We start from the raw sequence: 113,878 nt of genomic DNA on the forward strand, positions 1-113,878 counted from the left end.
CCGCTGGCTCGCTCACGTGTGCGTGGCCCGTCGACTCGCCCACCTACTCGCGGCCCGCCCACTCGCCCAGGTACGCGTGGCCCATCGGCTCGCTCACGTGCGCGTGGCCCGTCGGCTCGCTCAGGTACGCGTGGCCCGCTGGCTCGCTCACGTGTGCGTGGCCCGTCGACTCGCCCACCTACTCGCGGCCCGCCCACTCGCCCAGGTACGCGTGGCCCATCGGCTCGCTCGCGTGTGCGCGGCCCATCGGCTCGCTCACGCCCGCGCGGCCCGCCCACCTACTCGCGGCCCGCCCACTCGCCCAGGTACGCGTGGACCATCGGCTCGCTCACGTGTGCGTGGCCCATCAGCTCGCTCACGCCCGCGCGGCCCGCCCAGGTACGCGTGGCCCGCCGGCTCTACGCCGAGCCCATGTGGTCCAGGCGGCGCAGGATGACGCCCTCTCGCAGTGCCCAGGGGCAGATCTCCAGGGTCTCCACGCCGAACAGGTCCATCGCGCCCTCGGCGACCAGCGCCCCGGCGAGGAGCTGGCCCGCGCGGCCCTCCGAGACGCCGGGCAGCTCCGCGCGCTGGGCGGCGGTCATGCCGGCCAGGCGCGGCACCCAGGCCTCCAGGGACTCCCGCTTGAGCTCACGCTGCACGTACTGGCCGTCGGTGGAGCGGGCGGCGCCGGCGATGCGGGCGAGCTGCTTGAAGGTCTTCGACGTGGCGACGACGTGGTCCGGGGCGCCGAAGCGGCTGAACTCCCCGACCGTGCGGGCGATCTCCGTGCGCGCGTGCCGGCGCAGCGCCCGGATGTCCTCGGGGTCGGGCGGGTCGCCGGGCAGCCAGCCCGCCGTGAGCCGGCCCGCGCCCAGCGGGAGGGAGACGGCCGCGTAGGGCTCCTCGTCGATGCCGTACGCGATCTCCAGCGAGCCGCCGCCGATGTCCAGGACGAGCAGCTTGCCCGAGGACCAGCCGAACCAGCGGCGGGCGGCGAGGAAGGTCAGCCGGGCCTCCTCCGCGCCGGTGAGGACCTGGAGCTCGACGCCGGTCTCCTCCCGCACGCGCGTGAGGACGTCGTCGGCGTTGCTGGCCTCGCGCACGGCGGAGGTCGCGAACGGCAGCAGGTCCTCGACGCCCTTGTCCTCGGCGGCCTGGAGGGCGTCCTGGACGACCGTGATCAGCCGGTCCACGCCTGCGGCCCCTATCGCCCCGCTGTCGTCGAGGAGTTGGGCCAGGCGCAGTTCCGCCTTGTGCGAGTGCGCGGGCAGCGGGCACGCGCCGGGGTGCGCGTCCACCACCAGCAGGTGCACCGTGTTCGATCCCACGTCGAGGACACCGAGTCTCATAGGGGGAAACGCTACTGCCAGGCGCGTTCCACGCCGTCCCCGGTGTGCTTCCTGAGACGGTGCCGCGTCGGCCCGCGGGCGACTTACCCTGGACGCGTGCCAAAGACGAAAAGCGCGAAGCACGACAAGAACGCCACCCCGAAGAAGTCGCGCAAGGCCGCCCCTCAGGGGCCGCCCGCCGGCCCTGCCGGGGACGAGAAGGGCCTCGACTTCGCGCGTGCGTGGGTCGAGTTCCCCGACCCCGCCGACCCCGAGCAGGTCTTCCGGTGCGACCTGACCTGGCTGACCTCGCGCTGGAACTGCATCTTCGGCAGCGGCTGCCAGGGCATCCAGGCGGGCCGCGCCGACGACGGCTGCTGCTCGCTGGGCGCCCACTTCTCCGACGAGGACGACGAGAAGCGCGTCGCCGAGCACGTGGCGCGGCTCACCCCGGACATCTGGCAGCACCACGACGAGGGCACACGGGACGGCTGGGTCGCGGAGGACGAGGACGGCTCGCGGCAGACCCGCCCGTTCAACGGCTCGTGCATCTTCCAGAACCGTCCCGGCTTCGCGGGCGGCGCCGGCTGCTCGCTGCACATCCTGGCGCTGCGGGAGGGCCGCGAGCCGCTGGAGACCAAGCCGGACGTCTGCTGGCAGCTCCCGGTGCGGCGCACGTACGACTGGATCGACCGGCCCGACGACACGCGCGTGCTCCAGGTGTCGATCGGTGAGTACGACCGGCGCGGCTGGGGCCCGGGCGGTCACGACCTGCACTGGTGGTGCACTTCGGCGACCTCGGCGCACGGCGCGGGCGAGCCGGTGTACGTGTCGTACCGGGCGGAGCTGACCGAGCTGATGGGCAAGGCGGGCTACGACCGGCTGGTCGAGCTGTGCGAGCAGCGGCTCGCCGCACAGCTTCCGCTGGTGGCGCCGCATCCGGCGGATCCGGCGGGCTGAGGCGGCCCGGCCGGGGCGGTCGGCTGCTCTACGGGGCGCCGGTGTCTCCGTCGTCCTCCCCGCCGCCGTCGCCCGGTGGCGGTGTCGAGACGCCCGGGTCCGGCGTGGACGGATCGGGGGTGGGCTCGGGGTCGGCGGTGGTCGGCGGAGGGCTGGAGGCCGGGGCCGTGCTGGGCGGGGCCGTGGGGCTGGGCGCGGGTCCCTCCGACGGGGGCGCTCCGGTGGGGCGGCTCGGCACGGGGCCGGCGGGAGCGGGGGCCGCGCCGTAGCCGTCGATGGAGACGACCGCGCCGGCCGGGGCGATCGCCACGCGTGCGTGCCAGTGCCCGGCGGGTTCGCGCAGACGGTCGACGTACACCTTGACCGTCGTCGACTCGCCGGGCGCGATCACGCCCTGGGAGCGGCTCAGGTGGAGCCAGGGGGCGGTGGCGGTCGCGGACCAGCGGATCGGCTCGGGCGCGTCCGGGGCCGCGGTCAGGGTGATCAGGGTGGTGGCGCCGTCGTTGCCGGCCCGCACGGAGAGGCGGCCCGCGCCGTGCTCGCCGAGTCCGGCGACGCTGATGACCTCGACGGAGACGTCGGTCTCCTCGCCCGCGGAAGCGCCCCCGCCGGGCCGGGGGCTCGCGTTGCCGGCGTTCTGGTAGCCGCCGGCGGCCGCCGAGTCGAGGCCCCCGGGGTTTCGCGCCTCGCTGGCGGCGGGGTTGCGTCCGTCGGCGCCCTCGCTGGTCGGCGTGCTCCGGTAGGCGGCCCAGAGGGCGAGCACGGGCGCGGCGACGACGGTGGCGACGACGGTCGTGGTGACGGCACGCGCGCGTAGGCGGTCGCGGCGGGCGGCGCGGTCCTTGGGGGCCATCGGGAAGCCGCGCCGGTCGAACCGGGGGGCGGCGGCGCCCCGCGCGCGGGAGAGGCGGGCGGTGGCGGCGCGCAGGCTCGCGCGGGGCGCTTCCAGCACGGGCAGCTCGGCGGGGGTGACGCCGGCGCCGGGCCAGCGGCCGGGGACCGCGCGCTCGGCGGCCCTGCGGCAGCGCGGACAGTCGTCGACGTGCCGGACGAGTTCGCGGCGCAGGGCGGCGCTCAGCACGAGCTGGTCGTTGCCGGAGAGACGCTCCACCCCGGGGCATCCGCCGGTCTCCACGACGGCGAGGGCGGCGCGGGTGCGCTCGACCTCGCAGGCGGCGGTGGCGAGCAGCTCGCGGGCGGCGGCGTGCTCCATCCCGAGAACGGCGGCCACCTCGTGGGCGGCGAGCTGATGACGTACGGCGAGCTCCAGCGCCTCGCGCTGCTCGGGCGTGGTGCCGGCCGCCTCCGGCCACGCGAGCAGGGCGAGTTCACGCCGCCGCTGCTGCTGGGCCTCGTCCGCGAGGCCGGCGGGAGGCGCTTCGGCGGACTTCGCTCCGCTCGCGCCGGGGGCGTCCGGCCGCCCCGCCGCGTGCGCGCCCTGCCGTCTCCGCCTGGCCTCGGCGAGCTCGCGCAGACACGCCCAGCGGGCCAGTGCGTACAGCCATGCCCTGCGGTCGCCCGCGGCGTCCTGGGCGCGCTGACCGCGCCGCTCGGCGAGGGCGAGGGCGTCCGCGAGCGCGGCGGTGGCCGCGTCGTGCTCGCACAGGACGGACAGACAGTAGGTGAACAGGCCGTCGAGGTACGGCTCGTAGGACGGCTCGCTGCGGCCGCGCGGCCGCCGCGCCGGCGTGCGCGCCTCGGTGCGGTCGCGCGCCTCCCGGTGCGCCCGGTGTGCGCCGGTCGTGCGGGTCGGGGTCTGCGGACTGCTGCTCATCACCCGTGCGACCGTAGGCGGCGTGGAACTGCGTGTTCTGCCCCCTTGAGTCCTTTTAATCCGTACGGGTGAAACGATCCCTCATACGGGTCGGGGGTGGCAGGTGCATACGGGGTCGTCCCCCCGAGGGGAACGCGGGGGGCGCACGGTTGTCCACAGGCCCGGTCCGTTGTCGGTGGCTGCGGTTACGGTTTCCCCCATGGCTGCCCGTACGAAGACCACCAAGGACCGTCCGTCCTACCGCTGCACGGAGTGCGGCTGGCAGACGGCCAAGTGGCTCGGCCGCTGCCCCGAATGCCAGGCGTGGGGCACGGTCGAGGAGTACGGCGCGCCCGCGGTCCGTACGACGGCGCCGGGGCGCGTCACCACCTCCGCCCTGCCGATCGGCCAGGTCGACGGCCGTCAGGCCACCGCCCGCCCCACCGGCGTGGCCGAGCTGGACCGTGTGCTCGGCGGGGGCCTGGTGCCGGGCGCGGTGGCGCTGCTCGCCGGGGAGCCGGGCGTGGGCAAGTCGACGCTCCTGCTCGACGTGGCCGCCAAGTCGGCCAGTGACGAGCACCGCACGCTCTATGTGACCGGCGAGGAGTCCGCGAGCCAGGTCCGGCTGCGCGCCGACCGCATCGGCGCCATCGACGACCACCTCTACCTCGCCGCCGAGACGGATCTGGCGGCCGTCCTCGGCCACTTGGACGCGATCAAGCCCTCGCTGCTGATCCTGGACTCGGTGCAGACGGTGGCCTCCCCGGAGATCGACGGTGCGCCCGGCGGGATGGCCCAGGTCCGCGAGGTGGCCGGGGCCCTCATCCGCGCCTCCAAGGAACGCGGCATGTCCACGCTGCTCGTGGGCCATGTCACCAAGGACGGCGCGATCGCGGGGCCGCGCCTGCTGGAGCACCTGGTCGACGTCGTCCTGCACTTCGAGGGCGACCGGCACGCGCGCCTGCGTCTGGTGCGGGGCGTCAAGAACCGCTACGGGGCGACGGACGAGGTGGGCTGCTTCGAACTGCACGACGAGGGCATCACGGGCCTCGCGGACCCGAGCGGACTCTTCCTGACCCGTCGTGACGAACCGGTCCCGGGGACCTGCCTGACGGTCACCCTGGAGGGCCGCCGTCCCCTGGTCGCCGAAGTGCAGGCGCTCACCGTCGACTCGCAGATCCCCTCCCCGCGCCGGACGACCTCCGGCCTGGAGACGTCCCGGGTGTCGATGATGCTCGCGGTCCTGGAGCAGCGGGGCAGGATCAGCGCCCTCGGCAAGCGGGACATCTACTCGGCGACGGTCGGCGGGGTGAAGCTCTCCGAGCCCGCCGCGGACCTGGCGATCGCCCTCGCGCTGGCCAGCGCCGCCAGCGACACACCCCTGCCGAAGAACCTCGTCGCGATCGGCGAGGTCGGCCTGGCGGGCGAGGTCAGACGGGTCACGGGCGTGCAGCGCAGGCTGGCCGAGGCCCACCGTCTGGGCTTCACGCACGCGCTCGTGCCGGGCGACCCCGGGAAGGTCCCCGCGGGCATGAAGGTCCTGGAAGTCGCGGACATGGGGGACGCCCTGAGGGTCCTGCCGCGGTCCCGTCGCCGAGAGGCCCCACGGGACGGGGAGGACCGCCGGTAGACTTTGCCCAGGTCTCGCCCGTCCGTACGAACCGAGTGCGCGCAGCGGGGACGCCAAGAACCTGCGACCGGAGGAGTGCAGTGGCAGCCAACGACCGGGCGGCAGCTCATGGAAAGTCCGGTGGCAATTCCGGTGCCGATGGCCTGATGCGCGCCTCGCTGAGCGCGGTGGCCCCCGGCACGGCCCTGCGCGACGGCCTGGAGCGGATCCTGCGCGGCAACACCGGCGGGCTCATCCTGCTGGGTTCCGACAAGACGGTCGAGGCGATGTGCACGGGCGGTTTCGTCCTGGACGTGGAGTTCACGGCGACCCGGCTGCGCGAGCTGTGCAAGCTCGACGGCGGCATCGTGCTCTCCTCCGACCTGTCGAAGATCCTTCGGGCCGGCGTCCAGCTGGTGCCGGACCCGACGATCCCCACGGAGGAGACCGGCACGCGGCACCGCACGGCGGACCGCGTCAGCAAGCAGGTCGGCTTCCCCGTCGTCTCGGTGTCCCAGTCCATGCGGCTGATCGCGATCTACGTCGACGGCCACCGCCGTGTCCTGGAGGACTCCGCGGCGATCCTGTCCCGCGCCAACCAGGCCCTCGCCACCCTGGAGCGCTACAAGCTCCGGCTGGACGAGGTCGCGGGGACTCTGTCGGCGCTGGAGATCGAGGACCTGGTGACGGTCCGGGACGTGTCGGCCGTGGCCCAGCGCCTGGAGATGGTGCGCCGCATCGCCACCGAGATCGCCGAGTACGTGGTGGAGCTGGGTACCGACGGCCGCCTTCTCGCCCTCCAGCTCGACGAGTTGATCGCCGGCGTGGAGCCCGAGCGGGAGCTGGTGGTCCGGGACTACGTGCCGGAGCCGACCGCCAAGCGCTCCCGCACGGTCGACGAGGCGCTGTACGAGCTGGACGCGCTGAGCCACGCCGAGCTCCTCGAAATGTCCACGGTGGCGCGGGCGCTGGGCTACACGGGCTCCCCCGAGGCCCTCGACTCCGCGGTCTCCCCGCGCGGCTTCCGGCTCCTGGCCAAGGTCCCCCGCCTCCCCGGCGCCATCATCGACCGCCTGGTGGAGCACTTCGGCGGCCTCCAGAAGCTCCTCGCCGCGAGCGTCGACGACCTCCAGACGGTGGACGGAGTGGGCGAGGCCCGAGCCCGCAGCGTCCGAGAGGGCCTCTCCCGCCTGGCGGAGTCCTCGATCCTGGAACGCTACGTCTGACACCGCCCGCGGCAGCGGCACGCGAGCCGCGGGCGAACCGTCCGCCTAATCGGCCTTCAGCACGAACGACGTCTGCGCCTTCGCGAAGCCCGGGACCTTCGCCTCGACCAGGTACGTCCCCGGCCCGGCCACCCCCGCCGGCGGCGTCGCGCACTTGGGCGCACCGGGCTTGCGGTCCCAGGTCACGGTGTACGTGATGCCGCTCCCGCCGACCACCCGGTACAGCCGGCTGCCCGCACCCTTGGGGCAGTCGTCCGAGGACCAGTAGTCGTTCTCCGCCCCCGCCTGAGTGATCGTCAACACGGCCTTCGCAGGCCCGAGATCGACCTTGCAGTCACTCCCGGAGGAGTTCTTCGCCGTCAGCTGGAACGTGGGCGTCTGTCCCGGCGAGTAGGTGTTCCGCACACTGCGCAGGCTCAACGTCACCACGCTCGCCGTGCAGTTGGGCAATGTGGTCCCGGCCGGCAGAGCGGTGGCGGAAGTCCCGGCACTGGAAACGCCGTCGCCCCCCACGACCCCGGCGCCCGCGGCCCCACCGTCGCCCGCACCGGCGCCACCCGAACCGGTCGCGGATCCGCCACCCGAACCCGACCCGGCCCCGGAGCCGCCCACGGCCCCTGACCCGCCCGATCCGCCCGATCCGCCGGAACCGGAGCCCCCGCTGCCCGACTCGTCGCGCCCGCCGGGGTTTTGGCTGATGGCGGGCCCTGATCCGGACGGTCCCGGAGTGATCGAAGGCGCGGGATTCTTCCCGTTGGGACCGTCCGCGCCGTTGCGTCCGCCACCCCCGCCCGAGGCCACGATCCACGTGACCAGCAGCGCCAACAGGGCGACCACGGACAGCAGTACGACCCTCCGTCGCCAGTAGATGGAGGAGGGAAGCGGCCCGACCGGATTGCGCAGAGATCCCACGGCGCAAACTGTACGAGAGATCGCGGCGTTCACCGGCCCCACCCGCCGCCCGGAGAACAACTTTTCCGGATCATCATCCCGGACACGGCTGCTCCGCCCCCGACTTGTGCCCTTCACACCGTCACCAGTCGCACGACGTGACGGCGACGACCTTCACGCTCACCATCCGTGACCGCCGCGGAAGGAGCCGCCGCCCTTCGCATTCGCGCCGCTTGCACCTCTGGCCACAGCCGCCGGACGCACCGGCCGGGACCAGCAGGACGGACACACGGAAGATCGGCCGCGCCCCGCCCCCCCAGAGTGGCGGTACGCGCGCTCCCCTCCCCTCATGGCAGGATCGGTAGGGCCATGACTGCGCCCACCAAGCCCCCGTACAGCAGCCCCGCCGACGCCGACACCGCCCCCGATCCCCTGCTCGACGAGCAGGTCACCGGCGCCCACCTCCACTCCCCTGTCATCGACTGGTTCGACGACAACGCCCGCGACCTGCCCTGGCGGCGGCCCGAAGCCGGCGCGTGGGGCGTGATGGTCAGCGAGTTCATGCTCCAGCAGACTCCGGTCAACCGGGTCCTGCCGGTCTACGAGCAGTGGCTCGCCCGCTGGCCGCGCCCCGCCGACCTGGCCGCCGAGGCCCCCGGCGAGGCCGTCCGCGCGTGGGGCAGGCTCGGCTATCCGCGCCGCGCCCTGCGGCTGCACGGCGCGGCGGTGGCCATAACCGAACGGCACGGCGGCGACGTGCCGTCGGACCACGCCCAGCTCCTCGCGCTGCCCGGCATCGGCGAGTACACGGCCGCCGCTGTCGCATCCTTCGCGTACGGACAGCGGCACGCCGTGCTGGACACCAACGTCCGGCGGGTCTTCGCGCGCGCGGTCACCGGCGTCCAGTACCCGCCGAACGCGACCACGGCCGCCGAACGCAGGCTCGCCCGGGCCCTGCTGCCCGAGGAGCAGGAGACCGCCGCGCGCTGGGCGGCCGCCTCCATGGAACTCGGGGCGCTCGTCTGCACGGCCAAGAACGAGACGTGCGGGCGCTGCCCGATCGCCGCGCAGTGCGCCTGGCGGCTCGCGGGCAAGCCGGAGCACACCGGCCCGCCCCGCCGGGGGCAGACGTACGCCGGCACCGACCGGCAGGTGCGCGGGAAGCTCCTCGCCGTCCTGAGGAACGCTCACGCACCCGTGCCGCAGGCAGTCCTGGACCGTGTGTGGCACGAGCCGGTGCAACGCGCGCGTGCGCTGGACGGCCTCGTCGCGGACGGTCTCGTGGAGCCGCTGCCCGGCGGCCAGTACCGCCTGCCGCTGACGTGACGCACAGACATTTCACGGCCGTGGCACAGGCTTGGCGCTCGCGCACGGCCCCGTAACAGGCTTCCGTCACACTCTCTCGCCGACCAGAACACCCCATAGGCACACCAAACGGTCGGACCCCTTACCCCGAACTCATTTCCGTTACACAACCGACGGACAGCCGCGCGCTGGCCGCAGGCTCCCTCGCACAGTGCCGTGACAACACCTCCGTAGTTTCTCTTCCGTGGCCGCAGCGGCACGAGGGCCACAGACCAGAGCAGGACACCGGCGGACCACGGTCGGCCGGAACGGGGACACGGAGGGTGTTGATCATGGCGCAGGGAGAGGTGCTCGAGTTCGAGGAGTACGTCCGCACTCGGCAGGACGCGCTGCTGCGCAGCGCCCGCCGGCTGGTCCCGGACCCGGTCGACGCCCAGGACCTGCTCCAGACGGCGCTGGCCCGGACGTACGGCCGCTGGGATGGCATCGCGGACAAGCGACTGGCCGACGCCTACCTGCGCCGCGTCATGATCAACACCCGCACCGAGTGGTGGCGGGCCCGCAAGCTGGAGGAGGTGCCCACCGAGCAGCTCCCGGACGCCTGCGTGGACGACTCCACCGAGCAGCACGCGGACCGCGCCCTCCTGATGGACGCGATGAAGGTGCTCGCTCCCAAGCAGCGCAGCGTCGTCGTGCTGCGACACTGGGAGCAGATGTCCACGGACGAGACCGCCGCCGCCCTCGGCATGTCGGCGGGAACCGTCAAGAGCACGCTGCACAGGGCGCTCGCCCGGCTCCGTGAGGAGCTGGAGGCCCGCGATCTGGACGCACGCGCGCTGGAGCGTGAGGAGCGGGAGCGTTGCGCGGCGGCCTGACCGAGGCCGGGCCCCCACGGGTCCGGGGGATCTTCCAGGCGGCGATCACGGCGATGACCGTGCTCGCCGCCCTCGGGCTTTTGGCCTCCGCCTGCGCCACCGGGGGCACCGGCGCGCGCGACGAGGGGCCGGCCCGCGGCACCGTCCCGGGCGCCACCCCCGCCGCCGTCCCCACCAGCACCTTCGACCGTGTGGACGCGGTCGCTCTGGTCAAGGACGATCCGGCGGTGTCGGCCGAGGTCAAGCGCGGGCTGAAGCCCTGCGTCGGCGACGAGTACCCGGTCGACGTGTCGTACGGCGACCTCACCGGCGGCTCGGAGGACGACATCGTGGTCAACGTGCTGACCTGCAGTGACGTCGTCGGCGTCGGTTCGTACGTGTACCGGCGGGCGGGCGACGGCTACACCAACGTGTTCAAGGCGGAGGAGCCGCCGGTCTACGCCGAGATGGACCGGGGCGTCCTGGTCGTGTCCAGGCAGGTCTACGAGAAGGGCGACCCGGTCTCCAGTCCCTCGGGCGAGAACGTGATCACCTACCGCTGGGTCGGGGGCCGGTTCGTCAAGGAGTACAGCTGGCACAACGACTACAGCGTCGTGGGCGACGATGCGCCGCCGCCGTCGGCCGGCGGCTGACCGGGCCGGTCGTCGAGGGAATGCCGTCGGGGAAAGCGGTCAGGCGAAGTCGTCGGGCGAGGTCGTCGGGGAAAATTCGCCGTCGTGTGAACCGTTCCGGCCCTCCGGAACGATGAACCAGTGAACGGCCTGAGCGCTCCGGGCGTCCCCTCTATGGGCACTCGGACAGCGAAGCGACGGATTCACGCCCGATTCGACCGCCCGAGACCCGACCCGATCCAGACCCGACCGACCCGAACACGACATACCGACGCGCAAGCGAACCGACTCACGACGAGCCGACTCACGACCGGCCGATACGCACGAGGACTGAGAGCACCGGGATGGCAGACCAGACCCACGTCCTGTTCGTCGAAGACGACGACGTCATCCGCGAGGCCACCCAGCTCGCCCTGGAGCGGGACGGCTTCGTGGTCACCGCGATGCCCGACGGGCTGTCCGGACTGGAGGCGTTCCGGACCGACCGCCCCGACATCGCGCTGCTGGACGTGATGGTGCCCGGCCTGGACGGGGTGAGCCTGTGCCGGCGCATCCGCGACGAGTCCACCGTGCCGGTGATCATGCTTTCCGCGCGCGCCGACTCCATCGACGTCGTCCTCGGCCTGGAGGCCGGCGCGGACGACTACGTGACCAAGCCGTTCGACGGCGCCGTCCTGGTCGCCCGTATCAGAGCGGTGCTGCGCCGGTTCGGTCACGCGGGCGGCGGCGACCGGGCCGACCAGGACGCGGCGGCGGTCGGGGGCGTGCTGACCTTCGGGGAACTCGAGGTCGACACCGAGGGCATGGAAGTACGGCGGGCGGGCCGGCCGGTGGCCCTCACGCCGACCGAGATGCGCCTGCTGCTGGAGTTCTCCTCCGCCCCGGGCACGGTGCTGTCACGGGACAGACTGCTGGAGCGGGTGTGGGACTACGGCTGGGGCGGTGACACACGGGTCGTCGACGTCCATGTGCAGCGGCTGCGGACCAAGATCGGTCAGGACCGCATCGAGACGGTCCGCGGCTTCGGTTACAAGCTGAAGGCCTGAGCGGAACGGGGTATCGGGGGATGTTGCGACACCTGGTTCCGGGCCGCGTGGAGCGCGCGGGCATCCGCACCGGCCTGCGGTGGAAGCTGAGCGCGGCCATCGCGCTGGTCGGCGCGCTGGTGGCGGTCGCGCTCAGTCTCGTCGTGCACAACGCGGCCCGAGTGTCCATGCTGGACAACGCGCGCGATCTCGCGGACGAGCGCATCCGGATCGCCCAGCGCAACTATCAGTTGTCCAGGCATCCGAACTTCCCCAACATCAAGATCGACGACCCGCGACTGCCGGCGGAGCTGAGGGAGAAGGTCGAGGAGGGCCGCCGGGCGACGTTCGTGTCGGACCACGGGGGCGGCGCGCCGGACATCTGGGCGGCGGTGCCGGTCAACGACGGGGAGCATGTGCTCTCCCTGCACACCGGGTTCACCGACCGCAGCACGGACATCCTCATGGATCTCGACCAGGCCCTGGTGATCGGCTCCATCGCGGTCGTCTTCGGCGGCAGCGCGCTCGGCGTGCTCATCGGCGGACAGTTGTCCCGGCGGCTGCGCAAGGCGGCGGCCGCGGCGAACGAGGTCGCCAAGGGGGAGGCGGACGTCCGCGTGCGGGACGCCATCGGCGGTGTCGTCCAGGACGAGACGGACGACCTGGCCAGCGCGGTGGACGCCATGGCGGACGCGCTGCAGCAGCGGCTGGAGGCGGAGCGCAGGGTCACCGCCGACATCGCGCACGAGCTGCGCACCCCGGTGACGGGGCTGCTGACGGCCGCGGAGCTGCTGCCGCCCGGCCGGCCCACCGAACTGGTCCTGGACCGGGCGAAAGCGATGCGCACCCTCGTCGAGGACGTGCTGGAGGTGGCCCGACTGGACGGGGCGTCGGAGCGGGCCGAGCTGCAGGACATCCTGCTGGGCGAGTTCGTCGCCCGGCGGGTGGCGGCCAAGGACCCCGAGGCCGAGGTGCGTGTGGTCCACGAGTCGATGGTGACCACGGATCCGCGGCGGCTGGAGCGGGTGCTGTTCAACCTGCTCACCAATGCGGCCCGGCACGGCAAGGCGCCGATCCAGGTCTCCGTGGAGGGGCGGGTGATCCGGGTGCGCGACCACGGCCCCGGCTTCCCGGAGAGCCTGCTCGCCGAGGGCCCGAGCCGCTTCCGGACCGGCAGCAGCGACCGCGCCGGCCGTGGTCACGGGCTGGGCCTGACCATCGCCGCCGGCCAAGCCCGGGTCCTGGGCGCCCGGCTGACCTTCCGCAATGTGCAGCCGGTGGGCGCGCCCGGGCACATACCCGCCGAGGGGGCGGTCGCCGTGCTGTGGCTGCCCGAACACGCGCCGACCAACACCGGCAGCTATCCGGTGCTGCCCTGAGCGGAAGGCGTCGGCACCCGGGTCGCGTCGCGGACAGGGGCGGGCGGCGCCGCGTCTGTGCACGCGACGCCGCCTCGCCTTCGGCTCGGGATCAGACGGACTCGACGACCGGGGCCTTGGCGGCGGCCGTCCCGCCCGTGGCGCCGTCCGGGCCGTCCGGCTTGGGGAGCGCGCCCCGCAGCGGGACCTCCTTGACGAACACCGCGGCGACCAGGGCGATCACGGCCACCGCGGTGCCGACGAGGAACGCTGCGTGCGTGCCGTCGGAGACCGCGTACTGGTACGCCTCCCGCGCCGCCGCGGGCAGCTTGGCGAGGCCGGCGGCGTCCATCTGGGCGGACTGCTCGGTGACCTTCGAGCCGAGGGCGCCGGCCCGCTCGGTCATGACGTCCTGGACCCGGCTGTTGAACAGCGCGCCCATGATCGCGACACCGAAGGAGGAGCCGAGGGTGCGGAAGAGGGTGGTGGAGGAGGACGCGACGCCCATGTCCTTCATCTCCACGCTGTTCTGCGCGACCAGCATGGTGATCTGCATCAGACAGCCCATGCCGAGGCCGGTGACGGCCATGAACACGCCGGACATGAACCGGGAGGTCCCGGTGTCCATCGTCGACAGCAGGTACAGGCCGGCGATCAGCAGGACGCTGCCGACGACGGGGAAGATCTTGTAGCGGCCGCTGCTCGTGGTGATCCGGCCCGCGATCATCGAGGTGACGAGCATCGCGCCGAGCATCGGCAGGAGCAGCAGTCCGGAGTTGGTCGCGGACGCGCCCTGCACGGCCTGCTGGTAGAGCGGCAGGAAGAGCGTCGCGCCGAACATCACGAAGCCGGCGATGAAGCCGATGATCGACATCAGCGTGAAGTTGCGGCTGCGGAAGATGTGCAGCGGCACGATCGGTTCGGCGGCCTTGGTCTGCCAGAACACGAACCCGACGAGCGCGGCGACGCCGATGCCGGTCAGCTCCATGATCCGCGCGGAGCTCCAGGCGTACTCCGTGCCGCCCCAGGTGGTGACGAGCACGATGGCGGTGATGCCGACGGTCAGCAGCGCGGCGCCCAGGTAGTCGATGCGCGCGTCGGACCGCTTCTTCGGCAGGTGCAGGATGACGCTGATCAGGCCGAGGGCCACGACGCCGAGCGGCAGGTTGATGTAGAAGGCCCAGCGCCAGCCCCAGTGGTCGGTGATGGAGCCGCCGACGAGCGGTCCGCCGATCATCGCGATCGCCATGACGCCGGCCATCATGCCCTGGTAGCGGCCGCGCTCCCGCGGCGGGACCAGGTCGCCGATGATCGCCATGACGCCGACCATCAGGCCGCCGGCGCCCAGGCCCTGCACCGCGCGGAAGGCGATGAGCTGGTTCATGTCCTGGGCCATGCCGCTGAGCGCGGACCCGGCCAGGAAGATCACGATCGACGTCATGAAGGCGCCCTTGCGCCCGTACATGTCGCCGAGCTTGCCCCAGATCGGGGTGGAGGCGGCGGTCGCGAGGGTGTACGCCGTCACCACCCAGGACAGGTGCTCGAGGCCGCCGAGGTCGCCCACGATCGTCGGCATCGCGGTGCCGACGATCATGTTGTCGAGCATGGCGAGCATCATCGTGATCATCAGCGCGAGGATCACGGCCCGCACGCTCTTCGCCTGTTTCTCCTGTGCACCGGTGTCCGGTGTACCCGGTGTGCCGGTCTCCCGCTCCACGCTCTTGCTGTCCGCCATCGTTCCCACTCCCCCACGGCGGCCCACTTACTTGCCGCCCGGCTAGTTCACTACACTGGGAAAGTAGACGGGGAACTAGCCGGGCGTCAAGTAAGTTCTAGCCGGGCGGCAAGTAAGTTTCTCTTACCTTCGGCGGCCGGATTTCCGTGGGACCGCGAGCACTACGAGGATGGACGTCACTATGGACGGCACCAAGCAGCAGCGCCGCGGCAACACCCGCCAGCGCATCCAGGACGTGGCGCTCGAACTCTTCGCCGAGCAGGGCTATGAGAAGACCTCGCTACGCGAGATCGCCGAGCGTCTCGACGTCACCAAGGCGGCCCTGTACTACCACTTCAAGACCAAGGAAGAGATCATCGTCGGCATCTTCACGGATCTGACGAAGCCGATCGAGGACCTGATCGACTGGGGCCGGGAGCAGCCGCACACCCTTGAGACCAAGCAGGAACTGGTGCGGCGCTACAGCAAGGCCCTCGCCGAGGCGGCCCCGCTCTTCCGCTTCATGCAGGAGAACCAGGCGACGGTGCGGGAGTTGCAGATCGGCGACTCCTTCAAGGACCGCCTGCAGAGCCTGCGCGACATCATCCTCGACCCGGACGCCCCCCTCACCGACCAGGTCCGCTGCGTCAGCGCCATCTTCACGCTGCACGCCGGCATGTTCTTCCTCCATGACCTCGAAGGCGACCCCGAGGACAAGCGTGCAGCCGTCCTCGAAGTCGCCGTCGATCTGGTCACCCAGGCCCATCGGGGCGCCCGGCCGTCCTCTTCGTCCCCCTCCTCGGAGGACTAGGAAAAGCGGCCGGCCCTGACCGCCGTCAGACGGTCACGCCCTTGGCGCGCAGGAACTTCACCGGGTCGATCGCCGAACCGTAGTTCGGGGTCGTGCGGATCTCGAAGTGCAGGTGCGGGCCGCTGGAGTTGCCCGTGTTGCCGGAGAGTGCTATGCGCTGACCGGTCTTGACGATCTGACCGATCTTCACGTCGACGCGCGACAGGTGCGCGTACTGCGAGTAGACGCCGTTCGCGTGCTTGATCACGATGGCGTTGCCGTAGGCCGGACCGTCGCCGGCGCCGTAGCCGCCGGCCTTGACGACGGTGCCGCCGTGGGCGGCCATGACCTTGGTGCCGGTCGGCACGGCGAAGTCCTGCCCGCTGTGCTTGTGCGCCCACATGCCGCCGGCCTGGGCGAAGCTCGCGGACAGCCGGTACTTCGCCACCGGGTCGATCCAGGAGGCGCTCTTCTTGGCGGCCGCGGCGGCGGGCTTGGCGACGGCGGCGGGCTTGGCGGCCGCGGGCTGCGCGGCGGACGCCACTCCGGACCCCAGCACGACCGAGGCGCCGAGAGCGGCGGCCCCGACGGCCGCGCGGGTGCGGAGCTGAGACGTACGGGAGGAACGGGACGTGACGCGCTGGAACATGGAAAACCTCATGGGTCCGGGGTCAGAGAGAACCGCCCGGCGCGACGTCCGCCGGATGGCCATCCCTTGGTAACCCCCGAGTCCATGTCGCCTCAAATGTGTGACCTACGGCGATAGCTAGTACTAAACCCCTAATCCGATGACTTCTTGACAGTTGGCCTTTTAGTCCGTTTCCCCGCCAACTCCCACCCGGCGCGCCCAGTTCGCCTCACCCTTTGAGCAACATGTCCGTTTTGCCGGAATTAGCATTATCACTAATCCATGTAGTAACGGACATTTCGCCTGTGCGGCATGTCACCGATGGCCCCCTATGGGGGACTTCTTCATGTGACGCGCACTACTCCCTTACGGGCGCACGGAGTTGTGACCCCGGTCACCTTCGCATGCACGCCTCTGTGAGCGGCCTCTCATCAACGGCTACCGTCCAGTAACCCGCTGGTTCCCCTCAGGCCATCCCCACCGATGAGCATGCCCACGACACCCGTAGCACATGGACGTGAGAGGACCCCCACCACCATGAACAGAGGTACCTGGATGCGCCGTATCGCCATGACGGCCGTCACCACGGCCGCCGTCACCGCGATGGCCGTCCCGGCCGGCGCCCAGGCCGCGACGGCCACCGGCAGCTCCACCGTCGCCACGACGGCAGCCGCCGCGGACGTCGACTACGCCACCTGGCAGGCCGACTGCCAGGGCGTGATGAACCAGGCCCTGCCGTACCTCAAGCAGCGCATCGCCGCCGCCAAGCCGGGCGAGAAGCAGGCGCTCGTCCTCGACATCGACAACACCGCGCTGGAGACCGACTTCGGCTTCAGCTACCCCCAGCCGGCCAACAAGCCGGTCCTCGACGTCGCCAAGTACGCCCAGGAGCACGGCGTCTCGCTGTTCTTCGTGACCGCGCGCCCTGGCATCATCGCCGGCTTCACCGACTACAACCTCAAGCAGGTCGGCTACAAGGTCTCCGGCCTCCGTGTGCGCGGGCTGTTCGACCTCTTCAAGGACGTCGCCGCCTACAAGACCGCCCAGCGCGCCGACATCGAGAACAAGGGCTACACGATCATCGCGAACATCGGCAACAGCGCCACCGACCTGTCCGGCGGCCACGCCGAGAAGGGCTACAAGCTGCCGGACTACGACGGGCAGTTGTCGTAACCCCAGCGGGGCCGGACGCAGACATGCGAAAGGGGCCGGTGCTCGAAAGCACCGGCCCCTCTCTCGCGCTCAACCCCGGGAGGGTCAGGCGTCCTTGCTCAGGTTCGGCCCGGCGCCGCCGGCCGCCTGCTCGATCGGCGGGACGTCGGGCAGCGACGACTTCTCCTCACCCCGGAAGGTGAAGGTCTTCGCGTCGCCCTCGCCCTCGGTGTCCACGACCACGATGTGGCCGGGGCGCAGCTCGCCGAAGAGGATCTTCTCCGAGAGGGTGTCCTCGATCTCGCGCTGGATCGTGCGGCGCAGCGGCCGGGCGCCCAGGACGGGGTCGTAGCCCTTCTTGGAGAGGAGCTCCTTGGCGGTCTGGGAGAGCTCGATGCCCATGTCCCGGTCCTTCAGGCGCTCGTCCACCTTGCCGATCATCAGGTCGACGATCGCGAGGATGTCCTCCTGGGTCAGCTGCGGGAAGACGACGACGTCGTCGACACGGTTGAGGAACTCGGGCCGGAAGTGCTGCTTGAGCTCGTCCGAGACCTTGTTCTTCATGCGCTCGTAGTTGGTCTTCGAGTCGCCCGCGGCCGCGAAGCCGAGGTTGAAGCCCTTGGAGATGTCCCGGGTGCCGAGGTTGGTCGTCATGATGATGACCGTGTTCTTGAAGTCCACGACCCGGCCCTGGGAGTCGGTCAGCCGACCGTCCTCCAGGATCTGCAGCAGCGAGTTGAAGATGTCCGGGTGGGCCTTCTCGACCTCGTCGAAGAGGACGACGGAGAACGGCTTGCGGCGGACCTTCTCGGTCAGCTGGCCGCCCTCCTCGTAACCCACGTATCCGGGCGGGGAACCGAAGAGACGCGACACCGTGTGCTTCTCGCTGAACTCCGACATGTCGAGGGAGATCAGCGCGTCCTCGTCGCCGAAGAGGAACTCTGCGAGGGCCTTGGACAGCTCGGTCTTACCGACGCCGGACGGGCCGGCGAAGATGAACGAACCACCGGGACGCTTCGGGTCCTTCAGACCGGCACGCGTACGGCGGATCGCCTTCGACAGCGCCTTGACGGCGTCGACCTGGCCGATGACGCGCTTGTGGAGCTCGTCCTCCATGCGCAGCAGACGCGAGGACTCCTCCTCGGTCAGCTTGAAGACCGGGATGCCGGTGGCCGTGGCGAGGACCTCGGCGATCAGCTCGCCGTCGACCTCGGCGACGACGTCCATGTCGCCGGCCTTCCACTCCTTCTCCCGCTTGGCCTTGGCGGCCAGGAGCTGCTTCTCCTTGTCGCGGAGGGAGGCGGCCTTCTCGAAGTCCTGCGAGTCGATCGCGGACTCCTTGTCCCGGCGGACGCCGGCGATCTTCTCGTCGAACTCGCGCAGGTCCGGGGGCGCGGTCATCCGGCGGATGCGCATCCGGGAGCCGGCCTCGTCGATCAGGTCGATCGCCTTGTCCGGGAGGAAGCGGTCCGAGATGTACCGGTCGGCCAGCGTGGCGGCCTGGACGAGGGCCTCGTCGGTGATGGAGACGCGGTGGTGGGCCTCGTACCGGTCACGGAGACCCTTGAGGATCTCGATCGTGTGCGGCAGGGACGGCTCGGCGACCTGGATGGGCTGGAAGCGGCGCTCGAGGGCCGCGTCCTTCTCCAGGTGCTTGCGGTACTCGTCCAGGGTGGTGGCGCCGATGGTCTGGAGTTCACCGCGGGCCAGCATCGGCTTGAGGATGCTCGCCGCGTCGATCGCACCCTCGGCGGCGCCCGCGCCGACCAGCGTGTGGAGCTCGTCGATGAACAGGATGATGTCGCCGCGGGTGCGGATCTCCTTGAGGACCTTCTTCAGGCGCTCCTCGAAGTCACCGCGGTAGCGGGAGCCGGCGACCAGGGCGCCGAGGTCCAGGGTGTAGAGGTGCTTGTCCTTGAGGGTCTCGGGCACCTCGCCCTTGACGATCGCCTGGGCCAGGCCCTCGACGACCGCGGTCTTGCCGACGCCGGGCTCACCGATCAGGACGGGGTTGTTCTTGGTGCGGCGCGACAGCACCTGCATGACCCGCTCGATCTCCTTCTCGCGCCCGATGACCGGGTCGAGCTTGGACTCGCGAGCGGCCTGCGTGAGGTTGCGGCCGAACTGATCCAGGACCAGGGACGTCGAGGGGGTGCCCTCGGCGGGACCGCCGGCTGCGGCGGTCTCCTTGCCCTGCTGGTAGCCCGACAGCAGCTGGATCACCTGCTGCCGCACCCGGTTCAGATCCGCACCCAGCTTGACCAGGACCTGGGCGGCGACGCCCTCGCCCTCACGGATCAGGCCGAGCAGGATGTGCTCCGTGCCGATGTAGTTGTGGCCCAGCTGAAGGGCCTCGCGGAGCGACAGCTCCAGGACCTTCTTGGCACGGGGGGTGAAGGGGATGTGCCCGGACGGGGCCTGCTGGCCCTGGCCGATGATCTCCTCCACCTGCTGGCGGACCGCCTCGAGCGAAATCCCGAGGCTCTCAAGGGCCTTGGCGGCGACACCCTCACCCTCATGGATCAGGCCCAGGAGGATGTGCTCGGTGCCGATGTAGTTGTGGTTGAGCATCCGGGCTTCTTCCTGAGCCAGGACGACAACCCGCCGCGCGCGGTCGGTGAACCTCTCGAACATCGTTAATCGCTCCTCAGAGCGGTCAGGCAGTGGGGGGAACTTCCCCTCCCTGTCCTTCCGCAGCTTAGTCCCGCAAGCGGGGACCGCTCATTCCAACTGCCGACACCGTCGATGGCCTCCTGACCCCGAACGCCGACATCTGCTCCAACCCGATGGTGCGAGACGATGTTCCCGCAGGCCAGGCAGTTACCCCCATCGCCAGTACGCCGATGGCGAACGTGAGACGTCCTGTCCTGCGTGTCGCCCCCTCCCACTAGGCATGTCTTACCCGTCGGGACTGACACTCCATGCCGCGCGCCCCGGTTCGCTCCGCTATGGGCGAACAACCTTGCGCCCCCGGACGCCCCCGCGCGCCGCGATTTCGGACACTTTGCGCGATCGCCGGAACACTCAGCGTAACTCTCGGCGCTTTTTGGCGGTTGCACTTGGCATGGTCGGCACAGCCTCCTCCCTCGTCCCTGCTCCGCGGCGGCCGCTCGATCCGGACCCGGCCGTCCCGGCCGACCGGGTCCGCGGCTGGTACGAGAACGAACTGGGGTGGGCGACGGTGCCCGGGGAGCCGGTACGACTTTCCGTGGGCCTGCGCTTCGACGTCCTGGACGTGCCGGCCGTCGCGGGCCATGCGGCGCTGCGGCGCCTGCCGTCGGGCGCTCCGGTGGGCGTGCGGGGGGAGCGGATGCAGTTCCTGGTGGCCGCGGGCAGTGCGGAGGAACTGCCGGGGGTCCTGCGCTGGCTGGAGTGGGAGCCGCTTCACCTGGATCTGAGGCCCATCGGCCCCGGGGGCTCCGTGGAAGCGCCTCGGCCCACCGGCCCCGCCGAGCGGCAGGCGCCTGAGGAGAGCGTCGAGGCGCCCTCGCCTTCCCGGCGCCCGAAGACGGCCTCCCCCGCTCCCGGCGGGCGGTGCCCCGAAGCTGTGCAGGGGGCCGCCGTCTGGCTGCGGCCCCCCGTGGCGGGGCGCGGGGTGGAGGCCTCGCTGCCGACGGTGTCGGCGTTGGGGGGCGGAGGAGGCGCCCCCGATCTCGTGCGGCTGGTCAACACACTGGCGACACACTGTCACCGTGCCCGATTGCTGCGCGCGTGCGCTCAGCCGTTGGCCTTCTCGTAAGCCTCGCGAATGGTCGCGGGAACCCGCCCGCGGTCATTCACCTCGTAACCGTTCTCCTTCGCCCAGGCACGGATCTGCGCCGTGTCCTGGCTGCCGCCGGAAGCGGCGCGCGTCTTTCCACGCCCACCCGAAGCACGGCCTCCGGTACGGCGACCGCCCTTCACGTACGGGTCGAGAAGGCCGCGCAGCTTGTCCGCATTGGCAGTCGTGAGATCGATCTCGTACGTCTTGCCGTCCAGAGCGAACGTCACGGTCTCGTCCGCCTCGCCACCGTCGAGGTCGTCGACAAGAAGGACCTGAACCTTCTGTGCCACCGCATTTCCTTTCATCGATAACGTGAGGGCCGGGGGTCTCCGGCGTCCGCCGTTTCGCCGCCCCCTGTTATATGCAGTACTGCAGTACGTCGGAAAGCAAACCGCTTTTCCCGGGAAAACACAAACCCCCGGTTGAGACCCACGGCCGGTCCCGCGTCCGGAAACGTGCGCGTTTCGGACATAGGGCACCCGGGCAAGGCGGGGCGGTCCGGAATGGACTCGGCGATCACAGATGCAGAAGCATCCGGCTGTTGCCCAAGGTGTTCGGTTTCACTCGTTCGAGACCGAGGAACTCCGCGACGCCCTCGTCATAGGAACGCAACAGCTCCGCGTAGACATCGGTGTCGACCGGCGTCTCACCGATCTCCACGAAGCCGTGCTTGCCGAAGAAGTCCACTTCGAAGGTCAGGCAGAAAACGCGCCGAACGCCGAGCCAGCGGGCGGTGTGGAGCAACTTCTCCAACAACTGGTGGCCGACGCCGGCGCCCTTCAGGCCGTCCTTCACGGCGAGAGTGCGGACTTCCGCGAGGTCTTCCCACATCACGTGCAGTGCCCCGCAGCCGACCACCTCGGCGTTGTCGTCGCGTTCGGCGACCCAGAACTCCTGGATGTCCTCGTAAAGCGTCACCGTCGCTTTGTCGAGCAGGATGCCGCCACGGACGTACGCGTCAAGGAGACGGCGTACGGCGGGGACATCGCTGGTCCGGGCCCGGCGGACGGTGATGGCTTTAGCGCTGACTTCAGGGCTCTGAGCTGACATGTGCGGACGCTATCGCCCACCGGTTCCCGTCGCCGAGCCGGGGTTCTCGCCCGCACTCCCCGCTTCCGCGGGCGGAGGCGGTGGTGTTTGGGGGCCTTGGACGATGCGCACCGCGTCACTGAGCGCCCTTCGCTGTTCCTCGCTCATCATGCCGAAGAAGGCGACGAGTGCCGCGGCGGGGTTGTCGCTCTGCGCCCAGGCGTCGTTCATGAGGGCGGCCGCGTAGGCGGCCCGGGTGGAGACCGCCTCATATCGATAGGCCCGGCCTTCCGCTTCACGGCGGACCCAGCCCTTCTGATGGAGATTGTCCAAAACGGTCATGACCGTCGTGTACGCGATCGACCGTTCCTGCTGAAGGTCTTCCAGGACTTCTCGAACGGTCACCGGGCGGTTCCACTTCCACACCCGCGTCATGACCGCGTCTTCGAGTTCTCCCAGTGGGCGAGGCACAGCTCAGACAATAGTGGGAGATCCCGCCCATCGCGTGCCGGACGTGCACTTTCGCCGACAAGACGAACAAAAAGGGCGCACGAGTCCGAGCGGATCGGAGTCGTGCGCCCAGGTGGGCGACGGGGTCAGGCGTCGGCCGGCCCGGAGGCCGGGCGGGCGCCCTCCGCGCGCGCGAGGGCGGCGTCGACGGCCGCGTCCTCCTTGGCCTTGTTGGCGCCGCCCTGGGTCTTCACGATCACCCTGATCACGCCGATGAAGAACACGGCCATGACGACGGGGGGCACGAGCGCGGAGACGTAGTCCATGGATCCAGAGTAGCCAGGGCGCGAGGGGGTCCCGGGCCGGGGTGGCCGTGCGACTCCCGCTGCCGGCGTTCCGGACGGGCCGCGGTGTCGCGGGGCACTCCGGTCAGCCGGCCACCAGCGTCCGCCGCCCGGCGCCCGCGGGCGGTGCGGCCGGCTTGCGGCGGGGGAAGACCTCGCCCGGCGTCGGGATGGGCCGGCGCGACGGCTCGGGGGCGGCGGGATGCACCGGGACGGGCCCCGGGGCGGGGGCCGCCGGCTTCTCCGCGGGCTTCTTCTTCGGCTTCTCCGTCGGGCCGTCGGCCGCCGCGACGGTCCCTGCGGCGCGGAGCGTCTCGCCGCCCTCCTGCCGCGCCTGCCCGGAACGTCCGCCAGGAAGCGCCAGAAGGCGCGTGCGGGACGCCGGGACGATCCCGGCGGCCTTGGCGGACGGCTGAGCCGTACGACCCGCCAGACGGGCGCGTACGTCCTGCTCGGCGAGCGTCCGACAGCGTTCCAGGAGCGCCGCGGCCGGCGGAGCGCCCCGCAGTGCCCGCAGCGCCGCGAGGTCGTCGGGGACGGGCCGGTAGCCGGCGCCCAGCACCTCCTCCAGGAGCCGGAGGTAGCCGGCCGCCGCACCGGGCAGGGCGGCGCGGTACCGGCCGAGGTCGGCCTCCAGGAAGGCCCGCAGCCGGGCGGCCTCCCGCGCCGCCTCGTCGAGGGAGTCGGCGAGGCGATGACAGTCCTGGACGTCCTCGGCCGAGGCGGGACCGGGGTGGAGGGCGAGGGCGAGAGCACGGCGGAGCACACGCAGCTCCTCCGGGCCGAACGCCATGCCGCCGCGGGATCCGTATGGCGTGGGCATGCGGCAACGATACGCGCTAATCAGACAAGTTCGACATAACGGACAGGCGTGGCGCATCACGATTCCACCGACCGGCCCGCACCCATGGGCCGGCGACGCGCCCCGCTCACATGCGTGACACGTTCCGTTCGTAGACCAGGCGCAGGCCGATCAGGGTCAGCCAGGGCTCGTGCTCGTCGATCACCGAGGACTCGCCCAGCACCATCGGCGCCAGACCGCCCGTAGCGATCACCGTCACGTCGTCCGGGTCGTCGGCCAGCTCGCGCGCCATCCGGCCGACCACGCCGTCGACCTGGCCGGCGAAGCCGTAGACGACGCCCGACTGCATCGCCTCGACGGTGTTCTTGCCGATCACGCTGCGCGGGCGGGCCACCTCGATCTTGCGCAGCTGCGCGGCCTTGATGCCCAGGGCCTCCACGGAGATCTCGATGCCGGGCGCGATGACGCCCCCGACGTACTCCCCGCGGGCACTGATCGCGTCGAACGTCGTCGCCGTGCCGAAGTCGACCACGATCGCGGGGCCGCCGTAGAGCTCGTTGGCGGCGACCGCGTTGATGATGCGGTCGGCGCCGACCTCCTTGGGGTTGTCGAACAGGATCGGCACGCCCGTCTTCACACCGGGCTCGACGAGCACCGCCGGCACGTCGCCGTAGTGCCGTCGGGTGACCTCGCGCAGTTCGTGCAGCACCGAGGGGACCGTCGCGCAGATGGCGATGCCGTCGATGCCGTCGCCCAGTTCCACCCCGAGCAGGGGGTGCATGCCCATCAGCCCCTGGAGCAGGACCGCGAGTTCGTCGGCCGTGCGGCGGGAGTCGGTGGAGATCCGCCAGTGCTCGACGATGTCCTCCCCGTCGAACAGGCCGAGCACCGTGTGCGTGTTCCCCACGTCGATCGTCAGCAGCATGGCCGGTTCCCGCTCCTACTCCGCGGCTCGAAGGTCGAGGCCGATGTCCAGGATCGGCGAGGAGTGGGTCAGAGCGCCCACGGCGAGGAAGTCGACGCCGGTGGCCGCGTACGCCTCGGCGTTGTCCAGGGTGAGCCGGCCGGACGCCTCCAGCAGCGCGCGCCCGCCGACGATGCCGACGGCCTCCTCGCACTCGCCGGGGGTGAAGTTGTCCAGGAGGATCAGGTCCGCTCCGGCGTCCACGACCTCGCGCAGCTGGTGCAGGGTGTCGACCTCGACCTCGATCGGCACGTCGGGGAAGGCCTTGCGCACGGCCTCGAAGGCCTGGGCGACGCCGCCGGCCGCCACCACGTGGTTGTCCTTGACCAGGGCCGCGTCGGACAGCGACATCCGGTGGTTGACGCCGCCGCCGCAGCGGACGGCGAACTTCTCCAGCGCGCGCAGCCCCGGCGTCGTCTTGCGCGTGTCCCGCACACGCGCCTTGGTGCCCTCCAGGACGTCGGCCCAGGCGCGGGTGGCGGTCGCGATGCCCGACAGGCGGCACATCAGGTTGAGCGCGCTGCGCTCGGCGGTCAGCAGGTCACGCGTGCGCGTGGTGACCGACAGCAGCTTCTGCCCGGACTCCACACGGTCGCCGTCCTCGACGTGCCGCTCGACCTCGAACTCGTCCGTGCAGACGACCGAGATCACCGCTTCGGCGACCCTGAGGCCCGCCACCACGCCGGCCTCGCGCGCGGTGAAGTCGGCGGTGGCCACGGCCTCCTCGGGGATGGTCGCGACGGTCGTCACGTCCACGCCGAGGGCCAGGTCCTCCTGGATGGCGACGTTGGCGATGTCCTCGACCTCCAGGGGGTCGAGTCCGGCGTCGGCCAGCAGCCGGGCGAGAGCGGGGTCCAGCCCGCACTCCATGTACTCCTCGTCGCCGGCGCCTTCGCCGCAGGCGCAGCCGCCGCCGCAGCCGCCGTTCTCGACGGGGGAAAGGTCCTCGGGGGTGCTCACTTCTGTCACTGCTCCTGCTGGTGCTGCCGGGTAGGGGGGAAGTCTGCGGTATCGGTGGTGCGTACGGCGAGCGTCCGGTCCGGATTCAGCCGTACGACGATGTGACGGCGCCAGTTCGCGTCGTCGCGCCCGGCGCGGTCCTCGCGCCAGTGGCAGCCGCGGGTCTCCTCGCGCAGCAGGGCGGCGGCGACCAGGACGCGGGCCACGCACAGGAGGTTGGTGGCCTCCCAGGTGTCGACGCCGGGCTCGGCGGTCTTGCCGTTCTCGTCGAGGGCGTCACGGGCCTCGGTGTGCAGCCGCTGGAGCCGGTCGGCGGCCTTCTCCAGCGACTCCTTCGAGCGCAGGACCCCCGCGCCCTCCGTCATGGTGCGCTGGATGGCGAACCGGGTCTCGGGGGCCAGCAGCGGGTGCGCGGGCGTCGCCGGGTGCTCGACCGGGGCGGGCACGCGCTCGTGCGGGCCGTCGGCCGCCCGGCCGTCCGCGATGTCGGCGGCGATGCGCTCGGCGTAGACGAGGCCTTCCAGGAGGGAGTTGGAGGCGAGCCGGTTCGCGCCGTGCACACCGGTGCAGGCGACCTCCCCGCACGCGTACAGGCCCGGGACGGTGGTGCGGCCGTGGGAGTCGGTGCGCACGCCCCCGGAGGCGTAGTGGGCGGCCGGGGCGACCGGGACGGGCTCGGTGACCGGATCGATGCCGTGGGCACGGCAGGCGGCCAGGATCGTCGGGAAGCGGTTCTCCCACATGGCGGCGCCGAAGTGGCGGGCGTCGAGGAACATGTGCTCGGCGTCCTGCTCCTGCATGCGGCGCGTGATGCCCTTGGCGACGATGTCCCGGGGCGCCAGCTCGGCCAGCTCGTGCTGCCCCAGCATGAAGCGCACGCCGTCGCCGTCGACCAGGTGCGCACCCTCACCGCGCACGGCCTCGGAGACCAGCGGCTGCTGTCCCTCCGCGTCGGAGCCGAGGAACAGCACGGTGGGGTGGAACTGCACGAACTCCAGGTCGCTCACCTCGGCGCCCGCGCGCAGGGCGAGGGCCACGCCGTCGCCGGTGGAGACGGACGGGTTGGTGGTCGCGGAGTAGACCTGGCCCATGCCGCCGGTCGCGAGGACGACCGCGGGGGCGTGCACGGCGCCCACGCCGTCGTGCTGTCCCTCGCCCATGACGTGCAGGGTCACGCCCGCGGTGCGGCCCTCGGCGTCGGTGAGGAGGTCCAGGACGAGCGCGTTCTCGATCGTGCGCAGGCCACGCGCGCGTACGGCCTCCACGAGTGCGCGGGAGATCTCCGCGCCGGTGGCGTCGCCGCCGGCATGGGCGATGCGGCGGCGGTGGTGGCCGCCCTCGCGGGTGAGCTGGATGCCGCCCTCGTCGTCGGTGTCGAAGTGGGCGCCCGTGGACATCAGCCGGCGTACGGCGTCGGGTCCCTCGGTGACCAGGAGCCGTACCGCGTTCTCGTCGCACAGGCCCGCGCCCGCCACCAGCGTGTCGTCCAGGTGCTGGTCCGGGGTGTCGCCCTCGCCGAGGGCCGCGGCGATGCCGCCCTGCGCCCAGCGCGTGGAGCCGTCGTCGAGGCGGGCCTTGGTGACCACGACCGTCGTGAGGCCGGCGGCCTCGCAGCGCAGGGCGGCGGTCAGGCCGGCCACTCCGGAGCCGACGACCACGACGTCCGCCGCGATGGACCACCCGGGCGCGGGCGCGTGCAGTCGTATGCCTGTGGTGCTCACGAGGCGGCTCCGAAGGTGAGAGGGAGGTTGTCGATCAGCCGGGTCGTCCCGACCCGGGCGGCGACGGCCAGGACGGCCTCGCCGGTGAAGTCGTCCCCGATCTCGCTGAAGTCGGCCGGGTCGACCAACGCGAGGTAGTCCAGTCGCAGCGGCGGCTCCATGCGGGCGGCTTCGTCGAGGACCAGGCGGGCTGCCGCGCGGACGGCCGCCGCGGCGCCGGGGACGGCCTTGGCGACGGCGTGCGCGTCGGCGGCGGCCCGGGACTCGCCCAGGGCGCTGAGCGCCTCGGCGCGCGCGTGCGTGGCCGGCACCTCACGCGCGCGTGCCCGCAGCGCCTCCTGGGCGGCGTGCCGGTCGCGGCCGGCGAACAGCGCCTGGGACAGCGCGAGCGCGGTGCGTCGCTCGGTCGCCGACAGATAGCGGTTTCTGCTGGACAGGGCCAGTCCGTCGTCCTCACGCACCGTCGGCACGGCGACGATGTCCACGCCGAAGTTCAGATCGCGCACCATGCGCCGGATCAGGGCGAGCTGCTGGGCGTCCTTCTGCCCGAACAGGGCCACGTCGGGCCGGGTGAGGTGCAGCAGCTTGGCGACGACGGTCAGCATCCCGTCGAAGTGGCCGGGGCGCGAGCCGCCCTCCAGACGCTCCCCCATGGGCCCGGCGGCGATGCGGACCTGGGGCTCGCCGCCCGGGTAGACCTCGTCCACGGACGGGGCGAAGACGACGTCGGCGCCGGCCTGCTCGGCGAGCTTGACGTCGGCGTCCAGGGTGCGCGGATAACGGTCGAGGTCCTCGCCCGCGCCGAACTGCAGCGGGTTGACGAAGACGGTGACGACGACCTCGCCGTCCGGCCCGGCGATCTCGCGGGCGGTGCGGACGAGCGTGGCGTGCCCCTCGTGGAGGGCGCCCATCGTCATCACGACCGCCCTGCGCCCGGCACGCGTGCGTGCGTGCAGGTCGTCGGCGGTGCTCAGCAGGCTCGTGGTCATCCGGCTTCTCCCTCGGCGCCGTCGGTCCCGTTGGCGAGTACCCCGAGGAGGTCCTCGGCGAGTTCCGGCTTCAGCAGTCCGTGGGCGAGCGCGCGGTCGGCGGTGGCGCGGGCCATCGCGAGGTAGCCGCCGACGGCCTGCGGGGCGTGCTTGCGCAGTTCGGCCACGTGCGCGGCGACCGTGCCGGCGTCCCCGCGGGCGACGGGGCCGGTGAGCGCCGCGTCGCCGGAGCGCAGCGCGTTGTCGAGGGCGGCGCCGAGCAGCGGGCCGAGCATCCGGTCGGGGGCCGACACTCCGGCGGCGCGCAGCAGCTCCATGGACTGGGCGACCAGCGTCACCAGGTGGTTGGCGCCCAGGGCGAGGGCCGCGTGGTAGAGCGGCCGGCTCTCCTCGGCGATCCACTCCGGTTCGCCGCCCATCTCGATGACGAGGGCCTCGGCGGCCAGCCGCAGCTCGTCGGGCGCGGTCACGCCGAAGGAGCAGCCGGCCAGTCGCTGGACGTCCACGGGGGTGCCGGTGAAGGTCATCGCCGGGTGCAGGGCGAGGGGCAGGGCGCCCGCGCGCAGGGCGGGGTCGAGGACCTTCGCGCCGTACCGTCCGGAGGTGTGCACGAGCAGTTGGCCGGGCCGTACGGCGCCGGTGTCGGCGAGGCCTTCGACGAGGCCGGGCAGGGTGTCGTCGGGGACGGTCAGCAGGACCAGGTCGGCGCGCTGGAGGACCTCGGCGGGGGGCACCAGCGGCACGTCCGGCAGCAGTACCGCGGCCCGGCGGCGGGAGGCGTCGGAGACCCCCGAGACGGCGACCGGGCGGTGTCCGGCGAGCTGGAGGGACGCGGCGAGCGCGGGGCCCACGCGGCCGGCGCCGACGACGCCGACGGTGAGCCGTGCGGGACGGTCCCTGGGGTCTGGCTGCTGGCTTGTGTTCACGCGACGACGGCCTTCCCGTTCCAGTCCGCTTCGGGTACCGGACGATTTCTCGTCATGTTAACGCGATCGGTCGCCGGGACGTCCCGTCGTCCACAGGCTGTGGGTTTCTCCGCAGCGGTCGCCCTCCCGCGCGCGGCCTGCCGGCGGTACGGAAACCCCGATGCTCGGGCGGTCCGGCGCCGGGCATGATCCGGGCATGACGAACACGGTGGAACGGGACGGGCAAGAGCCGGACGAGGAGCGGCGGGAGGCGCTGGCGGAGCGGCGGGCGGCCGCCTGCCGGGCGGCGGAGCGGGTGCTGTCGCGCCCGGGCTTCCGCGGCAGCCTGCGCGACCGGCTCGCCCTGCTGCACGAAGCGGCGCCCGAGGTGTACGACCTGGACGAATCCCCGGACGTGTACGGCGGCGGGATCGTCGCCGCCCTGGAGGACCGGGTCGCGGGCCTGCTGGGCGCGGAGGCCGCCGCGTTCTTCCCCACCGGCACGATGGCCCAGCAGGTCGCCCTGCGCTGCTGGGCCGGGCGCACGGGCAACCGCACGGTCGCCCTGCACGCGCTGTCGCACCCGGAGGTCCACGAGCGGGGCGCCCTGAGCGCGGTGGCCGGGCTGCGGCCGGTACGCGTCACCGGTGAGCCACGGCTGCCGACGGCCGACGAGGTCCGCGCCTTCGAGGAGCCCTTCGGGACGCTGATGCTGGAACTGCCCCTCAGGGACGCCGGTTTCGTGCTGCCCTCGTGGGAGGAGCTCACCGAGGTCGTGGACGCGGCACGCGAGCGTGACGCGGTGGTGCACTTCGACGGCGCCCGCCTGTGGGAGTCCACCGTCCACCTCGGCCGCTCCCTGGAGGAGATCGCCGGCCTGGCGGACAGCGTCTACGTGTCGTTCTACAAGTCCTTGGACGGCTTCGGCGGCGCGGCGCTCGCCGGCCCGCGGACCCTCGTGGAGGAGGCGAGGGCCTGGCGCCACCGGTACGGGGGCACCGTGTTCCAGCAGTTCCCCACGGCGCTGTCCGCGCTGGTCGGGCTGGACCGTGAGCTTCCCCGGCTGCCGGAGTACGTCGCCCACGCGCGCGTGGTGGCCGAGGCGCTGCGCGAGGGGTTCGCCGAGGCCGGTGTCCCCTGGGCGCGCGTGCATCCACAGACGCCGCACACGCACGAGTTCCAGCTCTGGCTGCCCTACGACGCCGACGACCTCGCCGAGGCGGCGGTGCGGCAGGCCGAGGAGACGAAGACGGTGCTCTTCGCGTCGGGCTGGAGCCGTGGCGGGCCGCCGGGGCTGTCGTTCACGGAGGTCACCGTGCGCGCCGACGGCCTGGAGTGGACGCCGCAGGACGTACGGGCGGCCGTGGGGGACTTCATGACACGGCTGAGGCAGGTCGCCCGGCAGCCCTAAAGCCTGACCGGCCGCAGACGGTGCAGCAGTCGGCCGAGGGCGTGCCGGGCGCGCCCCCGGGCGGGGCGGCGGCCGGCGAGGACCGCCTCGAACTCACGGCGGTCGCGCAGTTCGCGGACGAGCTGCCAGTCGTTGGCGCCGGGCGCGGGCGGGAGGGGCTCGCCGTGCTGACGGGCGCGGTGGACGTCGAGGGCGTACTGCTGGGTGATGCTCATGGCCGTTGTGCCCTTTCGGGAGCAGGAGTCGGAGAGGGGCCCGGGTGCGCCGCGGTCGCCCCGGTGACATCAGGCTGCGCCGGGCCCCGGCCGCGCGTCCCGTCGATTGACGAGGGCCGTCAATCGACGGCCGTGTCGTCGGTGGCGGGGTGCACCATGAGGGCATGAGCGTGCGCATCGACATCACGGGGCTGCGGCCGGAGCGGGTCACGATCGCCCCGTCCCCCCTGGCCGAACTCGGCATGGCGCTGCACGCGCTGTCCGAACCGGGCCACCACCCCGGACTGCAGGGCTGGGTCACCAGCGTGACGGCGTGCCTCGACCCGCATCTGGCCGACCGGATGTGCGAGGCGGACTTCCTGTGGCGGACGACGTTCTCCGACATCTTCCTGCCGTACGCGGGCATCCCTGGCGGCGGTGCCCGGCCTGGCGCCACGCTCACCGGAGAGCTCGACCTGCTGGACAAACTGACCGACGAACAGTTCGTCGACTCCGCGCTGGAGTTCACGTGCGCGCCGGGCTACGAGCTGCCGAGCAGGGGCGTCCTGTCCGACTCCGCCCTGCACGAGCGCGCCCTCGACCTGGCCGCCTCCCGGGGACCGCGCCAGGTGCGCTTCACCCGACGGCTGCTCGCCGACCCGCCCCTCGTGCGTGCGTGGCTGCGGCAGTTCCTCCAGGACTGCGAGGAGGCCTTCTTCGCGGACGTCTGGGCCCGGGTCCGCCACCCGCTCGCCGCGGACGCCCGCCACAAGACCGAGCTGCTGCACCGCAAGGGTCTCGCGGAGGCCCTCGCCTCGGTGTCCTCCGCCGTGACGCTGGACGAGCACACCGCGCGGATCATCGTGGACAAGCTGATCGAGAGCCGCACCTCCGTCGCCGACGGGTCCCTGCTGCTGGTGCCGACGAGCCTCGGCTGGCCGCACCTGATGGTGCTGCACCGCTACGGCTGGCAGCCGGTCCTGCACTACCCGGTCGGCTCGCCGGAACTGGCCTCGCCGCCGTCGGTGGAGCAGTTGACGCTGCGGATGACGGCGCTGTCCCACCCCGTGCGCATGCGGATCTGCCGCCTGCTGGCCCGCAGCGCCTACACCACCACCGAACTGGCCCAGGCGCACGGCATGACGGCGCCCGAGATATCCCGGCACCTCGCCGTCCTGAAGAAGGCGGGCCTGGTCTCCACCCGCCGTCGCGGCCGGTACGTGCTGCACCAGCTGGACGTGACGATGGTGGCGCGGCTCGGCAGCGACTTCCTGGAGGGGATACTCCGCTAGCGGGCCGGGCGCTCAGTCGAAGCGGATGTGCCTCAGCCCCACGCGCGCCTGCCGCAGCCGGGTCCGCAGCGCGCCCTCGCGGTTGGGCAGGAGCGTCAGACCGGCCAGGACGGCGATGCGGTCGGCCGTCCTGGGCACGGAGGTGCGGTCCGTCCACAGCTGCTCGGCGAAGCGGGGCTCCCGCAGCCGCTCCAGACAGTGGTCGAGCTGCCGGACGGCCCAAGTCTCCTGGCTCGGAACCGCGTTCCTGCCGACGAGGAATCGCAGCAGGCGGACGAACCCGCGTTCACGAAGCCGCCGCAGCACGGTCTCCCGTTCGGCGAGAAGCGTGAAGTGGCGTACGTCGTGCCCCAGTTCACGCAACCGGCCCACGGTCTCCTCGAAGTGGCCCGGATCCGTGAGCGTCATGGGCACGATCACAACGCCGTCGTGCTTGCGCAGCGCCAGGTCGAGCACCTCGACGACGCCCTGCCGCCAGGACGCGAGGTCCCGGAAGTCCTCGCGCAGTCCGGGCGGCAGCATGCGGTGCAGGCCGAAGCCCACGTGCTCGGGGTCGCACACGACGCTGTCCGGCAGCCGCCGCCGGAGCTCGTGTGCCGTCTGTGTCTTGCCACCCCCGAAAGGGCCGTTTATCCACAGGAGCATGCGCAGACCCTAGTGGCCGCCCCGGGGGCCGGGGCGCGCTTTCCCGCCTTCAGTGCCCGCCGGCGCGCACCAGTCCCGTCTCATAGGCCAGGACGACCACCTGGACCCGGTCGCGCAGTCCCAGCTTGGTGAGGATGCGGCCGACGTGGGTCTTCACCGTCGCCTCGGAGAGCACCAGCCTGGCGGCGATCTCGCCGTTGGAGAGCCCTTGGGCTACGAGGATCATGACCTCGCGCTCGCGCTCGGTGAGCCGCTCCAGCTCCTTGCGCTGCGGCTCCTTGCCGGCACTGGGCAGCATCGGCGCGAACCGGTCGAGCAGACGGCGGGTGGTGGAGGGGGCGACCACCGCGTCACCGCTGTGCACGGAGCGGATGGCGGCGAGCAGTTCCCCGGGCGGCACGTCCTTGAGCATGAATCCGGAGGCGCCCGCCTTCAGCCCGGAGAAGGCGTACTCGTCGAGGTCGAAGGTGGTGAGGATCAGCACCTTCGGCGGGTTCTCCTCCGCGCAGATGCGCCGGGTCGCCTCCACACCGTCCAGCTTCGGCATGCGCACGTCCATCAGCACCACGTCCACCGCTGTGGAACGCACCGCCTGGAGGGCCTCGACGCCGTCGCCCGCCTCGGCCACGACCTCCATGTCCGGCTGGGCGGCGAGCACCATCCCGAACCCGGTGCGCAGCAGCACCTGGTCGTCGACGAGCATCACGCGGATCGTCATCGGGTCCTCTTCCATGTACAGGTGTCAACAGGGGGCGTGCGTGGGCGTCAGTGAGCCGGTTTGAGCGGCAGCAGGGCGCTGATCCGGAATCCTCCGCCCGGGCGGGGGCCGGCGTCCAGCGTGCCGCCGACCATGCCGACCCGCTCGCGCATGCCGATCAGCCCGTGCCCCTGGCCGTCGATGCCGCCCTCCTCGTAGAGCTCGTGCGGGGCGCCCTTGCCGTCGTCCTCGACGAGCAGGCCGAGACCGTCGTCGAAGTAGACCAGGCGCACGCTGGCGCCCGCGTGCGGTCCGCCGTGCTTGCGCGTGTTGGTCAGCGCCTCCTGCACGATGCGGTACGCGGTGAGCTCGACGCCGCTGGGCAGCGGGCGCGGAGTGCCCTCGACCTTGAAGTCGACGGGCAGACCGGAGCCGCTGCACTGCTCGACCAGGTCCTTGATCTGCTCGACGTCCGGCTGCGGCACGTACTCGCCGCTCTCCTGGTGTTCTCCGGTGCGCAGGACGCCCAGCAGGCGGCGCATCTCGGCGAGCGCCTGGCGGCCGGTCGAGGAGATCGTCTCCAGGGCCTTCTTCGCCTGGTCGGGGGCAGCGTCGAGGACGTAGGCCGCGCCGTCGGCCTGCACCACCATCACCGACACGTTGTGCGCGACGACGTCGTGCAGCTCGCGCGCGATACGGGCGCGTTCGGCTGCGACCGCGACCTTCGCCTGCGCCTCGCGCTCCTTCTCCAGGCGGGCGGCCCGCTCCTCCAGTTGCGCGAAGTAGGCGCGGCGGGTCCGCATGGAGTCGCCGAGCACCCAGGCGAGGGCGAACGGCACCGTCTGGAAGACGACGATCGCGAGGTTGCCGGCGGCGCTGGTCTGCTCGTTCGGCCAGCGCATCTGCGCGAGCGTCGCCGCGCTCAGCCCCGTGCCCAGGGCCAGCCAGGAGGACCAGCGCACGCCCGTCGCGGCGACCGTGTAGACGATCACCAGCAGGGCGAAGTCGGCGGCCATCGTCGCGACGTCCAGCGCCAGCTGTGCCACGCCGATGGCGCCGGCCAGCAGGAGCATCCCTTCGGGCATGCGCCGTCGCAGCGCCACCACCAGGCAGAGCAGGAAAGCCACCGGCACGATGAGTGCCGGAGCGTCGGTTCCCTGGCCGGTGTTCCTGGTGGAGGTGTCGGTCACCACAGAGATCCCGAACAGGACGAGGGCCCAGAAGCCGTCGACGCCGCTCGGGTGTCTGCGGATGAAGTCATAGAGGCGCTGCACGTAACCCAGCGTAGGGAAGCCCGATGTGCGCACGGGTCAGCCGGAGGGCCGATCCGGGCCCGGTGCGCATACTCCGCAAGGTGGAGGAGGTGATCACCTGTGCGCATAGTCTGACCCGGTGGTGGCACAGGTGACGGGCTCCGGCGGGTGGCGTGGCTGGCGGGCGGCGACGCAGGACGCGCTCTACGGGACGGACGGCTTCTACCGCCGCCCCGAGGGCCCGGCGGGCCATTTCCGCACGTCCGTGCACGCGTCCCCGCTCTTCGCCGGGGCGGTGGCCCGGCTGCTGTGCGAGGTGGACGAGGCGCTGGGCCGGCCCGCGTCGCTCGACTTCGTCGACATGGCCGCCGGACGCGGTGAGCTGGTCACCGGTGTGCTCGCCGCGCTCCCCGCCGACGTGGCCGCCCGCACACGCGCGTACGCCGTCGAGATCGCCGCCCGCCCGGCGGGCCTCACCCATCGGATCGAGTGGCTGCCCGAGCCGCCCCCGGAGGTCACCGGCCTGCTGTTCGCCAACGAGTGGCTGGACAACGTGCCCGTCGAGGTCGCCGAGGTCGACTCCGCCGGAATCGCGCGACGGGTGCTCGTCCGGGGCGACGGGGCCGAGCGGCTCGGCGAGCCGGTGTCCGACGCGGAGGCGGAGTGGCTCGCGCGCTGGTGGCCCCTGGCCGGCGAGGAGGGGCTGCGGGCGGAGATCGGGCTGCCCCGGGACACCGCCTGGGCGGCCGCCGTCGCCCGTGTCGGGCGGGGGCTCGCCGTGGCCGTGGACTACGCGCACACCGCGGACGCACGCCCCCCGTTCGGGACGCTCACGGGATACCGGGAGGGCCGGGAGACGACGCCCGTGCCGGACGGCTCGTGCGACCTCACGGCACATGTCGCGCTGGACGCCTGTGCGCAGGCGGGCACACCGGCGCGTTCGCCGTCCACGCCCCGTCTGCTCCCCCAGCGGGAGGCGTTGCACGCCCTGGGCGTCACCGGCGCGCGCCCCCCGCTCGCGCTCGCCTCCACAGATCCCGCCGCGTACGTCCGCGCCCTCGCGAGCGCCGGCGAGGCGGCCGAACTCACCGCGGCGGGCGGCCTCGGCGACTTCGGCTGGCTGCTCCAGCCGGTCGGGATCGCGGACCCGCTTCCCCCGCCCCGCTGACGCGTGCGCCGGAGTGCCCCGCCCGCGCCCTGCCTGCTCGGAGATGTCCCCGAGTGCTTGTCGACGTCCCCGACTGCTTGTCGACGTCCCCGACTGCTTGCCGCTGTCCCGGCTACTTGTCGATGTCCCCGACCACGAAGAACATCGACCCCAGGATCGCCACCATGTCCGCGACCAGCGTGCCCGGCAGCAGCTCGGTCAGCGCCTGGATGTTGTTGTACGAGGCCGAGCGCAGCTTCAGCCGGTACGGGGTCTTCTCGCCCTTGCTGACGAGGTAGTAGCCGTTCACCCCGAGAGGGTTCTCGGTCCACGCGTACGTGTGTCCCTCGGGCGCCTTGAGGACCTTGGGGAGCCGCTGGTTGACCGGGCCGGGCGGCAGCTCCGCGAGGTGGTCCAGACAGGCGTCGGCCAGGTCCAGTGCGACGTGCGTCTGCTCCAGGAGGCACTCGAAGCGGGCCAGGCAGTCGCCCTGTGTCCGGGTCACCGCCCTCAGCGTGTCCTGGAGCTCCCCGTACGCCAGGTAGGGCTCGTCGCGGCGCAGGTCGAAGTCGACGCCGGACGCGCGCGCGATGGGCCCGCTCACGCCGTACGCGTGCACGGCCTCGGGGGAGAGAACGCCCACGCCGCGCGTGCGGCCCCGGAAGATCTCGTTGCCGAGGACGAGGTCGTCGAAGACGTCCATGCGGGAACGGACGGCGGCGACGGCCCCCCGCGCGCGTGAGGCCCACCCCGCCGGCAGGTCCTCTTTGAGGCCGCCGACCCGGTTGAACATGTAGTGCATACGCCCGCCGGAGACCTCCTCCATCACGTTCTGGAGGACCTCGCGCTCGCGGAAGGCGTAGAAGACCGGGGTGATGCCGCCGAGCTCCAGCGGATAGGAGCCGAGGAACATCAGGTGGTTGAGCACCCGGTTCAGCTCCGCGAGGAGCGTGCGCGTCCACACCGCGCGCGGGGGCACCTCCATGCCGAGCATGCGCTCCACCGCGAGGACCACGCCCAGCTCGTTGGAGAACGCCGACAGCCAGTCGTGGCGGTTGGCCAGCATCACGATCTGGCGGTAGTCACGCGCCTCGAACAGCTTCTCCGCGCCCCGGTGCATGTAACCGATCACCGGCTCCGCGTGCATGATGCGCTCGCCGTCCAGCACGAGCCGCAGCCGCAGCACGCCGTGCGTGGAGGGATGCTGCGGGCCGATGTTGAGCACCATGTCGGTGCTCTCCGCGGCGCCGCCGATCCCGACCGTGGTCTCCGTCGTAGGAGTCATGGCCCCAGTCTCCCCTACGTACGCTGACCGCATGGAGACGGGGAGCCCGGCGGGCCCGGGGGGCGTGGAGACTGCGGGAGGCGGCGCGGCGTGGACCGGGCTGCCGCCCGGACTGCTGCGGATGCGGCGGCTGTTGCTGGTGGTGTGGCTGGGGCTCGCGGCGGCCGGCGTCGGGGTGCCGCTCGGTCTGCTCGCCGGGCCCGCCTGGGCGGCGTTCGCACTGCTGCCGCTGGCGGGCATCGGCTGGGGCTGGGTCATGCTCGGCCGCAACTGGCGCTCGTGGCGCTACGCCGAGCGCGCCGACGACCTGCTGATCAGCCGGGGCGTGCTGTGGCGCGAGGAGACGGTCGTGCCGTACGGGCGGATGCAGCTCGTCGAGGTGACCTCAGGTCCCGTCGAGCGGTACTTCGGGCTGGCCGGCGTCCAGTTGCACACGGCGGCCGCCGCGACCGACGCGAGGATCCCGGGACTGGACCCGGCCGAGGCGGAACGGTTGCGCGACCGGCTCACCGAGCTCGGCGAGGCCCGATCGGCGGGACTGTGACGGCCCCGCGCGTCGACGGCGGCGTGCCCGGCGCCACCCGGGCGCGGACCGTCGTCGAGCGCCGGCTGCACCCCGTGACGCCGTTCCGGCGCGCGTGGGCGCCCATCGCGGTGGTCGCCGGTTGGGCGGTGCACGATCCGAACCAGGCCCAGCGGCAGCTGGCGCGGCTCACCACGACGACCCTGCTGATCACCCTCGCCGTCGTCGTCCCCGCGGCAGCCCTCTATGGCTTCCTGAGCTGGTGGTTCACCCACTTCTCGGTGACGGACAGCGAACTGCGCATACGGACCGGCCTGGTGTTCCGGCGCACGGCGCACATCCGGCTGGAGCGCATCCAGGCCATCGACGTCACCCGGCCGCTACTGGCACGGATCGCCGGCGTCGCCAAGCTGCGGCTCGACGTGGTCGGCGCCGACAAGAAGGACGAACTCGCCTTCCTCGGCGAGGACGAGGCGAGCGCACTGCGGGCCGAACTGCTCGCGCGCGCGGCCGGCTTCGCCCCTGAGACGGCGCACGAGGTCGGTGAGGCCCCGGCGCGCGAGCTGTTGCGCGTGCCCGCGCGCGAGCTGGCGGTCGCGCTGGCGCTGACCGGCGCGACCTGGGGCGCGCTGATCGCCGCGCTCGTGGTGCTGCCGGTGCTGTGGCTCGTCACTCAGAGCGTGTGGACGGTGCTGGCGACGGGTGTGCCGCTGCTCGGCGCGGCGGGCGCGAGCAGCGTGGGGCGGTTCGTCGGGGAGTTCGACTGGAGCGTCGCCGAGTCACCGGACGGTCTGCGCATCGACCACGGCCTGCTGGACCGCGCGCACGAGACGGTGCCGCCCGGGCGGGTGCAGACGGTCCGGATCGTCGAGCCGCTGCTGTGGCGGCGCCGGGGGTGGGTGCGCGTCGAACTGGACGTGGCCGGCTCGGCCAACTCCGTGCTCGTCCCGGTCGCCCCGCGCGAGGCCGCGGAGGCCGTCATCGCGCGCGTGCTGCCCGGCGTCGCCGTCCCCGACGCGGCCGCCCTGACACGGCCGCCCCGCCGGGCCGGCCGGTGCGTTCCGGTGTGGTGGCGGGGCTACGGGACCGCCGTCACCGACACGGTCTTCGCCTCCCGGCACGGGCTGCTGCGCCGGAGCCTGGCGCTCGTCCCGCACGCCAAGGTGCAGAGCGTGCGGCTCACGCAAGGGCCCTGGCAGCGGCTGTGGCGGGTCGCCGACGTGCGGGTGGACTCGGGGGCCGGCAAGACCGTCACGGCGCGTCTGCGGGACACGCGTGAGGCCGCGGAGCTGCTGCGCGGCCAGGCCGAACGGTCACGGACCGGACGCCGTGACGCCCGGCCCGACCGGTGGATGGCCTAGGAGCCCTCACGCCGGGCCCGTTCAGGAGACGGCCGCCGGGCCCGTTCAGGAGACGGCGCTGCGCAGGCGGTGCAGGTCGATCTGCTCGGTCTCGTCGTGCGCGGTCAGGTCGATCACCTGGCCCACGCGGCGCGAGTCGTCGTCGGCCGGCTTGAACTCCGCCTCGGTCTCGGCCTTGTGCAGCGCGAGCGCCTCCTGACCGACGACGTCGGCGAGGTCCTCGTTCTGCACGGCCTCCAGGGCGTCGGACGCCGCCGACTCCTTCGTGCCGAAGAAGTCGAAGCCCCCCTCGGCCGTGGGCCGGCGCACCGGCTGCGACTCGGGAGCGACGGCCACGGCGGTCGGCACCGTGAAGTGGCCGCCGGGGCGCCGCGCGGGAGCGGCGGCGCGGAGCGCCTCTTCCGAGGTGTCCGTGGCCTCTGTGCCGTCGGTGGAGTGCGCGTCTGTGCCCTGCGTCCGCTCGGCGGCCTCTTCCGCCGCGGCTGGGGCCGTCTTCTGCGCCGAGGTCTCGTCCTCGTCGGGGTCCGGGGAAGGGGCGGCCGCGCGCGCGTGCTCGTCGACCGCCTCGGGCTTCCCCTCCGCCTCGTCCTCCCGCGCGGCCTCCTTGTCGCCGCCGGCCTTCGAGAAGGCGACCGAAGCGGGCTTCGCGTCGGCGGGTTCGTCGGAGCCGCTGGTGCCGGTGGTGCCGGTGGTGCCGGTGGTGTCGGCGGGCTTGGCGGCCTTAATGGCCTTGGTGGCCTTGGTGGCCTTGGTGGCCTTGGTGGCCTTGGTGGCCTTGGCAGACTTGCCGGGTTCGGCCGGCCCGGCGGGCTCAGTCGGCTCGGCGGACTCGACCTGCTCGGACGCGGTGGGCCGAGCAGCCTTCGACTCCGTGGGCTCCGCGTGCGCGGGCCCGTCGGCGTCCAAGCGTGCGAGCGCGCTCAGCGCACGCAGGAACAGCTTGGAGCCGTCGGCGGAGAAGACCGCCGGAGCTTCGGGCTCGCCCTCGCCGGACACCCCGGACACCCCGGACTTCGAAGCCTCGGCGGCCGAAGCCCCGCCGGCCGCGACCTCGTCGACCGCGGCCTCGTCGGCCGAAGTTACCGCGGTTCCCGCACCCTCGGCCGTCTCCGCGCCCCGCGCGGGCGGCAGGGCGTTCGACGGCGGAGCGGCCTCTATCTCCAGCAGGCGGCGGCCCTCCAGAGCGCTCGCCCGCTCCGTCTCGGCGGTGGCGTAGCGGCGCAGCAGCGCCGCGTGCTCGTTGCGCAGGCCGGCGAGTTCGGCGCGCTTGGCGCGCAGCCGCTGCTCCAGCTTGATCCGCAGCTCGCGCGACTCGTCGAGGTCGCTCTCCAACTCGGCGACACGCTCCTCGAAGCGCCACTCGTCCCCCGCACGCGCGCGCGTGAGGTCGGCGACCTGCTTGCCGGCCTGGATGTCCCAACGGCGCATGACGAACGCGCCGATGACCGCCGTCGCCGCGGCGGCGGCGGCCAGACCTCGCAGCGCGAGGGGCTCCGTGAACACCCAGGGACCGAGGGCGCAGACGACGGAGACGCCTGCGATCGCCGACGGAGGAAGCAGCCTGTGCAAGGGCGGTGAATGGCGGTGACGTCCACGTGGCATGGCCAGAAACTTACCGCGCGTAGAGGATTGTTGGCGCCCCGCCCCGTAAAAACACAGCCGTTCCGAAGTCTTCACAGCGCATCGGCATTCAGAGGCGTCACGGAATTCGGCGAACTCACAAGATCGTTTCTGCTGGACCGCCTCCACGGCCCGGCGTCACGGGCTGCTCAGCCGTCCGCTGACCCACTCCAGGGTCGCCGGTATCTCCCTCCGCCAGGTGTTGAAGTTGTGTCCGCCGCTTTCGAGGATGATCGACGAGATCCTCGTCTTCTTCGTCGCCTTCACCTGGTCGATGAACTTCATCGTGGGCTTGTAGTCGGATTCCCCGACCTTGCTGCTGGTGACGAGCAGCGAAGTGTCGGGCGCGGGCCGGTGCTTGATGAACCAGCGCAGATCGGCCTCGGCGCGCCGGGTCTTGTCGCCGTGGAAGAGGTCGCCGGTCGTCGGGTCGGACGGCGCGGTGTAGTACGGCGACAGTCCGGCGCCCGCCGCGAAGACGTCGGGATGGTGCATCGCCAGCTTCAGGGCGCAGTAGCCGCCCGTGGAGTTGCCTATGACGCCCCATCTGCTGCCCGGTTTCCTGTTCACCCGGTAGTGCGCCGCCACCGCCTCCGGCAGGTCCTTGGCGAAGAACGACTCGGTCTGCGGCCCGCCCGGGATATCCACGCACTCGGTGTCCCTCGGCGGCGCCACCGTCGGCCGCAGCATCACCAGGATCGTCGGTTCCATACGGCCGGCCTTGGCGAGCTCCCGCGCGGTGCGCGGGTACTCCAACTTGTCGACGAGCGCCTTGGCCGTGCCGGGGTACCCCGTGAGGATGACGGCCGCGGGGAACGTACGCGTGCGCTGCTGCGGGTCGAAGTACTCCGGGGGCAGGTACACGAACGCGGGTGAGTTGATGCCCGTCGTCCGGCCCGCGACGGTGACCTGCTGGATCTGCCCGCTCGTGCTCGTCTGGCCCCCGCCCGCCAGACGACGCGTGTCGACGACGCGCAGCGGTCCCGACGGCCGGCCGTCCTCCGCGTGGTCGACGACGACGCCCTGGTCGTTCTCCTGCCCGAACAAGTCGGCCCAGCTGGCGTAGAAGCCGAACGCCTGGTTGGCGGCGAGCCCCACCGCCGCGAAGAGCGCCACCTGCGTGGCGAGCAGCAGACCGACGCGCCCGGTGACGGCCCGCCAGCCGCGCCCGGCCAGTCGCGGCCACTGCCACACCGTGCCGGCGAACAGCAGTAGGGCGGCGGCGGCCGTCGTCCACAGCGTTGCGTTGCTCGTGAGACCCATGAGGTGTTCCTGCCTGCGCTCTCCGCCGGGGTTCCCGTCCGCCCCGCTCCTTCGCGAGGGCTTTTCCCGGACTTTCCATGGCCTTTTCGGCGGCTTTGACGAGGCGAGTGAACCTCTCTCCCCGAGACACCGTCCTAGAGGACGCAAAGTCGCCGGATGCCCGATCGGGCCCGGATCTCCATGTCTCTCGCGGAACTACGGGATGCGATGTCTGTCAGGGAAGATGAGGAAATGTCGGGCGGGGTTCCGAGCAAGGTGCGCCGACTGATCCGGGGCCCACGCCCCGAGGCCGTGCCCGTCCTCGTCAGCAGGGCGTGCGCCCTCGTGGGTCTGCTGGACGTCGCCGCAGGGGTGTTCCCCCGGTTCCGGCACAGCAGGATGCACACCATCGCCGAGGTCCTGCCCGGATCCTTCGGCCCGTTCGCGGCCGCCATGTCGCTCAGCGCGGGCGTCCTGCTGCTGCTGCTCGCGCACGGCCTCAAGCGCGGCAAGCGGCGCGCGTGGCGCGCGGCCGTCGTGCTCCTCCCCGCGGGCGCCGTCGCGCAGTTCACCTACCGGCACTCCGTGGTCGGCGCGCTGATCTCCCTGGCGCTGCTGATACCGCTGCTCGTCCACCGCGACCAGTTCGCCGCGCTGCCCGACCCGCGCAGCCGCTGGCGCGCCCTCGCCAACTTCGTCCTCATGGGCGCGGGTTCGCTCATGCTGGGCATGGTGATCGTCAGCGCCCACCCCGGCCGTCTGATCGGCGACCCCAGCCTGGCCGACCGCATCACCCACGTGCTGTACGGCCTGTTCGGCTTCGAAGGCCCCGTCGACTACCAGGGCAACACCTCCTGGACGGTCGCCTTCTCCCTCGGCGCCCTGGGCTGGATCACCGCGGTCACCACCATCTATCTCGCCTTCCGGCCCGAGCACCCGGCGGCCCGCCTCACCGAGGAGGACGAGTCCCGGCTGCGCACCCTGCTGGCCAAGCACGGCAGCCGCGACTCCCTCGGCCACTTCGCGCTGCGCCGCGACAAGGCCGTCGTGTTCTCCCCCAGCGGCAAGGCGGCCGTGACCTACCGCGTCGTCTCCGGTGTGATGCTCGCCAGCGGCGACCCCATCGGCGACGTCGAGGCCTGGCCCGGCGCCATCGAGCGCTTCATGGACGAGGCCAAGGCCCACTCCTGGACCCCCGCCGTCATGGGCTGCTCGGAGACGGGCGGCGAGGTGTGGACCCGCGAGACCGGACTCGACGCCCTGGAGCTGGGCGACGAGGCGGTGGTGGACGTGGCGGATTTCTCGCTTGCCGGCCGCGCGATGCGCAACGTGCGCCAGATGGTCAAGCGCATCGAGCGCGCCGGTTACGAGACCCGGGTCCGTCGTGTCCGTGACCTCGGCGAAGCCGAACTGGAGCGCATCCGGCGCGCCGCCGAGGACTGGCGGGGCACCGACACCGAGCGCGGCTTCTCCATGGCCCTCGGCCGTGTCGGCGACCCCGCCGACGGCGACTGCCTCATCGCCACCGCCCACAAGGCCGACGCCGAGCCGGGCGAGTACGGCGATCTGAAGGCGATCCTGCACTTCGTGCCCTGGGGCACGGACGGCGTCTCCCTCGACCTGATGCGCCGGGACCGCTCGGCCGACCCGGGCATGAACGAACTGCTGATCGTCGCCGCCCTCCAGGCCGCGCCGAAGTTCGCCATCACGCGCGTGTCCCTCAACTTCGCCATGTTCCGCTCCGCGCTGGCCCGCGGCGAGAAGATCGGCGCGGGCCCCGTGCTGCGTGCCTGGCGCGGCCTGCTGGTGTTCCTCTCGCGCTGGTTCCAGATCGAGTCGCTGTACAAGTTCAACGCCAAGTTCCAGCCGCGCTGGGAGCCCCGCTTCGTCGTCTACCGGGCCTCCGCCGACCTGCCCCGCATCGGCTTCGCCGCCATGCAGGCCGAGGGCTTCGTCACTCTGGCCCTCCCCCTGCCGCGCTTCCTGCGCCGCCGCACCGCCGCACCGCGCGCGTGCGCGCACGTCGCGGCGGAGCGGGTGCGCGAACAGGACATGCGGGCCGCGTAGCCGCCCTGCCGCCCTGGACCTCGGCCCGGCCGGAGCGCCCCACCAGGGGCGTCCGACCGGGCCGCACACCGTCCCGGCACGCCGCTGGGCCTACGCTGAACGTATGAGCAAGCAGAGCGGACGCGGGCACGTCGACGGCCTTCCCGAGTGGGACCGCTGCGCGGTCATGGGCGTCGTCAACGTGACCCCCGACTCCTTCTCCGACGGCGGCCGCTTCTTCGACACGACGGCCGCCGTCAAGCACGGCCTCCACCTGGTCGCCGAGGGCGCCGACCTCGTCGACGTCGGCGGCGAGTCCACCCGCCCCGGAGCGGCCCGCGTGGACGAGGCCGAGGAACTGCGCCGTGTCGTCCCCGTCGTCCGCGGGCTCGCCTCCGAGGGCGTCGTCGTCTCCGTCGACACCATGCGCGCCTCCGTCGCCGCCCGGGCCCTCGCCGCCGGCGCCGCCCTCGTCAACGACGTGAGCGGCGGACTGGCCGACCCCGAGATGATCCCGGTCGTCGCCGACGCGGGCGCCCCCTTCGTCGTCATGCACTGGCGCGGCTTCCTGGAGGGCGGCAACGTCCGGGGCGTCTACGAGGACGTCGTCCGCGAAGTCGTCGACGAACTGCACGCGCGCGTGGACGCCGTCGTCGCCGGCGGCGTCGCACCCGACCGCGTCGTCGTCGACCCCGGCCTCGGCTTCTCCAAGGAGGCCGACCACGATCTGTCGCTGCTGGCCTGCCTGGACCGGCTCCACACCCTCGGCCGCCCGCTGCTCGTCGCCGCTTCTCGCAAGCGGTTCCTCGGCCGGGTGCTGGCAGGCCCGCAGGGCTCCCCGCCCCCCGCGCGCGAACGCGACGCCGCCACCGCCGCCGTCTCCGCCCTCGCGGCGCACGCGGGCGCGTGGGCGGTCCGTGTGCACGAGGTGCGCGCGACGGCCGACGCCGTACGGGTCGCGCACGCCGTGGAGGAAGCGCGCACGCACCACCGCGCGACCGGCCACGCCACCCTCCGCGACGGCGCAGAGGGAGCCCTGTGAGCGCCCCGCACACGGACGTCGAGCAGGTCGAGGCCGCCAACACCGCCTTCTACGAGGCGCTGGAGCGCGGCGATTTCGAGTCGGTGTCCTCGTTCTGGCTCACACCCGCCGACCTGGGCGTCGACGAGGAGTACCACGACCCGGCGGACACCGGCGTGGTCTCCTGCGTGCATCCCGGCTGGCCCGTGCTGACCGGCCGCGGCGAGGTGCTCCGGTCGTACGCGCTGATCATGGCGAACACCGACTACATCCAGTTCTTCCTCACCGACGTGCATGTGTCCGTGACCGGCGACACCGCCTTGGTGACCTGCACCGAGAACATCCTCAGCGGCGGTCCCGCGCCGGAGGAAGGCGAGGAGCTGGGGCCGCTCGTGGGCCAGTTGGTGGTCGCCACGAACGTCTTCCGCCGCACGTCCGACGGCTGGAAGCTGTGGTCGCACCACGCCTCTCCCGTGCTGGCCGAAGCCGACGACGACGAGGGCCCGGAGAACGCCAACGGCGAGAACGGCGTCAACGGTGAGGACGGCGACGACGGTGGCGGGCAGCCCCTCGCTTGAGCGCGCGAGGGCCCCGCGGAACGCCGAAGGGACCAAGAAGTGGTTGGAATCACGAACTCGCGGGTAGGGGCGGCTATCAGCCCGTGAGCCACCGGCCTCCCCAGGGGAAACGCACGGTGAACCTCTGACGTCCGGTCCGGCGCCGAGGGTCCCGTGGCCCGGCGATGTCAGTGCTCGCGGGTAGATTCGTCCGAGGCCGGTGTGACGCCCGCACACGGACGAACCGGCCGTCACCGACGATTGCAGGAGGATTCGCGTGGACCGTGTCGCGCTGCGCGGCCTGAAGGCCCGCGGGTACCACGGCGTGTTCCCCAGGGAACGCGAAGAGGGCCAGACCTTCATCGTGGACCTCGCCCTCGGCCTGGACACCCGTCCGGCCGCGGCCGACGACGACCTGGCGAAGACCGTGCACTACGGCATCGTGGCGGAGGAAGTCGTCGCCGTCGTCGAGGGGGATCCCGTCGACCTCGTCGAGACGCTCGCCGAGCGCATCGCCCAGGTCTGCCTGAAGCACGAAGGGGTCCAGGAGGTCGAGGTCTGCGTCCACAAGCCGGACGCGCCGATCACGGTCCCCTTCGACGACGTGACCGTCACCATCACCCGGAGCCGAGCATGACCGCGTCCTTCACCGAGGGTCACAGCGACCCGACCGTACAGCCGGTACCCGCCTCCGTCGTCGAGCAGGTCGACGCCGCCGACACCACGCTCCACAACCCGAAACGGGCCGTCGTCGCCATCGGCTCCAACCTCGGCAACCGCCTGGAGACCCTCCAGGGCGCCATCGACGCCCTGGAGGACACCCCGGGCGTACGGGTGAAGGCAGTCTCCCCCGTGTACGAGACGGAGCCGTGGGGCGTCGAGCCCGGCAGCCAGCCGCCCTACTTCAACGCCGTCGTCGTGCTGAAGACGACCCTGCCCCCGTCCTCGCTGCTGGAGCGGGCGCACGCGGTCGAGGAGGCCTTCCACCGCGTGCGCGACGAGCGCTGGGGCGCGCGCACGCTGGACGTCGACATCGTCGCGTACGCCGACGTCGTCTCCGACGACCCGCACCTGACGCTCCCGCACCCCCGCGCCCATGAGCGGGCCTTCGTCCTCGCGCCGTGGCACGACGTGGACCCCGAGGCCCGCGTCCCCGGCCGGGGCGCGGTCGCCGACCTGCTCGACGCGGTCACCCGCGAGGGTGTGCAAGCGCGGGGGGACCTGGAACTCAGGCTGCCCGAGTAGTCGTTAAGGTCGACGAGGGCCGCGACGACCACAGCCCCGTGGGAACCGAAGGGACACCGTGAGAGAGCTGCGCATCAGGACGCTGGTCGGCGTCTTCCTCGTCGCCGGCGTCCTGTCCTGGGCGGGCGCCCGCCTGTGGAACTCGCTCGGGACGCTCCCCGGCGTTCCGCTGGCGGCGCCCATCGCGCTCGCCGTGATCGCCGCGATCCTGCTGGCCACGGCGCTCTCCCTGCGCGCCCGCCTCAAGGCGCAGCGCGAGCGCCGCCCCGAGGCCAAGGGCGTCGACCCCCTGATGGCGGCCCGCGCCGTCGTCTTCGGCCACGCCAGCGCCCTGGTGGCGGCCCTCGTCGCCGGCATGTACGGCGGCACCGGCGTCTTCCTGCTGGAGTCCCTGGACATGCCCGCCCGCCGCGACCAGGCGGTCTACGCCGCCTTCTCCGTCGTGGCCGGCATCGCCGTCATAGCGGCGGCCATGTTCCTGGAGCGGGTCTGCAAGCTCCCCGAAGACGACGACGACAACACGGGAGCCGCCTCCACGGCGTGACGGCGGCCAGGACCACGCCGTGGCCGCCGCCGGACGCGTAGGCGTCAGCGCGCCATGATCAGGCTCATGGCCTCGTTACGGGTCGCGGGATCGCGAAGCTGACCGCGGACCGCCGACGTTATGGTCTTCGCTCCGGGCTTGCGCACCCCCCGCATCGACATGCACATGTGCTCGCACTCGACGACGACGATCACTCCCCGGGGTTCCAGGATCTCCATCAGGGAGTCGGCGACCTGCGTGGTGAGCCGTTCCTGCACCTGAGGACGCCGGGCGTAGACGTCCACGAGCCGGGCCAGCTTCGAGAGCCCCGTGATCTTGCCTTCGGCGGACGGGATGTAGCCGACATGGGCGAACCCGACAAAGGGGACGAGGTGATGCTCGCAGCTGCTCAGGACCTCGATGTCCTTCACGAGCACCATCTCATCGTGCCCCAGGTCGAACGTGGTCGTCAGCACGTCCTCCGGCCGCTGCCACAGCCCCGCGAAGATCTCCTTGTAAGCCCGCGCCACCCGGGCCGGCGTCTCGCGGAGGCCCTCCCGGTCCGGGTCCTCGCCGACTGCGAGCAGCAGTTCTCGTACGGCGTTCTCGGCGCGCTTCGCGTCGAACGCGCCGATCGGGCCCTCGCCGGCCAGCGTCACGGGGTCGGTCATCTGGTCTCTCGTTCCTGTGCGGGTCGCGCGCGTGGGTCACGCGCCTGAGCTGCGGGCATGCGGAAACGCCGCGCCCCCCAGGCTAGAACCTTGGGGGGCGTGGCATTCATTCCGGGCGGAGCGTCAGTTCTCGGGACGCTCCTCGGGGGCCGGCTCGGCCACCGGCGCCGGATCCGACGCGGTGGACTTGGCGGTGCTGATCGCCGGCGACGCGCCGTTCGCGCCGTTCGTCAGTGCGAGCTCCTTGGGGGAGAGCACCGGCGGGCGGGTGGACGGCGTGCGCCGCGAGGAGCCCGTCCACGCGGGCCGCGGCGGGCGCTTGACGATGGGGGCGAAGATCTCGGCGATCTCCTCCTTGCCCAGCGTCTCCCGCTCCAGCAGCTGGAGCACGAGGTTGTCGAGGACGTCGCGGTTCTCGACCAGGATCTCCCAGGCCTCGTTGTGCGCGTTCTCGATGAGCTTCTTGACCTCCTCGTCCACCAGCGCGGCGACCTCTTCCGAGTAGTCGCGCTGGTGAGCCATCTCACGGCCGAGGAAGGGCTCGGTGTTGTCGCCGCCGAACTTGATGGCGCCGAGCCGCTCGGTCATGCCGTACTGCGTGACCATCGCGCGGGCCGTGGTGGTGGCCTTCTCGATGTCGTTCGCGGCACCCGTGGTCGGGTCGTGGAAGACCAGTTCCTCGGCCGCCCGGCCGCCCAGCATGTAGGCGAGCTGGTCGAGCATCTCGTTGCGGGTGGTCGAGTACTTGTCCTCGTCCGGGAGCACCATCGTGTAACCGAGGGCGCGGCCCCGGGACAGGATCGTGATCTTGTGGACGGGGTCGGAGTTGGGGGAAGCCGCCGCGACCAGGGCGTGTCCGCCCTCGTGGTACGCGGTGATCTTCTTCTCCTTGTCCGACATGATCCGGGTCCGCTTCTGCGGGCCCGCCACGACGCGGTCGATGGCCTCGTCCAGCATCTGGTTGTCGATCAGCTTCTTGTCGCTGCGCGCGGTGAGGAGCGCGGCTTCGTTCAGCACGTTCGACAGGTCGGCGCCCGTGAAACCGGGCGTGCGGCGGGCGACGGCCGACAGGTCGACGTCCGGCGCGACCGGCTTGCCCTTCTGGTGGACCTTGAGGATCTCCAGACGGCCCTGCATGTCCGGGCGGTCGACCGCGATCTGACGGTCGAAGCGGCCGGGGCGCAGGAGGGCCGGGTCGAGGATGTCGGGCCGGTTCGTCGCGGCGATGAGGATCACGCCGCCCTTGACGTCGAAGCCGTCCATCTCGACGAGCAGCTGGTTCAGCGTCTGCTCGCGCTCGTCGTGACCGCCGCCGAGGCCGGCGCCGCGGTGGCGGCCGACCGCGTCGATCTCGTCGACGAAGACGATCGCCGGGGCGTTCGCCTTGGCCTGCTCGAAGAGGTCGCGCACCCGGGAGGCGCCGACGCCGACGAACATCTCGACGAAGTCGGAACCGGAGATCGAGTAGAAGGGGACGCCCGCTTCGCCGGCGACGGCGCGTGCGAGCAGGGTCTTGCCGGTGCCGGGAGGCCCGTAGAGCAGAACGCCCTTGGGGATCTTGGCGCCGACGGCCTGGAACTTCGCAGGCTCCTGCAGGAACTCCTTGATCTCGTGCAGCTCCTCGACGGCCTCGTCCGAACCGGCGACGTCGGAGAACGTCGTCTTCGGGGTGTCCTTGGTGATGAGCTTGGCCTTGGACTTGCCGAAGTTCATGACCCGGGAGCCGCCGCCCTGCATCTGATTCATCAGGAACAGGAAGACGACGACGATGAGGACGAAGGGGAGCAGCGTGAGCAGGATGCCCACGATCGGGTTCTGCTTGGACGGCGACACTGTGTAGCCGTCCGGGATCTGCTTGTCCTGGTACTTGGTCTGCAGCGTGTTGGCGATGGTCACGCCCTGGTCGCCGATGTAGCTGGCCTGGACCTTGGAGCTGCCCTCGACCTTTTCGCCGTCCTTGAGGGTGATCTTGACGATCTGATCGTCACCGGTGGTCAGCTTGGCCGACTCGACCTTGTTGTCGTTGATCGCTGCCACGACCTGGCCGGTGTCCACCGTCTTGTAGCCGCCGGACGAGCCGACGACCTGCATCAACACGACCACGGCAAGGACGGCCAGCACGATCCACATGACCGGCCCACGGAAGTATCGCTTCACGTCCATCCATACGGAGCGGTGCCGCCCCGTCCCTCCTGCCATAGTGAGTTTGATAAGACAGTTCTTCTGACGGTACCCCAGCATTGTCGCGCGAAGCCGCACTGGAAGGTCGGCGTACCCGTCTGCAAGCTCCAACGGTGCGAAACCCGCTGGGGTTCCCGGTCGTCCTACAGGGCTTGGGCCGTCTGGTCACCGGACCCCGCCCGTACGGCTCAACCGCCGTAGACGTGGGGCGCGAGCGTACCGACGAACGGGAGGTTGCGGTACTTCTCGGCGTAGTCGAGGCCGTAACCGACGACGAACTCGTTGGGGATGTCGAAGCCGACCCACTCGACGTCGATGGCGACCTTCGCGGCCTCGGGCTTGCGCAGCAGCGTGCACACCTTGAGGGAGGCGGGCTCGCGCGAGCCGAGGTTGGACAGCAGCCAGGACAGGGTCAGCCCGGAGTCGATGATGTCCTCGACGATGAGGACGTGCCGGCCCTTGATGTCGGTGTCGAGGTCCTTGAGGATCCGCACCACACCGGAGGACTGGGTGCCCGCGCCGTACGAGGACACGGCCATCCAGTCCATGGTGACGGGGGTGGACAGCGCCCGGGCGAGGTCGGCCATGACCATCACCGCGCCCTTGAGGACGCCGACGATGAGCAGGTCCTTGCCCGCGTACTCCGCGTCGATCTTCGCCGCCAGCTCGGCGAGCTTGGCGTCGATCTCTTCCTTGGTGATGAGCACCTGCTTGAGGTCGGCACCCATGTCTTTCGCGTCCACCCGCATCACTTTCGGTCGTCCCACCGGCCGGCCGCCCCTCCACGCGGTGCCGGAGGGGTCCGGATTCAGCCTTGCCGAATCACCAGTCTGCCACCCTGGCGCTGGGCCACGACTTTGCCGGGGAGATTGATGGCTCCCTGCCCGCGCCAGCCGGTGATCAGCCGGTCGATCTCCTCGATGTGCCGGGCGAAGAGCGAGCCGGCCGGCGCGCCCGCGTCGATGGCGGCGCGGCGCAGGATGCGCCGTCGCACGGCGGGCGGCAGAGCGTAGAGCTTGGCGCACTCCAGCAGGCCCGTCGCGTCTCGCACGGAGGACTCGGCCTGGCCGGCCCAGGCGTCGAGGGCGTCGGCGTCGTCACGGGAGAGCTGGGCCGTCCGGGCGAGGGCTTCGACGACGCCCTTGCCGAGGGCCTTCTCCAGCGCGGGCAGGCCCTCGTGGCGCAGCCGGGAGCGGGTGTAGGCCGGGTCGGTGTTGTGCGGGTCGTCCCAGACCGGCAGGGACTGGGCCATGCAGGCCTTTCGGGCGGTCTGCCGGTCGAGGGCGAGGAAGGGGCGCCGGTAACGGCCGCCGGCCCCCGAGACCGCGGCCATCCCGGACAGGGAGCGGATGCCGGAGCCGCGGGCGAGGCCGAGCAGGACGGTCTCCGCCTGGTCGTCGCGGGTGTGGCCGAGCAGGACCGCGGTGGCGCCGTGGCGTTCGGCCACGGCGTCCAGGGCGGCGTAGCGGGCGTCGCGGGCGGCCGCCTCGGGGCCGCCCTGCCGGCCGACGGTGACGGCCATGGCCTCGACGGGGTCGAGACCCAGTTCGCGCAGCCGCAGGACGACTTCGTCGGCGCGCTGGTCGGAGCCGGCCTGGAGGCCGTGGTCGACGGTGACGCCGCCGGCGCGGATGCCGAGCTTGGGGGCTTCGAAGGCGAGGGCGGAGGCGAGCGCCATGGAGTCGGCGCCGCCGGAGCACGCGACGAGCACGAGCGGCGGGTGCGGGCGCTCGTGCACGGGGGCGTCGGAGCCGCGAGGGGCCTCGGCGGGGGCCGGGGCTCCGGGGGCGCCGGTGTGGTCGTTGAGGATGTCGTGGAGGACGCGGCGGACCGCCAGGCGTATCGCCGCGACCGCAGGATGGGGACCCATGTCCGGTTCCCTTCAATGAAGTTGTCGGGGGTGAGCCCGAGTCCGGTCACGCAGAGTGTGTAGATGGTGACAGAACCGGGCCGCTCCCCGAGCATTGCACGCCTGCGAGAGGCTCACGGTCCCTCGGACGGGTGATTGCGAGGGCGTTCGCCTGCCGTCCGGCGGTTTCGGATCACGCCGGGTCGGCCTTGCGGTGCACCCGAGCGACCCAGTCCGCCGGTTTGGCGATCTCGGCCTTGGTGGGGAGCGTGTTCGGTGAGGTCCACACCCGGTTGAAGCCGTCCATGCCGACCTGGTCGACGACGGCCCGCACGAAGCGTTCGCCGTCCTTGTACTGCCGGAGCTTGGCGTCCAGGCCGAGCAGCTTGCGCAGGGCCATGTCCAGCCGGGAGGCGCCCTTGGCGCGGCGCTGCTGGAACTTCTCGCGGATCTCGGAGACGGTCGGCACGACGTCCGGTCCCACGCCGTCCATGACGAAGTCGGCGTGGCCCTCCAGGAGGGACATCACGGCGGTGAGGCGGGCGAGGATCTCGCGCTGGGCGGGGCTCTGGACGAGTTCGACGAGGGAGTGGCCGCCGTCGTCCTCCTCGCCCTCGGGGCGGCCGCCGGCGAGGGACTGGGCGGCCTCACGGACGCGTTCCAGGAAGGTCATGGGGTCGACGTCGGTCTCCGCCAGGAACGCCTGGATCTCGCTCTCGAGGTGGTCGCGCAGCCAGGGCACCGCGGAGAACTGGGTGCGGTGGGTCTCCTCGTGCAGACACACCCAGAGGCGGAAGTCGTGCGGGTCGACGTCGAGTTCGCGCTCCACGTGCACGATGTTCGGCGCCACGAGGAGGAGCCGGCCGGCGCCGTTGCCGCCGGGGAGTTCGCGGGCGGCGGGCGCGAAGGTCTCGTACTGGCCGAGGACGCGGGAGGCCAGGAACGACAGCAGCATGCCCAGTTCGACGCCGGTGACCTTGCCGCCGACGGCGCTGAGGACGGTGCCGCCGGTACCGCCGCGGCGTTCGTGCATCTTCTCGAGGAGGGGCTTGAGGATCTCGCGGAAACCGGCGACGTTCGCCCGGACCCAGCCGGGGCGGTCGACGACGAGGACGGGGGTGTCGTGGGTCTCCTCGGTGCCCAGACCGGTGAAGCCCCGGACGTGCCCCTCCGAAGCCTTGGCGTGCCGGCGCAACTCGGCGACGACGGCCCGGGCCTCGTCCCGGCTCACGTCGGGCCCCGGCCGCACGAGCCGCGTCGCGGTCGCCACCGCGAGATTCCAGTCGACCATCCCGGAAGAGGCACCACCGATGCTCGTCATGTGTCAACCGTACGTGAGGCCCGCGACCGCGGGCAGGGCGCGAAGCCCCCTCATGGCGCGAGGCCTCTCAGGTGCAGCCGCACGTCGTCAGGGCTGTCGCCGCCCGGTCCAGGGCCGACTGGGCCGCCGCGGGGTCCGTCGTGTCCGAGGTGAGGACGGCGAAGGCCAGGAGGCGGCCGTTCTTGTCGACGGCCGTGCCGGCCAGGGTGTTGACGCCGGTGAGGGTGCCGGTCTTGGCGCGGACGATGCCGGCCGCGCCATCGGCGTAGCGGGCGCTGAGGGTGCCGGTGAAGCCGGCGACGGGCAGGCCGGTCAGGGCCGGGCGGAGGTCGGGCCGGGCGGGGTCGCCGGCCTTGGCGAGGAGCGTGGTGAGGAGGTTCGCCGTGAGGCGGTCGCCGCGGTCGAGGCCGCTGCCGTCCCTGAACACGGCGCCCGACAGGGGCACTCCGAGCCCCGCGAGCTGCCTCTGGACGGCCTCGCCGGCGCCGGCGAAGTCGGGGCGGACGCCTGCGGCCACGGCGGTCTGCCGGGCGAGGGCCTCGGCGATGTCGTTGTCGCTGTTGGTCAGCATGCGTTCGACGAGGGCGGACAGGGGCGGCGAGGACACCGAGGCGAGGGTCACCGCGCGCGCGGTCGCCTTGGAGGGGCCCGGGGACGTGGTGCCGATGCCGCGGGCGCGCAGGTCCTCGGCGAACGTGCGGGCGGCTTCGGCCGCGGGGTCGGGTACGCGGGCCGCCGGGCCGCTCGTGGAGCCGTCGGTGCGGCCCTCGTCGACGGTGAGGGCGGTGACGCGAGCGAGGTTGTCGTTGACCCCGATGGGGTGAACTTCGGAGCCGGCGTACAGGGTGGTGTCGTAGGAGAGCGTCGCGCGGGTGATGCCACGTTTCTTCAGGGCGGCGGCGGTCGCGTCGGCGAGGGTGGTCAGGTCGGCCCAGCCCTCGGCGTTGCGGCGGCCGGCGAGGGTGGGGTCGCCGCCGCCGACGAGGACCACTTCGCCGGTGCCGGGTTCGAGGGCGACGCGGGTGGTGAGGCGGTGGTCGGCGCCCATCGCGGAGAGCGCGGCGACCGCGGTGGCGATCTTCGTGGTGGAGGCCGGCGTGAACGGCCGGTCGGCGCCCGCGCCGTACAGCCGCCGGCCGGTGGCGACGTCGACGACGGCGGCCGCGCGGCTCGCGCCGAGGGCGGGGTCGGCGAGCAGCGGGTCCAGCACGCGCGCGAGGGCCGTGGAGGAGCCCGGCGCGGACCTGACCGGGGTCTGGCCGCCGCCGAGACCGGTGAGGACGGACGCGGCGCTCGGGGCGGGCCGCGGCGTGTCGGACGTTCCGGACGCATCGGATCCACCGGACGCCCGGGACGTATCGCCTCCGCGGCCGTGATCTGCGCCACCCGTCCGTTCCAGTGCGGCGGCCCGGTCCCGCTCGGCCGTACGCTGACCGGTGGAGTCCCAGGGGCCGGCGACCGTCACCACGCCGGCGGCCAGGGCCAGCCCGGCGGTCGCCGCACCCGCGGAGTACTGCCAGGCCCGGCCGGCCTTCGGCCTCGTGATCCGCGCGAGCTGCGGTTTCGCCGCCTGTGTGAGCCGTACGACCTGCGGCTTCGCGGCAGCCGCCGCGCGCGCGAGACGCGGTCGTACGACCTCTGCGGCTTGTGCCAGACGCGGTCGTACGGCGTCCACGGCCCGCACCACGTGCGGTCTCGCGGCGCGCCACGGCCTCAGCTCGGGCACGATCACCAGCCCCTTTCGCGATCACACACCTGCGTGAGGGACACTTAACCACCAGAACTATGTGTTGATCATGGAGGAGCCACCGGTGGAGTTCGACGTCACGATCGAGATCCCGAAGGGTTCGCGGAACAAGTACGAGGTGGACCACGAGACCGGTCGGATCCGCCTGGACCGTCGACTCTTCACCTCGACCGCCTACCCGACCGACTACGGATTCGTCGAGAACACCCTCGGCGAGGACGGCGACCCGCTGGACGCGCTCGTCATCCTGGACGAGCCGACCTTCCCGGGCTGCCTCATCCGCTGCCGCGCCATCGGCATGTTCCGGATGACGGACGAGGCCGGCGGCGACGACAAGCTGCTGTGCGTCCCGGCGACCGACCCGCGCGTGGAGCACCTGCGTGACATCCACCACGTGTCGGAGTTCGACCGCCTGGAGATCCAGCACTTCTTCGAGGTCTACAAGGACCTGGAGCCCGGCAAGTCCGTCGAGGGCGCCGACTGGGTCGGCCGCACCGACGCCGAGGCCGAGATCGAGCGGTCGTACAAGCGCTTCAAGGACCAGGGCGGTCACTGACCTGCCCGGGGCCTGACGACGCCCTGAGCGCCAGGCCCCGCAGGACGGGGCCCGGGGGCCGTACGCGCGTGCGTGCGGCCCTTTCGCTTGCCTGTTTGCGACCTGCACGCATACGTGTGCGTCATCCGCGCATACTGAGGCCTACGGGATGTGTCGTTCAGGGAGCGTTGCTCAGTGTCGGAGGCGGAGGACCGCAAGCCGCAGTCGGACGAGGCGAGGAGCGCGTTCGACTCCGAGATCACTTCGGAGTTCGCGATTCCCCGGGGGCTGGCCGTCTCCCGGGTGGGAGGCGAGTCGGAGACCACGTCGGAGTTCGCCGTGCCGCAGGGGCTGGACGCCCCGCAGCCGGTCGCGGGCGAACCCGAGGGGTCGGCGTTCAGTACGCCGAGAACGTACAGCTCCAAGCACGCCCCGGCCGCGTTCACGCCCGCCGAGGGCTTCCCCGTGGTCAGCCTCACCAAGGACGTGCCCTGGCAGGACCGGATGCGCACGATGCTGCGCATGCCGGTGGCCGAGCGGCCCGCGCCGGAGCGGGCGCCGAAGACGGAGGAGGATGAGGGCCCGGCCGTCCCGCGCGTCCTCGACCTGACGCTGCGTATCGGTGAGCTGCTGCTGGCGGGCGGCGAGGGCGCCGAGGACGTGGAGGCCGCGATGTTCGCGGTGTGCCGCTCCTACGGGCTCGACCGCTGCGAGCCGAACGTCACCTTCACGCTGCTGTCGATCTCCTACCAGCCCTCCCTGGTGGAGGACCCGGTGACGGCCTCACGGACCGTGCGGCGCCGCGGCACCGACTACACGCGCCTGGCGGCCGTCTTCCAGCTCGTCGACGACCTCAGCGACCCCGAGACGCAGATCTCCCTGGAGGAGGCCTACCGCCGTCTCGCGGAGATACGGCGCAACCGGCACCCCTACCCCACCTGGGTGCTGACCTCGGCGAGCGGACTGCTCGCGGGCGCGGCCTCGGTGCTGGTCGGCGGCGATCTGATCGTGTTCGTGGCGGCGGCGCTCGGCGCGATGCTCGGCGACCGGCTGGCCTGGCTGTGCGCGGGGCGCGGGCTGCCGGAGTTCTACCAGTTCCTGGTCGCCGCGATGCCGCCCGCCGCGATCGGGGCCGCGCTGACGCTGACGCACGTCGACGTGGAGGCCTCCGCGGTCATCACCGGTGGACTGTTCGCGCTGCTGCCCGGGCGGGCGCTGGTGGCGGGCGTGCAGGACGGTCTGACCGGTTTCTACATCACCGCCGCGGCACGACTGCTGGAGGTCATGTACTTCTTCGTCGGCATCGTGCTCGGCGTGCTGGTGATGCTGTACGTGGGCGTGCAGCTCGGCGCGCACCTCAACCCCGACGCCGCCCTGGGCATCAGCAAGCGTCCGCTGTGGTCGATCGCCGCGTCGATGCTGCTGTCGCTGACCTTCGCGGTGCTGCTCCAGCAGGAGCGGGCCACCGTGCTCGCCGTGACGCTGAACGGGGGCGTGGCCTGGTCGGTGTTCGGCGCGATGCACTACGCCGGCGACATCTCCCCCGTAGCGTCCACGGCGGTCGCGGCAGGAGTGGTGGGCCTCTTCGGTCAGCTGCTGGCGCGGTACCGGTTCGCTTCGGCGCTGCCGTACACGACGGCGGCGATCGGTCCGCTGCTGCCCGGTTCGGCCACGTACTTCGGGCTGCTGGCGTTCGCCCAGAACAAGGTGGACGCCGGGCTGGTGTCCCTGACGAAGGCCGCGGCGCTGGCCATGGCCATCGCCATCGGGGTGAACCTGGGGTCGGAGATCTCGCGGATGTTCCTGCGGATCGGGTCGGCGGAGAAGCGGCGGGCCGCGAAGCGGACGCGAGGCTTCTGAGGGGGGCGCAGCCTCTCCGGAGGGCTGCGCCCTCGTCAGGCGCGGGCTCAGTAGCCGCCGTTGTACGGGTACTGGCCGTTCTGGTTCTGGGGGTTCTGGGTGTTCTGGGGGGCGCCGTAGGTCTGCTGCTGAGGCTGCCAGTCCTGCTGGGGGTACTGCTGCCGGCCGCCGTAGTAGTCGTCCTGCTGGTCGCCCTGCCGGCCGTACGGCTCGTGCTGGTCGATGCGACGGAGCTGGGTGGTCGCGTCGTCCATGACGGGGGCCGGGGCCTGCTGCGGGGCGGGGGCCGGCTGCTGGGCCGCCGCGCGCTTCTTCTTGGCCCGCTCCCGGAGGAGCTCGATGATGATCGGGACGACGGAGACGAGCACGATGAGGACGAGGATCGCCTCGACGTTGGTCTTGATGACCTCGATCTGGCCGAGCCAGTACCCGGCGAGGGTGACGCCCGTGCCCCAGGCGACGCCGCCGATGATGTTGTAGGCGAGGAAGGTGCGGTACTTCATGCTGCCGGCGCCGGCCACGATGGGCGCGAAGGTGCGCACGATCGGGACGAAGCGGGCGAGGACGATCGCCTTCGGGCCGTACTTCTCCATGAACTCGTGGGCCTTCTCCAGGTTCTCCTGTTTGAAGAGCTTGGAGTTGGGGCGGTTGAAGAGCTTGGGCCCGAGGAACTTGCCGATCATGTAGCCCACTTGGTCGCCGACGACGGCGGCGAGCACGATGAGCGTGCAGACCAGCCACAGGGGCTGGGTGATGTACTGGCCCTCGGCCACGAAGAGGCCCGCCGTGAACAGCAGGGAGTCACCGGGGAGGAAGGCGAACAGGCCGGACTCGGCGAAGACGATCAGCAGGATGCCGGGCAGGCTGAAGGTCTCGATCAGATAGTCCGGGCTGAGCCACTCGGGGCCTAGCGCAAGCGTGGTCACGGGGATGTGGCTCCTGCTGTGGGGTACGGGCTGGCGGGTACGGGCCGGGCTGGCTGCCCAAACGTACAACGCAACCGGCCCCGCCCAGGTTCCAAGGCGTTCCCAGGATGCACTGTGCCTCCGCTTGGGCAAACCTGTGGACATGGGCATCGAGGACTACGGCGGCGGCCAGGGGCCCCAGCCGGACGTACTGGTCGTCACCACCAACGACGTACCCGGGCACCGGGTCGAGCAGGTCATCGGCGAGGTCTTCGGGCTGACGGTGCGCTCGCGGCACCTGGGCAGCCAGATCGGCGCGGGCCTGAAGTCGATGATCGGCGGCGAGCTGAAGGGCCTCACCAAGACGCTCGTGGAGACCCGCAACCAGGCCATGGAGCGGCTCGTCGAGCAGGCACGCGTGCGTGGCGCCAACGCCGTGCTGGCGTTCCGCTTCGACGTGACGGAGGCCGCGGACGTGGGCACCGAGGTGTGCGCTTACGGGACGGCGGTGGTCGTGGCCCGGGAGTGACCCCGGGCCACACCGGTGTGCGGCGCCCCGAAAGGACCGTGCGGCTCCTCGGCAGGACCCCTTTACGCGCGTGTGTGCCGGGCCGCGTTGGCGTCGATCGCCTCCTTCAGGTGCTCGGCGAGCCCCGGGCGCATGGAGTCGTAGAACGCCTTGAAGCGCTCGTCCGCGACGTACATCTCGCCTAGGCCCCGGTGCATCTCGTACGGGCACTCGTAGAACCAGCCGCAGATGTGCTGCCGGTGCTCCTCGGCCAGGTCCATCGCCGCCTCCCCGGCCGGGGGCTCCCCGGCGGCCATCAGGGCGTCGTAGCGCTCGCCCCAGTCGGCCACCTCTGCCTGCATGCGCTTCCAGTCCTCCTTGGTGTAGCGGGCGGCCCGGCGCTGCGACTCGGCGTATGCCTCGGTGCCGCCCCAGCGCTGTTCGGCCTCTTCGGCGTACTGCTCGGGGTCCTTGTCGCCGAACACCTCGAACCTCTCCTCCGGCGTCAGATCGATGCCCATCGTGCGTGCCTCCATGGCGTGTTCGACGGCCGCCGCCATCTTCCGCAGTCTCTCGATCCGCGCGGTCAGCAGCTCGTGCTGGCGGCGCAGGTGCGCGCGTGGGTCCGCTGTCGGATCGTCGAGCAGGGCGGCGACCTCGTCGAGCGGGAAGCCGAGCTCGCGGTAGAACAGGATCTGCTGCAACCGGTCGAGGTCGGCGTCGCTGTAACGCCGGTGACCCGCGTGGCTGCGCCCGCTCGGGGCGAGCAGGCCGATGCCGTCGTAGTGGTGCAGCGTGCGCACCGTCACTCCGGCGAAGCCGGCCACCTGTCCCACGGAGTAGCTCACGTCGTCCGCTCCCTGTTCAGGGCCGCGGCAGGCGACGTTCGCCCTGCCGCGGCACTCGGTACGCGCTCCACGATGCGACCTCACGCGGCGTGAGGTGCAAGCCGGTTTCCCCGCCGCGTCGGCCCATCCGTACCCCCCCCGGCGGACCGACCGGCGGCCCGGCTCCGGATGTTGAGTCCGTTTTGTCCGCTTATGGTGAGCCCGTGGCTCAGGACACCGCGCGGCAGACACCGCCCCCCGCTCCGGCGACCCCGGCGCGCGCGCTGCTGCCGTTGATCCTGCCCGCCCTGGTCGTCGGCGTGGTGGCGAGTCTGCTGTTCGTCGGCGTGAGCGGGCTGGCCGAACGCTTCCAGGACGTCCTTTGGGGAGACCTGCCGGACGCGCTGGGCATCGGCCGTTACTCCGTGCTGTGGATGATGGTCATGCTCACCGCGACCGGGATCGCGGTCGGTCTGGTGGTGTGGAAGGCGCCGGGCCACGCCGGGCCGGACCCCGCGACCACGGGCCTGGACGCGCCCGTGCTGCCGCCCGTCGTGCTGCCCGGCCTGCTGGTGGCGACCGTGCTGATGCTGGCGGGCGGGCCGAGCCTCGGCCCCGAGAACCCGCTCATCGCCGTGAACGTCGGCCTCGCCTACTGGCTGGGCCGACGGCTGGTGCCCCGGATGCCGGGCGCGGTGTGGCCCCTGCTGGCCGAGGCGGCCACGATCGGCGCGCTGTTCGGCACGCCGGTGGCGGCGGCGCTGATGATCTCCGAGGCGATGGCGGGGAGACAGACCAAGGGCCCGCTGTGGGACAGCGTCTTCGCACCCCTGGTCGCCGCGGCGGCCGGTTCTTTCACGACCAGCCTGGTGGCCCGCCCGACCTTCGATCTCGACCTTCCTCCGATCGACCGCCCGGACGGCGGCGACCTGCTGTCGGCGGTGGTGGTCGCGTCGGCGGGCGCGCTGCTCGCGCTGTGCGCCGTGCGCGCCTTCCCCTACGTCCACGCCGCGTTCGCGCGACTGCGGCACCCGATGCTGGCGCTGCCCGTCGGCGGGGTCGTCCTGGGGCTCCTGGCGGCCGTGGGCGGCCATCTGACGCTCTTCAAGGGGCTGGAGGAGATCGGGGAGCTCGCGAGCGATCCCGAGGGCTGGACGGCCGGGCAGTTCGCCACGATGACGGTGGTGAAGCTGGCGGCGCTGCTCGTGGCCGCGTCCTGCGGCTTCCGGGGCGGCCGGATCTTCCCGGCCATCTTCGTCGGCACCGCGCTCGGTCTCACCGCCCACGCGCTCGTGCCCGGCGTGCATCCCGCGGTGGGGGTGTCCGCCGGCGTGCTGGGCGTGCTGCTCGCCATCACCCGGCAGGGCTGGGTGAGCCTCTTCGTCGCCGCCGTCCTGGTGGCCTCCCCCACCATCGTCACCCTGCTGTGCGTCGCCTCCCTCCCGGCCTGGCTGCTGGTCACGGGCCGTCCGCAGATGCAGCTGCGCGAAGACGGGACATCGGTCCGTTGAGCGCCGCCGCCTTCCCCACCTCGTCCGTTCCCTGCCCCGCCGTTCCGTCTCCCGCCGTTCCGTCTGCCGCCGTTCCGTCTGCCGCCGTTCCGTCTGCCGAGGAGTGACGTCCATGCCCCTGCACAAGGGTTCCCGCCCCGACGAGCGCCAGCTCTCCGTCAACCCGTTCTACGGTGTCGCGGACCCCGTCGGCGGGATGACCGAGTCGCCGCCCAAGCACCGGCTTCCGGACGCCCCGACGCCGCCCGCGACGGCGTACCAGCTGGTCCACGACGAGCTGATGCTGGACGGCAACTCCCGCCTGAACCTGGCCACCTTCGTCACCACCTGGATGGAGCCGGAGGCCGGGGTGCTGATGGCGGAGTGCCGGGACAAGAACATGATCGACAAGGACGAGTACCCGCGCACCGCCGAGCTGGAGCGGCGCTGTGTGGCGATGCTCGCCGACCTGTGGAACGCGCCCGACCCCTCGGGCGCCGTGGGCTGCTCGACGACCGGGTCGAGCGAGGCGTGCATGCTCGCCGGGATGGCCCTCAAACGGCGCTGGAACGCGCGCGGCCCGAAGCCCGGCGCCAAGCCGAACCTGATCATGGGCGTCAACGTCCAGGTGTGCTGGGACAAGTTCTGCACCTTCTGGGAGGTGGAGCCCCGTCAGGTCCCCATGGAGGGCGACCGCTTCCACCTCGACCCGCAGGCCGCCGCAGAGCTGTGCGACGAGAACACCATCGGGGTGGTCGGGGTCCTCGGCTCCACCTTCGACGGCTCCTACGAGCCGATCGCGGACCTGTGCGCCTCGCTCGACGCCCTCCAGGAGCGCACCGGCCTCGACGTGCCGGTGCACGTCGACGGGGCGTCCGGGGCGATGGTCGCGCCCTTCCTCGACGAGGACCTGGTGTGGGACTTCCGCCTCCCGCGCGTGGCGTCGATCAACACCTCGGGGCACAAGTACGGGCTGGTCTACCCCGGGGTCGGCTGGGCGCTGTGGCGCGACGCCGCCGCCCTGCCCGAGGAGCTCGTCTTCCGCGTCAACTACCTGGGCGGCGACATGCCCACCTTCGCGCTGAACTTCTCGCGCCCGGGGGCGCAGGTCGTCGCGCAGTACTACACCTTCCTGCGGCTCGGGCGGGAGGGCTTCCGGGCCGTGCAGCACTCCGCGCGCGAGGTGGCCCGGGGAATCGCCGACCGGGTGGCGGAGCTGGGCGACTTCCGGCTGCTGACCCGGGGCGACGAGCTGCCCGTCTTCGCCTTCACCACCGCCCCGGAGGTGGAGTCGTACGACGTCTTCGACGTGTCCCGGCGGCTGCGGGAGAGCGGCTGGCTGGTGCCCGCCTACACCTTCCCGCCGAACCGGGAGGACCTCTCCGTCCTGCGCGTCGTCTGCCGCAACGGCTTCTCGACCGACCTGGCCGACCTGTTCGTGGACGACCTGTCCCGGCTCCTGCCGGAACTGCGCCGCCAGCCTCACCCGCTGACCCGGGACAAGGCGGCGGCGACCGGGTTCCATCACTAAGGGCTGTCCCGTAGGGCATGTCCCGGCGGGGCGGTCGGTCAGCGGCTCATGCGGGTGAACCTGCGGACCGCCAGCGGGAAGAAGACGGCCAGCAGGGCCAGGGGCCACAGAAGGGCCGGCCAGATGTGGCCGGCCGCTCCGCCGGGGGCGCCGAGAAGGTCCCGCACCGCGGTCGCCGTGTGGGACATGGGATTCCACTCGACGAGGGCGGCCAGCCAGGCGGGCATGGACTCGGGGGCGGCGAAGGCGTTGGAGAGGAAGCCGACCGGCCAGACCAGGATCTGCACGGCCTGGACCATCTCCGGCCTTCCCGCCACCAGCGCCAGGTGGATGCCGATCCACAGCATCGCGAACCGGAACAGGAGCAGGAGTCCCACCGCGCCCAGGAAGGCCCCGAAGCCGCCGTGCGCGCGCCACCCGAGCGCGCAGGCGACGGCGAGCAGCACGGCCAGACCCACCGCCGACTGGAGCATGTCGGCGGCCGAACGGCCCACCAGGAGGGCGCCGTCGGCCATGGGCATCGAACGGAAGCGGTCGACGACGCCTTTGTTCACGTCCTGGGTGACGGCGAGCATCGTGCTCTCCAGGCCGAAGGCCATGGTGAGCGCGAGCATGCCGGGGAGCAGGTAGTCGAGGTAGTCGCCGTTCACCCCGCGGCCGCCGCCGACCAGGTAGCCGAACATCAGCAGCAGCATCACCGGGAAGACGAGCCCGACGACCACCCGGCCGGGCTGCCGTGCCCAGTGGGCGAGTTCGCGCCGGGTCATGGTCCAGGAATCGGTCAGCGCGTACGTGTTCACACGGCCTCCTTCACACGGTCGCCGGCAGGGGTGTCAGTACGGTCGCGGACTCCGGTCAGGTGCAGGAACACCTCGTCGAGCGTGGGGCGGCGCAGGGCCACGTCCTCCGCCTCGATGCCGGCCTCCTCCAGCGCGCGCACCACCCCGGACAGGGCCGCCATCCGGTCGGTGACAGGGGCGCTGAGCAGACGACGGTCGGTGTCGACCGAGACGGCGTCCTCGGCCACGGGCAGCAGAGCGAGCGCCGCGCCCAGCTGTCCCTCGTCGCGCAGGACGACGTCGATCCGGTCGCCGCCCGTCAGCGACTTCAGCTCGTCCGCGGTGCCGCCGGCGATGACGTCCCCGCGGTCGAGGACGCTGATGCGGTCCGCGAGCCGGTCCGCCTCCTCCAGGTACTGGGTGGTCAGGACGACGGTGGTGCCGCCGCCGACCAGGGAGCGGACGGCGGACCACACCTCGGCGCGCCCGCGCGGATCGAGTCCGGTCGTCGGCTCGTCCAGGAAGAGCACCTCCGGGTCCCTGATCAGCGAGGCCGCCAGGTCCAGCCGGCGCCGCATGCCGCCGCTGTAGGCGCGCACCGGCTTACGGCCGGTGTCGGCGAGCTCGAAGCGCTCCAGGAGTTCGCCGGCGCGCACGCGCGCGTGGCGGGCGCCCAGGTGGTGCAGCCGGCCGAACATCTCCAGGTTCTGGCGGCCGCCCAGCTCCTCGTCCAGCGCCGCGTGCTGGCCCAGCAGCCCGATGCGCAGCCGGACCTCCCGGGCCTGCCGGACCACGTCGTGGCCGGCCACCTCGACCCGGCCTGCGTCGGGCCGCAGCAGCGTGGACAAGATCCTGACCAGCGTGGTCTTGCCCGCGCCGTTCGGGCCGAGCACCCCGTGGACCGTACCGCGGGCTACCGTGAGGCCGAGCCCGTCCAGCGCCTGGGTGTCTCCGTACCTCTTGCGCACGTCCTCGACGATGATCGCCGCGTCGGCCATGCCGCTCCCCCAATCGTCGCCTTGCCGGTCGGCAAGCTAGTCAAACTTGACTAGAACTCCAACGTAATACCCGGACTTCGAGTCGTCAAACTTGATTAGCTGGCGTCCTCCGGATGCCGCTCCCCGGTGGCGTACGGGTTCTCCTGCCCGTCGGCGAGAACTCCGACGAAGGGCTCGCCCTCGCCGGCGAAGGTGTACGCCCCGCCCTGGATGCGGGCGATCAGTCCGCGGGTCCAGTCGGCCTCGGCGTCGGCCGTGTGGATCCAGAGGTTCATGATCTCGCCGATGTGCCCGAGCTGCGCCGGACCCTGCTCGGGCACGTAGTGCTCGGTCACGGCGGACCGCCACTCCTCGATGCGCCGGATCCGCTCCTGGAGCAGACCGACGGCCTCGGCGCGAGGAAGATCGACGATGAAGCCGATGGCCGCCGACTTGACGTCCATCTTCTGGTCGTAGGCGGTCAGCGCCTCGCGGACCAGACGGAGGTACTCCTCGACGCCGCGGTCGGTGATCTCGTACTCGGTACGGGGCGGGCCGCCGGCGGTGGATGGCGCGACCTCGTGCTCGTGCAGCAGGCCTTGCTTCGCCATCTGCTTGAGGGCGTGGTAGATCGACCCCGGCTTGGCGGTGGACCACTCGTGCGCGCCCCAGTACTCCAGGTCGTTGCGCACCTGGTAGCCGTGGGCCCGCCCGTGCTGGCGGACGGCGCCGAGCACGAGGAGACGGATCGCTGACATGCCGTCCAGGGTAGGCGGCGCCGGGCACACCCCCGACGCCGCACCCGGGGTCAGAAGGGGAAACGGCTGCGGCCGTGCTGGACCGAGATCCACTTCGTGGTGGTGAAGGCCTCCACGGTCGTCTCGCCGTTGAGGCGGCCGACGCCGGAGCTCTTCTCGCCGCCGAAGGGGACGATCGGCTCGTCGGCGACCGTGGCGTCGTTGACGTGGAACATGCCGGTGACGATCTGCTTGGCGAAGGCGACGCCGCGTTCGATGTCGCCGGTGTGGACGGCGCCGCTCAGGCCGTACGGCGTGTCGTTGGCGATGCGCAGCGCCTCGTCCTCGCCGTCGAAGGTGTTGATGAAGGCGACCGGCCCGAACACCTCCTGCTGGAGCAGTGCGGAGTCCAGGGGCAGACCGGACAGGACGGACGGCTCGACGAGGTTCTCGGCGGTCGTGCCGTGCAGCAGGGCGGTAGCCCCTTCGGCGAGGGCTTGCTCGACCGCGCCGGAAACCGCCTCCGCCTGCTGGGAGTTGATCACCGGGCCGATCAGGGTCTGCGGGTCGCGCGGGTCGCCGGCCTTGAGGGTGCGCACCTTGGCGACGAACTTCTCGGTGAACTCGTCGGCGATCGAACGGTCGACCAGGATGCGGTTGGCGGCCATGCAGACCTGACCCTGGTGGACGTAACGGCTGAAGACGGCGGCGTCGACCGCGTAGTCGACGTCGGCGTCGTCGAGGACGACGAAGGCGCTGTTGCCGCCGAGTTCGATGATGGACCGCTTGAAGTGTGAGGCGGCGACCGTGGCGACATGGCGGCCGACCTTGTCGGAGCCCGTGAAGGAGATGACCCGAGGGACCGGGTGCTCCAGGAAGGCGTCGCCGATCTCGGCGATGTCGGTGACGACCACGTTCAGCAGGCCGGGCGGCAGGCCCGCGTCCTCGAACAGCTTGGCGATCACGGTGCCGCCGGCGATCGGGGTGTTCTGGTGCGGCTTGAGCACCACCGCGTTGCCGAGGGCCAGCGCGGGGGCGACGGACTTCAGCGACAGCAGGAACGGCACGTTGAAGGGGCTGATCACACCGACGACGCCGACCGGTTCGCGGTAGACGCGGTTCTCCTTGCCGTCGACCGGGGAGGGGACGATCCGGCCCTCGGGGCGCAGCGCCAGGTGGATCGACTCGCGCAGGAACTCCTTGGCGAGGTGCAGTTCGAAGGCGGCCTTGCCGAACGTGCCGCCGGCCTCGTCGACGAGGAGTTCGCTGATCTCCGCCTCGCGCTCCTCGACCAGCCGCAGCACCTTCTCGAAGACCGCGCGGCGGGCGTAGGCGTTGGTGGCGGCCCACTCCTTCTGCGCGCGGGCGGCGGCCCGGTAGGCCTGATCCACCTCGTCGACGGTGGCTATGGTGATCGAGGCGAGCTTCTCGCCGTCATAGGGGTTGAAGTCGATGATGTCCCAGGAGCCTGTGCCCGGACGCCACTCCCCGTCGATGTACTGCTGGGCCAGGTCGGTCAGATAGGACGACATGTGATCCCTCAATCCCCTGATGTGATCGGTTCCGCTCGACTGCGTTCGGTAATCACGATCTGATCACACGTCATGGTACGTGTGGTGCAAGGGAGTTGGGAGGGATGACTCAGGACAGCTGCAACAGGCCGCGCAGCAGGTCCCGGCTCTCGTCCGGCCCCGGTCCGTCCTGCTGGAGCTCCTTCAGCGCCTGCTCGTACTGGGCGACGTCCTCGCGCTTGTCCAGGTAGAGGGCGCTGGTGAGCTGCTCCAGGTAGACCACGTCCGACAGGTCGGACTCAGGGAAGCTCAGGATCGTGAACGCCCCGCTCTCCCCCGCGTGGCCGCCGAAGCTGAACGGCATGATCTGCAGCCGTACGTTGGGGCGTTCGGAGATCTCGATCAGGTGCTGTAGCTGTCCGCGCATCACCTCGCGGTCGCCGTACGGCCGGCGCAGGGCCGCCTCGTCGAGGACGATGTGGACGTCAGGGGCGTTCTCGGCCACGAGGTACTTCTGCCGCTCCAGCCGCAGGGCCACGCGCCGGTCGACGTCGGCCGCGCTCGCGCCCTTCATGCCGCGCCGCACCACCGCGTGCGCGTACGCCTCCGTCTGCAGCAGCCCGTGCACGAACTGCACCTCGTACGCCCGGATCAGCGCCGCCGCGCCCTCCAGACCGACGTACGTCGGGAACCAGTTGGGCAGCACGTCGGAGTAACTGTGCCACCAGCCCGCCACGTTGGCCTCGCGGGCGAGTCCGACCAGCGCCTGGCGCTCCGCCTCGTCCGTGATCCCGTAGAGCGTCAACAGGTCTTCCACGTCCCGCGTCTTGAAGCTCACCCGGCCCAGCTCCATACGGCTGATCTTCGACTCCGAGGCGCGGATGGAGTACCCGGCCGCCTCGCGTGTGATGCCGCGCGTCTCACGCAGTCGCCGTAGTTGCGAACCGAGCAGCATGCGCCGCACCACCGATCCGGGCTCTCCCGCGCTCACTTTCGCCAGCCTCCCCAGCCGTTCCCAGGGCCCGCAGTCTGCCACTAAAACACTTCGAGCAGTACTCGTCCGGTTACAGAGATGAAAGAAACCAAGGATACGCATGGGGCGGCGCGAGGGAAGAGTGAGGAGAAAGCGAGGGAAGTCCCTACGAACAGCGAGAGTATGGCGGAAAAAATGGCCAAGAAGCGGTACGGGCAGGTCCAATTCGGTCAGGTGCACGTGCATCTGCCCTTGCATCTGCCCTACGCATCCGAAACCATGGTCCCGCGCCACCGCTGCATCGCAACGACCGCGAATCCCGGGAGTGCCTCGCATGGGGACGAATGGATCGACCATGCTCGAGCCGTTACGGCAGGGCCTTCCGCCGCTTGATCCCGCGGCCGTGTCCGACGCGGCTTCCTGCGCACTGCCCGCCCGCTTCGAAGCCGTGCGCGAGGCAAGGCAGTTCACCCGCAGGACCCTGGGCCAGTGGGACATCGGCGACTGTTTCGACGACGTCTGCCTCGTGGTCTCGGAGCTGGTGACCAACGCGCTGCGACACGGACTGTCACCCGAGGACTCCCCGCGCGTGCCCGCCCCCCGCGAGCCCGAGCAGAGCCCGCCCGTACGGCTGCACCTGATGCGCTGGACGGGGCGGCTGGTGTGCGCCGTGCGCGACCCCAGCCGCGAGAGCCCCCTGCCGGGCGAGGCCGAGGACTTCTCCGCGGAGTCGGGTCGCGGCCTGCTCCTCGTCGACTCCTTCACCGACGGCTGGGGCTGGCACCCGCTCTCCGGGAAACTGGGCGGCAAGGTCGTGTGGGCGCTGTTCCGGCTGCGCGCTTCCGCCGAGTGACGGACCGCGGCGCTTTTCGGCGTCGCGGTTCTACGCGCGTTGCCGGGCACCCGGTGAACCGGGTGAAGCGCTGCCGCCGCGACCGTCGCCGCCCGTTCGGCGTCGCGGGCGGTGTCAGCCCGCGATCAGGTGGTCGAACTCGCCGTCCTTGATGCCGAGCAGCATGGCCTCGATCTCGGCGCGCGTGTAGACGAGCGCGGGGCCGTCCGGGAAGCGCGAGTTGCGCACGGCCACATCGCCGCCCGGCAGCCGCGCGAACTCCACGCAGGAACCCTGCGAGTTGCTGTGCCGGCTCTTCTGCCAGGCAACCCCGTACAACTGTGTCGCGGTCATGCCGTTGTGCACGTCGTACCCCCCGTCAACGTCGTGGTCCACAGGTCGCTCCCTGGTGCTGCACTGGCTCGTGTGTGGCTGTGGCGCTGTGTGGCGTGTGTGGTTCTGTGGCTGATGTGGCGTTTGATGCCGTAGTCAACTGTCTCGGATCATAACCTTGTTCACGTGCCGATGCATGAGCAGATGCACGTGCACGAGCGGTGCTTGGGCGGTTACAGTGCCGGCGCCGCCGACGCTCTGGCGACCGATCAGGCGGGCGTCCGGGCGAAGTAGTTCGGATCGAACCACTCGTGCAGAAGAAGAGACGCAGCGGGTCGCCTTCCTGTTCCGTCGCCATGCCGCCGATTCGGACGACGGGCGGCCGTGCGGGGTCGCCGCCGCGAGCCGGGCCCCCTCCCGCCTGGGCGGACGCCCCCCGTCCGCTCGACACGGCGGGAGCGGCGCCGACGCGCTCCGGGAGGTTCCGTTCCGCCGACACGACCGCCCTCGTCCCGGCACGAGCAGGCCGGGGCGGGACGCCGACGGCACCGGGATGCGAAAAGCGCCCACCCCGGTGCAGGAGGGGGAGATCCTCCACCGGGGTGAGCGCGACCCCCGCTCCACGGCGGGCGCGGAGCCGGGGGCCGACCGCAGATGCGACCGGGATCACGGTCCGGGACGGCGGGACGCACGTCGTACCTTCCGTCCGTACGAACGGCGCCGACGACGTACGACGTCGGCGCGGCCGCTGCTACGACGGTGGCCGAACGCTCGCGGTTCACCGGGGCGGACCGGCGGGCGGCCGGGCCGCGGCGCCGACGGCGCCGTCAGCGGCTGCCGTACGGGAGCAGAGCCATCTCGCGGGCGTTCTTGATCGCTCGGGACAGCCGGCGTTGCTGCTGGGCGGTGACCCGGGTGACACGGCGGCCGCGGATCTTGCCCCGGTCGGAGAGGAACGTCCGCAGCAGATCGGTGTCCTTGTAGTCGATGTACTCGATGCCGGCCCGCTCCAGCGGGTTGGGGCGGTCCTTGGCGGGCCTGCGGTCCGGCTTGCGGCCGGTCCTGGTGTCGGGCTTGCGCGGCATGGCGGGTTCAGACCTCCAGGAAGGCGTCGAAGGCGGGCGGCAGCCGCTTCCAGGCGTCACGGCCCGCGGCGTACTCGGCGTCGGTGAGCAGGCAGGACTCCAGCAGGTGCGCGAGCCCGTCCCGGTCGAGGCCGGGGGAGGTGAAGACGAGGTGCTGGCAGCGGTCCCCGTGATCGGCCTGCCAGTCCAGCGCGGCGGCGGCACGGCGGACCGGCGGGACCATGTCCCAGGCGGCGTCGGGCAGGGAGGCCAGCCAGGGCCCGGCCGACTCCACGCACAGCGCGCCCCCGGCGGCGTCCCAGTGCAGCAGGACGTCGGGCTTGTCCGCCAGCCAGAACCGGCCCCGGCTGCGGGCCGCGGCGCAGGTCAGGTCCTCCAGGGCGGCGTACAGCCGCTCCGGGTGGAACGGGCGGCGGCGGTGCCAGACGAGGGTGCCGACGCCGTGGGCGTCGGCCTCGGCGGGCAGCAGCGCGCAGGCCGGGTGCTGGGCGGCGGCGGCCGCCTCGACGTCGAAGCCTGCGAGAACGGCGGCGACGAGCAGGCTGCCGGGGCCGCGAGCCGCTCCGGCATTCGATGCGGGTGCGTCCGCACGTGCACGGGCAGAAGGCGCACCCGCCCGGTCACCGGGACAGCCGCCGGAGACGGGGACCCGGCGAGCCGTCGGGTGCAGCTGGGCCAGGAGTTCGGCGTCCTGGTCGTCGGCCTCCGGGGAGTCGACGACGGCCAGGACGGGGGCGTACTCCAGCTGCCGCGCGAAGGTGTCGGCGACGGTCCGCCGGTCGGTGGCGGCGGCCGCGAGGCCGTGCTCGGCGAGATCGTCGCCGTTGCCCAGGAAGGGCAGGAGCAGCGCCGGGTCGACGGCGGTGACGACGCCGGTGACGGTCAGCCCGCCGGCGACGACCACCTCGGTCATCGCCTTGGGCTCGACCGAGTCCCACAGCTCGACGACGGCGAGCCGGGTCGTGCCGTCGTCGGCGAGGCGGCGCAGTTCCGGCACGAGGTCCTCGCGCAGGGCGCAGCAGGCGCAGTCGTCGACGAGCGGGGTCTCGCCGACGTCGAGGAGGCCGTCGGCGTCGCGGACGGTGCGCACCACCGTCCCGGCCGCGGCGGTCGAGAGGTCGTGGTGGAGGGCGACGCTGCCGGGGACGTCGGCAAGCAGCCGCGCTACGGTCTCGCGGCGGGCCTCGGCGTGCAGCCCGCCGACGATCACCACCGACAGGCTCACGCCCCGCCCCGCTTCCCGTACCTGCGCTCGAAGCGCTCGACGCGGCCGGCCTGGTCCAGGACTCGGGCCGTGCCGGTGTAGAAGGGGTGGCTGACGTTCGAGATCTCGACGTCCACGACGGGGTACGTGCCGCCGTCCTCCCACTCGATCGTCCTGCCGCCGCCGGCGGCGGCCAGCGTCGAACGGGTGAGGAAGGCGTGGCCCGCGGCCCGGTCGCGGAAGACGACGGGGCCGTAGGCGGGGTGGATTGCCTTGCGCATGGCGGAGGTTCAGCGCTCCTCTCGGAAGTCGACGTGACGGCCGACGGCGGGGTCGTACTTGCGCAGGGTCATGCGGTCCGGGTCGTTGCGGCGGTTCTTTCGGGTGACATAGGTGAAGCCGGTGCCCGCCGTGGAGCGGAGCTTGACCACCGGGCGCAGTTCGTTGCGTGTCATGCTGATACCTTACTGAAAATGAATCCCATTTGCATCACCGTTTCGAGGAGAGGTACGTCACCGTGTCCGCGCACTGCATGCTGACCGGGGCCCGGCCGGGCTTCGGCAACCGCGTCTCGCACTCCCATCGGCGCACCTCGCGCCGCTTCGACCCGAACGTCCAGTCCAAGCGCTACTGGCTGCCGGGCGAGGGCCGCTTCGTACGGCTGCGGCTGAGCGCCAAGGGCATCCGCACCGTCGACACGATCGGCGTCGAGGCGGCGGTGGCCCGGATCAGGGCGCGGGGGGTGCGGGTCTGATGGCGAAGAAGAGCAAGATCGCGAAGAACGAGGAGCGCCGGAAGGTCGTCGCGCGGTACGCCGCGCGGCGGGCCGAGCTGAAGGAGGTCGTCCGCCGGCCGTCCTCGACGGAGGCGGAGCGGCTGGCCGCCCAGCGGGAACTGAGCCGCCAGCCCCGGGACGCCAGCGCGACCCGAATCCGCAACCGGGACCAGACCGACGGCCGCCCGCGCGGCTACTTCCGCGCCTTCGGCCTGTCCCGCGTGAGCCTGCGCGAACACGCCCACGCGGGGCACCTGCCGGGGGTACACAAGGCCTCTTGGTAGGCGGTCACAGGCGTGGGCGGGACTGGCCGGGGGTGTCCGGCTGGGGGGGGGTGTCCGGCTGGGGACGTCGGCGGATGGTCGACAGCGGGCGTTCCCGACGGGGACCGCCGGCGGGGCCCTCCGTCGGGCGGTCTTGCCGGGCGGCCCCGTCCGGCGGCGATCGGCGCAGCCCCGCCCGGGCGGTGGTCGACAAACTGCCGCCGCCAGGCGCTGGTCGGCGGGTAGCCCCGCCGGACGGTAGTCGGCGGGCAGCCCCCAGCGAGCGGCCGTCGACCGGCGGCTCCCAGCGAGCGGCCACCGGGGGGGCGGCCCCGCCGGGTGGTCATCGACGGGAGGCCCCGCCGGGCAGTGGTCGACAAGCGGCGGTCGCCGGGCGGTGGTCGGCAGGAGGCCCCGCCGGACGGCCGTCGGCGGTAGCCCCGCGGGGTAGTCGGCAAGCGGCTGGCGCCGGGCGGTGGTCAGCGGGTAGCCCTCAGCGAGCGGCCATCGGCAGGCGGCCCCCGCCGGACAGCCGTCGGTCGGCGGCACCGCCGGGCGGTGGCTGGCAAGCGGCCGTCGGCCGGCAGCCCCCGACGAGCGGCCATCGGCGGGCAGCCCCGCCGGGCGGTAGTCGCCAAGCGGCCGCCGCCGGGCGGCCTCAAGCGGGTGGTGGTCGGTGGCGGGGTTGTCGGGGCTGGTAGCCCCCGGTGGGCGGCCCCGTCGAGCGGCGGTCGGCGGGCGGGGTCGGCAAGCGGCCGTCGCTGGGCAGCCTCAAGCGGGTGGTGGTCGGTGGCGGGGTTGTCGGGGCTGGTAGCTTGCTGCGGTCCTTGCGGCCGACCGGGTCGGCAGGCTGACGCTTGGGAGTTCCTGTGACTTCGGCGATCCATTCGGGCTCCACGCCCGCTCCGTGCACCGCTGCCGCGCGTCCCGCGCGCGGGACGGCCCGTCGGCCGGTGCGCGCGGCCGCCGCGCTGGCGGCCCTGGCCGGCGCGTTCGTGCTGACCGCGTGCGGCGGAGGAGGCGGCACGGACGCCGGCCCCTCGCCCACACCGACCCCGACGACCACGGCGGCGACGGGAGGCGGAGCCGGAGGATCGAGCCCCGCCCCCGCCGCCGGCCCGCTGGAGGGCAGCTGGCTCGCCACCGCGGGCGGTCAGGCCGTCGCCCTCGTCATCACCGGCGACAAGGCGGCGCTCTTCGCGTCCGGTGGAACCATGTGCACCGGGACCGCCCGCGAGGAATCGAACATGCGCATGATCCGCCTCAAGTGCCCGGGCGGGAAGAGCGACCGCACGACCGGCATGGTCGACTCCGTCGGCAAGAGCTCCCTCAAGGTCACCTGGGAGGGCCGAACCGGCGGGGAGACCTACACCAAGGCGGAAGACGGCCGGCTGCCCTCCGGACTGCCGACGGCAGGCCTCGGAACGTAGGGGGCCGGGGAAGCGGAGGGCGGGGTTCATGCGTGATGATCCTTCGAGCACCGTCACGTCATCCGAAGGAACCCCAGACATGCGCGCCGTTCCGATCACCGTCACCGCCCTCGCGACCGCCCTGCTCCTCACCGCCTGCGGCGGCGGGGACGACAGTTCCTCGGACGACGCGAAGAGCAAGGCCCCGACGAGTTCCGCCGGGGCCCCGGCCGGCTCCGCCTGCGACCTGGCCGCGCAGGTCGGCCCGGTCAACGCCGCCCCGGCCGCCGGCGACAGCGGCAACGTCACCGTCACCCTCACCAACAAGGGCTCCGACTGCACCCTGGACGGCTTCCCCACCGTCGAGCTGGAGGCCGACGGCACCAAGGCCGCCGTCCCCGCGGACGCGGCCGCCGCGCCCCAGAAGCTGACGCTGCCCGCGCAGGGCACCACCTCCTTCACCATCACCTACGTCCGGGGCGAGGACGGCGGCGACAAGAGCCTCGCCGCCAAGACGGCGAAGTACGGCCTGCCCGGCGCCTCGGCTACGGAGAGCTTCGAGTGGTCCTACGGCGCGGTGGCCCTCAAGGACGGCAAGACGCCGGACGCCTCGGTCAGCGGCTTCCAGCAGGCCGGGGACTGAGACAGGCGCACTTCAGGGCAGGTGCGGACGCGCGTGCACGCGCGCGTGGTCCGCTGCCTGCGCGCCCTGCGTCCAGCCCGCCTCGTCGGTGACGCCGCGCAGACGGGTGGTGGTGGTCTCCGGGAACATCCGGTCCGCCGCCGCCGTCACGGCGACCTCCCGGGACGCCAGGACGGGCAGCAGGTCGTCGGTCACCTGCGTCTCGGCGGCGGCCGTCAGACGGGTGCCTATGCGGTGGGCGTAGGCGGCGAGGAAGGACTGCCGGAAGGTCTTCGTGCGCTTGCGGCCCGACGCGCGCTGCGCCGCCTCCGCCTTCGCCATCGCGCTCTGCGCCTGCACCAGGAGCGAGGTGTAGAGCAGTTCCACGGCGTCCAGATCGGCCTCGAAGCCGACGACCGTGGAGAAGCAGAACGGTTCGTTCCACACCGCCCGGCAGTGGTTCGCGTCGGCCACCGCGTCCAGCAGCACCGCCTTGGCCTGCTCGTACGGCGGTTCGACGCCGATACGGCAGGCTCCGGGCGCGTCCGGCGCCGGCGCCCGGGCGTCGAGCAGCGCCTCGTCGACGCTGTGCCGGGCCATCAGCTCCTGCGCCTTCGCGGTGAGCGCCTCCGCCTCCTCCGGGTAGCCCGTCGCCTCCGCCTTGGCGAGCAGCGCGCGAATGCGGGTGAGCATGCGGGAGTGGGCGTCGGAACGGGGCTGCCGCTGCGGCGCCTGCTCGTCCAGGGGTTCGAGGGTCGGCAGGCGCAGCAGCAGACGGTAGAGCTCCAGGACCGCGGTGGCGTGCGAGAAGCGGTCCGCACGGGGCGGGGCCCCGCCCTCGATCTCCTCCAGCTGGGCCGCCCAGCGCCGCCCGCGGGGGCGGTCGTCGCCGGCCTGCGCGCGGATCAGCGCCGACACCAGGCGTACGTGCACGCCGTCCAGGTCCCGCCCGACGATCCGTACGACGTCCGCCGGCTGCCAGCCCCGCCGCCAGGCCGCCGCCACGAACTCCTCGCCACGCCGGGTGAGTTCGGCGTCCGCCTCGGGGTCGGCGGCGAGGAGGGAGGCGCCGGCGTCCAGGGCGGAATCGCCTGCTTCGTAGAGGGCGGCCCGGAAGGCTCGGTCGACGGTGGTGGGCGTACTGCTCATCCGGTGATGGTGCCACGCGTGCGGGACGCCGATGCCGAGCCCCTCCCACCGTCAACGCAAGGTTGACAGTGGGTGGGTGTCAACCTAAGGTTGACACATGACTTCGCCACAGGACCCCACGTCGTCCATCCGTCTCGACGACCTCATCGGCGCCATCAAGAAAGTCCACCCCGAGCCCCTCGACCAGCTCCAGGACGCCGTCATCGCGGCCGAGCACCTCGGTGACGTCGCCGACCATCTGATCGGCCACTTCGTGGACCAGGCCCGCCGCTCCGGGGCCTCCTGGACGGACATCGGCAAGAGCATGGGGGTGACCCGGCAGGCGGCGCAGAAGAGGTTCGTGCCGAAGGAGTCGGCCGACCTCGACCCCAGCCAGGGCTTCAGCCGCTACACCCCCCGCGCGCGGAGCGTCGTCATGGCGGCGCACAACGAGGCCAAGGCGGCCCGCAACGCCGAAGGGCTGCCCGCCCACCTGGTCCTCGGTCTGTTCGCCGAGCCCGAGGGGCTCGCGGCGAAGGCGCTGAACGAGCAGGGCGTCTCCGCGGACACCGCGCGCGAGGCGGCGACCGCCGCGCTGCCGCCGGCCGTGGACGAGGCGCCGGAACTGGTGCCCTACGGCTCGGACGCCAAGAAGGTCCTGGAGCTCACCTTCCGCGAGGCCCTCCGCCTCGGCCACAACTACATCGGCACCGAGCACATCCTGCTGGCCCTCTTGGAGTTCGAGAACGGCGAGGGCGTCCTCAGCGGCCTGGGCGTCGAGAAGACCGCCACCGAGCGGTACATCGCCCAGGCGCTGGAGAAGATCGCGGCGTTCCCGAAGGACGGCGACTGAGCGCCCGAGGGACACCGGCCGGGACCCACGGCTGCCGTCGGGCGAAGATCGGGGGCCGTTGTCAGAGGCGCCTGTCACACTCGCGGCATGACCGACCGGTGGGCTCTCGCTCCGGCCGGGGACGGCGGCGCCGAGCTCGCCCTCCTCGGCCCGGACGGGCTGCCCGCCGGTCCGGTGCTGCGGGAGCCGGACCTGGTGGCGGCCGTACGGGGGCGGCCCGAGGTGGGGCGATGGGTGTGGCGGTCCACGGCCGAGGTGTATCCGCGTCTGCTCGCCGCGGGGGTGCGAGCAGAGCGGTGCTACGACGTCGAGGACGCCGAGACGCTCCTCCTCGGCCACGAGGGGCGGTCGGGCGAGCCCCGTTCGGCCGCCGCCGCGCTGGCCCGGCTGCGCGGCGGACCCGTCCCGCCGGATCCGCCACAACGCTCCGCCGAACCCGGGGCGCAGTCCCCGCTGTTCGAACCGGAAGGCTCATCGCTCCCCCTCGCCGACCTCCTCGCCGTGTACGCCGAGCAGCAACGGCGACACGACCGGGCGGAGCACCCCGAGCGGATGCGGCTGCTGACGGCGGCCGAGTCGGCGGGGATGCTGGTCGCCGCCGAGATGAACCGGTCGGGGCTGCCGTGGAGCGCCGACGTGCACCGCGCGGTGCTGCACGACCTGCTCGGCGAGCGGTACGCGGGCGGGGGCGAGCCCCGGCGGCTCGCCGAGCTGGCCGACGAGGTGTCCGCCGCGTTCGGCCGGCGGGTGCGGCCCGACCTGCCCGCCGACGTCGTCAAGGCCTTCGCGCGGGCCGGCATCCGGGTGACCTCCACACGGCGCTGGGAGATCGAGTCCATCGACCATCCGGCCGTGAAGCCGCTGATCGAGTACAAGAAGCTCTACCGCATCTGGGTCGCCCACGGCTGGTCCTGGCTGCACGACTGGGTCCGCGACGGCCGGTTCCGGCCCGAGTTCCTCGCGGGCGGGACCGTCACCGGGCGCTGGGTGACCAACGGCGGGGGCGCGCTGCAGATCCCGAAGGTCATACGGCGGGCCGTCGTCGCCGACCCGGGCTGGCGGCTCGTCGTCGCGGACGCCGACCAGATGGAACCGCGCGTGCTCGCCGCGATCTCCCGCGACCCCGGGCTGATGGAGGTGGCGGCCCGGGAGAGCGACCTGTACCAGTCGGTCTCCGACCGCGCCTTCTCCGGCGACCGGGCGCAGGCCAAGCTGGCGGTGCTCGGCGCGGTCTACGGCCAGACCTCCGGCGACGGCCTGAAGAACCTCGCCGCGCTCCGCCGCCGCTTCCCGCGCGCGGTGGCCTACGTCGACGACGCGGCGCGGGCCGGCGAGGAAGGCCGGCTCGTGCGCACCTGGCTGGGGCGGACCTGCCCCCCGGCGGCCGGAGCGGGCGACGACGCCGCGGAGGAGGCCGGCATCCCGGTCGGCGGCGACGACGAGTCCGACGGCCGGCAGCGGACGCCGGGGCAGACCTCCTCGGGCGCTCGCGCGCGTGGCCGCTTCGCCCGCAACTTCGTCGTCCAGGGAAGCGCCGCCGACTGGGCCCTGCTGCTGCTCGCCGCACTCCGGCGCGCCTGCGCGGACATGGCGGCCGAGCTGGTCTTCTTCCAGCACGACGAGGTGATCGTGCACTGTCCCGAGGAGGAAGCGGAGGCGGTCGTCGCCGCGATCCGCGAGGCGGCCGACCTGGCCGGGCGGCTGACGTTCGGCGAGACGCCGGTGCGGTTCCCGTTCACCGCGGCCGTGGTGGAGTGCTATGCCGACGCGAAGTGAGCGCGAGCGGTTCCGCAGCGCCCCGGACGGAGGCCGCCGGGTCGGGGAGGGGCTCGGTCCCTCTCATGTGCGCGGTGTGGGGTGGTGGCCGGGCCTCGGTCGGTCGGCAGCGGTCGTTCCGGTCGGGGCCCGGTTCGACGAGGACCGCTGGGCCGCGTCCGCTCACGGTGGCGTACCGGCGCAACGAGGGGACGGTCAGACCGGCGGTGCCGCCTTCGCGAGTTCGCGGGCGAAGTCCCGTACGAGGACGTGCGGGGCGTACCGGCCGTACGCCGTCTCCTCCAACAGGGCCACGTCGACGAGCCGGTCGAGGGCGGCCTCCGCGCGCCGCTCGTCGATGCCGGCGAGACGGGCCAGCAGCGGCACACCGTAGGTGGGCAGGTCGAGGCCGCCGATGCGGCGCAGGACGAGGACAGCGTCCCGGTCCGCTTCTCGATCGGAGGCGGCCAGGGCGTCGTGGGCGACGGCGAGAGAGCGGCGGACGCTGAGGTCGTCGTACTCCAGGTGGTGCAACCTGCTTCCGGGGACGGCCAGTCGGCGGGCCAGTGCGTCCGGGGTGAGGTGGCTGCGGGCGGCCAGGCGAGCGGCGACCACGCGCAGGGCGAGGGGCAGCCGTCCGGTGAGCTCGACGAGGGGGTGGGAGGCGGTGAGGTCGTGGTGACCGTGGCCGTGGGCGGGAGCGGCTGGATTCATGGGCCCGGTGTGAGGAGCGCGGCCCGAGGCCACGCGGAGCAGCTCCACGCTCTCCCCGGCCGAGAGCGGGGTGAGGCGGAAGCGGTGGGCCCCGTCGAGAGCAGTGAGCGGGGACCGGCTGGTGACGATGACCGCACAGCCCGGGCCGGCAGGCAGCAGCGGGCGTACCTGGGCGGCGTGTGCGACGTCGTCCAGGACGAGGAGCGTGCGGGTCGGCGCGAGCAGGGTGCGCAACAACGCGGTCGCCGCGTCCGGTGATTCGGGGAGGTGGCGGGGATCGATTCCGAGGTCCCGCAGGAGGGCCGCGAGGGCCTGGGCCGGGGTGAGCGGGGCCGCGCCGGGGGTCGCGCCGTGCAGGTCGAGGTAGAGCTGACCGTCGGAGAAACGTTCCTTCAGCTGGTGGGCGACCTGGAGCGCGAGAGCGCTCTTGCCCACGCCTGCCATCCCGCTGATGACGAGGGGGCCCGCCGTCGGCTCGGAGGCGACAGCCTCGTGAAGACGGCGAAGGAGGTCCACGCGGCCGGTGAAGTGGGCTGGTGACGGCGGAAGTTGGGCAGGACGGAGCGGGGCCGGCGTGGGCGAGGGGGCGGAGCCCGTCTCGGCGCCGACCTCGCCCGGCCTCACGGCGCCGACCTCGCCTCGCCTTACGGCGCCGACCTCGCCTCGCCTTACGGCGGCGGCCCCTGTGACGTCTCCGAAGCCACCCGTCGGACCCTCGGCGAAACCCCTCACCGCCCCCTCCCCCGCATCCCGCAGCACCTCCACATGGGCCTCGCGCACCGTCTGGCCCGGCTCGACGCCGAGTTCCTCGACCAGGTGCGTGCGCAGGTCGCGGTGGACGGCGAGGGCCTCGGCCCGGCGGCCCGCGCGGTGCAGGGCGAGCATGAGTTGCCGGTGGTAGGACTCGCGCAGCGGATGCTCGGCGGCGAGCTCCGTCAGCTCCGGGACGAGGCGGTCCAGCTCGCCGTCACCGAGGGCCAGTTCGGCGTCGTAGCGCCACTCCAGCAGCAGAAGCCGGGCCTCCTTCAGACGCTGGACCAGTGCGTAGCCGCCGAGTTCGGAGGGAAGCCCGGTGAGCGGTACGCCCCGCCACAACGTGAGCGCGGCCTCACACTCACGGACGACCCGCTCCCAGTTCCGGGCGGCGAACGCACCGCGGGCCGCCGCGAGATGGCGTTCGAAGACGTGGACGTCGAGCTCACCGTGGTCGACCCGGAGCCGGTACCCCGGCGGGGCCGCCCGCAGGCGGTCCGGGTCGTCGAGCAGCCGGCGCAGCCGGGACACGTGATTGTGCAGCGAGGCCTGAGCGGACGGCGGCGGCGCGCCGCCCCACAGCGCCTCCTTGAGCGAGTCGACGGGGACGATCCGTCCGGCGTCGAGCAGCAGGGCGGCCAGCAGGACACGCGCCTTGGGGCTGCGGACGGCCCTCGCCGCGGGGAGGGGGACGCCGTGCGGTCCGTCATCTCCGTGGGCGCTGCGGGAGGGACGGGTGCCGGCGTCGTAGAGGACCGGCGGTCCCAGCAGTCCGAACCGCAGCTCGTACCGCATCACGCCGATCTTCACCCTTCCACCCGCCGTGCACCGGCCGGTCGCGCCCCCGCGAGTGAACTGCCGTCCCGTTGGCGGGATTTCACCCCGGCACCGGCGGTGTCACGCCATCCTGTCCCTGTCGGTTCCCGGCGAACCCGGCCGCCGTCGCGGCCGGTCTCCCTGCCCGTCCGGCGACCTCAGGCCGGACGACCAGCGGTGATACGCGGAACCGTTGGCGACATGTTAGCGATTCGTTGGTGTGGCCTGATGTGATCACAACATCGGCTCCGGCCCGACGGCGCGCGCGTAGAACGCGTTGCTCGGGGGAGTGTCGCCGCCGCGGCCGGAGTTGGGGGCGCGTCCGGGCCCGGTCGGCAGAGGTGAACGACCGGGGCCCGCGCCCCGTTTTCACCCGTCACGCGCCCCGCCCGGACACGGGCGCCGGAACGTCAGATCACCGGCGGCCGGCCCAGCCTGGTCAGCCGCCACACCGTCCGCCACCGCATCGGCCGCCGCGCGCCGGCCGGCTCGCGCACGCCCTCCGCGAAGCCTCCGAACCATGCCTTCAGCCCGCCGAGCGAGCGTGTGCGCAGCAGCGTGACGGCGATCCACACGCCCAGGTGCACAGGGATGAGCGGCAGCGGCAGATTGCGCCGGACCAGCCAGACGCGGTTGCGGGCGGTGACGCGGTGGTAGATGGCGTGCCGGGCGGGCGAGGTCTTGGGGTGCTGGAGGAGCAACTCGGGGGCGTAGAGGATCTTCCAGCCGGCGTCGGTGGCGCGCCAGGCCAGGTCGGTCTCCTCATGGGCGAAGAAGAACTCGGCGGGCCAGTCGCCGGTCTGGTCGAGCATGGCCATGCTCAGGGCGTGGCCGCCGCCGAGGAATCCGGTGACGTAGCCGCCCTCCATGGGGTCGGAGGCGCCGACGCGCGGCACGTGCCGGCGCTGCGTCTCGCCGTTCTCGTCGGCGATGCGGAAGCCGACGATGCCCAGGCGCGGGTCCGCGGCGTACAGGTCGCGGACCCGGCGCAGGACGTCCGCGTCGACGAGCAGCCCGTCGTCGTCCAGTTCGACGACGACGTCGACGTCGCCGTGCTCGCGCAGGCGGGCGAGGGCGACGTTGCGGCCGCCGGGGCAGCCCAGGTTGTCGTCGACCTCGATGACGGTGACCTCGCCGGGCAGCGAGAGACGGCGGGCGAAGTCGGGGAGCCGGCAGCCGTTGCCGACGATCACGATGCGGGCGGGCGGGAGGTCCTGTTTGGCCACGGACTCCAGCAGGGCGTCGACCTCGGTGGGCCGGTTGCCCATCGTCACCACGGCAACGGCGATCCTCGGCTCCACCACGTCCCACTCTCCGTCCGGCCAGCGAGGGCGACCGCGTCCCGTACGCGCGATGCCCGTCGTTCACCTAGATGGTGCCTCAGACGACAACGTTGCCCGGACGGCGGCCCGTTTTGCCTGCTCTTTCCACCCCGCCCCCGCACGACGGGCGATGATCACGAGCAGTGGCCACGCCACGCCGCACCGACCTTCGGAGGAACCGACATGCCCTTCCGCTGTGCCGTTCTCGACGACTTCCAGAGCGTCGCCACCACGGTCGCCGACTGGTCCCCGCTGGACGGCCGGGTGGAGGTGGTCTCCTTCACCGAGCACTTCACCGACGAGGGGGAACTCGCCGACGCTCTCACCGAGTTCGACTGTGTGGTCACCCTGCGCGAACGTGTTCCCTTCCCCGCCTCCCTCCTGGGCCGCCTCCCCCGGCTGAGGCTGCTGATCGCTTCCGGCATGCGCAACACGGTGATCGACTACGCGGCGGCGCGGGCCAACGGCGTGACCGTGTGCGGTACGGAGAGCTCCTCCACCCCGCCGGTCGAACTCACCTGGGCGCTGCTGCTGGGCCTCGCGCGCGGTCTCCTCGAGGAGAGCAACGCCCTGCGCCGGGGCGGCCCTTGGCAGTCGACCCTCGGCGCCGACCTGCACGGACGCCGGCTCGGTCTGCTGGGCCTGGGGAAGATCGGAAGCCGGGTCGCCCAGGTCGGCCTGGCCTTCGGGATGGAGGTCTGCGCCTGGAGCCAGAACCTCGGAAAGGAGCGCGCGGACGAGGTCGGCGTACGCCTGGCCGGCTCCAAGGAGGAGCTGCTGGCCGGGAGCGACTTCGTCTCGGTCCACCTCGCCCTGAGCGACCGCACCCGCGAGCTGCTCGGCCCGGCCGAACTCGCCCTCCTCAAGCCGACCGCCTACCTGGTCAACACCTCGCGCGCCGCGATCGTGGATCAGGACGCCCTGCTCAGCGCCCTGCACCAGGGCCGCATCGCCGGCGCGGCCGTCGACGTCCACGACAGCGAACCGCTCCCCGCCGACCACCCGTTCCGCACGGCGCCGCGCCTCCTGGCCACCCCGCACCTCGGTTACGTCACCCGGGCGAACTACGAGCGGTACTACGGTCAGGCGGTGGAGAACATCGAGGCGTTCCTCAAGGGCTCCCCGCTCCGGGAACTGGGCACGAAGCGGGACGGCAGCTGACAGCTTCCCGGTGAGGGGAGCCGTCGGCTCCGCGCTGACGGCTCCCACCTCGGGTTGGTCAGGGGCGGCCGAGGGCCCGGTACTCCCAGCCGGCGGCACGCCACTTCGCGGGGTCGAGGGCGTGCCGGCCGTCGACGATCCGGCGGTGGGCGACGACCCCGCCCATCGCGTCGGGCTCGATCTCCCGGAACTCGGCCCACTCGGTGAGCAGCACCACCACGTCCGCCTCGCGGGCCGCCGTGAGGACGTCCGTGCCGTAGTTCAGATCCGGGTAGGCCCGCCGGGCGTTCTCCGTGGCCGCCGGGTCGATGACGGTCACCACGGCGCCGGCCTGGTGCAGCGTCCGGGCCACGTCCAGCGCGGGCGCGTCCCGGATGTCGTCGGAGTTGGGCTTGAAGGCCGCGCCCAGCGCGGTCACCCGCACCCCTGCCAGTTCGCCCCCGGCCAGCTCACGGACGAGGTCCACCGTGCGGGCCCGGCGGCGCTGGTTGATGGCGTCGACCTCGCGCAGGAAGGACACGGCCTGCCCGACGCCCAGTTCCTCGGCGCGGTGGCTGAAGGCCCTGATGTCCTTGGGCAGGCAGCCGCCGCCGAAGCCGAGGCCCGGCTTGAGGAACCGGCCGCCGATGCGGTCGTCGTAGGCCAGCGCCTCGGCCAGCCCCGTGACGTCGGCGCCGGTCGCCTCGCACACCTCCGCCATGGCGTTGATGTACGAGATCTTGGTGGCGAGGAAGGAGTTGGCGGCCACCTTCACCAGTTCCGCCGTGGGCAGGTCGGTGACGACCACCGGCGTGCCCTGCGCGATCACCGGCGCGAACGCGGCACGCAGCCGCTCTTCGGCCCACTCCGACTCCGTGCCGAAGACCAGCCGGTCGGGCCGCAGGGTGTCGTCGACGGCGTACCCCTCCCGCAGGAACTCCGGGTTCCAGGCGAGTTCGACGTCCGCCCCGGCCGGCGCCGTCCGCCGGACGACCTCGGCCAGCCGGGCGGCGGTGCCCACCGGCACGGTGGACTTGCCGACCACCAGCGCCCGCCGGTGCAGATGCCGCGCGAGCTCCTCCACCGCGCTGTCCACGTAGCGCATGTCGGCCGCGTACGAACCCTGCTGCTGCGGCGTGCCCACGCAGATGAAGTGCACGTCACCGAACTCGCCGGCCTCGGCGAAGCTCGTGGAGAACCGCAGCCGCCCGCTGTCGAGGGCCTTGGCCAGCAGCTCCGGCAGGCCGGGCTCGAAGAAGGGCACCTCGCCCGAGTTCAGCCGCTCGATCTTGGCCGGGTCGACGTCGACGCCCAGGACGTCGAAGCCGAGGACGGCCATGCAGATGGCGTGGGTGGCGCCGAGGTAGCCGGTGCCTATGACGGTGAGACGGGGTGCGTCGGTGCGCGCGTCGTCCTCAAGGGTCACGGTGGTCTCCAGGGGTGTGTCAGGGCACGTCGGCCCGCCGCATGAGCCGGTCACGGATGGCGGTCTGCGGAGCGATGGGGAAAGGGAGGAGGGGAGGGGCGAAGGGGAGGGAGCGGGGGTGGTCGGGACGGGGGGCGGAGGTCTACGGGCGGTGAGGGGCGGGCGGGGCGGGGTCGTGGGCGTCAGGAACCGCAGTCGATGTTGGTGAGGCCCTCGTCCGCGCCGTTCGCCTTGTTGTCGCAGGCGACCTTGTTGCCCTCGGACGTGAGGTGGAAGCCGTAGCCCGGTCCGTCCACGTTCGCGGTGTTGCCCCGGAAGGTGTTGCCGGTGCCCCAGCCGCTGACGATCTGGTGGGTTTGGAAGCCGTCCATCGGCGTGTGACTGCCGGTGTTGCCCTCCAGGAGCCAGCCGTTGCCCTTCACGTCGACCCAGGAGTCGTTGTTGTGCGAGCCGCTCAGCTTCGATCCGTCGAACGTGTTGTCGATGACCTTGCCGTCGCTCGTGCCTTCCTTGATGTCGATGGACTCCGCGGTGGTGTCGCTGATGTGGTTGCCCATCACCACGTTGCGGTCGCTGGTGTCCGTCTTGCAGTCGGTCACCGTGCACCAGTTGGACTCGGCCGTGCCGATGTAGATGCCCTCGCCGAACTTCTCGCGGCGCAGCCCGGTCGCGCGGATGGTGTTGTCCCTGACCATGTTGTCCGAGCTGAAGTCGCGCAGATGGACGGCCTCGTCGCCGATCTGCTCGACGGTGAGACCCTGGAGGACGCTGCCCACCACACCGTCCGCCATCACGCCCTTCTGGGCGTTGCGGACGGTGAAGCCGACCAGCCGCCAGTAGCTGGCGTTCTTCAGGTGGAAGGCGTACCCGTCGTCCGTGTCGCCGCCGTCGATGACCGCTCCGGAGCCGCCGCACAGGAAGATCGGCTTGGCCTCGGTGCCGGAGACCTCGGCGACGAAGTTCCCTGCGTACGTCCCCGCGGCGAGCGCGATGCTGTCCCCGGGCTGAGCCTGGGCGAGGGCCTGCTCGAGCGTCTCGGCGTTGCTCACCTTGACCGTGGCCGCGGGGCAACTGACGGCCTCCGACGGCACCGAACCGCGGGTGGGCCGCGCCGTCGACGGCGCCTTCGGGGCGACCGACCGGCTGGGCAGCGCCGAGGGGGTCTCCTCCGCCGGCAGCAGCCCGGGCGGCGACACGCTGGGCCCGGCGGTGGAGGCGCCGGCCGTCACCTTCGGCTCCGCGTCGCCGTCCCGTGCCACCACGACGATGAGCGCGGTCAGAGCGAGCAGGAAGGCGCCCCCGGCCAGCCATACGGCCGGCTGCCGGGAGGACGACGAGCCGCCGCCGTCCCCGCCGGCCGACGGCGCGTACGACGGCCTGGGCGGCTCGGAGGCCTCCGCCGGCTCGACGGGCTCGGGCGGCGCCGAGGACGCCTCGCCCGCCGAATCCCCCTGCGGGGCCTGGGGTCCCTGGGGACCCGGAGCCTCCTCGGACGCCAGGTTCGCTCCCGCGGCCGCCGCCGCGTCATCCGAAGAAGGCGCAGGCGTCCCGGGCGACGCAGGCGTCCCGGACGCGGGCGTCCCCGACGACGCGGACGGCTCGCCGGAAGACGCTCCCCCTTCCCCGGAGGGCACAGCGGGCTCGGACGGCACGGAGGACTCGGGCTTCACAGGCTGCTCAGGCGGCTCAGGAGAGACAGAGGACGGATCGGAAGGCATGGGCGACAAACTCCGGCTGCTCGGCGGACAGGCATCGTCATCAGGGCACGCGGGCGGCCGACGCCGGCTGCGCGGACTGCGCGGCCGGGACGGACTGCGCGGACTGGGAGGCCCACACTCGCAGGCCGGTGGTCCGCTGGTCCTCCTCGGTGAACCACTCCCGCTTGGGCGTCACCTGACGGACCGGCACCTCGATCACGGGCGTGCCGTTCAGCGGCAGCTTGTCCTCGTACGGGTGCGCGCCCAGGCGCCGGCGGCCGTGCCGGCGTCCCCCACGCTCACGGCCGCCCAGGAGCGCCGAGATCAGGATGAGCAGCAGGATGAACGTCCACAGCAGCGTCATCGGGCTGGCGTAGTGCCGGAACTTGATCCAGAAGGAACTGGTGTCGTGCCAGGCGAACAGCTGGTTCGAGCGGACGGTGATGTCTCCGTGCGCGCGGGTGGTGTCGACGGCGCTCGGGCCGACGCCGGAGATGACGTTGTAGGTGATCATCGAGTCGTCGACGCCGCCGACCATGGAGATGCCGTGGTTACGGCCGTCCTGGACGGTGTTGCCGCGGATCTCCGCCACGCTGTCGCGCACGTAGATGCCGGTGTCGGTGCCCTCGACGATGTTGCCGGTGATCGTGGCGGCGGTCACCCCGTCGCGCACCGAGATGCCCTGCCGCGACTGGCCCTTGAGGTGGTTGCCGGTGATGGCCACGTCGGTGGCGTCCTTGCGGGCCACGATGCCCATGTCGCCGCCCTCGACGCGGTTGTTCTGGACGCCGACGTCCGTGCCGCCGAAGATCTCGATGCCGTAGCGGCCGTTGTCCGTGGCGACGCTGTTGGACACGGAGTTGGAGCCGTAGCTGCTGATGGACTCGCCGGACGCGGAAGGCCCGCTGGCCAGCGGCCGACCGCTGATGGTGAAGCCGTTGCCGCCGTTGCCCTTGGCGGTGGAGCCGCTGACGCGGACCTGCTCGGTGGCGCGCGCCATGACGAACCCGTCGCCGCCGTTGTTGCGGGAGACGGTCCGCTCGACGACGGCGTTGGTGACGAACCGGTGCAGCACGACGCCGTGTTCCAGGCTCCCCTGCACCGTGGTGTCGCTGATGCTGACCCCGGTGGCGCCGGAGATGAACAGACCGTAGGCGTTGCCGGTGACCGTGGAGTGCCCGATCGCCGCCGAGACGTACGACAGGCTGGGCACCGAGAAGCGGGTGTCCGGCGTCTTCAGCGAACCGGACGGCTGGGCGATGACGCCGCTGCTGCCGGCCTTGGCGCCCGGCCTCGCCGGGGAGTCGTCGATGTTGCCGGTGTCGGGCCGGTCGGTGCCGGTGAGGCTCAGCCCACCGGTGCGGCCGCTCCAGAAGCCCAGGTCGGTGACGCTGGCGTAGTTCATGGAGTACTGGCCGCCGATCGCGCGGATATAGGCGCGGCCGTCCCGTACGTCGGTGTCCGGCTTGTTCTTCTTGTCGTCCCAGCTGGTGATCCGCATGGGCGCCTGCGGGGTGCCCTCCAGGGTCAGCCGGCCGCCGAAGGAGACGATGCTGACGAAGCCCTTGTTGCTGCTGGCCATCCGCAGCGTCAGCCCGCCCGGGTTGGACAGCTTCAGCTTGGCCCCGGCGTTCAGATAGATGTTCTCGGTCAGCAGATAGGAGCCGTCCTGCATCCGGACGAACGTCTGCGGCGCCAGTTCGAGCAGGTCGGAGATGGTGTAGGCGTTGCTGCGCTGGGTGAGCACGAGGGTGTAGCCGCTGCCGGTGTCCAGGCGGTACGGCGCCTTCCACTGGCCGCCCTTCAGGGGGGCGACGGCGGCGACCGCGCGGACCTGGTCCAGCCGGTGGTCCTCGGCGGCGACGAGCGCGGTCTCGTTCTCCGCGTCGGCGGCGTTGACCTTCGGCTTGTCGTCCGCGTCGGCGGCCGTGGCGACGGTCGCGGACGCGGCGAGCAGACCTGCGGCGAGCGGGACGACGAGGGCGGCGCGCAGCACCGGCACCACGGCCGACAGACGCGGCGCCCGCAGGGCGGCCGGGAGGGTGCGGATTCTCGGGGCGGCCGGCAGGGCACGGGTCCGCGAGGCGGACGGAAGTCGACGCTGTGTCATGACTGCTGGGCCTCCGCCCACGAGGGTGCGGTGGGGGCGGGAGACGCGGCGGCGGCCGTCGGCGCGGTGGACGCGTCGGCCCGTGCACCCGTTCCGCCGCCGAGGGACGCCGAGTTCTGCCCCTCGCCGCCGATGCGGTTGCTGGCGCGGGTCAGCCAGCCCTGCTTGTTCATGGTGATGAAGGCGAACAGCTTGATCGGCAGCGAGATCATGATGACGACGACGGCGAGCAGCGGCAGCAGCAGGATCTCCTGCGGGTGCCTGCGCAGGTGGGAGTAGCCGCGGATGCCTCGGCCCACGAGCAGCCAGATGAGTACGAGGATCACGCCCCGACCGGTCAACTCCAGTCGGCTGAACAGCAGATACGCGAGCGCCATGCCCATGGTGACCGGCGTCAGCAGGATCTGGAACACGGTGATCTTGGTGACGAGGGGGACCCGCCAGAGCCAGCCCTTGTAGAGGGCGGTCAGGTAGCACCGGTAGGAGTTGCGGCTCCAGCGCACCCGCTGCTTGACGAAGGCGCGGAAGGAGGAGGGGAACATCGACAGCGCCCGCGCGGAACTCTGGTGCACGGTCTTGTAACCGGAGGCCAGCACCAGCCAGGTGAGCCGTCCGTCGTCGCCGGCGACGCAGCGCCGGCCCAGGAAGAACTCGTTCTCCAGGTTCTCCAGCACCGGCGCGATCGCCGACCGGCGGTAGGCCGCCGTACGACCGGAGAGGCAGGCCACGGCGCCCGCACGGCCCATGGCCGGGACGTAGTCGTAGTAGCGCAGGTTGACCAGCCAGTCGGCGATCCGCCGCCAGACGCTGGTCCGGCGCTGGTAGACGTTCTGCTGGGTGCCGACGCCGCCGACCTCGGGGTCGACGAAGGGCATCTGCACGGCGGCGAGCAGCCCCGGCTCCCAGCGGGTGTCGGAGTCGACCAGCACGACGAGCTCGCTCTTCGCGGCGCGGATGCCGACGCCGAGCGCCGACCGCTTGCCGCGGTGCTCGAAGGCCAGCACACGGACCCGCGGGTCCCGCACCTGCGCCAGCCGCTCCAGGACTTCCTTGTCCTCCACGTCCGGGACGATGATCACCTCGGTGGGGTCCTGCGCCAGCCAGGTCTCCAGGCAGTCCACCAGAATGCTCGCGTCCTCGCGGTACGCCGGGACGACCACGGACACCGTGGTCCGGTAGTCGTTCACCACAGGCTTGGCGAACCGGGACAGCACCGCCCGGTAGAGCCACAGACCCCAGACGAACACGCCGGCGAGGCCGAGCGGCATCAGCTCACGCCATGACGTCTCGGCAGTCGCCGTGACAATCCATGACCAGAAATCGTCGAAGAAACCCGACACGAACTCAGAACCCCCCAGCCGGAGCGCAGCCCACCGCATGGGCCATATGTGCGACGTTCGCGGTCTACGCCGGGAAATCTAGGGCCGAAACGAGCTCTTCCGACACACGATCAACACAAAATTCACCTGAGGTGGGCACCAAACATTCACAGGACGAGCAATCTCTCAGCGAACGGTGAACGATTCGAGCGCCGACTTTCGGCCACCGACCGCAGATCTGACGTGCCGTCATCCCGCGTCCGCAAGAAGCGACTTGAGATGAACGCGACACGCAAGCGTACATCCCTCGCGCACCTCGAACGCACGTGCTTCACATCATTCACACAAGCAAACGGAATGTGATACACCTCACACGCTCGAATTCCACGGTGCGGACGCCCGTGACCCGCCCGTCATGGCGGCGTCACCTTTGACCAACGCGGCGGCCCGGCAAGCCGATCCAGGGGGCCGTGCCCGGGCTCGAGACTCCCCTCCCGAAACCGGCCGGCCCGAGCGGAACCTTCACGAGAACCGACCCGGTCCTGCCGGGTGTCCTGATCTACGGTGCCATCGGTGACCTATGACGAGGGAGGGTCCGTGAAGCAGGCCAGAACGGCGCTCGCCGAGCGAATCGCCGAGCGGAGAAGGGGAGTCGGCGACCCACGGGCGCTGGTCGGTGAGATGCGGCGGTCGGTTCTTCTGGTGCCGACGGCCGACGGTGGCCTGTGGTCGTCAAGGTCGGGCGGGGTGCGGTGGATCTGTGGGTTCACCGACGAAACCGCGCTGGCCCGGTTCGCGCTGCGGCACGGGCCGGGTGATCAGCCCATGGACTACGCGGCGCTGCTGGGCGCGCGCATCGTCGACGAGGTCGTGCCGTCCCTGGGCGAACCCGCCGGTCTCGCCGTCGACATAGCCAGCGAGGACGGGTCGATGTTCTTCCCGCCGGTCGTCGGCATCGTCCCGGACACGGTCGCCGTCGACGCCGATGTGAGGAAGGGGCGAGGTCATGGGCGATGAGGGAATGGACATCCGGCTCGGCAGGGAGTCGGTCGCCAAGTTCACCCAGGGCGTGGGCGCGACCATCGACGAGCTCGGTGAACTCGGCGGGGCCACCGGCTCGGTGACGGGCAAGGGCTTCTCGGGACTGTCGATGAGCGGGATGGAGGCCGGACATCACGGCCTGTCGGTCGACTTCGAGGACTTCTGCGAGCGCTGGGAGTGGGGCGTGCGTGCCTTGGTCGGCGATGCCAGCGCGCTCGCGAACCGCCTCGGCCTGGCGGCGGGCACCCAGTGGGAGAACGACCAGTACGTCGCGGGCGCGCTGAAGGTGGGCGTCAACTCCGTGATGGGCGGCAATCCGCACGCCACCGAGGAGGAGATCACCCGGCAGGACTGGGGCGACGTGTTCACTCCGGACGCCCTGGATCCGGACTGGAGCGCCGAGTCGTGGGACCGGGCCGGTCAGGAGATGGAGCAGACGTGGAAGGACACCGGCCGCACCGTCCTCACCGAGGGCGAGGGCGGTCGGCGGTCGGAGGTGCTCAACGACGCGCTCGGCATCTCCGACGAGGAGTGGAACCAGGCGCTGGACGACACCTTCGGTCCGTCGCCCGAGGAGCGCGCCCGGCAGGCGCAGCAGGGTGAGTCAGGGGGGAACTGACCATGGGTATCGGCGACTTCATCAGTGACATCACGCCCGACTCGGTCGAGGAGGTGGTCGAGGACGGCGTCGAGTGGGCCGGCAACCGGGTCGAGGACGCCGGGAACTGGACCGCCGACCGGCTGGAGGACGTCGGATGGGATTCCGGTGCGGACTGGGTGCGTGAGAAGTCCCGTTCGGTCGCCAACCGGATGGGCGCCGAGACCGACGAGATGGACCTCGGGCAGACCGAGGACAGGACGAAACTGATCTACGGCAGCGCCGACAAGCTCCGTTCCACCGCCGAGAAACTCCGTGCCTTCCGGACGGCTTTCGACAACGCCGGTGAAGGCCTCAAGGGTCTGGACTCCTCCCGTCTCAAGGGCGAGACGGCCGAGGCGTTGCGGACCGCCGTGGGCACCCAGCCGCCCAAGTGGTTCACCGGGGCGGACGCCTGTGAGAAGGCCGCCGCCGCGCTGGAGGCGTTCGCCTCCACCGTCACCTGGGCGCAGGGGCAGGCGCAGACGGCGATCGACAAGTGGAAGGAGGGCGTCAAAGCGTCCGAGGAGGCCGCCGACGCCCATCGCAAGAAGGTCGACGACTACAACGGCGCCGTCGACCGCTACAACGCGCAGCCCGCCGACAAGCGTGATCCGGCCTCGCTCCCGCCCAGGCCCGCGGCGACGTTCGACGACCCGGGCAAGCAGTTGATGCAGGAGGCCCAGGACATCCTCGCCGAGGCCCGCAAGCAGCGGAACTCGGCGGCGGAGACCGCGCGCTCCGCGGTGAGCGCGGCTCGCGACCTCGCCCCGAAGAAGCCCTCCTACGCCGAGCAGTTGGCCGACGGCGTGCAGGAGCTGCAGATCATGGGCGACCATGTCGGCGGCGGCATCGTCAAGGGCACGGCCGGCATCCTGAACTTCGTCCGCTCGGTCAATCCGGTGGACCCGTACAACATCACCCACCCGGCCGAGTACGCCACGTCCCTCAACAGTCTGGCCGCGGGTCTGGTGGTGGCCGCCAACGACCCCGTCGGCACGGGCAAGCAGATGGTCAGCGACTTCATGAAGGACCCGGCCGAGGGCTTCGGCCGGCTGATCCCCGACCTCGCGCTGACGGCCGCCACCGGCGGAGGCGGCGCCGCGGTGAAGGGCATCCGCATCGCAGAGGAGGCGTCCGACCTCGCGAAGGCACGCCGACTGCTCGACGACGCCCCCGAGGGCACCCACAACCGGCCTGACGTCGAACGCCCCGCCGACGGCACCGACCCCGTCGACCTCGCTTCGGGCCGGATGTTCCTGCCCCAGACCGATCTGGCGATCCCCGGCATCCTGCCCTTGGTCTTCACCCGCCGCACCGAGTCGGGTTGCACGGTCGGCCGCTTCCTCGGTCCGGCCTGGACGTCGACCGTCGATGAGCGTCTGCAGATCGACGCCGTCGGCGTCGTCCACGTCACCGCCGACGGCCTCCTGATCCCGTACCCGCACCCGGTTCCCGGCGCGCCCACCAGGCCGGCATCGGGCCGGGCCCGCACCCTGCTGGCCCGTGACGCCGACGGCGACTACACGGTCACCGACCTCGACGGCGGCCTGATCTTCCACTTCACCGCCCCGTCCGGCAGCGAACCGGGGGGCGACGGCGTCGCCTGGCTGTCGGGCGTCACCGAACGCAACGGCCACTCGATCACCGTCGACCGCGGCGAGGACGGCCTGCCGCTGGCCCTCGTCCACTCGGCGGGCCACCGGGTGAAGCTGTCCGTCACCGACGGCCTGGTCACCGCCCTGTCCCTGGCCGGCGCGGGCGACGACGGCGCCGACCTGCCCCTGATGAGTTACGGCTACCAGGACGGCAACCTCACCACGGTCACCAAGCCGTCGGGCGCCACCACCACCTTCGTCCACGACGACCGCCGCCGCGTCATCGCCTGGATCGACTCCAACGGCAGCCGCTACGACTACGTCTACGACGACCACGACCGCGTCGTCGCCGAAGGCGGCGAGGCCGGCCACGTCCAGATCACCCTGGCGTACACCGAGCCCGACCCCGACACGGGCCACCGCACCACCACGGTCACCACCTCCGACGGGCACGCGACCCGCCACGTGTTCGGCCCCGGCTGCCGTCTCCTGGCCACCACCGACCCCCTCGGCCACACCACCCGCTTCACCTACGACCTGCGCGGCGATCTCCGCACCCGCACCGACCCGCTAGGGCTCACCACCGCCTTCTCCTACGACGAGGACGGCCGGGTCGTCTCCGCCACCCGCCCCGACGGGAGTGAACTGCGCACTGTGCGCGGCCCGTTCGGCCTGCCGGTGGAGGTCGTCGGCCCGGACGGCACCCGCACTGTCCATGAGTACGACGAGCGCGGCAACCGCACGGCGATCACCGACCAGGCCGGCTCCACCACCCGCTGCACCTACGACCGAGCCGGCCGGCTCACCTCGGTCACCGACGCCCTCGGAGCCACCACGCGCGCGGTGTGCGACGCGGCGGGGCTGCCCGTGGAGGTGACCGACCCTGGCGGCGCCGTCACTCGCACGGAGCGCGACGCCCTCGGCAGGCCGGTCCGCGTCACCGATCCGGTGGGCGGTGTCACCCGCTTCGAGTGGCACGCCGACGGACAGCTCTCCCGGCGCACCGGCCCCGACGGCGTCACGGAGTCATGGACCTACGACGGCGAGGGCAACCGCCTCACGCACACCGACGCTTCCGGTGGCGTCTCCCGCTTCGAGTACACCCACTTCGACCTGCCGGTCGCCCGCACGGGGCCCGACGGCGCCCGCTACGAATTCCGGCACGACGCGGAACTGCGCCTCACCCGGGTCACCAACCCGCAAGGGCTGACCTGGAGCTACGCGTACGACGCCGCCGGCGACGTCGTCTCCGAGACCGACTTCGACGGCCGCACCCTCACCTACCGCATGGACGCCGCGGGCCGGCTCGCCTCCCGCACCGACGCGCTCGGCAAAACCATCTCCTTCGAACGCGACCAGCTCGGACAGGTGATCCGCAAGGACGTCGACGGCCACGTGACGACCTACGGCTACGACAGGGCCGGACGCCTGCTGGAGGCAGCCGGACCGGACAGCGAACTCCGCTACCAGTACGACCGGCGAGGGAAGGTCAAGACCGAGCTGGTGGACGGCCGTCCCGTCACCTACTCCTACGACGCCCTGGGCCGCCGCACGAAGCGCACCACGCCCACCGGTCACGTCACCTCCTACGCCTACGGAGTCGACGGTCAGCCCCAGCGCCTGACCACCGGCGGTCGCCGGATCGACTTCACGCACGACGCCGCCGGCCGCGAGATCACCCGCGCCTACGGGGACGCGATCACCGTTGCCTCCGCCTGGGACGAGGCAGGACGGCTCACCGGACAGCACATCACCGCCGGAGCCCGCGCCGTCAACAGCCGCGCCTACACCTACCGCGCCGACGGTCACCTGCTCTCCCTCACCGACCTGCTCTCGGGCACCCGCACCTTCGACCTCGACCGGGCGGGCCGCGTCACCGCCGTCCACGCCCAGGACTGGACGGAGCGGTACGCCTACGACGACGCCGGAAACCAGGCCTCGGCCTCCTGGCCGTCCCACCACCCCGGCAGCGAGGCCACCGGACCGCGCGCCTACACCGGCACCAGCATCACCCGCGCCGGAGACGTCCGCTTCGAACACGACGCCCTCGGCCGGGTCGTCCTGCGGCAGAAGACCCGGCTCTCCCGCAAGCCCGACACCTGGCGCTACACGTGGGACACGGAGAACCGCCTCACCTCCGTGACCACGCCCGACGGGACGCGGTGGAAGTACCGCTACGACCCCCTGGGCCGCCGCACGGCGAAACAGCGCCTGGCGGCCGACGGCGAGAGCGTGGTGGAGGAAGTCCGCTTCACCTGGGACGGCCTGACCCTGTGCGAGCAGACGAGCCACCGGCCGGACGCCCCGAACACGATCGCCCTCACCTGGGACCACCGGGACGTCGTCCCGCTGGCCCAGACCGAGCGCATCCTCACCGCCGACGCGCGCCAAGAGGAGATCGACCGGCGTTTCTTCGCCATCGCCACCGACCTCGTCGGCACACCGACCGAGCTCATCGACGAGACGGGCGACATCGCCTGGCGCACCCGGACCACTCTCTGGGGCACCACGGCCTGGTCCCGGCACAGCAGCGCCTACACGCCCCTCCGCTTCCCCGGCCAGTACTACGACCCCGAAACCGGCCTCCACTACAACCACTTCCGCCACTACGACCCCGAGACCGGCCGCTACACCTCCCCCGACCCCCTCGGCCTCGCTCCCGCCCCGAACCCCGTCGCGTACGTGGACAACCCGCACAGCGGGTGCGACCCGCTGGGCCTCATGCCCAAGTACACGAAAGAGGAGAAGGCGCAGAAGGCCAGGGAGGACGCCCTCAAGGCCATGGACCAGGTCATCGAGAGGGCGCAGGAAGGCAAGATCAAGAAGGCCGGCAACTACCACGCACATGACCATGGCTTCACTGAGGAAATGGTCACGGAGATCCTCAAGAAGCCCGACGCGGTGTACCACTCGACAGCGGCCAGCGGAAACCTGATCTTCCGTCAGGGTGACGACATCGTGGTGGTCCGGGCCGACCGTCAGGGGGCGGGCAACGTCATCACGGCATACGGTTCGTCCGGAATCAAGGGTCCTTCCGGGGCCGAGGCGCTGGGTGGCTTGCCCTCCGATCCCGGCAGCCCGATCACACACGCGGACGTGGTGGAGGGCAGGATTCCAGCCAAGAACGGCTACATGGCTCCTGGAGTGCAGGTCAGATGAGGTGGCATTCACCATGAGAATCACCGTCGACGACAACTGGACCGCAACGGTGACGGGCGATCCGCTGCACATCACCCCGCGTTTCGATTTCCGGGACTTCCGTGTGCGCGTCGCGACGTACGCGAACGTCGAGGAACGCGGGCGGTTCCTGCTGGACACCTTCGGCAGTCAGCCGTGGCTGTGGGACACGCCTGACGAGCTCCGGTTCGATCGTTCGGGCCGGGAACTGGTCGGTGCCGAGTTCCAGATCGCGGGTGAGGCAGCCGATGCCGAGGACTCCGCCCGCGTTCCCGTCACCCCTCTCGTCCGCCCGGGCGGTCTTCGCGCGGACGAGGCCCGGGACTTCCGCCTGGAGGTGACCACTGAGCTCTGCCGCGCCCCCGGAGACACCGCGCTCACCTGCCTGCGCGACCTCGACGTCCTCGACGAGCCGCTGGAGGCCCGCATCGGCATCGCCCCCGACGTGGCCCTCCTCGTCCAGCACGGCACCGTCGTCGGCTGGAGCCTCACCGACCCCGCGCAGTACCTGACCACCGGGTTCGCCGCCCCCGACCCGGCTCCCCCCGCCCCGGCCACCCGCCTCCTGCTCACCGAATGCCTGGACCTGGTCGCCACAGAGCTGCTCGACGAGGTGAGGGACCGGGCCCCGGCCGCCCTGGACCGACTCCGGGCACTGGAACAAGCCCTGCGGACCCAGCCCGAGGACCGCCACCGAGCCGACGCCCTGCTCGCGCTCATCGCCGACCTGGTCGAGGACTACGCCGACCGGCCGACCGGGCCGAAACCGTGAACCCTCACTCTGCCGCACCCAGGGCCAGGCCATCACGGCGTAGGAACTCCCGAACCGGCCTCAGCATGCAGATCAGATGAGGCAGGAATGACCATGAAACTGTCGTTCGACGGCGACTGGGGCGCAACGGTGACGGACGGTCCGCTGTCCATCGCCCCCCGCTTCGCGGGCAATTCCGTGCACGTCGCGCACTACGCGAACGTGAGGGAGCGTGAGCGATTTCTTGTGGCCACCTTCGGCAGCCAGGAGTGGCTGTGGGACGCCCCTGACACCCTGCGGTTCGACCCGGACAGCCGGAAGCTGGTCGGAGCCGAACTCCAGATGCCGTACGTCTCCGCGCGACACGAGACGTCCGTTCGCGTTCCCGTCTTGCCTCCCGTCCGACCGGGGGGCCTTCGCGCGGACGAGGTCAAGGACTTCCGGCATGAGATGTGCGCGGTGCTGTGCCGCGCTCCCGGCGAGGCCGCGTTGACCTGCTTGCGCGATCTCGACGTCCTGGACGAGCCGCTGGAGGCCCGCATCGGCATCGCCCCCGACGTGGCGCTCCTCATCCAGCAGGAGACCGTCGTCGGCTGGAGCCTCACCGACCCGGTCCGCTACTTGACCAGAGGGTTCGCCGCCCCCGATCCCAACCCGCCCTCCCCCGCCACCCGTCGCCTGCTCACCGAATGCCTCGACCTGATCACCACGCCGCTGGTCGACGACCTGGTGGACGGCGTACCGGCCGCCCTGGCCCGCCTTCGGGCCGCCGACGAAGCCCTGCGCAACCAGCAAGAGGACCCGCACCGGGCCGACGCCCTGCTCGACCTCATCGCCATCATGGTCCAGGACTACGGGAACTGGTGAGCGAGTTCGACACGGGCTCTCCGGGCCCTGAAAGCAGGGATTGAGGTGGCGTTCACCATGAGACTCACCCTCGACGAGGGCTGGACCGCTACGGTGACGGACGATCCGCTGCGCAGCACCCCGCGCTTCGACTTCCCGGGCCAGTGCGTACGCATCGCGGAGTACGCGGATGTGACGGAATGGCAGCGGTTCCTCGTGGAGACTTTCGGCAGCCGGGAGTGGCTGTGGGACGCTCCCGACGAACTCCGGTTCGACCAGGCCGGCCGGGAACTGGTCGGTGCCGGGCTCCGGTTGCCCCACGAGACCGCCGACGCCGAGGACTCCGCCCGCCTTCCCGCCGCACCCCCCGTCCGCCCCGGGGGCCTACGCGCGGACGAGGCCCGGGACTTCCGCCTGGAGGTGACCACGGAGCTCTGCCGCGCCCCCGGAGACACCGTGCTCACCTGCCTGCGCGACCTCGACGTCCTCGACGAGCCGCTGGAGGCCCGCATCGGTATCGCCCCCGACGTGGCCCTCCTCGTCCAGCACGGCACCGTCGTCGGCTGGAGCCTCACCGACCCCGCGCAGTACCTGACCACCGGGTTCGCCGCCCCCGACCCGGCTCCCCCCGCCCCAGCCACCCGCCTCCTGCTCACCGAATGCCTGGACCTGATCACCACGCCGCTACTGGACGAGGTGCGGGACAGGGTTCCGGCCGCCCTGGACCGGCTCCGAGCGGCGGACCAAGCCCTGCGGACCCAGCCCGAGGACCGCCACCGCGTCGACGCCCTGCTCGCGCTCATCGCCGACCTGGTCGAGGACTACGCCGACCGGCCCAGCCCGGACCGACGACGATGAGAGGGACCTTCGCCGGCGACCCGACACAAAGAAACCCCAGGTCAAATGCCTGACCTGGGGTTCATCATGGAGCCGCCTTCGGGATTCGAACCCGAGACCTACGCATTACGAGTGCGTTGCTCTGGCCATCTGAGCTAAGGCGGCGCGCCGTCCGCACCATGGTGCGATCAGCAACGTCGGTAAGTCTACACAGTTTCCGAGGGTGGTCCGCACCACCCCCGGAGGGGGTGGGCGCAGGGGTTATGAGCAGCGCTTTCCGTTCGGTGGGACCGTGCCGCGGAGCAGATATGCGTTGATCGTGGAGTCGACGCAGGCACTGCCCCTCCCGTAGGCCGTGTGGCCGTCGCCGTCGTATGTGAGGAGGCGGGCCGAGGAGAGCTGGCTCGCGAGCGCGCGGGCCCAGCGGTAGGGGGTCGCCGGGTCGCGGGTGGTGCCGACGACCACGATCGGGGCCGCGCCCTTCGCCTCGATGCGCCTCGGCTCGCCCGTCGGCGCGACCGGCCAGTACGCGCAGTTCAGGGAGGCCCAGGCCAGGCCCTCGCCGAAGACGGGGGACGCCTTGCGGAAGGCGGGCAGCGCCGTGCGCACCTGGTCGGGGCTGCCGAAGGCGGACGGCAGGTCCAGGCAGTTCACGGCCGCGTTGGCGGCCATCAGGTTGGCGTACCGGCCGTCGCCGTCCCGCTCGTAGTAGCTGTCCGCGAGGGCGAGCAGACCCGCGCCGTCGTTGTCGTCGATCGCCGTGGTCAGCGCGTCCCGCAGCCGTTCCCATGTGCTCTCGTCGTACATCGCGGCGATCACGCCGATGGTCGCCTGCGACTCCCCGAGCCGGCGACCGTCCACGTCCCCCGTGGGCATGGGCCGCGCGTCGAGCTTCTTGAAGAAGGCCCTGAGGTTCGGCCCGATCTCGTCCGCGCGGGCGCCCAGCGGACAGCGCGGCCGGCGCACGCAGTCCTTCGCGAACGAGCGGAACGCGGTCTCGAAGCCCGCCGTCTGATCCAGGTTCAGTCGGCGGGCGGGCAGCGACGGGTCCATCGCCCCGTCCAGGACGAGCCGCCCGACCCGGTCCGGGAACAGCCCGGCGTACGTCGCCCCGAGGAACGTGCCGTACGACGCCCCCACGTACGTCAGCCTCCGGTCCCCCAGGGCCGCGCGCAGGACGTCCATGTCGCGGGCCGCCTCAACGGTGGAGACGTGCCTGAGCAGCCGGGCCGAGCGGGAGCCGCACCCCTCGGCGAACTTCTTGTAGGCGCCGACGAGCCGGTCCGTCTCCCGCTGGTCGTCGGGGGTGACGTCCGTCTGCGTGTACGCGTCCATGGCGCGTCCGTCGAGGCAGCGCACCGGCTCGCTGCGGGCCACGCCCCTCGGGTCGACGGCGACCATGTCGTAGCGGGCGCGGACCCCGGCCGGGTAGGCGATCCCCGCGTACTGCTGGAGGTAGCCGACCGCCGAGCCGCCCGGTCCGCCCGGGTTCACGAGCAGCGAACCGAGCCGCTTCCCGGGCCCCGTCGCCTTCTTGCGGGCGACGGCGAGACGGATGTCGCCCTCACCGGGGTGGGCGTAGTCGAGCGGCGCTTTCAGGGTGGCGCACTGGAAGCCGGTGACGCCGCAGTCCCGCCAGGCCGGCCTCTGCCCGTAGTACGGAGCGAGCGCCGGCGGCGTGGCCTGCGGCAGCGCGGCCAGTGCCGCCTGCGCCACGACCGGGCTCGCCGAACCCGCCGCCCCTCCTGACGAGCAGGCGGGGACGAGCAGGGCTGCGAGGGAGACGAGCGTGACGCCGATACGGGACCTGCGGGGAGAGCGGGAACGCCTGGTGTGCATCCAGCGAGAGTAACCGTGTGCGATCGAGTGACGTCACTCCGTGCCTGAAGCGCCACGGACGAGTGACGGCGTCAACCGGCGCGCCCTGTCGTCGGCCACCGGTCTCCCGCAGCCGCCCCACGGTGGCGCGTCTCAGCCCGCTCTCAACGCCATCGTCATCGCCTCCACCGCCAGCAGCGGAGCCACATTGCGGTCGAGGGCCTCTCTGCAGGCGGCGATGGCCTCGATGCGCCGCAGCGTGGACTCGGGGGCGCTGCCGCGGGCGAGCCGTTCGAGGGCCTCCTCGGCGTCCGCGTTGGCGAGGGCGATGCGCGAGCCGAGCTGAAGCGCGAGGACGTCACGGTAGAAGGCGGTGAGGTCGGTCAGCGCGAGGTCGAGGCTGTCGCGCTGCGTCCGCGTTCTGCGGCGCTTCTGCTTGTCCTCCAGGTCCTTCATCACCCCCGCCGTGCCGCGCGGCATCCGGCCTCCCTGGACCGCGCCCAGCGCCGCCTTCAACTCCTCCGTCTCCTTGGCGTCCCGCTCCTCGGCGAGTTGTCTGGCGTCCTCGGTGGCCGCGTCGACGAGCTCCTGCGCGGCCCTGAGGCAGCCGCCGACGTCCTCGACGCGCAACGGCAGCTTGAGCACGGCGGCGCGGCGTTCACGGGCGGCCGGGTCGGTGGCCAGGCGGCGGGCCCGGTCCACGTGCCCCTGTGTGGCACGGGCGGCCGACGCGGCCACGGCGGGCTCGATGCCCTCGCGCCGTACGAGCATGTCGGCCACCGCGTCGACCGAGGGCGTGCGCAGGTTCAGGTGCCGGCAGCGGGAGCGGATGGTGGGCAGCACGTCCTCCAGGGAGGGGGCGCAGAGCAGCCACACCGTGCGGGGCGCGGGTTCCTCGACCGCCTTGAGAACGGCGTTGGCGGACTTCTCGTTGAGCCGCTCGGCGTCCTCGACGAGGATCACCTGCCACCGGCCGTTCGCCGGCGAGGTGAAGGACTTGCGAACCGTGTCGCGCATGTCCTCGGCGAGGATCTGCGAGCCCACGGCGGCGACCGTCGTGACGTCCGCGTGTGTGCCGATGAGCGCCGTATGGCATCCGTCGCAGAAGCCGCACCCCGGCGCCCCGCCGAGCGCCCGGTCGGGACTCACGCACTGCAGCGCTGCCGCGAAGGCGTGGGCCGTCTGTGTCCGGCCCGCTCCGGGCGGTCCGGTGAACAGCCAGGCGTGCGTCATCTTGGACGCCTCGGGCGGCGGCGCGCCGGTGGCGGCCGCGGTGACGAACGCGTCGGCGTCCCGGGCGGCGGCGGCGAGCTGCTCGCTCACCTTCTCCTGCCCGACGAGGTCGTCCCACACGGCCATGGCTCCAGCCGCCCTTTCGTCCAGGCCCGCTTCGCCGGTGCGCCGCGGGCTGCGTCACGCGTCGCGGACCACGTCCCACGTCGCGGCTTCCATTGTGCGGGGAGCCACTGACATCGGGGTGCCACTGATATCGGGCTGCCGCTGCCGACGAGGCGCTCCTGACGACGGGGCGCTCCTGACGACCGGGCTACTGCCGACGCGGCACGAGCGGGGCCGACCTGGGCCAGGCAGAGCCACCCGGCCGCCGGAACTCGGCTCCAGCCCGCCTCCCGTCACCTTCCCCGCCCCGGCCCGCTACCGGCGAAGCCTCACCGTCGACGGCCGCGCCCGCGACCGCCGTCCCGGCCGCCGGCGCCGTCTCCGCGCCGGTCGTCGCCGGAGTCGTCGTCCTGGTGCGGGCCCAGCAGCTCGTCCGCCAGCGACGGCAGGTCGTCCAGCGGGGTCTCCTCGGCCCAGTCGGACCGCTGGCGCCGGCGCGGGGCGCCCTGTTCGTCGAGCTGCGGCAGCTCGCGCGTGTGGTCCTCGGAACCGTCCGGCCCGGCGCCCGGGCGCTCGTCGCGGAAGTACCCCGGCGGCACCCGGTCCGCGGGGCCCTCCCCGCGCACGGGCGGGAGCACGGCCGTCTCGGCGGCGTCGTCGTCCCGCACCGGAGGCAGCTTGGCCGTCTCGTCGGACGCGGCCGCGGCCCTGGGCGGCTGTGGCAGCTCGGTCGTCACCTCGGCGTCGGACGTCGCCGACCTTCCCGAAGACGCCCCGGACGGCTTCCCGGCGGAAGCCGGACCGGCACCCGGCTCCGGCTCCTTGTCCATCCGCACCCGAGGCAGCACCGCCGTCTCGTCCACCGGCCCGCCCGACGCGTTCGTCGGCGTGACCACCGGCGTCGGCACGGTCGCCGCCTCCGGCCCGATCCCGCCGGCCCCGAACGAGGAGGTGGCGGGAGGGGCGGACGCCGGGGGCGTCGTGGGCGCGGCCGGCTTCTTCGGGCCGGCCTGCGCCGCCGCGGCGGCCTGCTCGGCGGCCCGCCGGGCCTGCTCCGCCCGCAGCAGCGCGTCCTCGGCCTTGCGCTGCTTCTCCAGGCGCAGTGCCTCGGCCTCGGCGCGCAGCCGGGCCTCTTCCTCGGCCTCCCTGCGACGCCGCTCCTCCTCCGCCTTGCGGCGGGCCTCCTCCTCGACGCGCGCCTTCTCCTCGGCGAGGAGCCGCACACGCTCCTCCTCCGCGCGCCGGGCCGCCTCCTCGGCCCGCCGACGGGCCTCCTCGGCCTGCCGTTCGGCCTCGCGCCGCTGGGCTTCTTCCAGCTCGCGCCGCTTGCGCTCCTCCTCCTCGGCACGCAGCCGGGCGAGCTGCTCCTGGCGCTCACGCTCCAGTCGCTCCTCCTCGGCCTTGCGGGCGGCCTCTTCCTCGGCCTTCCTGCGCGCCTCCTCCTCGGCCTTCTTCCGCGCCTCCTCCTGGGCCTTGATCTCGGCCTCGGACAGCGGCAGCATCCGGTCGAGCCGGGCCCGGACGACCGAGGTGACGGCGTCCGGTTCCTGACCGGCGTCGACGACGAGGTAGCGGCCGGGGTCGGCGGCGGCCAGCGTGAGGAAACCGGAGCGCACACGCGTGTGGAACTCCGCGGGCTCCGACTCCAGCCGGTCCGGGGCCTCGGTGAAACGCTCGCGGGCGGTCTCCGGCGAGACGTCCAGCAGCACCGTCAGATGCGGCACCAGCCCGTCGGTCGCCCACCGGGAGATCCGGGCGATCTCGGTCGGGGAGAGGTCGCGGCCGGCGCCCTGGTAGGCGACGGACGAGTCGATGTACCGGTCGGTGATCACCACCGCGCCGCGCTCCAGGGCGGGCCGTACGACGGTGTCGACGTGCTCCGCGCGGTCGGCCGCGTACAGCAGCGCCTCCGCGCGGTGGGACAGGCCGGCGCTCGACACGTCCAGCAGGATCGACCGCAGCCGCTTGCCGACGGGCGTGGCCCCCGGCTCGCGCGTGAGGACGACCTCGTGGCCCTTGCCCCTGATCCATTCGGCGAGCGCCTCGGCCTGCGTGGACTTGCCCGCGCCGTCGCCGCCCTCCAGGGCGATGAAGAAGCCGTTCGCGGCCGGCGCCTGCACCGGGTCGTCGCCGCCGAGCAGCGCGTCTCGCAGGTCGTGCCGCAGGGGGACACCGGAGCGGTCGTCGACCTTGGCCAGGACGAGCGCGGCCACCGGCAGCAGCAGCGCGCCCACCAGCATCAGCGTGAACGCGGCCCCGCCGTGCGCGAAGACGAACCTGCCGTTCTCCAGGCGGTGCGGCCCGATCAGCGCGGCCACCACGGGAGCGATCAGCGTGCCCAGCGCGATGACGACCCGCACGACGGCGTGCAGGTGTTCCGTGGTGCGCGTGCGCCGGTGCTCCTCGGTCTCCTGGTCGAGAAGCGCGTGCCCGGTGTTGGCGGCGACGCCCGCGCAGACGCCGGCCAGGACGTCGATCAGCAGCACGCTGGTGACGTCCGGGACCAGCCCGGCAGCGAGCAGCGCCACGCCGGTGAAGGCGATCGCCAGGGCGAGCAGCCGGCGCCGCGACAGCGACACCAGCACCTTCGGGGCCGTACGGACGCCGAGGGCGACCCCGCCGGTCAGCGCGAGGACGAACAGGCCGTAGAGCACCGGGCCGCCGCCCAGGTCCTTGGCGTGCAGGACCGCCACGGCGACGGCGGCCGCGATCGCCCCGGCCACGGCCGCGCAGGCGAGGATCAGCAGCGGGATGGCGCCGGTGCGGCCCGCGTCGACACCGGTGGCCGTCCGCGGACGGCGCAGCCCTTCGAGGGGCGACCGCGCGCGGGGCGTGCGCGTGCCGGGCAGCTCCAGGAAGACCACCACGGACAGGGAGCCCGCGAACAGACCGCCCGCGACATACGAGGCGAGGGCCGCCTGGTGCTGGTCGAACCAGTCGATCCCGGCGCCCAGCAGATTGTTGACCAGGGACGCCAAGAGCAAGGCGATCGCGCCGAGCGGCACCGCCACGAAGCTGGTCCGCAGCGACAGCCGGCGCAGCGCGTCCATGTGATCAGGCAACGGCCGGACCGCCGCGCCCTCCAAGGGCGGGGCGGGCAGCAGCGCGGGGGCGGCGCTCTCCCGGGCGACCGTCCAGAACCGCTCGGCGACGCCGGTCAGGAACACGGTGACGAGCAGCAGTGCCAGGGCGTCGTCCGGCACCCAGTCGATCCACAGGGGCGCCACCAGGAGCAGGACGGCGCGCAGGCCGTCCGCGCCGACCATGGTCCAGCGGCGGTCGAGCGGGCCGTCCGGTGAGGTCAGGGAGGTCAGCGGGCCCAAGAGGACCGCGCCGAAGAGGAGGGTGGCCAGGATGCGCACCCCGAAGACCGTCGCCACCGCGAACGCCACACCCCGGTAGCCGCCGCCGAAGGAGCCCTCGGCGACGGCCGCCTGGAGGGCGAGGAGGACGAGGACCAGGAGGGCGAGGGCGTCACCGACGCCGCTCACCAACTGCGCGCTCCACAAGCGCTTCAGCTGAGGCTGGCGCAACAGAGCGCGGACGGCGCGCTCGCGGGAATCCGCCACCAGGGCTTCGTCCTGCGCCGGGTGGTGGGCCGTTGGCTGCTCGGCTCGCGTCATGCGTTCAGCCTATCGGGAGCGACTGACAGGCCGGTGGAGCCGTCCACACGTGCGCACACCCCGACACCAATGTGATGCCGAGGTGTGCTTCCTGTGAAGCCGTGTGTGCCTCAGGGCGCTTCGGGGAAGGGCGGATCAGTCCTCCGAGGCCGCCTTGGCCGCCGTCGTCTTCTTGGCGGCCGTCGCGGTCTTCTTCGCCGTCGTCTTCTTCGCGGTGGTGGTCTTGGCCGCGGTCTTCTTGGCGGCCGTCTTCTTGGCCGGGGCGGCCTTCTTGGCGGTCGTCTTCTTGGCCGGGGCCTTCTTCGCCGTCTTCTTCGCGGGCCCCTTGGCACGCTTCTCGGCGAGCAGCTCGAAGCCGCGCTCAGGGGTGATCGTCTCGACGCTGTCGCCGGAGCGCAGGGTCGCGTTGGTCTCCCCGTCGGTGACGTACGGCCCGAAGCGACCGTCCTTGACGACGACCGGCTTCGCGCTCACCGGGTCCTCGCCGAGCTCCTTCAGCGGCGGCTTGGCGGCTGCCCGCCCCCGCTGCTTGGGCTGGGAGTAGATCTCCAGCGCCTCTTCGAGGGTGATCGTGAAGAGCTGATCCTCGGACTGCAGCGAACGCGAGTCCGTCCCCTTCTTCAGGTAGGGGCCGTAGCGGCCGTTCTGCGCGGTGATCTCCTGGCCCTCGGCGTCGGCGCCGACGACACGCGGCAGCGACATCAGCTTGAGCGCGTCCTCCAGGGTGACCGTGTCCAGCGACATCGTCTTGAACAGGGAGGCCGTGCGCGGCTTGACGGCGTTCTTGCCGGTCTTCGGGGTGCCCTCGGGGAGCACCTCGGTGACGTACGGGCCGTAGCGGCCGTCCTTGGCGATGATCTGGTGGCCGGTCTGCGGGTCGGCGCCCAGCTCGAAGTCGCCGCTCGGCTTGGCGAGCAGTTCCTCCGCCAGCTCGACGGACAGTTCGTCGGGCGCCAGATCCTCGGGGACGTCCGCCCGCTGGTGGTTCTCCGAGTCGCGTTCGCCGCGCTCGATGTAGGGGCCGTAGCGGCCGACCCGCAGCACGATGTCGTTGCCCACAGGGAACGACGACACCTCGCGCGCGTCGATCGCGCCCAGGTCGGTCACCAGTTCCTTGAGGCCGCCGAGGTGGTCCCCGTCGCCGTTGCCGGCGTCGGCAGCCACGCCCTCGACGGTGCCCTCGCCGAAGTAGAACCGCTTCAGCCACGGCACGGCACGCGCCTCACCGCGCGCGATGCGGTCGAGGTCGTCCTCCATCTTGGCGGTGAAGTCGTAGTCGACGAGCCGCCCGAAGTGCTTCTCCAGGAGGTTGACCACGGCGAAGGACAGGAAGGACGGCACGAGGGCCGTGCCCTTCTTGAACACGTATCCGCGGTCGAGGATCGTGCCGATGATCGACGCGTACGTGGACGGGCGGCCGATCTCGCGCTCTTCGAGCTCCTTGACCAGGCTGGCCTCGGTGTAGCGGGCCGGGGGCTTGGTGGCGTGCCCGTCGACCGTGATCTCCTCGGCGCTGAGGGCGTCGCCCTCGCCGACCTGGGGCAGCCGGCGCTCGCGGTCGTCCAGCTCGGCGTTCGGGTCGTCGGCGCCCTCGACGTACGCCTTCAGGAAGCCGTGGAAGGTGATCGTCTTGCCGGAGGCGCTGAACTCGACGTCCCGGCCGTCGGCCGCCGTGCCGCCGATCTTCACGGTGACGCTGTTGCCGGTGGCGTCCTTCATCTGGGAGGCGACGGTCCGCTTCCAGATCAGCTCGTAGAGCTTGAACTGGTCGCCGGTCAGACCCGTCTCGGCGGGGGTGCGGAAACGGTCGCCCGACGGGCGGATCGCCTCGTGCGCCTCCTGCGCGTTCTTGACCTTGCCGGCGTACGTCCGGGGCTGCGCCGGCAGGTAGTCGGCGCCGTACAGCTGCGTGACCTGGGCGCGGGCAGCCGCCACGGCGGTGTCGCTCAGCGTCGTGGAGTCCGTACGCATGTACGTGATGTAGCCGTTCTCGTACAGCTTCTGCGCGACCTGCATGGTGGCCTTCGCGCCGAAGCCGAGCTTGCGGCTCGCCTCCTGCTGCAGCGTCGTCGTGCGGAAGGGGGCGTACGGCGAGCGGCGGTAGGGCTTGGACTCGACGGACCGTACGGAGAAGCGGGTGTTCTCCAGGGCGGCGGCGAGGGCGCGGGCGTTCGCCTCGTCGAGGTGGAGGGTGTTGGCGCTCTTGAGCTGTCCCAGGGAGTCGAAGTCGCGGCCCTGCGCGACCCGCCTGCCGTCGACGGTCTGCAGGCGCGCGACCAGCGACGACGGGTCCGAAGAATCTCCCGCGCGGCCGGTCGCGAAGGTGCCCGTCAGGTCCCAGTACTCAGCGGAACGGAAGGCGATGCGATCGCGTTCCCGCTCGACGACGAGTCGTGTGGCGACCGACTGGACCCGGCCGGCCGACAACCGCGGCATGACCTTCTTCCACAGGACCGGCGAGACCTCGTAGCCGTAGAGGCGGTCGAGGATACGGCGGGTCTCCTGGGCGTCGACGAGCTTCTGGTTGAGGTCGCGGGGGTTGGCGACGGCCTCGCGGATCGCGTCCTTGGTGATCTCGTGGAAGACCATCCGCTTGACGGGGATCGTCGGCTTGAGGACCTCTTGCAGGTGCCAGGCGATGGCCTCGCCCTCGCGGTCCTCATCGGTGGCGAGGAAGAGCTCGTCGGATTCCTTCAGCAGGTCCTTGAGCTTCTTGACCTGTGCTCTCTTGTCGGCGTTGATCACATAGATCGGCTGGAAGTCGTGTTCGACGTCCACACCGAGGCGGCGGACCTCGCCGGTGTACTTCTCCGGCACCTCCGCGGCGCCGTTGGGGAGGTCGCGGATGTGCCCGACGCTCGCCTCGACAACGTATCCAGGGCCGAGATAGCCCTTGATCGTCTTCGCCTTGGCAGGCGACTCGACGATGACGAGTCGGCGGCCGCCCTTCGCGGTCTCGCTGGTCGGGGACAACTTGGCTCTTCTCTCCGGTCGACGCTGGGCCTCCCCAGGCCTTGCTCCCGGGGTCGGGGCCACCCTTTCGTGGCTCGCTCGCCTCCGGACGCTACAGCCGGCGTCGAGTCGGCGAGCGCGAGCGGCCCTCGGGGCCCTCTCCGCGTTCGCCGTCCGGACACCGCCGCGTCTCTTCGGCTCGCTTCGCTGGTGACGCTGCGGAGTGTGACGGTACATCCCGCCCCCGTGTCAAACGGGAAAAGCCCGCAACGGCCACTCGAACGGTAACCCGACTACCGCCATTCCTGCCGCCCGGAGTGCCGACCGGCACTTTTCCGCCGGACCGGAGGCCGACCTCTCAATTGTCCGTGGAGCCGCCCCCGCGCGATGCCCGCACCGGCTCCCGCAAGAACTTCCATGGTGCGTCAAAGACGACTGAAGCACCATGCCCCGGCGGTCAGCGCGATCACCGCGACCAGCATGGCGAGGGCGGCCGATGCGACGGGGTTCACATCCTGCGCCACGGGCTGCCGCTGCCGCAGACGGACCGCCGTCCAGGCCAGCAGACAGCCTCCGAACAGGGCGAACACCGCCCCTGTGAAGATCGCCGGTCCGCTCTCCGTCATCTTCCGCGCCCCCTCTTCTTCCGCCCGCGCGTGGCCCCGTGCCGGGAGGCTGTCACGCGCGGGCGGCGCCGGAGCGAACCCGAGGTGAACACCGGACCGACGGGCGGGGGCGAGGGGCCGCCCGGGGCGCGGGACGGGCGCGCGATCTCCGCGATCGAGGGCTCCGCCGTGTGTCGGAACCGACTCGAAATTGTCGTCGCCGCCCTTGATCGGCTGTTCGGCGCTCTTCCGCAGCCGATTTCGGGCGGCCGCCTGAACGAATCCGATCACCGCTCGCGTGGGCGACCTCTCGCCACGTCGCGTCCCGCGTTCACGCGCGAGGCGGAGGCTCAGGCGGGCTCCAGGAATCCTTGTTCCACCAGCAGCCTGATCTGCGCGGGGGTGCGGTCGCGCAGCAGCACCGGGTCCTCGCCGACGAGCTGGGCGATCGCGTCCAGGATGCGGCCCGCGCTGAGCGAGCCGTCGCACACTCCGGCGAAGCCCGCGCCGACGGTGTCCACCTTGGTGGCCCGGCGCATGCCCCGGTTCTGCCGCAGCACGACGTGCTCCGGATCCTCGGCGCCGGGCAGGCCGACCTGCTCCTGCATGATCTCCGGAGCCAGCTTGAAGTGCCCGGCGAGCAGCGCGGCGTCGTCGTGCCCGCGCAGGTAGTCGACACGGTCGAAGTGGGCCCGGACGGTGTCGCCGAGGGGCTGCTCGACCGGGTGCGGCCACTCCTCCACGGTGATGACGGGCTCGGCGGACGCCGTCCTGCGCAGGGTGATCCAGCCGAAGCCGACGGCCTTCACCTTGCGCGCCTCGAACTCGTCCAGCCAGGCGTCGTAGCGCGCCTGGTACTCCTGCGGGTCGCCCCGGTGGTCACCGGCGTCCCTGAGCCACAGCTCGGCGTACTGCGTGACGTCCTGCACCTCGCGCTGCACGATCCAGGCGTCGCAGCCGCGCGGCACCCACGACCTGATCCGGTCCTGCCAGTCCTCCCCTTCCTCGTGCTGCCAGTTGGCGAGGAACTGCGCGAACCCGCCCACGTTCAGCCGTTCCCCCGCCTGCTGAACGAGCGAGCGGCACAGATCGTCCCCACCCATCCCGCCGTCGCGGTACGTCAGCCGCGCGCCCGGCGAGATGACGAAGGGCGGGTTGGACACGATGAGGTCGAACCTCTCGTCGTCCCGGACCGGTTCGAACAGCGATCCCTCCCGCAGGTCGGCCGCCGGCACGCCGGACAGGGCGAGGGTGAGCGCGGTGATGTGCAGCGCGCGCGGGTTGAGGTCGGTCGCCGTCACGCGCGTCGCGTGCTGGGCGGCGTGCAGCGCCTGGATGCCGGAGCCGGTGCCGAGGTCGAGAGCCGAGGCGACGGGCGTGCGGACGGTGATCCCTGCGAGGGTCGTGGACGCCCCACCGACGCCGAGGACGACGCCCTCGTCGCGGTTGCCGATGCCGCCGGCCCCGCCGACCGCGCACCCGAGGTCGGACACGATGAACCAGTCCTCGCCGTCGGACCCGCCGTAGGGCCGTACGTCCACGGTCGCGGCGACATCGCCGCCGGACCCGCCGGCGCGCGTCAGCCAGCCGCTCTCCACGCACGCGTGGACGGGCAGGACGTCCTCCACGCGCGCGTGGGGCACGGGCTGCTGGAGCAGGAACAGGCGTACGAGCGTTTCCAGGGGCGTGTCGCCGCGGGTCGCGCGCAGCGCGGGCACCGTCTCGCTGCGGGCCAGCGCCGCGTACGCGGGGGCGCCGAGCAGCTCGAGCAGCCCGTCGGCGGTGAAAGAGGCAGCGAGCAGGGCCTCACGCAGCCGGGCGGCGACGTCGGGGCGGTCGGCGGAGGGCAGCGGGGGCAGGGTGGCTTCACTCACTCCCCCATTGTGTCCCGGCCGCCGCCCGCACGGCGGTGCGGCCCACGCGACCCGCACCACGTCGTCAGGCCGCCCTCGCCACGGCGAGGGGGCGCGTCAGCTGGTCGTGGCGCGGGACGAGGAGGACGCCACCTTCTGACAGCTCGGCTGCTGGGCCATGGCGCTCTTGACGTCGCCCTGCTCGAGGTTCTTCAGCGCGGCGTTCCCGCTCTGGCTGAGCTTGCCGAGCCGGGTGGCGATGTCCTGAAGGCCGTCGGCGAACTTCGCCTGGTCCTTGGTGTCGAGGCCGTCGACCTGCTTCTTGAGGTCGGCGTAGGAGGTGGCCAGGCCGTTGAGGGCGGTCACGGCGTCCTGCTGCTTCTTCTGACCGCCGTCGACGCCGGGCGGCGGGCCCGCCTGCTGAACCGTCTGCCCGAGCGCCTTGTAGGCGTCGGACATGTCCTGGAAGGCCTTGGAGTCGGTCTTCTGGACGTTCGCCGGGGCGTTGTCGTCGGTCGCGGCCTTCTTGATCGCCTCGTTCGCCGCGTCGACCTTGGCGTCCTGTGCGGGCAGCGCGTCGCAGACCTGCTTGGCCCAGGCGTCGAGTTCCTTGTTGCCGTCGTCGCTGCTGCTGCATCCGGACAGCGCCAGTACCAGTACCGCACCGCCGGACAGTGCGGCCCCGAGCTTCTTGTTCACCGGTTCGGCCCCTTCCATGACTCTCGGCCCCGGAACATACACGCCAACCGGGCGCCAACCCCAGAACGAATGTCCGTTATATGGACCGATAAATCCATTCACACTGGAAGAGAGAAGCCTCACCAGCCGTGCACCGGCACGACGAAACGGGCGGACGGCGCGTCAACACGCGCCGTCCGCCCGCCTCTTGAGCTGGGAGACCTGACGGTTGCTAGGAAACCACCGCCGGGTCGGCCGACTTGGACGACCGCTCGGCGTTGTCTTCGTCACCCACGGCGATGCCGCGCCGCTTGGAGACGTACACCGCGCCGACGATCACGAGGAGCGCGAGGACCGCGACCGTGATCCGCACGCCGACGTTCGCGTCGTCGCCGTAGCTGAACTTGATCACCGCGGGCGCGATGAGCAGCGCCACCAGGTTCATGACCTTCAGCAGCGGGTTGATCGCGGGGCCGGCGGTGTCCTTGAAGGGGTCGCCGACGGTGTCGCCGATCACGGTGGCCGAGTGCGCCTCGCTGCCCTTGCCGCCGTGATGGCCGTCCTCGACGAGCTTCTTGGCGTTGTCCCAGGCGCCACCGGAGTTGGCGAGGAAGACCGCCATCAGCGTGCCCGCGCCGATCGCGCCCGCCAGGTACGCGCCGAGCGCGCCGACGCCGAGCGTGAACCCGATGAAGATCGGCGCCATCACGGCGAGCAGACCGGGCGTGGCGAGCTCGCGCAGGGCGTCCTTGGTGCAGATGTCGACGACCCTGCCGTACTCCGGCGTCTCGGTGTAGTCCATGATCCCGGGCTTCTCGCGGAACTGCCGCCGCACCTCGTAGACCACGGAGCCCGCCGACCGCGAGACCGCGTTGATGGCCAGTCCGGAGAAGAGGAAGACGACCGCCGCGCCCGCGATCAGGCCGACCAGGTTGTTCGGCTGCGAGATGTCCATCATCAGGCTCATCGGCGCGCCGTCCCCGCTGAGCTTCTCGCCCACGTCCTGCGCGCCGGTCGTGATCGCGTCACGGTACGACCCGAAGAGCGCGGCCGCCGCGAGGACGGCCGTGGCGATGGCGATGCCCTTGGTGATGGCCTTGGTGGTGTTGCCGACGGCGTCGAGGTTGGTGAGAACCTGCGCGCCCGCGCCCTCGACGTCGCCGGACATCTCGGCGATGCCCTGCGCGTTGTCGGATACGGGACCGAAGGTGTCCATCGCCACGATCACGCCGACCGTGGTGAGCAGCCCGGTGCCCGCCAGCGCCACCGCGAACAGCGCCAGCATGATCGACGTGCCGCCGAGCAGGAACGCGCCGTACACGCCCAGGCCGATGAGCAGGGCGGTGTAGACGGCCGACTCGAGGCCGACGGAGATACCGGCGAGGACGACCGTGGCGGGACCGGTCAGCGACGTCTTGCCGATGTCGCGGACCGGGCGGCGGGTGGTCTCGGTGAAGTAGCCGGTCAGCTGCTGGATGACGGCGGCCAGAAGGATGCCGATGGCCACCGCGACGAGGGCCAGGATCCGCGGATCGCCGTCCCTTCCCAGGATCGCGGGGTCGGTGACTCCGTCGAGCTCCCCGTAGGAGCCCGGGAGGTAGACGAAGACGGCCACCGCGACCAGCGCGAGCGAGATCACCGCGGAGATGAAGAAACCGCGGTTGATCGCGGACATGCCGCTGCGGTCCGCGCGGCGTGGAGCCACGGCGAAGATGCCGATCATCGCGGTGATCACGCCGATCGCGGGCACGAGCAGCGGGAAGGCGAGCCCGGCGTCACCGAAAGCCGCGGTTCCGAGGATGAGCGCGGCGACCAGGGTCACGGCGTACGACTCGAACAGGTCGGCCGCCATGCCGGCGCAGTCGCCGACGTTGTCGCCCACGTTGTCGGCGATGGTCGCGGCGTTGCGCGGATCGTCCTCCGGGATGCCCTGTTCGACCTTGCCGACCAGGTCGGCGCCGACGTCGGCGGCCTTGGTGAAGATGCCGCCGCCGACCCTCATGAACATCGCGATGAGCGCCGCGCCGAGGCCGAAGCCCTCCAGGACCTTCGGCGCGTCGGCCGTGTACACCAGGACCACGCAGGAGGCGCCGAGCAGTCCGAGTCCGACCGTGAACATGCCGACGACGCCGCCGGTACGGAACGCGATCTTCATCGCTTTGTGGGAGACGGCGGTGAGATCCTTTTCCGGCTCTCCCGCGGCCGGGGTCGCTTCCCGGGCCGCCGCGGCGACGCGCACATTGCTACGCACGGCGAGCCACATGCCGATATACCCGGTGGCCGCCGAGAACGCCGCGCCGATCAAGAAGAACAGAGATCGCCCGGCGCGCTGATTCCAGTCGTCCGCGGGCAGCAGCAGGAGCAGGAAGAACACCACGACGGCGAATACGCCGAGGGTGCGCAGCTGCCGGGCCAGATAGGCGTTGGCGCCTTCCTGGACCGCCGCCGCGATCTTCTTCATGCTGTCGGTGCCCTCGCCTGCCGCGAGCACCTGGCGCAGCAGCACGCCCGCTACCACGAGGGCGGCCAGTGCGACGATCCCGATGACCACCACGAGCAGACGGTTGCCGTCGGTCAGCACTGCGGCCGCGAGGGTTGGGTGGTCGAACCGATGAGGGGTAGAAAGCCCCGCCATTCGTCCTCCTTGACGCTTGGGCTGAGCTCAAGATGTGGACGGATTGTAGGTACCGAGACCTGATCAAAACAGTGCGCGGCAAACGGAATTCACGCGCGAATACAGTCGTCCACGGTCGCCGATGATCGTGAATTGCTTCACGAAATTCAGGGCATGATTCACTACGCAAGATTCACTTCCATCGAAATGAATCTTGGGTCCACTGTAAGCGCCGGTGACAGGGTGCGCACATGCCGAAGGGCCCTACGAGGTAGGGCCCTTCGATACGGGATGCTTCAGGTCGCTCAGGGCAGCGGCGTGGCGGGCAGTGCGGCCGGCCATGTCATGCGGATCAG

At 72.0% G+C, this 113,878-nt stretch carries 98 protein-coding genes and 1 tRNA gene (1 of these 99 running past the window's edge); 41 read left to right on the forward strand and 58 right to left on the reverse strand.

Annotated elements, in window-relative coordinates:
- Window positions 1-398: 398 nt before the first annotated feature.
- Window positions 399-1,331: a Ppx/GppA family phosphatase gene (locus tag ACIRS4_RS17440; RefSeq protein WP_404196196.1), complete on the reverse strand. Its 933-nt coding sequence runs from the start codon at window positions 1,329-1,331 to the stop codon at window positions 399-401.
- A 96-nt stretch (window positions 1,332-1,427) separates the two neighbouring features.
- On the opposite strand from ACIRS4_RS17440, the gene ACIRS4_RS17445 reads away from it, so the two are divergent.
- Window positions 1,428-2,270: a hypothetical protein gene (locus ACIRS4_RS17445; RefSeq protein WP_404196198.1), complete on the forward strand. Its 843-nt coding sequence runs from the start codon at window positions 1,428-1,430 to the stop codon at window positions 2,268-2,270.
- A gap of 28 nt (window positions 2,271-2,298) precedes the next feature.
- On the opposite strand, the gene ACIRS4_RS17450 is transcribed toward ACIRS4_RS17445, so the two are convergent.
- Window positions 2,299-4,044 (reverse strand): hypothetical protein, encoded by a 1,746-nt coding sequence (locus ACIRS4_RS17450; RefSeq protein ID WP_404196803.1) that lies wholly within the window; start codon window positions 4,042-4,044, stop codon window positions 2,299-2,301.
- A 199-nt stretch (window positions 4,045-4,243) separates the two neighbouring features.
- Here ACIRS4_RS17450 and radA point away from each other — a divergent pair, with 199 nt between their 5' ends.
- Together radA and disA are read left to right on the forward strand one after the other, a co-directional pair.
- Window positions 4,244-5,653: a DNA repair protein RadA gene (gene radA, locus ACIRS4_RS17455; protein ID WP_404196201.1), complete on the forward strand. Its 1,410-nt coding sequence runs from the start codon at window positions 4,244-4,246 to the stop codon at window positions 5,651-5,653.
- A gap of 80 nt (window positions 5,654-5,733) precedes the next feature.
- Window positions 5,734-6,858, forward strand: a complete 1,125-nt coding sequence (gene disA, locus ACIRS4_RS17460) for a DNA integrity scanning diadenylate cyclase DisA (protein WP_404196203.1) — start codon at window positions 5,734-5,736, stop codon at window positions 6,856-6,858.
- A gap of 45 nt (window positions 6,859-6,903) precedes the next feature.
- Here disA and ACIRS4_RS17465 read toward each other — a convergent pair whose 3' ends face one another.
- On the reverse strand, window positions 6,904-7,770 hold the full coding sequence (locus ACIRS4_RS17465) for a hypothetical protein (RefSeq protein WP_404196206.1): 867 nt from the start codon (window positions 7,768-7,770) through the stop codon (window positions 6,904-6,906).
- A 348-nt stretch (window positions 7,771-8,118) separates the two neighbouring features.
- Between ACIRS4_RS17465 and ACIRS4_RS17470 the strand changes: the two genes are divergently transcribed.
- The 5 genes from ACIRS4_RS17470 to cseC all read left to right on the forward strand — a co-directional run bounded on the left by ACIRS4_RS17470 (window position 8,119) and on the right by cseC (window position 12,944).
- Window positions 8,119-9,075 carry an A/G-specific adenine glycosylase gene (locus ACIRS4_RS17470; protein WP_404196208.1) on the forward strand — a complete coding sequence of 319 codons (957 nt, stop codon included), beginning with the start codon at window positions 8,119-8,121 and terminating at the stop codon, window positions 9,073-9,075.
- 311 nt (window positions 9,076-9,386) lie between these two features.
- Window positions 9,387-9,929, forward strand: coding sequence for a SigE family RNA polymerase sigma factor (locus ACIRS4_RS17475; RefSeq protein WP_329417220.1), 543 nt, complete (start codon window positions 9,387-9,389; stop codon window positions 9,927-9,929).
- Window positions 9,914-10,561 (forward strand): hypothetical protein, encoded by a 648-nt coding sequence (locus ACIRS4_RS17480; protein WP_404196210.1) that lies wholly within the window; start codon window positions 9,914-9,916, stop codon window positions 10,559-10,561. Before ACIRS4_RS17475 ends, ACIRS4_RS17480 begins: the two co-directional genes overlap by 16 nt.
- Window positions 10,562-10,884: 323 nt before the next feature.
- Window positions 10,885-11,586 carry a two-component system response regulator CseB gene (gene cseB / locus ACIRS4_RS17485; RefSeq protein WP_404196213.1) on the forward strand — a complete coding sequence of 234 codons (702 nt, stop codon included), beginning with the start codon at window positions 10,885-10,887 and terminating at the stop codon, window positions 11,584-11,586.
- Window positions 11,587-11,606: 20 nt separating this feature from the next.
- Window positions 11,607-12,944: a two-component system sensor histidine kinase CseC gene (cseC, locus tag ACIRS4_RS17490; RefSeq protein WP_404196216.1), complete on the forward strand. Its 1,338-nt coding sequence runs from the start codon at window positions 11,607-11,609 to the stop codon at window positions 12,942-12,944.
- Window positions 12,945-13,035: 91 nt separating this feature from the next.
- Here cseC and ACIRS4_RS17495 read toward each other — a convergent pair whose 3' ends face one another.
- The gene (locus ACIRS4_RS17495) at window positions 13,036-14,658 is read right to left on the reverse strand and encodes an MDR family MFS transporter (protein ID WP_404196218.1); all 1,623 of its coding nucleotides are present in this window, start codon (window positions 14,656-14,658) and stop codon (window positions 13,036-13,038) included.
- A gap of 169 nt (window positions 14,659-14,827) precedes the next feature.
- On the opposite strand from ACIRS4_RS17495, the gene ACIRS4_RS17500 reads away from it, so the two are divergent.
- Window positions 14,828-15,448, forward strand: a complete 621-nt coding sequence (locus ACIRS4_RS17500; RefSeq protein WP_404196221.1) for a TetR/AcrR family transcriptional regulator — start codon at window positions 14,828-14,830, stop codon at window positions 15,446-15,448.
- A 25-nt stretch (window positions 15,449-15,473) separates the two neighbouring features.
- On the opposite strand, the gene ACIRS4_RS17505 is transcribed toward ACIRS4_RS17500, so the two are convergent.
- Window positions 15,474-16,076: a M23 family metallopeptidase gene (locus tag ACIRS4_RS17505; protein ID WP_404196223.1), complete on the reverse strand. Its 603-nt coding sequence runs from the start codon at window positions 16,074-16,076 to the stop codon at window positions 15,474-15,476.
- Between the two features lie 516 nt (window positions 16,077-16,592).
- Here ACIRS4_RS17505 and ACIRS4_RS17510 point away from each other — a divergent pair.
- Window positions 16,593-17,228 carry an HAD family acid phosphatase gene (locus ACIRS4_RS17510; protein WP_404196226.1) on the forward strand — a complete coding sequence of 212 codons (636 nt, stop codon included), beginning with the start codon at window positions 16,593-16,595 and terminating at the stop codon, window positions 17,226-17,228.
- An 84-nt stretch (window positions 17,229-17,312) separates the two neighbouring features.
- Here the strand turns inward: ACIRS4_RS17510 and ACIRS4_RS17515 are convergent, their stop codons facing one another.
- Window positions 17,313-19,841 carry an ATP-dependent Clp protease ATP-binding subunit gene (locus tag ACIRS4_RS17515; RefSeq protein ID WP_358796881.1) on the reverse strand — a complete coding sequence of 843 codons (2,529 nt, stop codon included), beginning with the start codon at window positions 19,839-19,841 and terminating at the stop codon, window positions 17,313-17,315.
- A 430-nt stretch (window positions 19,842-20,271) separates the two neighbouring features.
- Between ACIRS4_RS17515 and ACIRS4_RS17520 the strand changes: the two genes are divergently transcribed.
- Entirely contained in the window at window positions 20,272-20,946 is a 675-nt protein-coding gene (locus tag ACIRS4_RS17520; RefSeq protein WP_404196229.1) for an SCO3374 family protein, read from the forward strand.
- Here ACIRS4_RS17520 and ACIRS4_RS17525 read toward each other — a convergent pair.
- The 10 genes from ACIRS4_RS17525 to ACIRS4_RS17570 all read right to left on the reverse strand — a co-directional run bounded on the left by ACIRS4_RS17525 (window position 20,925) and on the right by ACIRS4_RS17570 (window position 29,155).
- On the reverse strand, window positions 20,925-21,260 hold the full coding sequence (locus tag ACIRS4_RS17525; RefSeq protein WP_130438373.1) for an Lsr2 family protein: 336 nt from the start codon (window positions 21,258-21,260) through the stop codon (window positions 20,925-20,927). The two genes, ACIRS4_RS17520 and ACIRS4_RS17525, sit on opposite strands and share 22 nt — an antisense overlap.
- A 226-nt stretch (window positions 21,261-21,486) precedes the next feature.
- Window positions 21,487-22,020, reverse strand: a complete 534-nt coding sequence (locus tag ACIRS4_RS17530) for an amino-acid N-acetyltransferase (protein WP_130438374.1) — start codon at window positions 22,018-22,020, stop codon at window positions 21,487-21,489.
- Between the two features lie 9 nt (window positions 22,021-22,029).
- Entirely contained in the window at window positions 22,030-22,458 is a 429-nt protein-coding gene (locus ACIRS4_RS17535; protein ID WP_404196805.1) for a BlaI/MecI/CopY family transcriptional regulator, read from the reverse strand.
- Between the two features lie 137 nt (window positions 22,459-22,595).
- Window positions 22,596-22,775, reverse strand: coding sequence for a hypothetical protein (locus tag ACIRS4_RS17540; RefSeq protein ID WP_358796886.1), 180 nt, complete (start codon window positions 22,773-22,775; stop codon window positions 22,596-22,598).
- Between the two features lie 103 nt (window positions 22,776-22,878).
- Complete coding sequence (locus tag ACIRS4_RS17545) at window positions 22,879-23,586, reverse strand: hypothetical protein (RefSeq protein ID WP_404196808.1); 708 nt, start codon at window positions 23,584-23,586, stop codon at window positions 22,879-22,881.
- Window positions 23,587-23,722: 136 nt separating this feature from the next.
- A complete protein-coding gene (locus tag ACIRS4_RS17550) occupies window positions 23,723-24,520 on the reverse strand; it encodes a type III pantothenate kinase (RefSeq protein ID WP_404196231.1) in 798 nt (265 codons plus the stop codon).
- A gap of 15 nt (window positions 24,521-24,535) precedes the next feature.
- The gene (nadC, locus tag ACIRS4_RS17555) at window positions 24,536-25,519 is read right to left on the reverse strand and encodes a carboxylating nicotinate-nucleotide diphosphorylase (protein ID WP_404196235.1); all 984 of its coding nucleotides are present in this window, start codon (window positions 25,517-25,519) and stop codon (window positions 24,536-24,538) included.
- 5 nt (window positions 25,520-25,524) lie between these two features.
- Window positions 25,525-27,240, reverse strand: coding sequence for an L-aspartate oxidase (locus tag ACIRS4_RS17560; RefSeq protein WP_404196237.1), 1,716 nt, complete (start codon window positions 27,238-27,240; stop codon window positions 25,525-25,527).
- Entirely contained in the window at window positions 27,237-28,229 is a 993-nt protein-coding gene (panC, locus tag ACIRS4_RS17565; protein ID WP_404196240.1) for a pantoate--beta-alanine ligase, read from the reverse strand. The genes ACIRS4_RS17560 and panC overlap by 4 nt, the downstream gene beginning before the upstream one ends.
- A complete protein-coding gene (locus ACIRS4_RS17570; RefSeq protein ID WP_404196242.1) occupies window positions 28,226-29,155 on the reverse strand; it encodes a Rossmann-like and DUF2520 domain-containing protein in 930 nt (309 codons plus the stop codon). The genes panC and ACIRS4_RS17570 overlap by 4 nt, the downstream gene beginning before the upstream one ends.
- Before the next feature lie 196 nt (window positions 29,156-29,351).
- Here ACIRS4_RS17570 and ACIRS4_RS17575 point away from each other — a divergent pair, with 196 nt between their 5' ends.
- The gene (locus ACIRS4_RS17575) at window positions 29,352-30,545 is read left to right on the forward strand and encodes a threonine aldolase family protein (RefSeq protein WP_404196244.1); all 1,194 of its coding nucleotides are present in this window, start codon (window positions 29,352-29,354) and stop codon (window positions 30,543-30,545) included.
- Here ACIRS4_RS17575 and ACIRS4_RS17580 read toward each other — a convergent pair.
- Window positions 30,542-30,760, reverse strand: a complete 219-nt coding sequence (locus ACIRS4_RS17580) for a hypothetical protein (RefSeq protein WP_404196247.1) — start codon at window positions 30,758-30,760, stop codon at window positions 30,542-30,544. The genes ACIRS4_RS17575 and ACIRS4_RS17580 overlap by 4 nt on opposite strands.
- Before the next feature lie 164 nt (window positions 30,761-30,924).
- Between ACIRS4_RS17580 and ACIRS4_RS17585 the strand changes: the two genes are divergently transcribed.
- The gene (locus ACIRS4_RS17585; RefSeq protein WP_404196249.1) at window positions 30,925-32,031 is read left to right on the forward strand and encodes a DUF5937 family protein; all 1,107 of its coding nucleotides are present in this window, start codon (window positions 30,925-30,927) and stop codon (window positions 32,029-32,031) included.
- 12 nt (window positions 32,032-32,043) lie between these two features.
- Here ACIRS4_RS17585 and ACIRS4_RS17590 read toward each other — a convergent pair whose 3' ends face one another.
- The 3 genes from ACIRS4_RS17590 to ACIRS4_RS17600 are packed head-to-tail and all read right to left on the reverse strand — an operon-like array spanning window position 32,044 to window position 34,647.
- On the reverse strand, window positions 32,044-32,676 hold the full coding sequence (locus tag ACIRS4_RS17590) for an AAA family ATPase (protein ID WP_404196252.1): 633 nt from the start codon (window positions 32,674-32,676) through the stop codon (window positions 32,044-32,046).
- 49 nt (window positions 32,677-32,725) lie between these two features.
- Window positions 32,726-33,394, reverse strand: a complete 669-nt coding sequence (locus ACIRS4_RS17595) for a response regulator transcription factor (protein ID WP_130438394.1) — start codon at window positions 33,392-33,394, stop codon at window positions 32,726-32,728.
- A 47-nt stretch (window positions 33,395-33,441) separates the two neighbouring features.
- Complete coding sequence (locus tag ACIRS4_RS17600; RefSeq protein ID WP_404196256.1) at window positions 33,442-34,647, reverse strand: sensor histidine kinase; 1,206 nt, start codon at window positions 34,645-34,647, stop codon at window positions 33,442-33,444.
- A gap of 118 nt (window positions 34,648-34,765) precedes the next feature.
- Between ACIRS4_RS17600 and ACIRS4_RS17605 the strand changes: the two genes are divergently transcribed.
- Window positions 34,766-35,794: an SAM-dependent methyltransferase gene (locus tag ACIRS4_RS17605; RefSeq protein WP_404196259.1), complete on the forward strand. Its 1,029-nt coding sequence runs from the start codon at window positions 34,766-34,768 to the stop codon at window positions 35,792-35,794.
- A 112-nt stretch (window positions 35,795-35,906) separates the two neighbouring features.
- On the opposite strand, the gene ACIRS4_RS17610 is transcribed toward ACIRS4_RS17605, so the two are convergent.
- Entirely contained in the window at window positions 35,907-37,058 is a 1,152-nt protein-coding gene (locus ACIRS4_RS17610; protein ID WP_404196262.1) for an NADH-quinone oxidoreductase subunit D, read from the reverse strand.
- A gap of 31 nt (window positions 37,059-37,089) precedes the next feature.
- On the opposite strand from ACIRS4_RS17610, the gene ACIRS4_RS17615 reads away from it, so the two are divergent.
- Both ACIRS4_RS17615 and ACIRS4_RS17620 read left to right on the forward strand, forming a co-directional pair.
- Window positions 37,090-37,602 carry a PH domain-containing protein gene (locus tag ACIRS4_RS17615; RefSeq protein ID WP_404196265.1) on the forward strand — a complete coding sequence of 171 codons (513 nt, stop codon included), beginning with the start codon at window positions 37,090-37,092 and terminating at the stop codon, window positions 37,600-37,602.
- On the forward strand, window positions 37,599-38,942 hold the full coding sequence (locus ACIRS4_RS17620) for a PH domain-containing protein (RefSeq protein WP_404196268.1): 1,344 nt from the start codon (window positions 37,599-37,601) through the stop codon (window positions 38,940-38,942). Before ACIRS4_RS17615 ends, ACIRS4_RS17620 begins: the two co-directional genes overlap by 4 nt.
- Before the next feature lie 45 nt (window positions 38,943-38,987).
- Here the strand turns inward: ACIRS4_RS17620 and ACIRS4_RS17625 are convergent, their stop codons facing one another.
- The gene (locus ACIRS4_RS17625; protein ID WP_404196271.1) at window positions 38,988-40,544 is read right to left on the reverse strand and encodes a hypothetical protein; all 1,557 of its coding nucleotides are present in this window, start codon (window positions 40,542-40,544) and stop codon (window positions 38,988-38,990) included.
- A 156-nt stretch (window positions 40,545-40,700) separates the two neighbouring features.
- Complete coding sequence (locus ACIRS4_RS17630; protein ID WP_404196274.1) at window positions 40,701-41,825, reverse strand: alpha/beta hydrolase; 1,125 nt, start codon at window positions 41,823-41,825, stop codon at window positions 40,701-40,703.
- A 231-nt stretch (window positions 41,826-42,056) separates the two neighbouring features.
- Here ACIRS4_RS17630 and ACIRS4_RS17635 point away from each other — a divergent pair, with 231 nt between their 5' ends.
- The 6 genes from ACIRS4_RS17635 (at window position 42,057) to ACIRS4_RS17660 (ending at window position 47,217) form a co-directional block, all read left to right on the forward strand.
- Window positions 42,057-43,871, forward strand: coding sequence for a phosphatidylglycerol lysyltransferase domain-containing protein (locus ACIRS4_RS17635; RefSeq protein WP_404196276.1), 1,815 nt, complete (start codon window positions 42,057-42,059; stop codon window positions 43,869-43,871).
- A gap of 103 nt (window positions 43,872-43,974) precedes the next feature.
- The gene (gene folP / locus ACIRS4_RS17640; protein ID WP_404196278.1) at window positions 43,975-44,892 is read left to right on the forward strand and encodes a dihydropteroate synthase; all 918 of its coding nucleotides are present in this window, start codon (window positions 43,975-43,977) and stop codon (window positions 44,890-44,892) included.
- Window positions 44,889-45,449 carry a nuclear transport factor 2 family protein gene (locus tag ACIRS4_RS17645; RefSeq protein WP_404196281.1) on the forward strand — a complete coding sequence of 187 codons (561 nt, stop codon included), beginning with the start codon at window positions 44,889-44,891 and terminating at the stop codon, window positions 45,447-45,449. The genes folP and ACIRS4_RS17645 overlap by 4 nt, the downstream gene beginning before the upstream one ends.
- Before the next feature lie 256 nt (window positions 45,450-45,705).
- Window positions 45,706-46,065 (forward strand): dihydroneopterin aldolase, encoded by a 360-nt coding sequence (gene folB, locus ACIRS4_RS17650; RefSeq protein ID WP_404196284.1) that lies wholly within the window; start codon window positions 45,706-45,708, stop codon window positions 46,063-46,065.
- Window positions 46,062-46,673, forward strand: coding sequence for a 2-amino-4-hydroxy-6-hydroxymethyldihydropteridine diphosphokinase (gene folK, locus ACIRS4_RS17655; RefSeq protein WP_404196287.1), 612 nt, complete (start codon window positions 46,062-46,064; stop codon window positions 46,671-46,673). The genes folB and folK overlap by 4 nt, the downstream gene beginning before the upstream one ends.
- A 58-nt stretch (window positions 46,674-46,731) precedes the next feature.
- Window positions 46,732-47,217, forward strand: a complete 486-nt coding sequence (locus tag ACIRS4_RS17660; RefSeq protein WP_404196289.1) for a DUF3180 domain-containing protein — start codon at window positions 46,732-46,734, stop codon at window positions 47,215-47,217.
- Window positions 47,218-47,261: 44 nt separating this feature from the next.
- On the opposite strand, the gene folE is transcribed toward ACIRS4_RS17660, so the two are convergent.
- From folE to dacB, 6 genes are all read right to left on the reverse strand, one after another.
- Complete coding sequence (gene folE, locus ACIRS4_RS17665) at window positions 47,262-47,867, reverse strand: GTP cyclohydrolase I FolE (protein ID WP_404196292.1); 606 nt, start codon at window positions 47,865-47,867, stop codon at window positions 47,262-47,264.
- 123 nt (window positions 47,868-47,990) lie between these two features.
- Entirely contained in the window at window positions 47,991-50,030 is a 2,040-nt protein-coding gene (gene ftsH / locus ACIRS4_RS17670) for an ATP-dependent zinc metalloprotease FtsH (RefSeq protein ID WP_404196811.1), read from the reverse strand.
- 206 nt (window positions 50,031-50,236) lie between these two features.
- Window positions 50,237-50,797, reverse strand: a complete 561-nt coding sequence (gene hpt / locus ACIRS4_RS17675; RefSeq protein ID WP_404196814.1) for a hypoxanthine phosphoribosyltransferase — start codon at window positions 50,795-50,797, stop codon at window positions 50,237-50,239.
- Window positions 50,798-50,856: 59 nt separating this feature from the next.
- On the reverse strand, window positions 50,857-51,918 hold the full coding sequence (gene tilS, locus ACIRS4_RS17680) for a tRNA lysidine(34) synthetase TilS (RefSeq protein ID WP_404196294.1): 1,062 nt from the start codon (window positions 51,916-51,918) through the stop codon (window positions 50,857-50,859).
- Window positions 51,919-52,090: 172 nt separating this feature from the next.
- Window positions 52,091-53,218, reverse strand: coding sequence for a zinc-dependent metalloprotease (locus ACIRS4_RS17685; protein WP_404196297.1), 1,128 nt, complete (start codon window positions 53,216-53,218; stop codon window positions 52,091-52,093).
- A 67-nt stretch (window positions 53,219-53,285) separates the two neighbouring features.
- Window positions 53,286-54,950 (reverse strand): D-alanyl-D-alanine carboxypeptidase/D-alanyl-D-alanine-endopeptidase, encoded by a 1,665-nt coding sequence (gene dacB, locus ACIRS4_RS17690; protein WP_404196300.1) that lies wholly within the window; start codon window positions 54,948-54,950, stop codon window positions 53,286-53,288.
- Window positions 54,951-55,029: 79 nt separating this feature from the next.
- On the opposite strand from dacB, the gene ACIRS4_RS17695 reads away from it, so the two are divergent.
- Both ACIRS4_RS17695 and ACIRS4_RS17700 read left to right on the forward strand, forming a co-directional pair.
- A complete protein-coding gene (locus tag ACIRS4_RS17695; RefSeq protein WP_055637912.1) occupies window positions 55,030-55,521 on the forward strand; it encodes an inorganic diphosphatase in 492 nt (163 codons plus the stop codon).
- 174 nt (window positions 55,522-55,695) lie between these two features.
- Complete coding sequence (locus ACIRS4_RS17700) at window positions 55,696-57,360, forward strand: threonine/serine exporter ThrE family protein (RefSeq protein ID WP_404196302.1); 1,665 nt, start codon at window positions 55,696-55,698, stop codon at window positions 57,358-57,360.
- Between the two features lie 47 nt (window positions 57,361-57,407).
- Here ACIRS4_RS17700 and ACIRS4_RS17705 read toward each other — a convergent pair whose 3' ends face one another.
- On the reverse strand, window positions 57,408-58,286 hold the full coding sequence (locus tag ACIRS4_RS17705; protein WP_404196304.1) for a DedA family protein: 879 nt from the start codon (window positions 58,284-58,286) through the stop codon (window positions 57,408-57,410).
- A 142-nt stretch (window positions 58,287-58,428) separates the two neighbouring features.
- On the opposite strand from ACIRS4_RS17705, the gene ACIRS4_RS17710 reads away from it, so the two are divergent.
- Window positions 58,429-58,794, forward strand: coding sequence for a YbjQ family protein (locus tag ACIRS4_RS17710; RefSeq protein WP_130438436.1), 366 nt, complete (start codon window positions 58,429-58,431; stop codon window positions 58,792-58,794).
- Window positions 58,795-58,856: 62 nt separating this feature from the next.
- On the opposite strand, the gene ACIRS4_RS17715 is transcribed toward ACIRS4_RS17710, so the two are convergent.
- The gene (locus ACIRS4_RS17715; RefSeq protein ID WP_404196308.1) at window positions 58,857-59,621 is read right to left on the reverse strand and encodes a MerR family transcriptional regulator; all 765 of its coding nucleotides are present in this window, start codon (window positions 59,619-59,621) and stop codon (window positions 58,857-58,859) included.
- A gap of 203 nt (window positions 59,622-59,824) precedes the next feature.
- On the opposite strand from ACIRS4_RS17715, the gene ACIRS4_RS17720 reads away from it, so the two are divergent.
- Window positions 59,825-61,111, forward strand: coding sequence for an ion channel protein (locus ACIRS4_RS17720; protein WP_404196311.1), 1,287 nt, complete (start codon window positions 59,825-59,827; stop codon window positions 61,109-61,111).
- 112 nt (window positions 61,112-61,223) lie between these two features.
- Complete coding sequence (locus tag ACIRS4_RS17725; RefSeq protein ID WP_404196313.1) at window positions 61,224-62,621, forward strand: glutamate decarboxylase; 1,398 nt, start codon at window positions 61,224-61,226, stop codon at window positions 62,619-62,621.
- Window positions 62,622-62,659: 38 nt separating this feature from the next.
- Here the strand turns inward: ACIRS4_RS17725 and ACIRS4_RS17730 are convergent, their stop codons facing one another.
- The 5 genes from ACIRS4_RS17730 to ACIRS4_RS17750 all read right to left on the reverse strand — a co-directional run bounded on the left by ACIRS4_RS17730 (window position 62,660) and on the right by ACIRS4_RS17750 (window position 67,580).
- Entirely contained in the window at window positions 62,660-63,421 is a 762-nt protein-coding gene (locus ACIRS4_RS17730) for an ABC transporter permease (RefSeq protein ID WP_404196315.1), read from the reverse strand.
- The gene (locus tag ACIRS4_RS17735; protein ID WP_404196317.1) at window positions 63,418-64,398 is read right to left on the reverse strand and encodes an ATP-binding cassette domain-containing protein; all 981 of its coding nucleotides are present in this window, start codon (window positions 64,396-64,398) and stop codon (window positions 63,418-63,420) included. Before ACIRS4_RS17735 ends, ACIRS4_RS17730 begins: the two co-directional genes overlap by 4 nt.
- Before the next feature lie 95 nt (window positions 64,399-64,493).
- Complete coding sequence (locus tag ACIRS4_RS17740; RefSeq protein WP_404196320.1) at window positions 64,494-65,135, reverse strand: PadR family transcriptional regulator; 642 nt, start codon at window positions 65,133-65,135, stop codon at window positions 64,494-64,496.
- 50 nt (window positions 65,136-65,185) lie between these two features.
- Window positions 65,186-66,646 (reverse strand): aldehyde dehydrogenase family protein, encoded by a 1,461-nt coding sequence (locus ACIRS4_RS17745; RefSeq protein ID WP_404196323.1) that lies wholly within the window; start codon window positions 66,644-66,646, stop codon window positions 65,186-65,188.
- A gap of 109 nt (window positions 66,647-66,755) precedes the next feature.
- Window positions 66,756-67,580: a helix-turn-helix transcriptional regulator gene (locus ACIRS4_RS17750; protein WP_351090669.1), complete on the reverse strand. Its 825-nt coding sequence runs from the start codon at window positions 67,578-67,580 to the stop codon at window positions 66,756-66,758.
- Between the two features lie 373 nt (window positions 67,581-67,953).
- On the opposite strand from ACIRS4_RS17750, the gene ACIRS4_RS17755 reads away from it, so the two are divergent.
- On the forward strand, window positions 67,954-68,451 hold the full coding sequence (locus ACIRS4_RS17755; protein WP_404196326.1) for an ATP-binding protein: 498 nt from the start codon (window positions 67,954-67,956) through the stop codon (window positions 68,449-68,451).
- A gap of 114 nt (window positions 68,452-68,565) precedes the next feature.
- Here ACIRS4_RS17755 and ACIRS4_RS17760 read toward each other — a convergent pair whose 3' ends face one another.
- From ACIRS4_RS17760 to rpmG, 5 genes are all read right to left on the reverse strand, one after another.
- A complete protein-coding gene (locus ACIRS4_RS17760; RefSeq protein ID WP_207228730.1) occupies window positions 68,566-68,826 on the reverse strand; it encodes a DUF397 domain-containing protein in 261 nt (86 codons plus the stop codon).
- A gap of 764 nt (window positions 68,827-69,590) precedes the next feature.
- Complete coding sequence (gene rpsR, locus ACIRS4_RS17765; RefSeq protein ID WP_404196329.1) at window positions 69,591-69,848, reverse strand: 30S ribosomal protein S18; 258 nt, start codon at window positions 69,846-69,848, stop codon at window positions 69,591-69,593.
- Between the two features lie 7 nt (window positions 69,849-69,855).
- The gene (locus tag ACIRS4_RS17770) at window positions 69,856-71,073 is read right to left on the reverse strand and encodes a CobW family GTP-binding protein (RefSeq protein WP_404196332.1); all 1,218 of its coding nucleotides are present in this window, start codon (window positions 71,071-71,073) and stop codon (window positions 69,856-69,858) included.
- Window positions 71,070-71,333 carry a type B 50S ribosomal protein L31 gene (locus ACIRS4_RS17775; RefSeq protein WP_404196334.1) on the reverse strand — a complete coding sequence of 88 codons (264 nt, stop codon included), beginning with the start codon at window positions 71,331-71,333 and terminating at the stop codon, window positions 71,070-71,072. Before ACIRS4_RS17775 ends, ACIRS4_RS17770 begins: the two co-directional genes overlap by 4 nt.
- Window positions 71,334-71,342: 9 nt before the next feature.
- Entirely contained in the window at window positions 71,343-71,507 is a 165-nt protein-coding gene (rpmG, locus tag ACIRS4_RS17780) for a 50S ribosomal protein L33 (protein ID WP_404196337.1), read from the reverse strand.
- A 62-nt stretch (window positions 71,508-71,569) separates the two neighbouring features.
- On the opposite strand from rpmG, the gene rpmB reads away from it, so the two are divergent.
- The 4 genes from rpmB (at window position 71,570) to ACIRS4_RS17800 (ending at window position 74,142) form a co-directional block, all read left to right on the forward strand.
- A complete protein-coding gene (gene rpmB / locus ACIRS4_RS17785; protein ID WP_404196818.1) occupies window positions 71,570-71,806 on the forward strand; it encodes a 50S ribosomal protein L28 in 237 nt (78 codons plus the stop codon).
- The gene (rpsN, locus tag ACIRS4_RS17790; RefSeq protein ID WP_404196339.1) at window positions 71,806-72,111 is read left to right on the forward strand and encodes a 30S ribosomal protein S14; all 306 of its coding nucleotides are present in this window, start codon (window positions 71,806-71,808) and stop codon (window positions 72,109-72,111) included. Before rpmB ends, rpsN begins: the two co-directional genes overlap by 1 nt.
- 848 nt (window positions 72,112-72,959) lie before the next feature.
- The gene (locus ACIRS4_RS17795; protein WP_404196342.1) at window positions 72,960-73,520 is read left to right on the forward strand and encodes a hypothetical protein; all 561 of its coding nucleotides are present in this window, start codon (window positions 72,960-72,962) and stop codon (window positions 73,518-73,520) included.
- Window positions 73,521-73,599: 79 nt separating this feature from the next.
- Window positions 73,600-74,142 carry a DUF4232 domain-containing protein gene (locus ACIRS4_RS17800; RefSeq protein ID WP_351339451.1) on the forward strand — a complete coding sequence of 181 codons (543 nt, stop codon included), beginning with the start codon at window positions 73,600-73,602 and terminating at the stop codon, window positions 74,140-74,142.
- A gap of 12 nt (window positions 74,143-74,154) precedes the next feature.
- On the opposite strand, the gene ACIRS4_RS17805 is transcribed toward ACIRS4_RS17800, so the two are convergent.
- Window positions 74,155-75,270, reverse strand: a complete 1,116-nt coding sequence (locus ACIRS4_RS17805) for a DUF2786 domain-containing protein (protein ID WP_404196345.1) — start codon at window positions 75,268-75,270, stop codon at window positions 74,155-74,157.
- Window positions 75,271-75,367: 97 nt separating this feature from the next.
- Here ACIRS4_RS17805 and ACIRS4_RS17810 point away from each other — a divergent pair, with 97 nt between their 5' ends.
- Both ACIRS4_RS17810 and ACIRS4_RS17815 read left to right on the forward strand, forming a co-directional pair.
- On the forward strand, window positions 75,368-76,102 hold the full coding sequence (locus ACIRS4_RS17810; protein ID WP_404196347.1) for a Clp protease N-terminal domain-containing protein: 735 nt from the start codon (window positions 75,368-75,370) through the stop codon (window positions 76,100-76,102).
- 87 nt (window positions 76,103-76,189) lie between these two features.
- Window positions 76,190-77,878: a bifunctional 3'-5' exonuclease/DNA polymerase gene (locus ACIRS4_RS17815; protein ID WP_404196350.1), complete on the forward strand. Its 1,689-nt coding sequence runs from the start codon at window positions 76,190-76,192 to the stop codon at window positions 77,876-77,878.
- A 195-nt stretch (window positions 77,879-78,073) separates the two neighbouring features.
- Here ACIRS4_RS17815 and ACIRS4_RS17820 read toward each other — a convergent pair whose 3' ends face one another.
- Entirely contained in the window at window positions 78,074-80,119 is a 2,046-nt protein-coding gene (locus ACIRS4_RS17820) for a BTAD domain-containing putative transcriptional regulator (protein WP_404196821.1), read from the reverse strand.
- A gap of 431 nt (window positions 80,120-80,550) precedes the next feature.
- On the reverse strand, window positions 80,551-81,444 hold the full coding sequence (locus ACIRS4_RS17825) for a glycosyltransferase family 2 protein (protein WP_404196353.1): 894 nt from the start codon (window positions 81,442-81,444) through the stop codon (window positions 80,551-80,553).
- Window positions 81,445-81,645: 201 nt separating this feature from the next.
- Here ACIRS4_RS17825 and ACIRS4_RS17830 point away from each other — a divergent pair, with 201 nt between their 5' ends.
- Window positions 81,646-82,623, forward strand: coding sequence for a D-2-hydroxyacid dehydrogenase family protein (locus ACIRS4_RS17830; RefSeq protein ID WP_404196357.1), 978 nt, complete (start codon window positions 81,646-81,648; stop codon window positions 82,621-82,623).
- A gap of 58 nt (window positions 82,624-82,681) precedes the next feature.
- On the opposite strand, the gene ACIRS4_RS17835 is transcribed toward ACIRS4_RS17830, so the two are convergent.
- From ACIRS4_RS17835 to ACIRS4_RS17850, 4 genes are all read right to left on the reverse strand, one after another.
- Window positions 82,682-84,028, reverse strand: coding sequence for a UDP-glucose dehydrogenase family protein (locus ACIRS4_RS17835; protein ID WP_404196360.1), 1,347 nt, complete (start codon window positions 84,026-84,028; stop codon window positions 82,682-82,684).
- Window positions 84,029-84,210: 182 nt separating this feature from the next.
- Complete coding sequence (locus tag ACIRS4_RS17840; RefSeq protein ID WP_404196363.1) at window positions 84,211-85,698, reverse strand: hypothetical protein; 1,488 nt, start codon at window positions 85,696-85,698, stop codon at window positions 84,211-84,213.
- An 88-nt stretch (window positions 85,699-85,786) separates the two neighbouring features.
- Complete coding sequence (locus ACIRS4_RS17845; protein ID WP_404196366.1) at window positions 85,787-87,835, reverse strand: right-handed parallel beta-helix repeat-containing protein; 2,049 nt, start codon at window positions 87,833-87,835, stop codon at window positions 85,787-85,789.
- A complete protein-coding gene (locus tag ACIRS4_RS17850; RefSeq protein WP_404196369.1) occupies window positions 87,832-89,103 on the reverse strand; it encodes a glycosyltransferase family 2 protein in 1,272 nt (423 codons plus the stop codon). Before ACIRS4_RS17850 ends, ACIRS4_RS17845 begins: the two co-directional genes overlap by 4 nt.
- A 648-nt stretch (window positions 89,104-89,751) precedes the next feature.
- Between ACIRS4_RS17850 and ACIRS4_RS17855 the strand changes: the two genes are divergently transcribed.
- The 6 genes from ACIRS4_RS17855 to ACIRS4_RS17880 all read left to right on the forward strand — a co-directional run bounded on the left by ACIRS4_RS17855 (window position 89,752) and on the right by ACIRS4_RS17880 (window position 98,062).
- Window positions 89,752-90,171, forward strand: a complete 420-nt coding sequence (locus tag ACIRS4_RS17855; protein WP_404196372.1) for a hypothetical protein — start codon at window positions 89,752-89,754, stop codon at window positions 90,169-90,171.
- Window positions 90,161-90,814, forward strand: a complete 654-nt coding sequence (locus ACIRS4_RS17860; protein WP_404196375.1) for a hypothetical protein — start codon at window positions 90,161-90,163, stop codon at window positions 90,812-90,814. Before ACIRS4_RS17855 ends, ACIRS4_RS17860 begins: the two co-directional genes overlap by 11 nt.
- Before the next feature lie 2 nt (window positions 90,815-90,816).
- Entirely contained in the window at window positions 90,817-95,589 is a 4,773-nt protein-coding gene (locus tag ACIRS4_RS17865) for a putative T7SS-secreted protein (protein WP_404196378.1), read from the forward strand.
- A gap of 13 nt (window positions 95,590-95,602) precedes the next feature.
- Complete coding sequence (locus ACIRS4_RS17870) at window positions 95,603-96,379, forward strand: hypothetical protein (RefSeq protein ID WP_404196381.1); 777 nt, start codon at window positions 95,603-95,605, stop codon at window positions 96,377-96,379.
- Window positions 96,380-96,466: 87 nt separating this feature from the next.
- Window positions 96,467-97,225 carry a hypothetical protein gene (locus ACIRS4_RS17875; RefSeq protein ID WP_404196384.1) on the forward strand — a complete coding sequence of 253 codons (759 nt, stop codon included), beginning with the start codon at window positions 96,467-96,469 and terminating at the stop codon, window positions 97,223-97,225.
- Window positions 97,226-97,282: 57 nt separating this feature from the next.
- Window positions 97,283-98,062, forward strand: a complete 780-nt coding sequence (locus ACIRS4_RS17880) for a hypothetical protein (protein ID WP_404196387.1) — start codon at window positions 97,283-97,285, stop codon at window positions 98,060-98,062.
- A 67-nt stretch (window positions 98,063-98,129) separates the two neighbouring features.
- Here ACIRS4_RS17880 and ACIRS4_RS17885 read toward each other — a convergent pair.
- From ACIRS4_RS17885 to ACIRS4_RS17930, 10 genes are all read right to left on the reverse strand, one after another.
- A tRNA-Thr gene (locus ACIRS4_RS17885) sits at window positions 98,130-98,206 on the reverse strand.
- A 96-nt stretch (window positions 98,207-98,302) separates the two neighbouring features.
- Complete coding sequence (locus tag ACIRS4_RS17890) at window positions 98,303-99,880, reverse strand: alpha/beta hydrolase (RefSeq protein WP_404196390.1); 1,578 nt, start codon at window positions 99,878-99,880, stop codon at window positions 98,303-98,305.
- 132 nt (window positions 99,881-100,012) lie between these two features.
- Window positions 100,013-101,218 carry a DNA polymerase III subunit delta' gene (locus tag ACIRS4_RS17895; protein WP_404196393.1) on the reverse strand — a complete coding sequence of 402 codons (1,206 nt, stop codon included), beginning with the start codon at window positions 101,216-101,218 and terminating at the stop codon, window positions 100,013-100,015.
- A gap of 308 nt (window positions 101,219-101,526) precedes the next feature.
- Window positions 101,527-104,820 (reverse strand): dTMP kinase, encoded by a 3,294-nt coding sequence (gene tmk, locus ACIRS4_RS17900; protein WP_404196395.1) that lies wholly within the window; start codon window positions 104,818-104,820, stop codon window positions 101,527-101,529.
- Between the two features lie 135 nt (window positions 104,821-104,955).
- Entirely contained in the window at window positions 104,956-107,793 is a 2,838-nt protein-coding gene (topA, locus tag ACIRS4_RS17905; RefSeq protein ID WP_404196397.1) for a type I DNA topoisomerase, read from the reverse strand.
- A 404-nt stretch (window positions 107,794-108,197) separates the two neighbouring features.
- Window positions 108,198-108,398 (reverse strand): hypothetical protein, encoded by a 201-nt coding sequence (locus tag ACIRS4_RS17910; RefSeq protein WP_404196400.1) that lies wholly within the window; start codon window positions 108,396-108,398, stop codon window positions 108,198-108,200.
- Between the two features lie 329 nt (window positions 108,399-108,727).
- Window positions 108,728-110,251, reverse strand: a complete 1,524-nt coding sequence (locus ACIRS4_RS17915; protein WP_404196403.1) for a methyltransferase — start codon at window positions 110,249-110,251, stop codon at window positions 108,728-108,730.
- 96 nt (window positions 110,252-110,347) lie between these two features.
- Window positions 110,348-110,947, reverse strand: coding sequence for a small secreted protein (locus tag ACIRS4_RS17920; protein ID WP_404196405.1), 600 nt, complete (start codon window positions 110,945-110,947; stop codon window positions 110,348-110,350).
- A gap of 193 nt (window positions 110,948-111,140) precedes the next feature.
- On the reverse strand, window positions 111,141-113,543 hold the full coding sequence (locus ACIRS4_RS17925; protein ID WP_404196407.1) for a sodium-translocating pyrophosphatase: 2,403 nt from the start codon (window positions 113,541-113,543) through the stop codon (window positions 111,141-111,143).
- A gap of 284 nt (window positions 113,544-113,827) precedes the next feature.
- Window positions 113,828-113,878, reverse strand: partial view of an ATP-binding protein gene (locus tag ACIRS4_RS17930; protein WP_404196409.1) — the end only. It continues 384 nt past the right edge of the window; the window shows 51 of its 435 coding nt (coding positions 385-435); the start codon falls outside the window, past its right edge — the gene reads right to left on this strand; its stop codon occupies window positions 113,828-113,830.

This window comes from Streptomyces sp. NPDC101166 (genome assembly GCF_044768125.1).
Classification (GTDB): domain Bacteria; phylum Actinomycetota; class Actinomycetes; order Streptomycetales; family Streptomycetaceae; genus Streptomyces.

Excerpts from the sequence above, each read along its gene's own strand:
- ACIRS4_RS17805 (WP_404196345.1), bottom strand. The coding sequence starts at position 75,270 with ATGAGCAGTACGCCCACCACCGTCGACCGAGCCTTCCGGGCCGCCCTC.
- ACIRS4_RS17590 (WP_404196252.1), bottom strand. The coding sequence starts at position 32,676 with ATGCTCCTGTGGATAAACGGCCCTTTCGGGGGTGGCAAGACACAGACG.
- rpsN (WP_404196339.1), top strand. The coding sequence starts at position 71,806 with ATGGCGAAGAAGAGCAAGATCGCGAAGAACGAGGAGCGCCGGAAGGTC.
- ACIRS4_RS17925 (WP_404196407.1), bottom strand. The coding sequence starts at position 113,543 with ATGGCGGGGCTTTCTACCCCTCATCGGTTCGACCACCCAACCCTCGCG.
- ACIRS4_RS17635 (WP_404196276.1), top strand. The coding sequence starts at position 42,057 with ATGTCGGGCGGGGTTCCGAGCAAGGTGCGCCGACTGATCCGGGGCCCA.
- folP (WP_404196278.1), top strand. The coding sequence starts at position 43,975 with ATGAGCAAGCAGAGCGGACGCGGGCACGTCGACGGCCTTCCCGAGTGG.
- ACIRS4_RS17745 (WP_404196323.1), bottom strand. The coding sequence starts at position 66,646 with ATGTCGTCCTATCTGACCGACCTGGCCCAGCAGTACATCGACGGGGAG.
- ACIRS4_RS17625 (WP_404196271.1), bottom strand. The coding sequence starts at position 40,544 with ATGCCACGTGGACGTCACCGCCATTCACCGCCCTTGCACAGGCTGCTT.
- ACIRS4_RS17895 (WP_404196393.1), bottom strand. The coding sequence starts at position 101,218 with ATGGCCGTGTGGGACGACCTCGTCGGGCAGGAGAAGGTGAGCGAGCAG.
- ACIRS4_RS17530 (WP_130438374.1), bottom strand. The coding sequence starts at position 22,020 with ATGTCAGCTCAGAGCCCTGAAGTCAGCGCTAAAGCCATCACCGTCCGC.
- folK (WP_404196287.1), top strand. The coding sequence starts at position 46,062 with ATGACCGCGTCCTTCACCGAGGGTCACAGCGACCCGACCGTACAGCCG.
- radA (WP_404196201.1), top strand. The coding sequence starts at position 4,244 with ATGGCTGCCCGTACGAAGACCACCAAGGACCGTCCGTCCTACCGCTGC.
- ACIRS4_RS17815 (WP_404196350.1), top strand. The coding sequence starts at position 76,190 with ATGACCGACCGGTGGGCTCTCGCTCCGGCCGGGGACGGCGGCGCCGAG.
- ACIRS4_RS17475 (WP_329417220.1), top strand. The coding sequence starts at position 9,387 with ATGGCGCAGGGAGAGGTGCTCGAGTTCGAGGAGTACGTCCGCACTCGG.
- tilS (WP_404196294.1), bottom strand. The coding sequence starts at position 51,918 with ATGGGTCCCCATCCTGCGGTCGCGGCGATACGCCTGGCGGTCCGCCGC.
- ACIRS4_RS17500 (WP_404196221.1), top strand. The coding sequence starts at position 14,828 with ATGGACGTCACTATGGACGGCACCAAGCAGCAGCGCCGCGGCAACACC.
- ACIRS4_RS17585 (WP_404196249.1), top strand. The coding sequence starts at position 30,925 with ATGAGCGTGCGCATCGACATCACGGGGCTGCGGCCGGAGCGGGTCACG.
- ACIRS4_RS17860 (WP_404196375.1), top strand. The coding sequence starts at position 90,161 with ATGGGCGATGAGGGAATGGACATCCGGCTCGGCAGGGAGTCGGTCGCC.
- ACIRS4_RS17775 (WP_404196334.1), bottom strand. The coding sequence starts at position 71,333 with ATGCGCAAGGCAATCCACCCCGCCTACGGCCCCGTCGTCTTCCGCGAC.
- ACIRS4_RS17830 (WP_404196357.1), top strand. The coding sequence starts at position 81,646 with ATGCCCTTCCGCTGTGCCGTTCTCGACGACTTCCAGAGCGTCGCCACC.
- ACIRS4_RS17545 (WP_404196808.1), bottom strand. The coding sequence starts at position 23,586 with ATGGCGTTCGGCCCGGAGGAGCTGCGTGTGCTCCGCCGTGCTCTCGCC.
- rpsR (WP_404196329.1), bottom strand. The coding sequence starts at position 69,848 with ATGCCGCGCAAGCCCGACACCAGGACCGGCCGCAAGCCGGACCGCAGG.
- ACIRS4_RS17685 (WP_404196297.1), bottom strand. The coding sequence starts at position 53,218 with ATGACGAGCATCGGTGGTGCCTCTTCCGGGATGGTCGACTGGAATCTC.
- ACIRS4_RS17920 (WP_404196405.1), bottom strand. The coding sequence starts at position 110,947 with ATGGAAGGGGCCGAACCGGTGAACAAGAAGCTCGGGGCCGCACTGTCC.
- ACIRS4_RS17865 (WP_404196378.1), top strand. The coding sequence starts at position 90,817 with ATGGGTATCGGCGACTTCATCAGTGACATCACGCCCGACTCGGTCGAG.
- ACIRS4_RS17615 (WP_404196265.1), top strand. The coding sequence starts at position 37,090 with ATGGAGACGGGGAGCCCGGCGGGCCCGGGGGGCGTGGAGACTGCGGGA.
- ftsH (WP_404196811.1), bottom strand. The coding sequence starts at position 50,030 with ATGGACGTGAAGCGATACTTCCGTGGGCCGGTCATGTGGATCGTGCTG.
- ACIRS4_RS17810 (WP_404196347.1), top strand. The coding sequence starts at position 75,368 with ATGACTTCGCCACAGGACCCCACGTCGTCCATCCGTCTCGACGACCTC.
- ACIRS4_RS17550 (WP_404196231.1), bottom strand. The coding sequence starts at position 24,520 with ATGCTGCTGACGATCGACGTGGGGAACACGCACACGGTGCTCGGCCTG.
- ACIRS4_RS17580 (WP_404196247.1), bottom strand. The coding sequence starts at position 30,760 with ATGAGCATCACCCAGCAGTACGCCCTCGACGTCCACCGCGCCCGTCAG.
- ACIRS4_RS17880 (WP_404196387.1), top strand. The coding sequence starts at position 97,283 with ATGAGACTCACCCTCGACGAGGGCTGGACCGCTACGGTGACGGACGAT.
- ACIRS4_RS17800 (WP_351339451.1), top strand. The coding sequence starts at position 73,600 with ATGCGCGCCGTTCCGATCACCGTCACCGCCCTCGCGACCGCCCTGCTC.
- ACIRS4_RS17755 (WP_404196326.1), top strand. The coding sequence starts at position 67,954 with ATGCTCGAGCCGTTACGGCAGGGCCTTCCGCCGCTTGATCCCGCGGCC.
- ACIRS4_RS17820 (WP_404196821.1), bottom strand. The coding sequence starts at position 80,119 with ATGCGGTACGAGCTGCGGTTCGGACTGCTGGGACCGCCGGTCCTCTAC.
- ACIRS4_RS17845 (WP_404196366.1), bottom strand. The coding sequence starts at position 87,835 with ATGACACAGCGTCGACTTCCGTCCGCCTCGCGGACCCGTGCCCTGCCG.
- hpt (WP_404196814.1), bottom strand. The coding sequence starts at position 50,797 with ATGCGGGTGGACGCGAAAGACATGGGTGCCGACCTCAAGCAGGTGCTC.
- ACIRS4_RS17515 (WP_358796881.1), bottom strand. The coding sequence starts at position 19,841 with ATGTTCGAGAGGTTCACCGACCGCGCGCGGCGGGTTGTCGTCCTGGCT.
- ACIRS4_RS17510 (WP_404196226.1), top strand. The coding sequence starts at position 16,593 with ATGAACAGAGGTACCTGGATGCGCCGTATCGCCATGACGGCCGTCACC.
- ACIRS4_RS17540 (WP_358796886.1), bottom strand. The coding sequence starts at position 22,775 with ATGGACTACGTCTCCGCGCTCGTGCCCCCCGTCGTCATGGCCGTGTTC.
- ACIRS4_RS17505 (WP_404196223.1), bottom strand. The coding sequence starts at position 16,076 with ATGTTCCAGCGCGTCACGTCCCGTTCCTCCCGTACGTCTCAGCTCCGC.
- tmk (WP_404196395.1), bottom strand. The coding sequence starts at position 104,820 with ATGACGCGAGCCGAGCAGCCAACGGCCCACCACCCGGCGCAGGACGAA.
- ACIRS4_RS17520 (WP_404196229.1), top strand. The coding sequence starts at position 20,272 with ATGGTCGGCACAGCCTCCTCCCTCGTCCCTGCTCCGCGGCGGCCGCTC.
- ACIRS4_RS17875 (WP_404196384.1), top strand. The coding sequence starts at position 96,467 with ATGACCATGAAACTGTCGTTCGACGGCGACTGGGGCGCAACGGTGACG.
- ACIRS4_RS17910 (WP_404196400.1), bottom strand. The coding sequence starts at position 108,398 with ATGACGGAGAGCGGACCGGCGATCTTCACAGGGGCGGTGTTCGCCCTG.
- ACIRS4_RS17450 (WP_404196803.1), bottom strand. The coding sequence starts at position 4,044 with ATGAGCAGCAGTCCGCAGACCCCGACCCGCACGACCGGCGCACACCGG.
- ACIRS4_RS17750 (WP_351090669.1), bottom strand. The coding sequence starts at position 67,580 with ATGCTGCTCGGTTCGCAACTACGGCGACTGCGTGAGACGCGCGGCATC.
- ACIRS4_RS17735 (WP_404196317.1), bottom strand. The coding sequence starts at position 64,398 with ATGGCCGACGCGGCGATCATCGTCGAGGACGTGCGCAAGAGGTACGGA.
- cseB (WP_404196213.1), top strand. The coding sequence starts at position 10,885 with ATGGCAGACCAGACCCACGTCCTGTTCGTCGAAGACGACGACGTCATC.
- ACIRS4_RS17595 (WP_130438394.1), bottom strand. The coding sequence starts at position 33,394 with ATGACGATCCGCGTGATGCTCGTCGACGACCAGGTGCTGCTGCGCACC.
- ACIRS4_RS17870 (WP_404196381.1), top strand. The coding sequence starts at position 95,603 with ATGAGAATCACCGTCGACGACAACTGGACCGCAACGGTGACGGGCGAT.
- ACIRS4_RS17440 (WP_404196196.1), bottom strand. The coding sequence starts at position 1,331 with ATGAGACTCGGTGTCCTCGACGTGGGATCGAACACGGTGCACCTGCTG.
- ACIRS4_RS17575 (WP_404196244.1), top strand. The coding sequence starts at position 29,352 with ATGACGAACACGGTGGAACGGGACGGGCAAGAGCCGGACGAGGAGCGG.
- panC (WP_404196240.1), bottom strand. The coding sequence starts at position 28,229 with ATGACCACGAGCCTGCTGAGCACCGCCGACGACCTGCACGCACGCACG.
- ACIRS4_RS17725 (WP_404196313.1), top strand. The coding sequence starts at position 61,224 with ATGCCCCTGCACAAGGGTTCCCGCCCCGACGAGCGCCAGCTCTCCGTC.
- ACIRS4_RS17470 (WP_404196208.1), top strand. The coding sequence starts at position 8,119 with ATGACTGCGCCCACCAAGCCCCCGTACAGCAGCCCCGCCGACGCCGAC.
- ACIRS4_RS17850 (WP_404196369.1), bottom strand. The coding sequence starts at position 89,103 with ATGCCGCTCGGCCTCGCCGGCGTGTTCGTCTGGGGTCTGTGGCTCTAC.
- ACIRS4_RS17610 (WP_404196262.1), bottom strand. The coding sequence starts at position 37,058 with ATGACTCCTACGACGGAGACCACGGTCGGGATCGGCGGCGCCGCGGAG.
- cseC (WP_404196216.1), top strand. The coding sequence starts at position 11,607 with ATGTTGCGACACCTGGTTCCGGGCCGCGTGGAGCGCGCGGGCATCCGC.
- ACIRS4_RS17890 (WP_404196390.1), bottom strand. The coding sequence starts at position 99,880 with ATGCACACCAGGCGTTCCCGCTCTCCCCGCAGGTCCCGTATCGGCGTC.
- rpmG (WP_404196337.1), bottom strand. The coding sequence starts at position 71,507 with ATGACACGCAACGAACTGCGCCCGGTGGTCAAGCTCCGCTCCACGGCG.
- ACIRS4_RS17495 (WP_404196218.1), bottom strand. The coding sequence starts at position 14,658 with ATGGCGGACAGCAAGAGCGTGGAGCGGGAGACCGGCACACCGGGTACA.
- folE (WP_404196292.1), bottom strand. The coding sequence starts at position 47,867 with ATGACCGACCCCGTGACGCTGGCCGGCGAGGGCCCGATCGGCGCGTTC.
- ACIRS4_RS17630 (WP_404196274.1), bottom strand. The coding sequence starts at position 41,825 with ATGGGTCTCACGAGCAACGCAACGCTGTGGACGACGGCCGCCGCCGCC.
- ACIRS4_RS17710 (WP_130438436.1), top strand. The coding sequence starts at position 58,429 with ATGGGCATCGAGGACTACGGCGGCGGCCAGGGGCCCCAGCCGGACGTA.
- ACIRS4_RS17740 (WP_404196320.1), bottom strand. The coding sequence starts at position 65,135 with ATGTCAGCGATCCGTCTCCTCGTGCTCGGCGCCGTCCGCCAGCACGGG.